The organism is Streptomyces sp. NPDC007896, from assembly GCF_042959425.1.
Taxonomy (GTDB): Bacteria; Actinomycetota; Actinomycetes; order Streptomycetales; family Streptomycetaceae; genus Streptomyces.
The window spans coordinates 452,902-553,239 of sequence record NZ_JBIBKX010000006.1; the positions used below are offsets into that span (position 1 = coordinate 452,902).

Below are 100,338 nucleotides of genomic sequence, written 5' to 3' on the forward strand. Positions count from 1 at the left end.
CTGCTGGACTCCGAGGGTCCGCAGTCGCCGCAGCGCGCCGCCGACATCGGCGCCGAGGTGCTCTCCGCCCTGCGGGCCGCGCACGAGGCCGGGGTGCTGCACCGCGATGTGAAACCGGCCAACGTGCTGCTGTCGAACGAGGGCCGGGTCGTCCTCACGGACTTCGGTATCGCGACGGTCGAGGGCAGTTCGGCGTTGACGATGACGGGCGAGGTCATCGGTTCGCCCGAGTTCCTCGCCCCCGAACGGGCGCTCGGTCGTACGCCCGGGCCCGAGTCCGACCTGTGGTCGCTCGGGGTCCTGTTGTACGCGACGGTCGAGGGCAACTCGCCCTTCCGTCACAACACCCCGCTGAGCACGCTGCGGGCCATCGTCGACGAGCCGCTGCCGCCGCCGCGCCGCGCGGGGCCGCTCGCGCCCGTGATCGAGGGTCTGCTGAGGAAGGACCCGGCCGAGCGGCTGAGCGCCGCGCAGGCCGAGAGCGATCTGCGGCTCGTCGCCGCGGGCGGCTCCCCGGCCGCGGGACCGCCGTCCCCGACCGGCCAGTCGCCGACGATCTCCTCGTTCTCTCAGCCCGCGCAGCAGCCGCCGGGATTCGGACCTCCCATGGCGCCGTCCCGGACCCGTCCACAAGGACGGCAGCCGGGTTACACGCCCTACCCGCCGCCCAACGACTCCCCCACCTCGACGGAACCCGTCCGCAACCGGCGTGCGGCCGCCGCCGTGATCGCGGGCGTGATCGCCCTCGCACTCGCGCTGGGCGGACTGACGTACGCCTTGGTGAACCGTGACAACGGCGGCGGGAGCAGCAACGACAGCAGCGGAAGTGGCACCAAGAGCGGCTCCGGCGGCGGGAGTTCGGCGTCCGCGAGCAAGAGCGGGAGCAACAGCGCCGCACCCGGCGGTTCCAGTCCCTCGACCAGCCCGTCGAGCAGCGCTCCTACGAGTTCGCCGCCGGCCCAGTCCGTGCAGGTGACGGTCGCGGGTGCGCACACCGACTACTCCGGTTCCTGCCCGCCGCCCCAGGCCCAGGCGCCGACCTTCACGGCGACCTTCACGGTGGGCCGTGTACCGGCGGACGTCGAGTACCGCTGGGTGTTGAAGACGGGCGAGGTGTCCGACCCGGGCTGGAAGACCCTGTCGTTCTCGTCGGGCGGTGGCAGGACCAAGCAGAAGTCGATCTTCTTGACGACGTACAACGCGAGCGGGATCTTCCAGAACGAGATCAGCGTGGAGGTCCGCAGCCCCGTCCGGACGACGTCCAACTCGGTGCCGTTCTCGGTGACATGTGTGACGGAGACCCCGTCGGACGAGGCCTCCGCTTCCACGTCTCCGTGAGGGGTGGTCAGGCGGCCGAGGTGAAGACCGGCAGATAGCCGCCAAAGTGGCCGGCCGCGGTGGGGTGGTACGACTCGGTGATGTTCAGCAGGTTCAAGCTGTGCAGCCAGGCACTGCCGGAGCAGAGCTCGTGCCCGGTGAAGGTGCTCCTGACGTCGCCGAAGGTGAAGCCGTGGTCGGCGGCGCGCTTGGCGATGGCGCTGTCCAGGTAGTCGGCCGCGTCGTTGATCGCGGCGCGCTTGGTGTCGGAGAGGCCGAGGCAGGCCGCGCCCAGTTTGTAGAACCTGGGGTAGCCGAGGACGACCACGTGGGCGGCGGGCGCCTTCGAGCTGATCGCGGAGTAGACGGAGTCGAGTTGGCCGGGGAGCGTGGAGTCGACGTAGGCCTTGGCGGTGGCGATGCGGGACAGGCAGCCGCTGTCGGACTGGAGCACACACGTCGTCATGACGTCCGCGAAGCCCGCGTCGTTGCCGCCGATGCTGAGAGAGACGAGGCCGGTGGAGGAGTTGAGCGGGCCCAGCTGGTTCGCCAGGACATCACCCGTACGAGCCCCCGAGCAGGCCGTGAAGTCGAAGGACGAAGGTGAATGGGCCGCGGCCCAGAGGTAGGGGTACGCCTTCGTGCTGCGCAAGCAGTCGCCGCTTGAGCTGATGTAGCTGCCCGCGCCGACACCGGACGCATAGGAGTCGCCGAGGGCCACATAGCCGGTGGCCGCGGCGGTTCCTGACGCCTGCGCCGTCGCGGCCCCGGTGAGGGCGAAGCCGACGGCGAGGAGGAGTGAGGTCACGTATGCCGTAATTCGGGAACGTCTCATGGAACCTCCCTTTAGCAGGATCTCTGCCACAACTGTCGTAGCAGCTACGCGTGTTGACAGGAAGTGTCCATGCCAAGACTTTTCGGCCCCTACCGCCGTCGCCCGTGACGCTCGAACGTGTTCCACGCATATTTCATTGCGTGTGCATGACAGATTGATGACGAGGCGTCAACTCCCTTGAGCCTTACCCGTGGATGACCGAGGCTTTACTCGGCCTTGGGCGGAACGCGACGCTCCAAGGCTGTGTGCGCGACGACGCGCGCACCCCCCACAGCCGTGCGCCGAACCCGGGCGCGCGCCGCCAAGAGGAGGACTCCCTCGCATGGCAGCACTGCGGAGCAAGAAGACACCGAGCGACAAGAGTGTCCGGAGCAGGAAGATACGGATCGCCGCGATCACCTCCGTGGCGAGCGCCGCCCTCGTGGGCGGGTTCACCGCACTTCCCGCCCAGGCCGCCCCGGCCGAGGGCACGGTGCTCGCCGCCGGCTCCCCCACCGCCGTCAAGGACAGCTATATCGTCACGCTCAAGAAGGGCGCGGGCCTCAAGGCCGCGTCGAGCGAGGGCAAGGGCCTGATCAGCGCGTACGGCGGCACGGTGAAGAAGACGTACGGCGCCGCGCTGAACGGCTACACGGCCACCCTCTCGGCGGGCGAGGCCCGCAGACTCGCCGCCGACCCGGCGGTGGCCACGGTCGAGCAGAACCAGACCGTGCGCCTCACCGACACCACCCAGTCCAGCGCTCCTTGGGGCCTGGACCGTGTCGACCAGACCTCGCTGCCGCTCTCCGGCACGTACACCTACCCGGACACGGCGGGCGGCGGCGTGACGGCGTACGTCATCGACACGGGCGTGCGGATCACGCACTCCCAGATCAGCGGCCGGGCGTCCTACGGCTATGACGCCGTGGACGGTGACAGCACCGCCCAGGACGGCAACGGCCACGGCACCCATGTGGCCACCACCATCGCGGGCTCGACCTACGGCGTCGCCAAGAAGGCGAAGATCGTGGCGGTGCGGGTGCTCGACAACTCCGGCTCCGGCACCACCGCCGGCGTGATCGCGGGCATCGACTGGGTGACCAGCAACCACAGCGGTCCCTCGGTCGCCAACATGTCGCTGGGCGGCGGCGCCTCCACCTCGCTGGACAACGCCGTCGCGAACTCCATCGCGAGTGGCGTGACCTACGCGGTCGCGGCGGGCAACAACGGCGCCAGCGCATCCTCGTACTCCCCCGCCCGGGTCGGCGCGGCGATCACCGTCGGCGCCACCACCAGCACGGACGCCAAGGCCAGTTACTCCAACTACGGCTCCGTCCTGGACGTCTTCGCCCCCGGCTCCTCCATCACTGCGGGCTGGAACACCAGCGACACCGCCACGAACACCATCTCCGGTACGTCGATGGCCACCCCGCACGTCGCGGGCGCGGCCGCCGTCTACCTCGCGGGCCACACCTCCGCCACCCCGGCACAGGTCGCCACGGCACTGGTGAACGGCGCCACGACGGGCAAGGTCACCAGCCCGGGCTCCGGCTCCCCGAACCGACTGCTGAAGATCGTCCCGTGACGCCCCAACTCGCCTGACCCGCAACACAGTTCCCCGGAGGCAGCCGGCGCCTCCGGGGAACACGCGGTGAACACTCGCGCCGGATGTTTGAAGTGGTCCAAGAAGCCCCCATGAGCGCCCACCGCATCTTGACGGCCCCCAGCCCGCTGCGCGACATTGAAGCCCGGCATCCGGCGCGTCGGGGGGCAAAGTCGCCCATGCAGACCATAGGCATCAAGTCACCTTCATCAGACAGTGACGAGCGGTCGGGACAGGATCCGGGGAGGGATCTGGTACCGCTGCTCGCGGGCATGGCGGTGGCCGTCGCGGGGGTCGGCGCGGTACTCGCGCTCGCCGACGTGAGCTCTTCCCTGCGCGGCCCGTTCACGCTCTTCTTCCTGCTCGCCGCACCAGGAGCCGCCATCGGGGCCGCGCTGCGCGGGCTGGATCCCTTCGCCCGCACGGTGGTGTCCGTCGCGGGAGCGATCGCCGTCGACCTCCTCGTCGCCCAGGGCATGCTGGCGGTGCACCGGTGGTCGGTCCATGGCGGAATCGTGGCCGTGACGGCGATCAGCTCTCTTGTTCTCCTGCTGATGGTGGTACGCCGACTGCGCAAGCGGATGGGGAAAATCCGTTCGAGTCGTTAGGTAACGGCCAAACCAACAAAAACGTGAGGCGTCGTTCCAGGCCTTGCCATATGGGCGCAATCGTCAATACCGTCATACATCTCACCCGCATCGGACCCTCATGCACATGCGATCTAGGGGAGGGCTCAAGATCGCGAAGAGGGCTCGGCGCGGGGCGCGGTAGGGGGGTGCCGTGCTCGGTGACCACACTTGTGCCGAGTCGTGCCGCGCGACCGGTTTCCGCATCCGGAATTCCGTCCTCGGGCTTCCGTCTTCGGACTTCCGCCTTCGGAATCGGCCAGCTTTGCCAGCTCACCCGACATGCACGGAGATCCATTTCGTCATGCCGTAAGTGAGAACCCCCCTTTCGAACCGGACTAAAAGCCGGACCGCCCAGGGGCGGGCGGTCCACCGGACGAGAGGGACCAGACTCATGAGCTCAGTCCTGCGCCCAGCCGTATCGGGCGAAGATCCGTTAATGGCCGGCAAATACCGGCCGATCTCCTCTCACCTGGCCATAGCGCCACCGGTGAGCGTCGTGATTCCCGCCATGAATGAGGCGGAGAATCTCCCGTACGTCTTCAAGACCCTTCCCGCCTGGATACACGAAGTGGTTCTTGTCGACGGCAATTCCACCGACGACACCGTCGAGGTGGCCCGTGAACTGTGGCCCGACGTCAAGGTCGTCGAGCAGCAGGGAAAGGGCAAGGGCGACGCCCTGATCACCGGATTCGAGGCGTGCACCGGCGACATCATCGTGATGGTCGACGCGGACGGCTCGGCCGACGGCAACGAGATCGTGTCGTATGTGTCCGCGCTGGTGTCCGGGGCGGACTTCGCCAAGGGCTCGCGGTTCGCCAACGGCGGCGGCACCTCCGACATGACACCGATCCGCAAGCTGGGCAACCGAGTGCTGTGCGCGGCCGTCAACGCCAAGTTCGGCGCCCGCTACACCGACCTCTGCTACGGCTACAACGCGTTCTGGCGGCACTGCCTGGACCAGATCGAACTCGACTGCACCGGCTTCGAGGTCGAGACCCTGATGAACATCCGGGTGGTCAAGGCCGGGCTCAAGGTGCAGGAGATTCCCAGCCACGAGTACCTCCGCATCCACGGCACGAGCAATCTGCGGGCCGTGCGCGACGGGTTCCGGGTGCTCAAGGTGATCATGGGTGAGCGTTCCAACCGGCGTGCCCTGCGCCGCAGGCCGCACGCCGCCCAGCTCGACTCGGGCCAGGGAGAGGTGTCTTGAGCAGTCCCGACATCTCTGTGGTGATCTGCGTCTACACCGAGGACCGCTGGGAGGACATCCTCGCGGCGGTCTCCTCGGTGCGGGCGCAGTCGCTGCCCGCTCTGGAGACGCTCCTCGTCGTGGACCACAACGCCACCCTGCTCGACCGGCTGAGCAGGGAGTACAAGGAGACCGACGCGGTACGGGTGCTCGCCAACGCGGGCCCGCGCGGCCTGTCCGCGGGCCGCAACACCGGGATCGCCGTCGCGCACGGCGAGATCATCGCGTTCCTCGACGACGACGCCGTGGCCGAGCGCGACTGGCTGCGCCACTTCGCCTCGGGGTACGCCGACCCGCGGGTCATGGCCGTCGGCGGCCGTACGATGCCGATCTGGGCGTCGGGTCGCCGGCCCGCCTGGTTCCCCGAGGAGTTCGACTGGGTGGTGGGCTGCACGTACAAGGGGCTGCCGCCGGGCCGGGTCCAGGTCCGCAACGTCCTGGGCGGAAACGCTTCCTTCCGTCGTACGGCGTTCGACGCGGCGGGCGGCTTCGCGACCGGCATCGGCCGCGACGGCGACAAACGTCCGCTGGGCTGCGAGGAGACGGAGCTGTGCATCCGCCTCACCCGTGCCCGCCCGGACGCGATCCTGCTGATCGACGACCGCGCGGTCATCCACCACCGGGTACCCGAACCACGCGAGCACTTCGCGTACTTCCGCACCCGCGCCTACGCCGAGGGCCTCTCCAAGGCCCTGGTCGCCCGGAGCGTCGGCGCCGACAAGGGCCTCGAGTCGGAACGCCGCTACACGACCCGCGTCCTGCCCGCCGGGGTGGCCCGCGGACTGCGCGACGCCCTGCTCGCCCGCCCGGGCGGCGCGGGCCGAGCGGGCGCCATCGTGGCCGGTGTTCTGACGGCGGCCGGGGGGTACGTACTCGGCAGCGTCCGGGCCCGCAGGGGCGGCGCCACGTTCACCGTGGCGGAGATCGAGAACGGGACCGGCAGCGGTCCGGGACGCGAGGGGGCGGCGGCATGACCGGAGGAGGACCCCCGCGGGTCGCGGGAGGTGTGGCGGCCCCATGAGCGACACTCCCGTACCCATCCTCATGTACCACTCCATCGCCGCCGCGCCCAATGACGCGACGCGTGAGCTGTCCGTGGGGCCCGAGGCGTTCGCCGAGCAGATGGCACTGCTCGGGGACCAGGGGTTCACCCCGGTCGACACGGCGGCGCTGGCGGCGAGTTGGCGGTCCGGCGGACCGCTGCCCGAGCGACCCGTGCTGATCACCTTCGACGACGGCTACGAGGGCGTGCACCGGCACGGGCTGCCCGTGCTGGCCAAGCACGGCTTCGCCTCCACGCTGTTCGTCTCGACGGGGTGGATCAAGGGCGCGTACGACACCGGAGGCGGCCTCGACGCCATGCTGAGCTGGGCTCAGGTGCGCGAACTCGCCGCCGAGCAGGTCGAGATCGGCGGACACAGCCACACGCATCCGCAGCTGGACCAGCTCTCCGACGACGCGCTGCGGTTCGAGGTGCTGCGCTGCAAGGAGATCATCGCCGACGAGCTGGGCACCCGCCCGGCCTCGTTCGCGTACCCCTACGGCTACTCCAGCCGCCGGGTGCGCCAGGCGGTGCGGGAGACGGGCTTCGCCCAGTCGCTCGCCGTCGGCAACGGCCTGGCGCGCCGCCGCCAGGGCCCGTACGCCCTGCAACGCGTGACCGTGCGCCGCACCACCGGTATCGAGGAGTTCGAGCGGCTCGTCGAGGGCCGCGCGATCGCCCTCAATTTCGTCCGGGACCGCGCCCTCACCAAGGGGTACACCATGGTCCGAAGAGCACGACAGGTCCGCCGGAAGGCCATCCGTTCCCGTGTCTGACACGACGACCACAGCCCAGGCTTCATCGCCCACCGCCGAGGCGCCCGAGCAGCGGACCGGGCGCCGCCTCCGCCTGCCCGGCCGGGGCCGCAAGGACGGCGGCGGCGGAGGCAACCAACTCTTCCGCAACGCCTACGCCCTGATGCTCAACACCGGGATCTCCGCGGTGCTCGGGCTCGGCTACTGGCTGGTCGCCGCCCGCTACTACTCCGACGCCGCGGTCGGCCAGGGCTCCGCCGCGATCGCCGCGATGAAGCTCCTGGCGGGCCTGACCGCGGTGACCCTGACCGGCGCCCTGGCCCGCTTCATCCCCGTCGCGGGCCGCGCCACCGGACGCCTCATCTTCCGTACGTACGCGGGAAGTTCGGTGGTCGTGGCGCTGGCCGCCGTGGTCTTCCTGCTGACGCTGAACGCCTGGGGACCCTCGTACCGCTTCCTGCACGGCTCGCTCAACGGCCTCGGCTTCATCCTGGCGGTCGTCGCCTGGTCGCTGCTGACCCTGCAGGACGGCGTGCTGACCGGACTGCGCAGCGCGCTCTGGGTGCCGGTGGGCAACACCGTGTTCTCCGCGGTGAAGCTGGCACTGCTGGTCGCACTCGCCGCCGCGATCCCGACCACGGGCGTCTTCGTCTCCTGGGTCGCCGCGATCGCCCTGTCGGTGGTACCGCTCGGCCTGCTGGTCTTCCGGCGTCTGGTCCCCCGGCACATCAAGGCGACCGAGGAGCGCGCGAACCCGCCCACGCTCAAGGAGGTCGGACGCTTCCTGGCCGGCGACTACACCGGCTCGCTCTTCTCGCTCGCCGTGGTCTATCTCGTCCCGGTGATCGTCGCCTCGCAGGTCAGCTCCTCCGACAACGCGTACTTCTACATCACCACGACGATCGGCGGCACGGTCAACCTGCTCGCCATCAACATGGGCGCCTCGCTGACCGTCGAGGGCTCGCACGACCCCGCGCGGCTCGCCGCGAACACCCGGGCCGCGCTCAAGCGCATGGCGCGGATCATGCTGCCGGTGTGCGGACTGCTGTTCGTCGGGGCACCGTTCATCCTGCACATCTTCGGCGACGGCTACGCGCACGCGGCGACCCCGCTGCTGCGCTGGTTCGCGGTCGGCGCGCTGCTGCGGGTCGTCATGGAGACGTACTTCGCGGTGCTGCGCGCCCAGAGCCGCACCTCCGGACTCGCCTATCTGCAGGGCCTGCTGTGCGTCCTGGTCCTCGGCCTGACGGTGATCCTGCTGCCCCGGATGGGCCTGACCGGGGCGGGCGTCGCGGAGATCTCCAGCCTCGCGGTGATCGTGTCGATCGCCGCACCCAAGCTGTTCAAGATCGTACGGACCGCGCCGCCCGCCGAACTCCCGGCGGGCGCGGCGCCGGACGGGGACCTCGCCGACCTCGGCGCACGCGACGTGGCCGCGACCAAGCCGCGCGAGGCGAAGCGGGGGCCCGCCTGGGCGCTCGACTCCGACACCCTCGCCCTCGGCGTGCACGTCGACTTCGACCACCAGGAACGCCGCCCGGACGTCCGCCCGGGACCCGGCACCCCGCCCACGGGCACGCCCAAGGTACGCACGGACCACCGCCCGACCTGGGCGCTGAGGCCGCAACTGCCCTCGGTGGGGCTGCCCGTGGAGGCGCGGGAGCCGGGCTCGGAGGCTTCCCTTGGCCCGGCGGAGGCCCCGGAGGTGGACGCCCCCTTCGAAAGGCCCTCCTTTGCGGGGACGCCCTCCTTCGAAACAGAGGGCACGGACAGCGCCCCGTCAGGGGCGCGGGGCGGGACATCAAGCGGCTCCGCCGCGTGGGCGCGACCAGCCACCACCGACCCGCAGCCGGCAGACGACACATCCCCACCCCCACCAACCCTGCGCGACCGCCTACGACACCCTTCCAAACCCGGCGTGCTCCTCGGCTTCCTCCTGATCTGCGTACTGCTCCTCTACTGGGTCCCGGCACTGAGCCTCAACGACGCCTCCCTCGGCAAGATGGGCGGCCTCGGCCTCATCTCCGTCCTGCCGCTGCCCACCCTCGTGGGCGCGGCCCTCCTGATCACGGTCTTCGCCTCGCTGCTCTGGATGAACCGCGAGCACAAGGGCCTGCTGCTCATCACCCTGCTCGCCACCGTGATCTCCCTGCACGCGCTCCCCGCGGTCATCGAGACCGAGCCACGGTTCGCCACCGCCTGGCAGCACCTCGGCTTCATCGACTACATCGACCGCACCGGTTCCGCGGTACCCGACCTGGACGCCCGCTGGAGCTGGCCGGGCTTCTTCGCGGGGGCCGCGTTCGTCGCCAAGGCCTGCGGTGTCAGCGACCTCACCGAGGTGATCCGCTGGTGGCCGCTGACCATGCAACTGCTCTACCTGGCACCGATGTTCCTGCTCGTGCGCTCGATGCGGGCGAGCTGGCGCGCCAAGTGGACCGGTATCTGGATCTTCGTGCTGAGCGGCTGGGTGGGCCAGGACTACTTCTCCCCGCAGGGCTTCACCTATCTCCTCTACCTCGTCTTCGTGGCGATCCTCCTCGTGTGGTTCCGGGCGCCGCGTGTGCTGTGGGCGAAGGCGCGCCCGGGCGAGGCGGAGGTCGAGCCGACCGACCGGCGCCAGCGGGCCGTGCTCCTCATGGTGCTGATCGGCCTGTTCGCGGCGAGCGTCCCGGCTCACCAGCTCACCCCGTTCGTGATGCTCGGCGTGCTCGCGGTCCTCGTCCTCGTCGGCCGGTCCGAACTGCGCGGGCTGCCGATCCTGTTCGCCGTCCTGGTCTCCGTCTGGATCGGCTTCATGGCCGAGCCCTACTGGTCGGGGCACTTCAACGACCTGTTCGGCGGGGTCGGCGGCGTCGGCAGCAATGTGTCGACCTCCGTCTCCGGCCGTATCCAGGGCGGCAGTTCGACGCACAAACTCGTCCTCTACACGCGCGTGCTGCTCGCCGGCGCTGTGATGGCCTTCGCCTGCTGGGGCTGGTGGCGGCGGCGCGACCACAAGTACCGCGAGCGGTCGCTGATCGTGCTCACCTTCGTCCCGTTCCTGGGCTTCGGCATGCAGTCGTACGGCGGCGAGATGGCCCTGCGGGTCTTCATGTTCGCCCTGCCGGGGGCGGCACTGCTGGCCGGGCTCGCCCTCTTCCCGCGCACCGGCGTCACCGCGAAGGAACGGGAGAAGGACCGGGTGAGCCTCGCCCCGCTGGCCGCGCTCATGGCGGGTCTGCTGCTCATGGGCGGCTTCCTGGTGGCCCGCTGGGGCAACGAGTCCTTCGAGCGCATCCGGCCGGGCGAGGTCACGGCCATGAACTACGTGTACGCGCACGACGAGCCGACCGTACGGCTGCTGTGGCTGAGCAACGACACGGTCAACAACGTGACGCCCGCGATGCCGTGGGGCACCCGGGACATGGAGAAGGTGCAGTACGTGCCGACGCTGGCGCCGAGTGACCCGGTGCTGGTGTCAGGGCTGGTCAAGTCACTCAAGGACGCCGGCCCGAACTCGTACCTCATGATCAACCGCAGCCAGGTGGTCTACCTCCAGATGGACGTGGGCTACTCGGCGACCTGGGAGTCGCGGCTCATCCGCAACCTCGACGACCGGCAGGACCTGAAGAAGGTCCTCGTCAACGACGACGTGACGATGTACGCGCTGCGCAAGCAGCCCCCGGGCAAGGTGCTCGAGCCCGCTCCCGGGCCGATCGGTCCCCTGATCACCTGGACACCGTGGTCGGTCGTCGGCGCGCTGGCGGCCGTGGCGCTCATCATCATGCTGGCGGCGCGGGAGGTCGTACGGGTCGCGGTGCGGCCGAGTGTGCGGCAGCTGCGGTGGCTGCAGAGCAGCTTCTGGTTCTCGCTGCCGCTGCTGGCGGTGCTGCTGGCCTCGCTCGTCCAGCGGTTCCTGACCATGAAGTAGCACGAGGTCCAGCCAGGCGAAGTGGCTCACCCGGACCCGGGATCACGGGTTCAGCGGGTGAGCCACTTCACTTCGTAGGCCAACATGTCGAACCGCTTGCCGTCCACCTGCGCGCTGATGGACCGGTTCAGGGTGTTCACGACCAGGACGGCCTTGTCGGTGGCGAGGACGCGGACGCCTGGCACGTCGTCGGGGGCCACGGACACCGTCGCGTACTTGGTGCCGGGGGCGAACGTCCGGCTGAAGCGGGAGACGAGGTCGAGCATGGGCAGGGCCGCGCCGCCGCCGGCACTGTCGGTCGGCGTCCACAGGCAGCCCGCGCAGTCGGTGCCCTTCTCCTTCTCCGGGTTCCAGTAGAAGCCGGAGGTGGCGCCGCCGCGGGCCATCGCGATCAGGCCGGCGGCCTGGACGGCGCCGCGGTGGGTCTCGGACCAGCCCGTACGCTCGTCGTTGCCGTCGGCGGGCTCCACGTAGTACTCGGCCCACCACAGCGGCAGGCCGTGGGTCTGCTCGCGCACCCACCGGCTGACGGCGGTGAACTTGTCGGTGGCCGCGAACTCGTTCGGGAGCAGGTCGTCGTCCTTGGTGTAGCTGGAGCCGTCGACGACCACGAAGTCGGCGCCCACCTTGTTCTTGTTCCAGTAGTCGAAGGCGTCGAGGACCCGCTGGTCCATGGTGCCCCAGGTGCCCTTCAGGGTCGTCGACGCGTTCTCCGTCTGGCGCGGGTCGACGCTGTCCATGACGAGGTAGGGCCCGCCGACCAGGATGTCCTTGTTGACCTTCTTGAGTGCCTTGTAGACGAGGTTGTAGAGCTCGGTGTAGCCCTCGTAGTCCCAGCGTGCCTTGCCGTCGTTCCAGAAGCCCTTGAACTCGTTCCAGACGATGAAGTGACGGACGTCCGGATAGCGCTTGGCGACGGTCGCGGCGAGCGCGGCGAAGTCCGCGTAGTGGGCTCGGTCCGGGGCGGTCTCCAGGGCGGCCTGGCTCCAGTTCGTGTTGTCCGCGCCGGCCTTGCCGCCCTTCATCCAGTCCGGGGAGCAGCACAGGGTGACGACCGGGGTCCCGCCGGACTTCCGCATGAAGTCGATACGGCGGTCCATCTCCGAGAAGTCGTAGCGCCCCTTGGAGGGTTCGGGGTTGCCCGCCCCCCAGCCCATGATGTGCTGGATCTGCGGCAGCGACTGCTTCTGCAGCAGCCCCTCGACGCGCTGGGTGGCCGTGTCACTGCCCTGGTCGGCGCTGTACTGGGTGTGGGTGAAGCCCCAGCCCACCTCGGGTTGCGGGGTTTCGGGCGGGGTGACGGGGGTGCCGTGCACCTTGTCCCCGTCGCGGGTGGTGCCCGTGGTGCTCGCGCCGCCTCCGGGCAGAGTGTTGAGCAAGGTCACCACCAGGGCCAGAGCGGCCACTCCCACGCCGAGCAGCGCGGTGAGCCGCCACCGCCGTGCCCCCGAATTCCACCCATGACGTCCCATCAAGGGCAACAGTAACGGCGGGGATCGGCCGTGGGACAGGTCTTGTAAGACCACAGCCCTGTAACAGGACGGAGGGGACACGGACCGACACAGCCGACACACAGGACGCACCGCGGAAACCGGGTGCACGGGGCGCCCGCGTGACGGATCATGGCGGCATGTCTGCCAACCCACACGACGCACTGCCGATCCGGCTCAACGTCGACGACAGCGACTCGCCGTCGGACGTCGTCGACGCGCTGTTCCTCGGCCGCTTCGCGACGGGCGAGCAGCCGCACTCGCACGCGGCGAACATCGACCGCGTACGGTCCGGGGCGACGCTCCTCCCGCCGGGCGCCCGCGTGCTGCGCTCGGCCCGCGACGACGACCGCAGCGCCACGCTCGCCGAGGGCGACGGCTGGACACTGCTGGTGTCCCGCTGGAACCGCGGCGCCGACGTCACGGTCACCGCGACCAGCACCGAACTGGCCGCCAAGATCCTCGACCAGGCGACGGACGGCGCGGCGGACGAACCCGAACCCCAGCCGGAGAACGTGACGATGGGGTTCTGGTACGTCTCCCCGCGCCGCGGCCCGCACCGCACCACCCGGCAGATCTCCGCGGGTACGTGGGAGGAGGTGCGGCCGAACTACACCGGGCCGGTGGCGCACGCCATGGACCGGCTGATGAAGACGACGCCCGAGGACATCGCGGGCCGGCTGTTGCTGCTGCACGGCCCGCCCGGCACGGGCAAGACCTCGGCCCTGCGCACCCTGGCCCGTTCCTGGCGCGACTGGTGCCAGGTGGACTGCGTCCTCGACCCGGAGCGGCTCTTCTCCGACGTCGGCTATCTGATGGACATCGCGATCGGCGAGGAGGACGGCACGGGCAAGGGCCGCTGGCGGCTGCTCCTGCTGGAGGACTGCGACGAGCTGATCCGCGGCGAGGCCAAGCACACCGCGGGCCAGGCGCTCTCGCGGCTGCTCAACCTCACCGACGGGCTCCTCGGCCAGGGCCGCAACGTGCTCGTGGGCGTCACGACCAACGAGGACCTTGAGCGCCTCCACCCCGCCGTGGTCCGCCCCGGCCGCTGTCTCGCCCGGATCGAGGTCGGCGCGCTGACCCGCCCGGAGGCGGTGAGCTGGCTGGGCACGGAGGAGGGCGTCGGCCGCGACGGCGCGACCCTGGCCGAGCTGTACGCGCTGCGCCGGGGCACGACGCCGACGTCGGTGCCGGACCAGCGGGAGGGCGCGGACGCGGGGCTGTATCTGTAGCTGCCCGGCACTCCGCGCGGTGCTTTGATGGCCGTATGACCCTTTTCGTCGGCACGTCGGGGTGGCAGTACAAGGACTGGCGCGGCGTCCTGTACCCGGACGGGGTGCCGATGCGGCTCTGGCTGGAGGAGTACGCGGCGCGGTTCGCCACGGTCGAGATCAACAACGCCTTCTACCGGCTGCCGACGCACGAGACCTTCGAGAGCTGGCGGGAGCGCACCCCGCAGGACTTCGTCGTCGCTCTCAAGGCGAGCCGCTATCTGACGCACATCAAACGGCTGCGCGACCCGGCGGAGCCGGTCGGCCGGCTGCTGGGCCACGCCGCCGGGCTCGGCGACCGCCTGGGCCCGGTCCTGCTCCAGCTCCCGCCCACGCTGCACGCCGACCCCGCCCTTCTCGACGAGTGCCTGGGCCGCTTCCCCGCCGGCGTCCGGGTCGCGGTCGAACCGCGCCACGACTCCTGGTGGACACCGCAGGTGCGCAAGGTACTGGAGTCGCGGGGCGCCGCCCTGTGCTGGGCCGATGTTCTGGCCCGCCCCGTGACGCCCCTGTGGCGGACCGCCGACTGGGGCTACGTCCGCTTCCACGAGGGCCGCGCCCAGCCGTGGCCCCGCTACGGCCGGCAGTCCCTGACGACCTGGGTAGGACGCGTCACGGACACCTGGTCCGACGACCACGAGGTGTACGCGTACTTCAACAACGACCCGTACGCGGCGGCCGTCCGGGACGCGGTGGCCTTCGCCCGGGCGGCGAGGGCGGCGGGCCTGACGGTGACCCGGACACCGGACAACCTCTGAAGCACCCGGAAACAGAGAAGGGCCTAGCTCCCGTAAGCCGCCCGCAGGGCATCCCGTACGGCGTCCAGCGCGGCGGACTCCGAGAGGCCGAGGCGGTGGACGCGCTCGGCGTACGCCTGTGCGGCCGACGCCGCTTCACGCTCCGCCGCCGAGCCCGCGGCCGCGACGAACGTCCCGTTGCGGCCGCGCGTCTCGATCACCCCGTCCGACTCCAGCGCCCGGTAGGCCTTGGCGACCGTGTTGGCGGCGAGGCCGAGTTCCTCGGCCAGCCCCCGCACGGTGGGCAGTTTGTAGCCGACCGGCAGCGCACCGGACCGCGCCTGCTCGGAGATCTGGGCACGCACCTGTTCGTAGGGCGCGGCCCCCTCATCGATGTGGATCTTCAGCGTCACGGAGCGATTGTCCCGTACGGGAAGGAAAATGAGAGGCACTCGAACACACCTCGCGCGTAGCGTTCGCCTCCATGACTGTGATCATCAGCGACGTCCGCCCGGACGACCGGCGGCACACCGAGGGCTTCGCCCACATCCGCAACCGCGCACTCCCCTTCGTGCTGTACACACCTGACTCCATCGCGTACGACGTCACGCACGCGCACCCCGACGCCCACTACCGTCCGCTGCTCGCGGAGCAGGACGGCGAACCGGTCGGCACGGCCCAGGTCGGCATCGCGCACGACAGCGCGGAGCCGAATCAGGGCTACCTCAACGTGTACGTCGACCCCGGCCGCACCCGCCGGGGCGCGGGCTCGCTCCTGGTGCGCACCGCCGAGGAGCACCTGGCGGCCCTGGGCGCGACCAAGCTCTTCGCCTGGGTCCTGGACGAGCCGGGCAACCGCGCGTTCGCCGAGAAGCACGGCTACCACGCGAGCCGCTCCGCCCACTTCCTCCGCCTCGACCTGGCGGGCGGCACCCTGCCGCCGCTCCAGGACCCGCCGCCGGGCGTCGAGCTGCGCAAGGGCTCGGACTTCGCCGACGACCCGCGCCCCCTGTTCGCCCTGGACGCGGAGACGATGGCGGACGAACCCAGCGACATCCCCCATGAGTTCACGGACTACCAGGCCTGGCTCCAGGAGACCTGGCACCACCCCCTGTTCAGCGCCGAGCTGACCACGGTCGCGCTCGTCGACGGCCGCCCGGCGGCGTTCAGCGCGGCCCGCACGGACGGCGGCACCCGCTACGGCACCGTGATGACGGGCACCGCCGCCGCGTTTCGCGGTCGCGGCCTCGCCAAGCTCGCCAAGAACGACTCGCTGCACCGCGCCCGCGCCGCCGGATACACGGAGGCGTTCACGGGCAACGACGCCGGCAACGAACCGATGATCGCGATCAACAAGTGGTTCGGCTACGAGATCTGCGGGACGGAGGTGCGCTATGTCCGCGAACTCGCCTGACACACCCCGCACCGTGGAGGTCGTCCTCGTCAAGTCCGGCCGCACGAAGATCCGTTACCCCGCCGAGCTGCTCGCCGACGACGGCACCCGCGTCACCGTGCGCGCGCCGTGGGCGGGTGAGGGCGTGCGCGACTTCGGCTTCGTACGGTTCGAGCCGGGCGATGTCTTCACCGAGTACTACTGGCGGGACCGCTGGTACGCGATCAAGGAGGTCCGGGACGCCGAGGGCGTACGGAAGGGCTGGTACTGCGACATCACCCGCCCGGCCACCCTCTCCGGCGACGAACTGGTCGTCGAGGACCTCGACCTGGACCTGTGGCGCTCCGCGGACGGCACGGACGTACTGCGCCTGGACGAGGACGAGTTCGCGGCGAGCGGCCTCGCGACCACCGATCCGCGGGCCGCGACCGCCGCGCAGAACGCCCTCGACACGCTCGAACTCCTGGCTCGCGAGGCCGACTTCGAGGCACTGCTCGGCTAGGGCTGGTACCCGGCGGATACCCGCTCGGCGACCGTCGCGTACCCGGTGGTCAGACGTGGGCCACCACCGCGTACCGCTCGTCCGCCACCTCGCGCCCCCACAGCCGGGCGTCGTCGGACAGCCGCTCCACTCGCAGGTCCGAGGTCAGGGGCTCCAGCAGGGCGGCCAGCCGGTCCGCGGGTATGCCGACCGGGTTCAGCGTCCCCCACACCCCCTCGACCAGGACGAGTCGCCCTCCCGGGCGCAGCAGTCCGCGCCAGTGCCGCAGGACGCGCTCGGGGTCGGGCAGGGCCCACAGGACGTGCCGGACGAGCACGACGTCGAACCGCTGCTCGCCGACGGGCGGTGCCGTCGCGTCACCGAGGAGGAACACCGCGTCACGTCCGGCGAGCTTGGCGCGGGCCAGGTCGAGCATGCGCGGCGCGCGGTCGATCCCGGTGACGTGGTGGCCCCGCTCGGCCGCGAGGAGCGCCAGGCTGCCGGTGCCGCAGCCGAGGTCGAGCACGTCGGACGGGGTCTCGGGCAGCCAGGCGCGCAGCCGCTCCGCCCAGGCCTCCCGCACGGCGGCGTCGCGCAGCCCGTGGTCCGGCTCGTCGTCGAAGGTGGCGGCCTCGGCGTCCCAGTCCACCCGGTCCGCGTCGGCCACCGGGTCCGCACCCCCGCCCGCGCCACCGAGCTCCGGCCGCACACCGCTCTGACACGGTTTGACACCGCTCTGACCTGGATTCATTTCGCTGTAACTCGACATGTGCCCCAGGGTGACACCCACCACTGACAGTCGAATCGTGACAGCCGCCACAGACAGATCCCGACTGATGAGCAACTCTCCCGGAAAGGGTCTACCTCCGTACAACCGCGGATTCCGGTAGGCACAAGGAGGCAGCCATGCGCCGTGTGACCGTGCAGAAGCCCCTGAGGAAGTCGCAGTCCCGCCGAGTGCGCGACGAGGCCGACGAGCGTCCGGCCGAGCGTCCGGAGGTCCGCAAGGACATCCACCGCACGTGGTGGCCGGACGGGTGAGCGGCCCGGGCCGCGCGCCCCGGCACTGAGACACGCCCCGGCACGGAAACCGTCAGTCGAGCCGCTTGCGGTAGTGGATCCGGTCGTACCGGCCGTCCACGCGGCGCTCCACGACCTCGTAGCCGTACTTCGGGTAGATCTTCTGGTTCTCCCACATCATCGCGTTCGTGTAGAGCCTGACCTCGGACAGCCCGAGCGCACGCGCGTGTGCGTCCACGAACGCCAGCAGCCGTCGCCCGAGGCCCTTGCCATGGGCGTCGGGGTGGACGGCGATGCTGTCGAGGAAGAGATGGTCCTCGTACGCCTCGATCACCACGAGGCCCCTCACGGGCTCCCCCGTGACGAACACCCGCCCCGCGGCCACGTTCGCCGCGTGGTCCGCCTCCATGGGCTTCGGCACCACTGCGATGCGCTCGATGTAATGGTGGTACGCGGCGTCGGTCACCGCCTTCACGGCGGCGACGTCGGCGGCGACGGCCGGGCGGATCTCCGGTTCGTTCGGGGCATCTGTCATGGCCAGAACGGTAGCTACCTGAGCGCAGGCTCAGCACTCCCTTAAGCCGACCATAAGGATCTCCCGCACCCGCCTCCAACAGGCGATTTCGCGGCTTCTTCGGGCTAGCTTGCTGATCACCCCCCACGGGTCCGCCGGGGACCTGAAGGTCCGCTTCGAGGAGTTCCCCCATGCCTTTCCCCAAGCTCTCAACCGCGTTCGAGCAGGGGAGGCCCCAACGCCGCAAGGCCGCCACCATCGCGGTCGCCGTCGGTGTCGGTGTCGCCCCGGTCGCCCTGACCGCGCTCGCCGCGGCGCCCGCCGCCGCGCACGGCACGATGGGCGCCCCGGTCAGCCGGGTCTTCCAGTGCTACGCGGAGAATCCCGAGAGCCCGAGGTCCGACGCCTGCAAGGCGGCCGTCGCGGCCGGCGGCACCCAGGCGCTGTACGACTGGAACGGCATCCGGATCGGCGACGCGAACGGCAGACACCAGCAGCTCATTCCCGACGGGAAGCTGTGCGGCGCGGGCAACGACGAGTTCAAGGGCCTGGACCTGGCCCGCGCCGACTGGCCGACGACGAGCGTGAGCGGCGGCGCGTACACCTTCAAGTACCGGGTGACGGCCCCGCACAAGGGCACCTTCAACGTCTACATCACCAAGGCGGGTTACGACCCGTCCAAGCCGTTGGCCTGGGCCGACCTGGACCTGGCGCACCCGGTCGCCACCAAGACCGATCCGGCCGCGACGAACGGCTACTACACCTTCTCCGGCACCCTTCCGCAGCGCTCGGGCAGGCAGCTCCTCTACGCGATCTGGCAGCGCTCGGACAGTCCGGAGGCGTTCTACTCCTGCTCGGACGTCACCTTCGGTGGCGGGGGTTCAGGCAACACCGGTTCCGGCGGCGACAGCACGGGCAGCAGCGGTACAGGCAGCAGCGGCACGGGCAGTACCGGAAGCGGTACCACCCCCGCGCCGACCTCCCCGGCTCCCACCGCTTCCGCGCCCTCCGAGCAGCAGATAGCCGACGGTGCCGACAAGTCGACGGTGCGGCACGACCACCACGACGGCACAGCCACTCCGGGCGCCGGCACGAACCCCTCCGACGCCGCCACCGGCGGCTCCGACGCCCGGCCCGAGGCCGCGGATGTCTCGGAGCGGCACCTCGCCGAGACCGGCGGTGACTCCTCCAGCGCCTACCTCGCGATCGGCGGGGCGAGCGCGCTGGCACTGGGCGCGGCGGCGCTGTTCTCCTCGGTCCGCCGCCGCGCGACGAGCGACGGCCGACGCGGGCACGGTCGCTAGTTCCCGGTGTACTCCGGGGCCTGTCCGGCGGCTCAGGTCGGACAGGCCCCGGCCGGGGCGGTCAGCTGAACACGGAGGCGCAGTTCGTGGGGGTGGCGTGTGCCGGGTCGAGGGCGTTGGCCGCCTCGTGGAAGGCGATCCGGTCGAGGAGGCCGATCGCGGCGTGCTCGGAGAGATCGACCGGGCACAGGTCCTGCAGCAGCACGTTGTGGACGTCGGATCCGGTGAGGAACTGTGAGCGGTACGGCGTGACCACCTCGTCGTACTTGGTGGCGATCACCGTGTAGTGCACGCCCGGGACGGTGTCGCCGCCGGCGTTGAGTTTGGTCAGGAAGGCGGAGCCGACGATCTGGTCGGCGAGCGCGGGTGTGGCCGCCGACAGCAGGTCCTCGGCGCCCGGGAAGTACGGCAGCAGGTTGGTGAGGCCGTCGAGGGTGGTGCCGTGGTTGTCGGGCGCGATGCCGACGAAGGTGTTCACCTTGGCGGCTCCGCCGAGGAACTTGAGGTAGTAGCGGGGCATCAGGCCGCCCTGCGAGTGGCCGACGAGGTCGGCCTTGGCCGCGCCGGTCGCGGCGAGCACCTTGTCGACGAATACCTGAAGCTGTTCGGCCGACTTGTCGATGGGGCCGAGGGCGTTGAAGAGGGGGACGCCTGGCAGTTGCCCGTAGTCGAGGGAGAAGACGCAGTACCCGCGGTCCACCAGGTAGGGCGCGAAGCCCAGCCAGTTGTCGGTCGAGTTGGCGAAGGTGCCGTGGACGAGGACGACGGGGCGGGGATGGCCGGCGGAGGGCTTGCAGGAGTAGTCGTTCCAGCCGCTGCTCGGCGCGGCGGCGTGGGCGGTGGCGGCGGGGACCATGGCGACCACGGCGGTCAGCAGCAGTGCGGTGAGGGGTCTGAGCAGGCGCTTCCAGGGCAGCATCGGGTGATCTCCTTGCGGCTCAAGGGAGTTGCGGCGACGTACGCCCTGTGATCCGGATCACGAGGATGCTGTTCACTCGTCAAGTTACGGGCGAGTAGCCCAAGTGTGAAGTTACGCGTCAGTAAAAAACTTCTGGCGACAAACAGCGGCGGTCTCGGCCATCGGTCAACACCTGACGAACCATCACCAGGCGGGCCTGATGGGACCATAGGGCGCGATGCGCGCCAAGCGGTCGCGCAACACGCCCACTTCCCCCTCACCGAGCACTTCGACCCACGCCCGCACGGCATCGGCGGCCGCCTCCTCCGCCGCTCGGGTGCAGGCCCAGCCGCGTTCGGTCAGCACGACGAGCCGGGCGCGCGCGTCGCCGGGATACGGGCGCCGCTCGGCGTATCCCTTGCGCACGAGCTCGTCGACGAGCTGGCTGGCGGCCTGCTTGGTCATCCCCAGGTGGGTCGCGAGGTCGGTGACCGTCGCGCCGTCCGGGGCGAGCCGGGTGAACGCGAAGCCGTACGCGGGCCGCCCCTCGAAGCCGCGGGCTTCGACGCCGTCGTTGATGCGCCGCGTCAGGTCGCCCGCGGCGGCGAGCAGGACGGCGGTCAGGGCCATGGCCTCGGAGTTCTCCACGGATGCATTGAAACACCCTTGACGGATTGGTCAAGCTGCTTGACCATCGGTCCATATAGTCAAGCTCCTTGACCACTTGCCCAGGAGGCAGTCGTGCCCGTCGTCCACCCGTCCGATGCCGTCGTCCACGAGATGCACGGCGCCCGCTTCGTCTCGTACGCCCATCCCGGCACCGGCAGCAAGGAACTGTGCGCCTGGCGGGGCGAGATCCCCGCCGGCACCAAAGCGCCCCTGCACACCGTCGGCCGCGAGGAGATCCTCCACGTCCTCGAGGGCGAGCTGGTGATCACACTCGACGGACGCACCGAGCGGGTCACCGCGGGTGACACGCTGATCATCAACCCCGGGGCGACCTTCGGCGCCGAGAACCCGACCGACCGGACCGTGATCACCTGGGTCACCACGCCCATCGGCCTGACGGCGGAGCTGTCCGACGGCACCCGCATCACCCCTCCGTGGGCCAACTGACATACATCTGAGGGGAGTTACGCCGCCAGCGTGCCCGGCATCACCGCATGCGGGCCGAACTTCGCTCGCGCGCGGTCCGCGACCTCCTCGATGCGGCGGACCTTCTCGTCCACGGGGTCGAAGGTGAGCTGGTGGGAGGCCTGTCCGGCGGGGGTGAGGCCCTCGGCGCGCAGGCCGATCGCGCGGACCCGGGCACGCTGGAGGCCGAGTGCCTCGTACAGGGCGTACGCGGTGGCGGTGAGCGCCGAGGAGTGGGCGGTCGGTTCCTCGAGGGTGCGGCTGCGGGTGGTCGAGGAGCGGTCGGCGTAGCGGACGGTGAGGGTCAGAGTGCGGCAGACCTTCTCCAGGGCGCGCAGCCGGGTGCCCAGTTCCTCGGTGGCGAAGAGCAGCGCGCGGCGGTGCAGGGACGGGTCCAACTCGTCGCGGGAGAAGGGGCGTTCGGTGGCAAGAGAGCGCGAGGTGGCGTTCGGGACGACCCGGCCGCGGTCGATGCCGGACGCCTTCTCGTGCAGTTCGCGGCCGGTCCGGGCACTGGTCAGACGCTGGAGCGTGGACAGGGGCGCGGCCGCGACCTTGCCGATGGTGTCGAGGCCGTACTCGCACAGGGTGCGGGCGGTGACGCCGCCGACCCCGGGCAGCGCGGCGACGGGCCGCTCAGCGAGGAACTCCGCGACGGCGTCCGGCTCCCCGGGCACCACCCGGGTCACTCCGGGCACGGCCTCCCGCAGTGCCATCCGCGCGAGCATCGGCCCGGGCCCGGCACCGATCGCGCAGTCGACCCCGTACCGGGCGAGTGCCCGTACCCGGATCAGCGAGGCGAACTCCACGGCGGTCCGCCCGAAGTACCGTTCGGCGCCCCGCAGATCGACCAGCGCGCCGTCGGGCGGCAGCGCCTCGATGACGGGGGTGAACTCCTCCAACAGCGCGAGGAGCCCCGGCAGGGCGGCCTCGTACATCGGAGGCAGCTGGAAACGTACACAGAGGATGGTCATCCCGCACTCCCCGGACTCTGGTGCCACAACTTCTTTCCCCCCGCGGGCCCTTCGCCCGCGGGACGCAGATCGGCCCAGGGGTGCATCTCGTACCCCGTGGGCATCCGGATCTTCCGGCTCTCCTTCGTGCCCTCCCCCTCCGGCAGGGGCTCCGGCACGGGCTCCGCCAGCCGCGCCGCCACCACGTCGAGGCCGCCCTCGGCGCGCAGCTCGACCAGTTCGGCGAGGTTCCAGGCCGCCGCGCCCACCACACTGAGGCTGCGCGGGCCCCGGCGCTGCACCACTCCGCGCACCAGCAGCAGCCAGGAGTGGAAGACGGTGTGGGCGCAGGCGTCGTGGGAGTCGTCGAAGAAGGCGAGGTCGACCAGGCCGGTGCCGTCGTCCAGGGTGGTGAAGATGACACGTTTGCCGGAGCGGATCGGCGGGGTCTGGGTGGCCGCCTTGGCGCCCGCGACCAGGACCGTCTCTCCGTGCCGCGCCTCCCGCAGCCGGCGTGCCGTCACCACGCCCAGCTCCTCCAGGAACTCCCGGTGGTCGTCCATCAGATTGCGCGAGGCGTCCATCGACAACACGCCCAGTTCGGCGCTGAGCCGCTCGGCCGAGGAGAGGTCGGGCAGCCCGGCGGAGGCGGTCTTCCGCCCACCCGTCAGCGGGAGTTGGCCGCCGCCCGCACCCCGGGATCCCCGGTGCAGCTCGGTCAGGTGCAGTTGCAGATCACGTCGGTTGGCGCCGAACGCGTCCAGCGCGCCGACCTGCGCGAGCCGCTGTGCGAGCGGCCTGCTCGGCCGGGCCCGCTCCCAGAAGTCGAGCAGGGAGGCGTACGGCTGCCCGTCCGCGATCCGCGCCGCCTCGGCCTCGCTGATGCCGTGCACGTCGCAGAGGGCGAGGCGGACACCCCAGCGCCCGGCAGAGTCAGCAGATTCAGACACCAGTTCGATACGGTGGGCGACCGCCGACCGGTTCACGTCCAACGGCAGGACCGGCACCCCCCGGCGCCGCGCGTCCGCCAGCAGCAGCCGCTTCGGATACATCCCGGGGTCGTGCGTGAGCAACCCGGCGTAGAAAGCGGCCGGATGATGGGCCTTCAGCCACGCCGACTGGTACGTCGGCACGGCGAAGGCGACCGCGTGCGCCTTGCAGAAACCGTACGACCCGAAGGCCTCGACGATCTCCCAGGTCCGCGCGATGGTCTCGGCGTCGTACCCCTTGGCCGCCGCGTTCTGTGCGAACCAGAACCGGATCCGCCCCTGTGACTCGGGGTCGGACAGCCCGCGCCGCACCCGGTCCGCCTCGTCGCGTCCGCAGCCGGTCATGATGTCGACGATGTCGATGATCTGCTCGTGGAAGACCACGACGCCGTACGTCTCCTTCAGCGGTCCCTCCAGGTCCGGGTGCGGATAGCGGATCGGCGCCCGCCCGTGCCGCGCCTCGATGAACGGCCGCACCATGTCGGCGGCGACCGGTCCCGGCCGGAAGAGCGAGATGTCGACGACGAGGTCGTGGAAGGTCGCGGGCTGCAGCCGTCCGACCAGGTCGCGCTGGCCGGGCGACTCGATCTGGAAGCAGCCCAGCGTCTCGGCGGACTGGATGAGTCGATAGGTCGCCGGGTCGCCCGGCGCCACCGCGTCGATGTCCGGCCGGTCCCCCGTGGCCCGCTGCACCTCGGCCACCGCGTGCGCCATCGCGGACTGCATCCGCACGCCCAGCACATCGAGCTTGAGCAGCCCGAGGTCCTCGACGTCCTCCTTGTCGAACTGCGACATGGGGAAGCCCTCGCCACTGGTCGGCACGACCGGTGTACGGGCGAGCAGCGAGGCGTCGGAGAGGAGCACCCCGCACGGGTGCATGGCGATACCGCGCGGGAGGGCGTCGAGGGACTCCACCAGCTCCCACAGCCGTCCGTACTTCTCGCCTTCCCGCTGAACCTCCCTCGCCAGCTCCCGCAGTTCGGGCAGCTCGTCCATCGCCGTGCGGGCGTCGCGGGCGCGGATGTGCGGGAAGGACTTGGCGATCCGGTCGATGTCGGCCGGGTCCATGGAGAGCGCGGCGCCCACATCACGGACGGCGTGCCGCACCCGGTAGGTCTCGGGCATCGAGACGGTCGCGACCCGCTCGGTGCCGAACCGGTCGATGATCGCGCGGTAGACCTCCAGCCGGCGCGCGGACTCCACGTCGATGTCGATGTCGGGCAGCACCGAGCGTCGCTTGGACAGGAAGCGCTCCATCAGCAGCCCGTGCTCGACCGGATCGGCGTGCGCGATGCCGAGGAGATGGTTGACGAGGGAACCCGCGCCGGAGCCGCGCGCGGCGACCCGGATGCCCATCTCCCGTACGTCGTCCACGACCTGGGCGACCGTCAGGAAGTAGGAGGCGAAGTCGTGGTGGGCGATGATGTCCAGCTCGCGGTGCATCCGCTCCCAGTAGGCCCGCTTGCCGTCGTATCCGCGCAGCACCATGCCCGCCGCCGCCCGGGAGGCCAGGACGCGCTGGGCGGTGCGCCGGCCCGCGCCGACGAGATGCGGCTCGGGGAAGTGGACGGTGCCGATGCCGAGGTCGTCCTCGGGGTCGACGAGGCACTCGGCGGCGGTGGCCTGGGTCTGTTCGAGCAGACGGTACGCGGTGTCACGGCGGTAGCCCGCGGCCTCGACGATCCGTTCGGCGGCGCCCAGCATGGCGGCCTCGCCCTTGAGCCAGGCCTCGCCGGAGTCCAGCTCGCGCCGGGGATCGACGGGGACGAGGCGGCGGGCGGCGTCCAGGACGTCGGCGACCGGACCGAGGCCCGGGTCGGCGTACCGGACGGCATTGCTGAGCACCGGGCGCACCCGCTGCTCGGCGGCGAAGCCGACGGTGCGGGCGGCGAGCCGCAGGGACCCCGGCCCGGTGCCCTCGCGGCCGTGCCAGACGGCTTCGAGGCGCAGGGCGTCGCCGTAGATCTCCCGCCAGGGCGCGAGCAGCTTCGCGGCGCGGTCGGGGCGCCCCGCGGCGAGTGCGCGGCCGACGTCGGAGGCGGGGCCGAGCAGTACGGTCAGTCCTTCGGCGTGGTTGTCCGGCCGGAGCAGCAGGGGCTGCTGCCCCGGGCCGCTGTCGGGACCGCCGCCCGCATGCGCCGCAGTAACGATTCTGCAGAGGTCGGCCCAGCCGGCCGCGCCGTCCCGGGCGAGGAAGGTCACCCGAGGAGTCGACTCATCGATGAAGGCACCGCCACGGACCGGGGCGCGGCGCCGCTCCCCCCGCAGGGGCTCCCCGTTCCCTCGCGCGAGCTCCCCGGCCGCTCGGGCAGCCCCACCCGTCGGCGCGGAGGCCCCGGCCGTCCGGACGAAGGACCCCGCCGCTCGGGCGGAAGCCCTCGCCTCCCGGGCGGGAGCCTCGACCGCGAGCTCCGCCCCGAACAGCGGACGGACACCCGCCTTCGCGCAGGCCTTGGCGAACCGGACCGTGCCCGCGAGGCTGTCCCGGTCGGTGAGCGCGAGGGCGTCCATGCCCCGCTCCGAGGCACGCTCGGCCAGCCGCTCCGGGTGCGAGGCCCCGTACCGCAGGGAGAACCCGGAGACGGTGTGCAGATGCGTGAACCCCGGCACACGCACCTCCCGTACCCGTCCGTATCCATTCGTGTCCGAGGGCCCTCTCACCAGGCTCTCGAACATTAGTTCCCAATGACCTCACCCCCACCATAGACCAATTTCCGAACAAGTGTGCGACATCCGTTCGAGCCCGTCCCACCTGCGCAAACACCGGTCCACCCGGCCCTGAGCAGGCAGGACGGATCGCGTCAGCCGATCTGGGCGCCGAAGGCCGACAGCGCCTCGGTGACCGGCTGGAAGAAGGTCTCGCCGCCCGAGGTGCAGTCGCCACTGCCGCCCGAGGTGAGGCCGATGGCCGTGGAACCCGAGAAGAGCGAGCCGCCGCTGTCACCGGGCTCGGCGCAGACGTCGGTCTGGATGAGTCCGTCGACGATGTCGCCGTTGCCGTAGTTCACGGTGGCGTCCAGGCCGGTGACCGTGCCGCTGTGCACCTGGGTCGTCGAACCGCTGCGCGTCACCGACTGCCCGACGGTCGCCGCACCCGCCTGGGTGATGGGCTGCGCCGAGCCGTTGTAGAGATCGACCTCGCTCGGGTGGTCGACCGTCGAGGTGTACTTGACCAGACCGAAGTCGTTGCCGGGGAAGCTGGACTGCTCGTTCGTGCCGATCTCCTTGCCCCTGGAGTCCGACCAGGTGGAGATCGCCCGGGTGCAGTGCCCGGCGGTGATGAAGTACGGCTGGCCGCCCTTGACCACGTTGAAGCCGAGCGAGCAGCGCCCGCCGGAGCCGGTGATCGCGTCGCCGCCCGCGATGAAGGTCTTGAACTCTCCCTTCGTGCGCTGGAGTTCGGCCTTGGCGCCGAGACCGTCGACGACCTTGGTCAGCCGGGCGAGGGCCGCTCCCCCGACCGTGCGGTCGGCGGTGACGACGACCTTGTTGGTCCCCGGGTCGGTCGCCCAGGACGTGCCGGGGATGGTCGCATCCTTCTTGAGGGTGGTACGGGCGCTCGTCAGTTCGGCGAGGGAGTTCTCGACGATTCTGGCCTGGGCGCCGGCCGCCTCGACGACGCGCGCCGCGGCCCGGTTGAGCACGTTGACGACGAGGTGCCCGGCCTTCGCGTCGTAATACGTTCCCGCCGCGTCGGGACCCAGGTCCTTGCCGAGCGTCGAGGCGAGCTTTCCGGCCGCCGCGATCGAGAGCGGCCGGGGCGCCGCGCTCTTCTGCGTCTCGCTCGCGTTCGCAGTCTGGAAGGTGACTCCCGCGGCGACCAGGGCGGCGACACTCGCGCCTGCCAGGGCTGCGCGCCGCCCGGATATACGTCGGTGCTTCACTTCGCGTCCTCCTGTGGGGGGCGGCCCGGGAGGTCGTGGGGACCTACGGGGCCGGAAGGCGTACGGAATCGAAAGGCGTACGGGCGCCCACTATTCCGAGACCCACAGGTGGCTCACAAGGTCGACTTCAGGACGCGCGTACAGCAACGGGTGTACGCCCCCGGCACCTTGACCCTGTGTGATCGCACCCTGTGCGTTCGCAGTGCAAACACCGAGCGCGAGTGACGTGTGTGCAGCCCGTGAGGTCTAGTCCTGTCTGGTTTTCGACCCTTCGGGGTCCGATCCCAACGGGGGCGCGAGGGAAGACGGTTGCTCCTGCACCGATTGCTCAACGCCTTCCGGTGCCCGCACCGGCCGCTCGGGCACCGGCGCGGCCGGCTGCTGCGCCCGTTCCAGGAACCGCAGCAGTTCCACCGGGAAGGGGAGGACGAGGGTGGAGTTCTTCTCGGCGGCGACCGCCACCACGGTCTGCAGCAGCCGCAGTTGGAGCGCGGCGGGCTGTTCGGACATCACCCCGGCGGCCTCCGCCAGCTTCTTCGACGCCTGGAGCTCCGCGTCCGCGTTGATGACCCGTGCGCGCCGTTCACGGTCGGCCTCGGCCTGCCGGGCCATCGACCGTTTCATCGTCTCCGGCAGTGACACGTCCTTGATCTCGACCCGGTCGATCTGCACACCCCAGCCCATGGCCGGACTGTCGATCATCAACTCCAGGCCCTGGTTGAGCTTCTCCCGGTTGGAGAGCAGATCGTCCAGGTCGCTCTTGCCGATGATCGAGCGCAGCGAGGTCTGCGCCATCTGCGAGACCGCGAACTGGTAGTCCTCCACCTGGATGACCGCGTCGGCCGCGTCGACCACCTTGAAGTAGACGACCGCGTCGACCCGCACCGTGACGTTGTCCCGCGTGATGCCCTCCTGCGCGGGCACCGGCATCGTCACGATCTGCATGTTGACCTTGCGCAGCTTGTCGACGAACGGCACCACCATGGTGAACCCGGGCCCACGCACGTCCGAGCGCAACCGGCCCAGGCGCAACACCACACCACGTTCGTACTGTTTGACGACACGGGCCCCGGCCATCGCATAGACGATCCCCACGGATACGACGGAGACTCCCGCCGCCACCAGTTCCTCGACCATCACGGCCCCCCAGGGTCCGAAGTGGGCGCATCGGGCAAGTACCGCATCAGGCGCGTACCCGGCGTGTACTTCGACGGTAACTCCGTCACCCGAGCAAGGGCGAGCCCCCGCACGACAGTTGCGTACGGGGGCTCGTCTGCTGCTGGCTGCAGATCCGGTCGTGCGGGTGTCGCGGGGGGGACCGTCGGTCAGCCGACGCTCACGCCGTAGTAGCTCAGCGCCTCGGTGACCGGCTGGAAGAAGGTCGTACCGCCGGAGGTGCAGTCACCACTGCCGCCGGAGGTCAGACCGTAGGCGACGGAACCCGCGTAGAGCGGACCGCCGCTGTCGCCGCCCTCGGCGCAGACCGTGGTCTGGATCATCTGGTAGACCACGTCGCCGCTGCCGTAGTTGACCGTGGCGTTCAGCGCGGTGACCCGGCCGCTGTGCGTGCCGGTGGTCGAGCCGCGACGGTAGACGGTCGTGCCCACGCTGGGCGTGGCGGCGCTGCTGATGGTCTGGCTGCCGACCGCGCTCGGGTGGGCGATCGAGGTGTTGGTGTAGCGCACCAGCGCGAAGTCGTTGGTCGGGAAGCTGTAGCTGACGTTCGTGCCCAGCGTGGTGGTGTGACCGGAGTTGGAGTACCAGGTGGAGGCGACCTCACCGCAGTGGCCGGCGGTCAGGAAGTAGTAGGTGCTCCCGCTGTGCACGTTGAAGCCGAGCGAGCAGCGGTAGGCACCGCCGTAGATGGCGTCGCCGCCGGTGATCAGCTTCTTGAACTTGCCCGGGGTGTGCTTGATCGTGATGGCCGCGGAGTTGCCGCCCGCGTCCTTCTTGATCTTTGCGATCTCGGCCTTGGAGACCGTGCTGTCGACGGTGACGACGACGCGGTTCGTCTTGGCGTCGACCGCCCAGGCGGTTCCCGCGATGTCGGACTTGAGTACCGACTTGTTCACCGTGCTCAGCTGGGTGGCGCTGAACGTATGGACGTCGGACGCGTTCGCGGTGGGGACGGAGAACGCTGCGGCGGCCAGGAGTCCGGTGGTCACGGCGATCAGCCGGGTCCGTCTCGCTATACCGCTGCGGGGGGTGGTGCGCTTGATCCTCACTTGTCGTTCCTCCCGAGGGAAGTAGGGGGCCCGCGTGGGGTCGGGGCCCGTGAGGCGCAGCCGGGAGCCGCCTGACCGGATTCCGGACAAGCCGTGCTCCTGACAAGCGCTGTGGGGGAGTATTCGGCCGCACGGCCGACCGGCGCAAGGGCACCTTTCGGCCGTGCAGCGTTCAACTTACGTACCACCAGCGGTGGTTGATCTTCCCAGGCTCGGGTGTGCGGATCGCGTGTGGATCGTCGGGGCACTCGAAGCGCCTGAAGGGCTTGGAGGAGTGAGTGGAAGGCGCGGAGGAGTGAACCGTCAGAGCAGCGTGCGCTCCCCCGCCGGGACGGCCACGCCCAGGGTGTTCCCGGGCGGCGGGAAGGGGCAGATGAAGTGGTCGGCGAACGCGCACGGCGGGAGCACGGCCCGGTTGAAGTCCACCGTCGTACGCCCCTCGGCGTCGGGCGCCGCGGGGCGCAGGAACCGGAAGCGGTAGCTGCTGTCCCCGCTGGTGGTGTCGGCGAACACGGCCCACAGCGAGCCGTCGCTCTCCACCGACACCTGGAGTGTGAGGTCCTCGCCGTCCAGGGTGAAGGCGAGGATGCCGCCGAGCCCCAGACCGCGAGCGACTCCGTCCGCGTTCTCCACGTGTACGGTGCGGCTCTCGCCGTACGGCGTGAAGTGCCCCGGCACCGACCAGCGCGGGTCGTACGGCGTCGCCTCGACGCCCTTGAAGGCCGCGCGCCCTTCGGAGGTGGGGTCGAAGTCGCGTACGCCCCAGATCCCTTCGCGCACCAGGACGACGAAACGGCGCTCGCCGAGCCCGACCCGGGCCTCGGCCGCCGACCCGGGGTCGGCGTCGAGCCGGACCTCGCCGGTGAAGGGCTTTCCGTCCAGGCTCAGACCGTCCTCGGGGGCGGCCGTCAGCAGGACCCCGTCCTCCTGGTCGGTCCACAGCCCGGGGATGTCCGGAAGTCGCCCGTCCGGATAGTCCTCCAGCCAGTGCGTGCCGGTGAGCGCCAACGGGCCGTAGGGGGCGGACACCGCCTCCACACGGCGCTCGTGCCACCGCTCCCAGTCCTCGGATGCGCCGTCGAACACGTCTGCGGATGTCCCGTCAGATACGTCTGCGGATGCGTCTGCGGATGCGTCTTTCGTCATGTGATCAACCCTTCCATACGGGTTCCGGCAACCCGAGATGTGAGCGCAGCGTCGTGCCTGTGTATTCCGTGCGGAAGGCGTCCCGCTCCTGGAGCAGCGGGACCACCCGGTCCACGAACTCGTCCAGTCCGCCCGGGGTCAGATGGGGGACGAGGATGAAGCCGTCGGCGGCGTCGGCCGTCACGAACTCGTCGAGTTCGGCGGCGACCGCCTCCGGGGTGCCGATGAAGGACTGCCGCCCGGACGCCTCGATCACGGTCTGCCGGATGGACAGCCCCTTCGCCCGCGACAGGGCCCGCCACTTCTCCGCCACCGCGAGGGGGTCGGCGACGCGCACCCGCCCCTGCGCGAGGGCCGGCTCCGGCTCCGGGTCGATGTCGGGCAGGGGCCCGTCGGGGTCGTACGAGGAGAGGTCGACGCCCCAGATCTGCTCCAGGGCGAGGAGCGCGTTCTGCGGGGAGACCTGCCGGCGGCGGATCTCGGCGGCCCGCTCCCGCGCGTCGGCCGCGGTGTCACCGAGCACGACGGTGACACCGGGCATGATCTTCAGATCCTCGGACGACCGCCCGTACGTCGCGAGCCGCCCCTTCACATCGGCGTAGAACTCCCGGCCGGCTTCCAGGGTCCCGTGCCGGGTGAAGACCACGTCCGCCGTGGACGCGGCGAACTCCCGGCCCTCGTCCGAGTCTCCGGCCTGGATGACGACGGGCTGCCCCTGCGGTGAGCGCGGCAGCCCGAACTCCCCCGCGATGTCGAAGTGCCGACCCTGGTGCGCGAAGGGGCGCGCCACGCCTTCCGGCGTCCAGGAGTCCCACAGCTCTCGTGCCGTGGCGACGAATTCGGCGGCGCGCGCATACCGGTCGGCGCGGTCGAGGAAGCCGCCGCGCCGGAAGTTCTCCCCGGTGAAGGCGTCGGAGGAGGTGACCACGTTCCAGGCGGCCCGGCCCCCGCTGAGGTGGTCCAGCGTGGCCAGTCTGCGGGCGAGTTCGTAGGGCTCGTTGAAGGTCGCGTTGACCGTGGCGGCGAGCCCGAGCCGCTCGGTGACGGCGGCGAGCGCGTTGAGGACGGTGATCGACTCCGGTCGCCCCACGACGTCCAGGTCGTGGATACGTCCCTTGTGCTCGCGCAGCCGCAGCCCCTCGGCGAGGAAGAAGAAGTCGAACAGGCCGCGTTCGGCGGTGCGCGCGAGGTGCTCGAAGGAGGCGAAGTCGATCTGGGACTTCGAGCGCGGGTCGGTCCAGACGGTGGTGCTGTTGACGCCCGGGAAGTGCGCCGCCAGATGCATGCGCTTGCGTACGGTCATGACGTTCCCCCTGTCACGGCGTACTGGTTGGCGGGCCGGGCCAGCCCCAGGTGCTCCCTGAGCGTGCTGCCCGGATAGAAGGTGCGGAACAGACCGCGGTGCTGGAGCAGCGCCACCGTTCCGTTCACGAGCCGTTCCAGGTCACGGCGCGGCTCGACCGGGGTGAGGTGGAAACCGTCGACGGCCTCGGACGTGTGCCAGGCGGCGATCAGCTCGGCCAGGTCGACCGGGCCGCCCCGGTACAGCGGCCCCTGTGCGGTCTGCCGGGGACCGCCACCACCATGGCCCGGATCGGCCGCGCGCTCCCCGTCGCCGAGGTCGACGACGAGCGAGCCGAGGACCCGCAGGGTGTCGGGGTTGCGGCCGAACTCCGCTGCCGCCTCGCGGAGTTCGGTCCGTACGGCCCGGGCCTGCGCGGGTCCCACGACCCGGACGAGCGCCACGTCGGCGTACCGGGCGGCGACCCGCCGGGCGGGCCCCTCGGTGGCGTCGACGACCCGCACGGGGTGGCCCTGCGGGGGCCGCGGCACGACCGAGGGGCCCTTCACGAAGAAGGTGGCGCCCTGGAAGTCGACGTGGTGCAGCTTGTCCCGGTCGATGAATCGGCCGGTGGCCTCGTCGCGTATCTCGGCGTCGTCCTCCCAGCTGTCCCAGAGCCGGGCGGCCGCCTCGGCGATCTCGCCGGCCTCCCGCCACAGCGCGTCGGTGGGTGCGGCGTGCCGGCGGCCGAAGAGGCGGGCCTCGCCCTCGGTCGTCGACACGTCGAGCTGCCAGCCGGCCCGGCCGCGGCTGACCCAGTCGAGGGTCGCCACGGCCGCCTGGACGTGGAAGGGCTCGGTGTGGGTGGTGGTCACGGTCGGCACCAGACCGATCCGGCGGGTGGCGGGCGCGACGCGGGAGAGCACGGCGAGCGCGTCGGGCCCGGGGCGCGCGAAGGTGTCGCCGAGCGTCACGAAGTCGAGCCCGCCACGCTCCGCGAGCTGCGCCGTCCCGACGTACGAGGCGGCGTCGAAGGCCGCCTGTTGATCGAGGGCGGCGGCCAGGTGCAGCAGCCCCCGGCCGTGCGGTGCGGTCATATCGGGTGAAACCTTTCTCCGGTAAACCGGGCAAAGACCCCTGGAGAGGGATCAAAGAACCTTGGACAGGAACGACCGCGTCCGTTCGTGCCGCGGCCGGTCGAGTACGTCACCGGGGGCGCCCTGCTCGACGATCCGCCCGTCGTCCATGAAGACGACGGTGTCGGCGACCTCCCGGGCGAACCCGATCTCGTGCGTGACGACGATCATCGTGGCGCCCTGGTGGGCCAGGTCCTTGATGACGTCGAGGACTTCGCCGACCAGCTCGGGGTCGAGCGCCGAGGTCGGCTCGTCGAAGAGCAGCAGCTTCGGCTCCAGGGCGAGCGCGCGGGCGATGGCGACGCGTTGCTGCTGGCCGCCGGAGAGCCGCTTCGGGTAGGCGTCGGCCTTGTCGGCGAGCCCCACCCGGTCGAGCAGCGCCCGCGCCGCCTCGACGGCGTCCTTGCGCGGGCGCTTCAGCGCGGAGACCGGCGCCTCGACGATGTTGTCCAGCACGGTGAGGTGCGGGAAGAGGTTGAAGTTCTGGAAGACGAACCCGATCCGGGTGCGCTGCCTCAGGATCTCGCGCTCACGCAGCTCGTACAGCTTGTCGCCGGAGCGCCGGTAGCCGACCAGCGAGCCGTCGACGCTGATCCGGCCCCGGTCCACCTTCTCCAGGTGGTTGATGGTGCGCAGCAGCGTGGACTTGCCGGAGCCGGACGGGCCGAGGATCACGGTGACCTCGCCGGTGCGCACCGCGAGGTCGATGCCCTTGAGTACTTCCAGTGGGCCGAAGCTCTTGTGGACGGACCTGATGTCGACCATGAAGGTCATCGTGTGAATCCCTTGTGCTGTCAGTGGAGTTGACGGTCGGGGGTTACGCGGCGGCCCGACACGCAAGGTCGCGCAGGAACGCCAGCACGGCCCGCGCGGTGGCGTCGTTCTGCCGGAACGCGGGCCCGCCGGTGCGCGGCCGGGTGAAGGCGCCGGGGGTGCGTACGTCGGTGTAAGGCCCCAGCGCGAACCGCCGGGGGTGTGGCTGCCCGGCCCGGTCGAGGATCCGCCCGTCGGTGCGGTCCACCCGCAGCAGCCCCTCCGGGGTCTCGACAGCCCCGTCGTCGTGCAGTTCACGCAGCAGCGGGTCGAGGGCGCGTCCGACGGTGGGCTCGGGCAGCCGCGCCTCGACGAGCGCCCGTGCCTCGACCGTCGCGCCCGGCACGGTCGCGCTCGACGCCCGGAACACCCCGTCCTCGGCGACCACGGCCATGTCCGCGCCCACGAACCGCACGACGCCGGCCCGGGAGAGTGCGAGCATCTGCCGCAGCCGGGGTCCGGGCGGCCCTGAGGCGAGGTAGCTGAAGAAGCCGTGCCACCAGGGCCCGACGTCACCGAGCCGGATCAACTGCCCGTAGACGGAGAGCAGCCCGAGGAAGACGGCCAGGTCCGGGCTGTTTCCAGGATCATGACGTCGACTCAGATCACCCTCTATGTACGCCCGCAGTCCCTCCTGGAACTCCTCCTGCGACGCGTACCGCACCCCGTCCAGCGGACGGTCCAGCGCCGCGAGGTCGAGCCGGTCGGCGGGGTCGGGCACGGCGGACGCCACGAGAGCCTCGCGCTCCGCCGCCTCCCCCGCCGCGTACTTCTCCTCGAAGTCGGTCCAGGCGATACTCGTCCGCTCGGGGTGCACGCCGAACAGCCGGTGGTAGTGCGCGAACCCCAACTCCTTCTCGATCAACGGCCACACATCACGCCGGAAGTCGAAACCGTCCGGTCGTGCGAGCACCGCGTCGACCTCGGCGGGCCCGAAGAAGCGGGGCAGCGGCGGCCGTTCACCGGTCCAGTCGTAACCGATCTTCGAGTGGTACGGCACTCCGCGCCGCGACCCGACGTACAGCACCGGCTCCTGCCCCGAGGGCACGTACGTGTCACCGTCGTACTGCCCGCCCCGCCCCTCCGTGAGCAGCACCATCAGGTCGACGAAGGCGAGTCCGAAGCCGCGCACGAGGAGGGGTTCGCCGGGCGCGAGCGAGGACAGGTCGCTGTCGGCGGTGAAGTCGGGCGGCAGGTGGACCAGGTCGTGGGCACGGGCGTACGCCGCCAACTCGCGCTGCTCCTCGTCGAGTTCGGCGTCCAGGTGGCCGAGCGCGAGAACGACGAGGTCGGCCAGGAGGGGGCGCGGACGACCCTCCAGCCACACCTGCTGGCGCCCCTCGCGCGGGCCGTTGACGCGCAGGGCCCTGCACGGGTGATGGTGGACGGTGACGTCCGGCGGCAGGGCAGCCACGGCTTGCTCGTGCACCCAGCTCAGGTAGGCCCCTTGCAGCTGCCGGTCGGCGAAGGTGCGGCCGTCGACGGCCGCCCATTCGTGCAGCGTGGGACCGGGGCGCACGGGCCCGGCCATGGTCACCGTCTCGTCGGTGAACATGGTGACGTCCTCGGCGTGCGAGTTCATCCACAGCAGCGGCGACTGCGCCTCGCGCCAGATGCGTCCTGCACCCGGCGGATGGGGGTCGACAAGATGGATGTCGAGTCCTTCGACGCCCGAACCGGCGTACAGCTCGGGCGCGTTGGCGGCGATGCGCTCGATGAGACCGGTCCCCCGCGGCCCGGCCCCGACGATCACGAGAGTCGGCTTCGACGTGCTCATCACGTACGCTCCGAACCGCGCGCGTAGTGCTTCTCGACGTAGTACTGGCCGAGGCTGAGCACCGAGGTGACGACGGTGTACCAGATGGTGGCGACCATCAGCAGCGGGATGACCTGGTAGGTGCGGTGGTAGACGAGCTGCACGGAGAAGAGCAGGTCCTGGACGGCGATGACGCTGACGATCGAGGTGCCCTTGAGGGTGCCGATCAGCATGTTCCCGGCGGGCGGCACGATGGAGCGCATCGCCTGCGGCAGCACGATCCGCCACCAGCGGCGCCACCGGCTCAGCCCGAGCGCCTGCGCGGCCTCTATCTGCCCGCGGTCGACGGAGAGGATGCCGCCGCGGACCACCTCGGCGGCGTAGGCGGCCTCGTGCAGGGTGAGCCCGATGATCGCGACCGCGATCGGGGTGAACAGATTGACCGTCTTCACGCCGAGAAGCTGCGGATACAGCGCCCCGATGTTGAACCACAGCAGCAGCTGCACCAGGATCGGGATCGACCGGAACAGCCACACGTAACCCCAACTGACGCTGCGCAGCACGGGGTTGGCGGACAACCGGGCCGCCGCGAGCAGCGCCCCAAGGACGAAGCCGAGCACCATCACCACGGCCGTCAGCCACAGGGTGAGCCACAGGCCGCGCAGTACGGAGTCGGAGGTGAAGTAGTCGCCGACCACGCCCCACTGGAACGCCTTGTTGCGGACGACGGAGGTGACGGCGAGCCCGAGCAGCACCAGCACGGCGACGGCGGCCGTCCACTGACCGAGACGGCGCTGCGGGACGATCCGCAGGGAGTCGGCCTGCTCCGGTATGTCCGGTGCGGCGGATGTTTTGGCGAGGGTGTCGGAAGACATGCGGAGGACTCCGTGACGTCGGTCGAACACGGGTGCCTTCACACGGAGCGCCTCGCGGCGCCGTACGGCCGAGCCCCTCAGCAGGGCCGTCCACCGAGAGTACGGGCCCGTTTCCCCCCGCTGTCAAGGCTGTCCATACTGTGAGCCGCACGTCTCAAGTCAGTTGACGCACAACCGGATGCCTGTTCCACTTGGCCCATGCATCCACAGCAGTGGCTGGTCAAGCGCTCCCACATCGACTTCGGTCGAGTGTGGTCCTCTTCCTGTTGAGCTGACCCACTGCGCGCCCTGATCACTTGATCCCTTGATCGATCCGGTCGCTTGATCAATCCGATCGCTCGATCCTTTGATCAATCGGGCGCCTTTCGCGTTCTCCCTCCCCTTCGCCTTCACACGCGCACCCCTCCCCTCGGGTTCTGCTCACTCTTGCTCTCAGGAGACCGCACACCATGCGTACGTCCACGCGTACCCGTTATCGGCATTTTGCGCCCTTTGTCACCATCACCTCGACGGCCCTGCTCCTCACGGCATGCGGCTCCGGCTCGGACGACACGACCGGCAGCGCGGCGAATGCGGCGGCGGCCAAGGCCGACAAGATCCCCACCACGGACGTCGTCTCGGACATCACGAAGGACGAGGCCGCGGCCGAACTGCTCCCGTCCGGCGTCACCAGCCTCACCGTGGCGGTCGCCGTCGGCGGTACGCCACCCGGCACGACGTACCTGGACGACGGCAAGACGCTGACGGGCCAGGACGTCGACTTCGCGGACGCCGTGGCCAAGGTGCTCGGCATCGAACTGAAGACGGAACAGGCCAGTTTCGAGGCGATCCTGCCGGCCCTGGACAGCGGCAAGTACGACTTCGGCGCCAGCAACTTCGGCGTGACCGACGAACGGCGCAAGACGATCGACTTCGTCACCTACATCAACGACGGCCAGGGCTTCGCCACCCGCGAGGACAGCAAACTCGCCAAGATCACCGACCTCAAGCAGCTGTGCGGCCTGAACGTCGCGACCGCCGCGGGCACCACCTTCGAGGCGACGCTGGAGGAGAACAAGAACGTCTGCACCGACGCCGGCAAGAAGGCGTACAAGGTGCAGACCTACAGCGAGCAGGGCGCGATCTGGTCCTCACTCCAACAGGGCCGCAGCGACATCGTGATGAGCACCATCAACGGCCTGCGCTACGCCGTCGCCCAACAGCAGGGCGTCAAGTTCCTCAACGAGTTCCACCGCCTCGACGTCGGCTTCGCCTTCAAGAAGGACACCAAGCTCGCCCCCGCCTTCCAGGCGGCGGTCAACAAGCTCATAGCGGACGGGACGTACGACAAGATCCTGAAGAAGTGGGGGACGACGGGCTCGGCGATAGCGAAATCGGAGATCTCCCCACCGGAACTCAAGAACTGAGAGACCTGACCATTCCCCGCGCCCCGCACAGGAGCGCCCCGAAGGGGCGCGGGGAACTGCGCGCCCAGCCACGTACCACCCGCGGCCAACAGGACGGCCTGCACGAACGGAGCCCGGTGCGCCTCGAAGTAGTCGAGCGCCGGAAAGCAGTCCTCGATACGCCGCGTATACGAGTTCCGTCACAGTCCACAGTCGCAGCACGAGCAGCATTCACAGCACTCGCAGATCTCACAGGCCTCGCAGCAGCTGCAGTCACAGTCGCAGTTGCCGAGGCAGCCCTCGCGCCTCTTTCGCGACCACGGCCCCTCGAACTCGTCGGCACAGCACACCTTGCAGGTGCAGCACACCCCGATCGCGGCCGCGCACCCGGCCCAGAAGCCTCGCTTGCCGGGTCCGGGCGGCGGGAAGGAGGGACCGCCGCCGAAGGGGTTGCCGCCACCGGCGTAAGGATTCTGCCCGTCGTACGGACCCGGCGGGCTCTGCGGGTTGTACGGCCCACCGTGCTGCGGCGGCCCGAAGGCCCCTCGCACACCGTCCGCGTGGGCCTGGTGCCCGCATCCCGAGGTCCCGAACGCGCGGTCCACCGACCGCCCCAGCTCGTGCGCGAGCAGCAGATGGGCCAGCTTGCCGTCCGTGAACTCCACCTCACGCAGCGCGAGCCGTATTCCGTGCAGGGCGTCATCGGCGAGCCGGCGCGCCTCCACGAGCGGGGTGCCGGTGGCCGTGAGCGGGTTCCACGCTCCCGACGCGGCGTCAGTCTCCTGGTCCTCCACGGCATCCAGCAGATGCGCGAGCCGCCCGAAGAACCGGCCGGCCTCGGCGAGCGGCTCGGCGTTGCCCGGCCGCCCGGCCAGGACGGCCGTGTGCGCGAAGGCGGCGGCGGTCGCGGTCTCGGTGGGCTCGGTGACGGCTCGCAGCGGCGTCCCGGGGCCGGCGAGCGCCTCGATGCCGACCTGCCGGTCGACGGCGTCGACGAGTACGGCGGTGTCGAAGCCCACGTCGGAACCGGTACGAGCCCCGGCGCGCCCCCAGCTCGCGGCGACCCGGCGGGCGGCGAGCGCCACCGGCCTGCGCGCCAACAGCCCGTCCTTGTCCGCCACGTGGTCGCGCACCTTGGCCGAGGCCAGCACCAGCGAGACGGCTGCGGCGAGGCGGGCTCCCTCACCCTGTGCGACGGACGCGGTCCGCATCCCGCGCAACGGGCACGGCCCCGCCGTACGCCGCCACCCCGTGGTGCGCTCGGCCTGAGCCTCCGTCAAAACCGATATCAGCAGACCGTCGTAATTAGTGACAATCCGAGCGAACTGTCCGTGGTCTCCGCGCAACGCGAGACATAGTCCGCACAGATGCGCCATCCACTGCGTTGCGAGCCCCTCACCGAGGCGGTGGCTGCAGGGCCTCACGATTCCGAACATGACACTCCCCCGTGCCTCGTACGACGTTGAGCTGCGGCATCGTACCGACCCCCTCGTTCACCCGTACGCCCCACCCATCACCCGAACGCCGTCGAGAATCATATTTCACTCACAGTCAGCAGCCGTACACGGCAGGACCCTTGGGGCGCGCGGGCTCTCGACGAATTCGCTGTGCACCAGTACCGTCACGAAACCCCCGCGCGGCGTCTATCCACTTGGCGCGACATCCGCATCATGGACGACCATGGGGATGCGGAAAGCAAGAAAGACCGCTGTGAGAGGAGGCGTCCATGGGATCGGTGCGCAAGGCGAGTGCCTGGCTTGGCCTCGTCGACGACAACGATGACGAGCGTTACTACGACGACGACAACTACGCCGAAGGACAGGACTCCGGCGATGCCTGGGTCACGGACCCGCGCGTGAAGGTCGCGTCCGAGACGGCGGAAGAGACAGGCCGCCGGATCGGCACGGTCACCCCGGACAGCTTCCGGGACGCACGCGGCATCGGCGAACTCTTCCGGGACGGCGTCCCGGTCATCATCAACCTCACGGCCATGGAGGCCGCCGACGCCAAGCGCGTGGTGGACTTCGCGGCCGGCCTGACCTTCGGCCTGCGCGGCACCATCGAGCGGGTCGCCACCCGGGTCTTCCTGCTGACCCCTGCCAACACCGAGATCGTCAGCGGCGAGGCCCCGGGGCGTCAGACGGACGGCTTCTTCAACCAGAGCTGAGGCAGGGCCGCTCACCGGCCCTGCTCTCCGGTGCTCGACTCACCGAAAGGCGTCGAGTCCGGTGAGCGCCTTGCCCAGCACGAGTTGGTGCATCTCGACGGTGCCCTCGTAGGTGAGCACCGATTCGAGGTTGGTCGCGTGCCGCATCACGGGGTATTCGAGCGAGATGCCGTTGGCGCCGAGGATGGTACGGGCGGTCCGGCAGATCTCGATCGCCTCCCGTACGTTGTTGAGCTTGCCGAAGCTGACCTGCTCGGGACGGAGCCGTCCCGCGTCCATGCGCCGGCCCAGATGGTGGGCGAGCAGAATCCCCTTGTGCAGTTCGACCGCCATGTCGGCGAGCTTGGCCTGGGTGAGCTGGAAGCCGCCGATGGGCCGCCCGAACTGCTCGCGCGTCTTCGCGTACTCGACGGCGGCCTCGAAACTGGCCCGCGCGGCACCCATCGAGCCCCACACGATCCCGTACCGCGCGTGCGACAGACAGCTGAGCGGGCCCTTGAGCCCGGTCACGTCCGGCAGTACGGCGTCGGCGGGCAGCCGTACGTCGTCGAGTACGAGCTCACTGGTGACGCTCGCCCGCAGGGACCACTTGTGCTTGATCTCGGGAGCGGAGAACCCGGGGGTGTCGGTGGGCACGACGAACCCCCGGATCCCGTCCTCACTCTGCGCCCAGACGACCGCGACGCCGGCCACGGACCCGTTCGTGATCCACATCTTCCGCCCGTTGAGGACCCAGTCGCCGCCGTCGCGCTTGGCATACGTCCGCATGGCGCCGGGGTCGGACCCGTGGTCGGGCTCGGTCAGTCCGAAGCACCCGATGACCTCACCGGCGGCCATGCCCGGCAGCCACGCCTGCTTCTGCTCCTCGCTCCCGAACCGGTGAATGGCGTACATGGCGAGGGAGCCCTGTACGGAGACGAGGGACCGGATGCCCGAGTCGGCGGCCTCCAGCTCCAGACAGGCGAGCCCGTACTGCACGGCGGTCGCCCCCGCGCATCCGTACCCCTCCAACGACATCCCGAGCGCCCCGATCCCGCCCAGCTCGCGCGCCAGCTCCCGGATCCCGGGCAGCTCGCCCTTCTCGTACCACTCGGCGACGTACGGCAGCACCCGGTCCGCGGCCCATGTCCGTACGGTGTCCCGGATCGCCAGGTCCTCCGGGTCCAGGAGGTCGTCGAGGCCGAGGGGGTCGGTGGGGTCGAAGGGCGGGAGCTTCGGGGACGCGGACATGGGGGCAGCCTCCGGCACGCTAAAACTAGCACCGCTAGTTACGGTCTCGCCCCGACGGTACGACCCAGCGTCCCGCACGTCCAGTACCTCTCCCACCCACGCACCACCCGTTTCCAGCACTCCGACAAGTGCGGGTCCCCCGCGAAGGTGAAGCGCCATCGGCGCTTCCGGTTCGATCGGGGGCTCGGGTGGCCGTTCCCCGCCGCGACGGTGCTCAGCCACCGGTGGGCCGCTCTCCGAGCGGACCGGCAGGCGCCGACGGACGGGTAGCCCCGTGGGAGACCCGCACGTGTCGGCATGGTGGAAACAGGTGGTGCGTGGGTGGGTGAATCCCGGCTACGCCGAGACGCGGGACTCCGCAACCCCCCGGGGCGCCGGAATCTCCGCCGAGCCCGCCACAGGCACCCCGCACTCCATGACCCGGGGCAACCGCAACGCCATCCCCGCCCCCAGCAACAACAACCCCGCACTGACGAGCAACGTCACATGCAGCCCGTGCACGAAGGAGTCCCGAGCCGCATGACGCAGGGCCGCACCCCGCACCCCGCCAAGTCGCGCGGCGACGTCGTAGGCCTCTCCCAACGAGTGCCCCGCCGCGGCGGAGTCCCCCGGCGAGACCCCCGGTACGGACGACAGTCCGGGCGCGTACGCCGCGTTCATCACACTCCCCAGAAGCGCGATCCCGATCCCCGCCCCCAGCTGGTACGAGGTCTCGCCGATCGCCGCCGCCCCACCCGCCTGCGCCGGCGGCGCCTCGCTCAGCATCGACTCGTACGCCCCGAAGAGCGTCGTCTCCAGCCCGAACCCGAGCAGCACGAACCCGAACAGCAGCAGCCCGGTGTTGTCGTCGCCGCCCATCGCGGTGAGCGTGACGACGGCCACCGCCGTGAGACAGAACCCGAAACAGACCATCGCGCGCGGCCCGAACCGTCGCAGCAGCCGCGCCCCCGCGAGCCCCGCGGCCATCGCCGCGAAGGTGAGCGGCAGCAGCCGCAGCCCGGTCTGCAGGGGCGAGAGCCCGAGGACCAGTTGCAGGTACTGCGCGGCGATCAGCTCAAGGCCGACCAGCGCGAGCATGGCCAGGACGATGCAGCACACGGACGTACTGAACGCGGGCCGCGAGAACATCCGCAGGTCCACCAGCGGATGCGCACGCCGCCGCTGGCGCCGTACGAAGGCGAACATCAGCGCGCCGCCCACGACCAGCGGCGCCAGCGTGAACGGACCGAACGGCGCTTCACCGCCGCCGAGCCGCTTGACCCCGAGCACGAGCCCGAAAAGCCCGGCGGCGGCCATCAGGGCCCCCACCACGTCCCAGGGACCGTCGCGGTCGCCGTAGGACTCGGGCAGCAGCAGCCGTCCGATCGGCAGGCTGATCAGCATCAGCGGAATGTTGACGAGGAAGACCGATCCCCACCAGAAGTGTTCGAGGAGGAACCCGCCGAGCAGCGGCCCGACCGCCGCGCCCACCGCGGCGACCGCGCTCCAGATGCCGATCGCGAGCGCCCGCTCCCGCCGGTCGGGAAAGACCTGGCGCAGGATCGACAGGGTCGCGGGCATGATCATCGCGCCGCCGACGCCGAGCAGGGCGCGCGCGCCGATGAGGACCTGGGCGTTGTCGGCGAGCGCGGCGATCCCGGAGGCGATGCCGAAGAGTCCGTATCCGAGGAGGAGCACCCGTCTGCGGCCCACCCGGTCACCCAGCGTGCCGAAGAGGATCAGCAGCGCTGCGCAGACGAGCGGGTAGACGTCGACGATCCAGAGCAGTTCTATCGCGCCGGGCTTGAGGTCCTCGGTGACGGCGGGCACCGCGACGTGCAGCACGGTGGCGTCGAGGGCCACGAGGAGCAGGCTGGCGCACAGCACCACAAGGACGACCCAGCGGTTGGCACCGGCTCCGGCCTCCCGACGGCGACGCGCGGCGGCCGTGGTCGTCCCGGACATGTACGTACCTCCCAGATGTTCCCTCGCGTTCGGCGATCCGCTGGGTGGGGACTCCCTGCGGCTGCGGTCCTGGAGGAGCGGGGTCCCGGACGCACGCATCAAAGGCGAGTGAGCGGCCAGCGTACGCGAGTTCCTGTCTCATACACGTGGCAGACCTCTCACGTTCTTCTTGCCGAGCATGTGGCGTACGCCACGCTCCCTCTGGGGCACCACGCCCCGGACGGCCGACCGGTTCCGCTCGCCGTCGATAATCGAGCCCGTGACCGATCTTGAGACGCCCCTCGCGACGCCGCCCGGCGCGAGCGCGCCACGCCGGGCCGCGCCCGCCCTCCTCGGGTACGCCGCGGTGCGGGCCCTGGGCGTCCTCACGCTCGCCCTGTGGAGCGCGGCGAACGGCAAGAGCGCCCACAAACTGCTGACGGCGCGCTGGGACTCGCTCTGGTACACCCGCGTCGCCGATCTCGGCTACGGCTACGAGGTGCGGCTGCCCAACGGCGACGTCCACTCGAACCTCGCGTTCTTCCCGCTGCTGCCCTGGCTGGAGCGGCTCGTCTCGGCGCTCACCCCTCTGTCGTACGCGGATGCCGGGCTGCTGGTCAGCACGCTGGCCTCGCTCGCCGCGGCCTGGGGGATCTTCGCCGTCGCGGACCACGTGTACGGCCCCCGCGTGGGCGTCTGCGCGGCGCTGGTCTGGGCGGTGCTGCCCGTCGGCATCGTGCAGTCGATGGCGTACAGCGAGTCCCTCTTCACGGCACTCGCCGCCTGGTCGCTCTACGCGGTGCTGACCGGCCGCTGGGTGACGGCGGGCCTGCTCGCCGCGTTCGCCGGGCTGACCCGCCCGGTGGGGGCCGCGGTGATCGCGGCCCTGTGGGTGGCGGCCATCACCTCGTTCGTGCGGGATCGAAGCGCGCGCCCCGCGCACGGCGCGACCGTGCTCCGACGCGCCCTCGGCATGCTTCTCGCGCCGCTCGGCGCCGCCGGGTATGTGCTCTGGGTCGGCCGTCGCACGGGCAAGGGGCCGCTCGGCTATCTCGACGTCCAGGCGGGCTGGCGCAACGGATTCGACGGCGGGTACGCGTTCGCCCGCTTCGTGGGCGACAAGTTCACGTCATTTCCGTCGGCTCTGGCCGGCGTCGGACTGATCGTCGGAGTCGCACTGATCGTCTGGCTGTACGTGACGTGCGTACGACAGGGCCAGCCGCCGGCTCTGCTGGTGTACGCGGGGATCGTCATCGCGCTCGCCCTGTGCGCGTCGAGTTACTTCGGCTCGAAACCGCGCCTCCTGCTGCCCGCTTTCCCCCTCTTGCTCCCCCTCGCGCTGCCCCTGGCCCGACTGCGTACGTCCAGGTCAGCGCTGATTCTCGGTGGTGCGGCGATGGCCTCCGCGCTCTACGGGGCGTTCTGGCTGAACGGCTCCGGTCCGCCATGATCCACCCCTTGACGCTCGGTGAGCGGCCGGAGAATTTCACCCCAGGATTCGGTGAACGAATTCAAAAGTGGCATAAAACCGAACCCCGAGCCGATCAATGGAATTGAAGGATCGGGGCGTCGATGATTAGAGAATCATTGGAATTAAACATCGCCCTGAGAGGAATCCCACATCACATCGTCATCACAAAGCGAGTGATTCGGCCTGGAACGCAGCTCACTCGCTGTAACGTCGATTGAGTGCGTACCGAACGAAACCTCACCCGTCTGGACCGGGTCTTCGCCCGGTTGGACCGTGAGCCGGAACGGCCGGCGAACATCGATGTGCCGAAGATGAGCAGGCACAGGGTTGTGCTCTTCGGAGCCACCCTGGCCTTCTACGTGGCCATCGTGTGGGCCGTTGCGATCACATCGTGGCTGGTCCGGTTCGACTGGCAGGTCATGTTCTTCCGGCCCTATCAGCAGTGGCCGGAGATCCACGCGTTCCTCGACTACTACGTGGTGCTGGGCCAGCGCGGCCCGACCGCCGTGATGGTCGCCGCGTGGCTCGGCTGGCGCTCCTGGCGGCAGCACACCCTGCGCCCGCTGCTCACGCTGGGCGCCTCACTGCTGCTGCTCAACATCACGGTCGGCGCCGCGAAGCTCGGCATGGGCCGCCTCGGCCCGCACTACGCCATCACGATCGGCTCGAACGAGATGGGCCTCGGCGGCGATATATTCCCTTCGGGCCACACCGCGAACGCTGTCGTGACCTGGGGAATCCTGGCCTATCTGGCCTCCACCCCGCGGGCGAGGCGCTGGCTTTCGGCGCTGTCCGCCGTGACCTCGCTCGGCGTCGGCCTCACCACCGTCTACCTCGGTACGCACTGGCTGAGCGATGTGCTGCTGGGCTGGGCCGCCGGTCTGCTGATCCTGCTGGCGCTGCCGTGGTGCGAGCCGCTGATCGCCCGCGCCGAGACCGGCCTGTTCACCCTGCGCGACGCCTGGCGCGCCCGCCGCGGCCGTGCGCTGCCCGTCCCGGCCGAGGCTCCGGTCGGCTCCCCGGTCGGTGCGCCCGTGCTGGTCAAGCAGTCGGTCCCGGTGGACGAGGAGGTTCCCGCGCGCGCGGCGGTGGCCACCGGCCGCCCGCCCCGGGCGCCGGTCTACCTGGCGCCGGGACCGCACACGACCCGCTCGGAGCGCACCCCGGTCACCCCGGTCGGCAGCCGCCGTCCACCGCACTCGGACCGCGCGGCGCGCACCGCCACGACGACGTCCGCCCGGCCGCTGACAGGCGGATGAGGCGCAACGGACCGATCATGGAGAACAGCGGGGCCGGTACGCACAACCTCCCCGCACGGCGAAGGCCCCCGGCTCGTGAGCCGGGGGCCTTCGCGCATCCCGTGGATTCGGCCTCCCGGCCTCCGTGGATTCGGCCTCCGTGGCCTCAGCCCTTCCAGCAGCGGGTCACCCGGCCGTCGGTGACCTCGAAGTTCAGCCGGCCCGTGCGGTACTCCATGGTGATGATCGCGCCGGGCGGCAGCGAGCGCACCGTGGACCAGCCGTGCTCCCGGGCGCGGTGCTCGGCGTTCCTCGCCTCCAGGCCGACATAGGCCTGCGGACTGTCCTGGGGCTCTGCGGGCGGGGTGGGAATGGGTGCCATGACCGCCACGTTAGGCGGCCGACCGCGGCGGGGGAAGTCAGGACGGCGACCATGCGTCACCCATCCCCCTCCGGTCACGCTTCTGTCACAGGATCACGACACCCGTTTCGGCCGAACTCCGTCACACGTACGAGGGGTTCCGTACGTGTCCCGCACGCCTTCGAACGTAATTCGGTACTAGCGTGACGCCGTCCCGATTAACCCAATGAAAAGCGCGGAGTCCCTCGTCGAGATCGCGTGGGGCGAAGCATTTCCATTCCGATTCCGGGGCATGTCGCGGAAGCTGACACCGCATAGGAAATGCACGGTTCCAGCACAGAACCCCCGCACACCCTCTGTCGGAGCGCGGAGCGACGCAAGCACCATGGCGTGAGCTTCGGGCAGGCCCACGGCGCGACGGCGAAGGGGCGAGCAATGGGCACGGAGACCGCGCAGGCGACGGCGCGACCCGTCCACACGAGGCAGCGGCCGGGACGGCTGGCCGTGGACTGGCTCACCACGACGGACCACAAGAAGATCGGCCACCTCTACCTGATCACGTCCTTCGCCTTCTTCCTCATCGGCGGTCTGATGGCGTTGGTGATGCGCGCCGAACTCGCCCGGCCCGGTCTGCAGATCGTGGACAACAACCAGTTCAACCAGTTGTTCACCCTGCACGGCACGATCATGCTGCTGCTGTTCGCCACCCCGACCTTCGCCGGGTTCGCCAACGAGATCATGCCGCTGCAGATCGGCTCCCCGGACGTCGCCTTCCCCCGTCTGAACATGCTGTCGTACTGGTTCTTCCTCTTCGGCGGCCTGATCGTCCTCAGCTCGCTCATGGTGCCCGACGGGCCCGCCTCCTTCGGCTGGTTCGCCTATGCCCCGCTCAACAGCCTGGAGCGCTCGCCGAACATCGGCGCCGACATGTGGATCATGGGCCTGGCGCTGACGGGCTTCGGCACGATCCTCGGCGCGGTGAACTTCATCACGACCATCGTCGGGATGCGGGCCCCCGGCATGACGATGTTCCGGCTGCCGATCTTCACCTGGAACATCCTCTTCACCTCGATCCTCGTCCTCTTCGCGTTCCCGGTGCTCGCGGCGGCGCTGCTGGTGCTGGAGGCGGACCGGCGCTTCGGGTCGGTGGTGTTCGAGGCGGCCAACGGTGGCGCGCTGCTGTGGCAGCACCTGTTCTGGTTCTTCGGGCATCCCGAGGTCTACATCATCGCGTTGCCGTTCTTCGGGATCATCACGGAGATCCTGCCGGTCTTCAGCAGGAAGCCGATCTTCGGCTATCTGACGCTGGTCGCCGCGACGATGGCCATCACCGGTCTGTCGATCGTGGTGTGGGCGCACCACATGTTCGCGACGGGCGCGGTGCTGCTGCCGTACTTCTCCTTCATGTCGTTCATGATCGCGGTGCCCACGGGGGTGAAGTTCTTCAACTGGAGCGGGACGATGATCAAGGGCTCGCTCTCCTTCGAGACGCCCATGCTGTGGGCCATCGGCTTCCTGGTGTCGTTCCTGTTCGGCGGTCTGACCGGAGTGATCCTGGCCTCGCCGCCGATGGACTTCGAGGTCACCGACTCGTATTTCGTGGTCGCGCACTTCCACTACGTCGTCTTCGGCACCGTCGTCTTCGCGACCTTCGGCGGCTTCTCCTTCTGGTGGCCCAAGTTCACCGGCAAGATGCTCGACGAACGGCTCGGGAAGATCCATTTCTGGACGCTCTTCGTCGGCTTCCACACGACGTTCCTGGTGCAGCACTGGCTGGGTGCCGAGGGCATGCCGCGCCGGTACGCGGACTATCTGGCCGCCGACGGCTTCACGGCGCTCAACACCGTCTCGACGATCGGCGCGTTCCTGCTGGGCATGTCGACGCTGCCGTTCCTCTACAACGTGTGGAAGACGTCCCGGTACGGCACGAAGGTCGAGGTGGACGACCCCTGGGGCTTCGGCCGCTCCCTGGAGTGGGCGACCTCGTGTCCGCCGCCCCGGCACAACTTCGTCACGCTGCCCCGGATCCGCTCCGAGAGCCCGGCGTTCGACCTGCACCATCCCCAGTACGGGGCGATCGCTCAGGAGGCCGCTCCAGCGCCCGGGACAGCCGGTCCCGGGCCGTCCTGATCGCCTCGGTGAGTTCGGCCGGCTCCAGGACCTCGAACTCGAAGCCCATCAGCATCACGTGAATCACCATCACGTCGAGGCCGGCGGCGCCGGTGCGCAGGACGCAGCTGTCCTGCCCGGAGGCTTCCAGCGTTCCCGCCGAGGGGGAGATCCGCTCGGCCGCCTCTTCCAGGGGCACGAAGAGCCGGACGACCGCCTGTGAGGCGTACGCGCGCGTGGAGACCCCTTTGGAGACGTACGCCGCCAGATCCTCGGCCGGTGGCGTACGGGGGGTGAAGCGGGGTCCGTGCGGAGGCCTGGGGGTGATGCGGTCGGCCCGGAACGTGCGCCAGTCGTCGCGGTCGACGTCCCAGGCGACCAGGTACCAGCGGTGCTCGGTGCACACCAGGCGGTGTGGTTCGACGGTCCGGCGGGTCGGGGAGCCGCCGTGGTCGCGGTACTCGAAGCGCAGCCGCTCACCGTCGCGGCAGGCGTTGGCGAGTTCCGTGAGCACGCCCGGGTCCACGGCGGAGGGCTGGGGGCCGCGCAGCATCGGCACGGTGAAGGCGTTGAGGGCGCTCACGCGGCGGCGCAGTCGGCTCGGCAGTACCTGTTCGAGCTTGGCGAGGGCGCGTACGGAGGTCTCGCCGATGCCCTCGATGCCCTGCCCGGCGGCCGTGCGCAGCCCGACGGCGACGGCCACCGCCTCGTCGTCGTCCAGCAGCAGCGGCGGCAGCTCGGCGCCCGCGCCGAGTTGGTAGCCGCCTCCCGTGCCCGGGCTGGCGTTGACGGGATAGCCCAGCTCGCGCAGCCGGTCCACATCGCGGCGGATCGTGCGGGGCGTCACGCCCAGACGGCCCGCCAGATCGGCCCCGGACCATTCGCGGTGGGCCTGGAGCAGTGAGAGCAACCGCAGCAGTCGTGCCGATGTCTCCAACATGGCGTCGAGTCTGCCAGCCCTTGCGGACAACCACTGTCCGCAAGGCGCTCCCGGCGCCGGGCGCGGTCAGCCGGCCGCGGTGACCGTCACGGACAGGTCGTTGTCCCGCGTGTAGTAGGGCCCGGCCTCCACCGGGCCGTACAGGGTCTTCACCGGCACCCTCGGATGGATGAGGAAGGGGCCCTTGTCGGCGATGTCGTCGAGCAGCCGCGCGATCCGTACCCGGGGCCCGCCCTCCCCCGCCGGGCGCAGCCAGAGGTCCCAGACGCCGGGCCGCAGGGCGCCGTATGCCACCGTGAAGCCGAACTCCGCCTGCTCCACGGCCACTTCCGCGCGGATCAGCGGACCCGCCGCATCCCGGTGGCAGACCTCGGCATGCGCGTCCGGCGCGAGGGGGATGCCGTACACCCGGCCTCGTACGCCCAGTCCCCGCTCTCCCCGGTACAGCTCGACGGCCTCCGCGTGCGGGGCCCGCAGCCAGCTGCGCACGGAGAGGTTGCCGTGCCGGGTCGCGTACGGGATGCGCACGGCGACATGGCCGAGGGAGCCGCTGGGGACCCGGGCGACGAGCGAGCGCAGGTCGTTGGCGCCCGGGGCCAGTCGTCGCGGCTCGCCTCCCGCGACCTGGGCGTAGGCGTCCCAGCGGCCCTCGGGCAGGGCGACGCCGCTGGGCAGCGCGGCGCGCAGCCGGCCGTCCCCGGTGGGGGTCAGCGGCAGGCTGACCTCCTCGTGGCCCTCGCGGCGGCGCAGCACCAGGAGCGCGGCACCCGGCTCGCCGGTCTCGGCGACGTCGAAGGTCAGTCCGCCCGCGGAGTCGGCGATGCAGTCGACGCACGGGGGCACGGCGGCGTCCGGGTCGGCGCGGTGCCGAGCGGTCCGCGGGACCGGCGTCATCATGCGGGCGCCCTTTCGTGCGGGGCGGCGCCACCGGGTCCTCCGTCGGATCCGCCTCCTGTCGGGATAGACCCCAGGCCCGGGTGAATGGTTGCTTCTCACGCGCACATCAGGGCGCGCAGGACTGCCGAGGCACGTCAGGGTTCGTACGGCAGTTGCGGCACGTCGAAGCAGTCGCTGTTCATGTCGCCCTGGGAGACCCAGCCCCTGCCGTCCTCCCAGCGGGCCACCGAGACGCAGGTCCGGCGGGTCTTCGGGGGTGTGGGCAGGCGCTCGGAGGAGACGGGGATCAGCAGGCCGTCGGCGGTGTACGGGGCGCCGCTGTTCATGAAGCGGTCGACACACGCGCGTGTGACGCCCGTTTTCGCGCAGGACTTCGCGGCGTCCGTGAACCACATCGCGGCCGCCCAGCCCTCCAGCTGCCACTGGGAGTGAGTCGGCAGTCCCTTGGTGGCGTCCCGGAACACGCGGACGGCGGCGTCGGAGGTGTCCTCGTAGTTCCGGCTGGATCCGGTCACCCACAGGGCGTTGCGGCAGCGCGGTGCGTCCTTGTAGTCCTCGGGGACGGTGGAGGTCCAGTTCTGCACGTTGGTGACCTTGGCGATGACCTTGGCGCCGACGTCGTCCATCGCCTTGCACAGCTGGGCGTTGCCGTGCGTGTCGAGGGCGTCGAAGACGAGGTCGGCGCCCTGGTCCTTGAGATCGGCCGCGGCGGCGCGGAAGTTGGGCAGCGCGAAGTCGACCTGTTCGGTGACCACCTGGTAGCCCTCGGCCTTCAGACCCCGGGTGACGAGCCGGGCGTACGCGGCCGACGCGGACTGGTTGTAGGAGATCACGGCGGCCGTACGGGCGCCCTGGACGCGCTTGAAGTAGCGGTAGACCTCGGTACCGCCGTACAGCTTCCCGCCCCAGCCCGGTGTTCCCTCGCGGGGCGCAAGGCTGCCGTAGATCCCGTAGAGGTGCGGATAGGTGTCGTAGGCCGCGCCGATGGGCTGTCCGCCGATGTCGGGCACCCCCGCGGCGGACACCCGGGAGGCGCCCGCGTAGTCGAGGGCGGTGGTGGCGACGAGGGCGACGACCTTGTCCTCGTCGATGAGCCGGTGCACGCACTCGTTGTCGCCCACGCCGCTGCCGCCGTCGTCGCAGGTGTGCACCTCGACCGGGCGGCCGCCGATGCCCCCGCGCGCGTTGAGGCGGTCGAAGTAGGCCTTGGCCCCGTCGCGCGGGCCGGTGAAGGCGGAGCCGCCGACGGGGCTGGTGGCGCTGGTGACGATGCCGACCCGCAGCGGGGCGGTGCCCTGCGGGGCGGGCGTGGTCCGGTGCTCGAAGTCGCTCTCGGGCAGACGGCTGCCGCAGGCCGCCGTGCCCAGGACGAGTGCCGTGCCCAGCAGGAGCGGCAGGCCCGCGGCGAGGACTCCTTCGGGAACACCCTTGGAGCGCACGGCGGGTCAGCAGCCGGCCGGGGTCGCGGATCCGTCGCCGCTCAGCGCGACCAGTGCGCAGAGGGTGTTGTCGGAGACCTTCCAGGTGCCGTTCTCGTAGACGGCCGTCCCGGAGGCGTTCGGCAGGGCGGTCGCGCCCTTCAGGGTCAGCGCGTACGTCACCTCGGCCTCGGCCGGCGCGGTGAACACGACCTTCTGGACCTGGGCCGCGACCTGCTGACCACGCTTGTCGCCGCTGAAGCCCTGGACGACCGCGGTCATCCTGTCGCCGTTCTCCAGGTAGTTCAGTTTGTCCTTGACCGGGACGGACGGGGAGAAGAACTTCTCCCAGTTCCGCCTGACCTGGTTCTCGGCCGCCGCCGGGTCGTCCGGGCCGGTCGGGCTGGGCGGCGCGCTGCTGGGCCGCTCCACGGTGGGGGTGGGCGGAGGGGTCGAACTCCCGCCGCCGCTGCTGTCGCCGCACGCCGTGAGGGCCCCGGCGAGGACGAGCACGACCAGCGCCGCCACCCCCCGGCCGTTGTCCCGCCTGAGGTCGCTCCCGAGAACCATGCTGGCTCACCACCGGGTGTCGGTCCGGGCCGACCGCGCCCGGAGCTTTCAGGGTCAGCTTCCAGAAGGCATAGTGCAAGTCCATTGGCGGACTTGGAAGACAGACAGCCACACGACGTCTGGGAGCCAGGATGCGGACACCTCGACTGCGGACCGTGCACCCCGTCCTGTGGGCCGGGTGCGCCGCGCTCGCCGCCGGGGCGGTGCTGTGCGTCATCGGCTGGTACGGCGTCTCGGGCGAGCGGTACGCGGAACGGCAGTTGCCCTACCTGGCGTCCTGCACGATTCCCGGGGCCGCGCTGATCGTCGCGGGCGCGGTGCTGCTCACGCACGGCAGGAACGCCCTGGCGGCGGCGCGCGTCGAGGAGTTGTACGGGTTGCTGGTGGCGACGGAGCCCGCCGACGCGGAGCGGTCCGAACAGGCCGCCGTGGCGCCCCTCGCCGTCAGCGGGGAACTGCTGATGGTCCCCGGGGGCACGCTGTGGCACCGCGCGGACTGCCCGCTGGTCGCGGGGAAGCCGACCGCCGTGCCGGTGGACTCGCGGGTGCTGGCGAGCGGGGAGCTGGGCCCGTGCCCGATCTGTGAGCCGCCCGCGGCCGAGCGGTCGCCCGCGCCGGAGCGGTGATGAGCGGCTCCCTGACCTACGACCTCACGCTGGCCGGGCTCTCGGTCGGCGGCGCGGCGGCGCTCACCGGGATCGGGCTGGTCGTCACCCACCGGGCGACCGGGGTGCTGAACTTCGCGCACGGCGCGATCGCGATGGTGTGCGCGTATCTGCTGCGGCAGTTCACGGTGGTGTGGGGCTGGCCGCTCGCGCTCGGTGCCGCGGTGACGCTGCTGCTGGTGGCCCCCGCGGTCGGCGTGGCCCTGGAACGGTTCGTCTTCCGCCCCCTGTCCGTCCTCGGCGGCGACCCGGCGCAGACGCTGGTCGCGTCTCTCGGCGTCTTCGTGCTGCTGGTCGGCGGGGCCGCGCTGGTGTGGGGCACCGGGGCGCGCGCGGACGCGCCGACGCTGGTGTCGGCGGACCCGTGGGGACAGGTGGCGGTCGCCCTCGCACTGGCGGTCGGGGTGGGGGGCGTGACGCGCTGGACGCGTTTCGGCACGGAACTGCGGGCCGTCGTCGACGACCGCTCGCTCGCCGTGCTCGGCGGCATCGACGCGGACCGGGTGGCCGCCGCGGGCTGGGCGTTCGGCTCCTTCACGGCGGGCCTGACGGGCGTGCTCCTGGCGCCGTACGTACGACTCGATCCGTACGGCATGCCGTTGCTCGTCATGGAGGTGATGGCGGTGGCCGTCGCCGCCCGGATGCGCAGCCTCCCGGTGGCCGTCGTGGTGGCGCTGGGTCTCGGGGTCGCGCAGAGTCAGCTGACGCGGCTGCATCCGGCGGGCTGGGCGGAGCCGCTGCTCCAGGCGGTGGGCGCGAACCTGTTCGTGGTGGCCCTGTTGGTCGCGGCGCTCGTCCTGCCGGGGATCGGCGACCGTGACGCCCTGCCGCGTACGGCGAGGACCCGGGCGGCGACGCCCCCGGGCGCGTGGATCGTCGCGGTCGTCCTGTTCCTGCTGCCGCTCGGCCTCGCGGGCTCGGACCTGCACACATCGGTGCAGGTGCCCGCGCTGGGTGTGGTGCTCCTGTCCCTGGTCGTGGTGACGGGCCGCGGCAGTCAGATCTCCCTCGGGCAGGCGGCGTACGCGGGTCTGGGCGCGCTGTTCACCGCGCTGCTGGCCGCCGGCCGCTTCCCCGGACTGCCCCGTCTGCCCGAACTGGCCGCGCTGGCGGTGGCGGTGGTGCTGGTCGCCCCGCTCGGGGTCCTGACCGGCTGGCCGGCGATCAGCCGCCACGGCCTGGCGCTGGCCCTGGCGACGTTCGCCGTGGGGGTGGGCGTCAGCCGTTTCGTCTTCGCCCAGCCCTACGCGACCTCGGGGCTGTCCCTGGACCGCCCGGCGGGCTTCGACGGAGACCGCGCGTACTACGTGCTCGAACTGGGGCTGCTGGCGGCCGCGTTGCTGGCGACGGGGGCCATGCGCCGGGGCCGTACGGGCCGCGCCCTGGCCGCGATGCGCGACCACGCGTCGGGCGCCTCGGCGGCGGGCGTACGGGTCCCCTCGCTGAAGCTGACGGCGTTCGTGGCGGGCGCCGCCCTGGCCGCGCTGGGTGGGGGGATGCTCGGCATGGGTCTGCGCGCCTTCGACGCGACGGCGTACGACCCGGTGCGCGGGTTGCTCTGGTTCGCGGCGGTCGTGGTCCTCGGCGCTGACAGCGCCCTCGGCGCGCTGGCCGCGGCGGCGTTGCTGGTGGGGCTCGACGCGGGGGCGCGCGGCGGGGTCGCCGCGGCGCTGATCGGGGTGCTCGCGGTACTCGTCGGCCGGTTCCCCGGTGGCCCGTACGAGGCCCTGCGCACGGCGACGTCCCGGCTCCGGCCACGCCGCCGGGCGACGCCGACCCCGCTGGGGGCGCGGGTGCGGCGACGACTGCGGTCGGTGGAGACGGGGCCCACCGACCAACCGCCCGCCGCCCAACCGCCCGCCGACGAACGGCCGGACGGCACCGGACCGGAACCCGCCATACCCCGGCAGGGCACGACATCCCGCCGGCCGGACACCCCACACACTCCTGCCGTGCCGGCCCCCGCATCGCTGCTCGCCCGAGGTATACGGGTCGCCTACGGCGGTTTCACCGCGCTCGACGGGGTCGATCTCGAGGTCCGGCCCGGGTGGGTCACCGCTGTCGTGGGGCCCAACGGGGCCGGCAAGAGCACCCTGTTCCACTGCCTCGCCGGCACGCTGCGCCCGTCGCAGGGCCGGGTGCTGTTCGGCGAACAGGACATCACCCGGCTCCCCGCGCACGCCCGGACCCGGCTCGGCATCGCGCGGACCTTCCAGCAGCTGGCCGTCTTCCCCTCGTTGACGGTGGCCGAGAACGTGCAAGTGGGGGCGGAGCAGGGCCGGATCGCCGATCCCGCCGCGGCGGAACGTGCGTTGCGGCTGTTCGGGCTCGACGGCCCGGTCCGCGCGCTGCCCGCCGAGGGCCTGCCGACCGGGACGCTCCGACGCGTCGAGCTGGCGCGGGCCCTCGCGGGAAGTCCGCACGTGCTGCTGCTCGACGAGCCCGCCGCGGGCCTGGACACCGCCGAAGTGACCGCGCTGGCCCGGGTGCTGCGCGCACTCGCCGCGGACGGCACGGCCCTGCTGGTCGTCGAGCACGACCTCGATCTGGTCGCCGACCTCGCCGACGTCGTCCATGTCATGACCGCCGGACGCGTCGTCACCTCCGGCCCCGCCCGCCACGTACTGGAGCGGGGGCGCGGATGAACATCTCGCTGCGCCACGCGCGCGTGCGCTACGGCCCCCTGGAGGCCCTGCACGGCGTGACCCTGGTCGCGCCCGGCCCCGGCCTCACCGTGCTGCTCGGCCGCAACGGCTCGGGCCGTACGACCGCCCTGCGCGCCCTCGCGGGAACCGTGCCGCTGTCCGACGGCACGGTCGTCTGGGACGGGGTGGACGTGACCCGGCTGCCCGCCTTCGAACGGGCCCGGCGCGGGTTGTGCCTGGTCCCGGAGCGCCGGGCCGTCTTCGGCTCGCTCACGGTCCGCGAGCACCTGGTGCTGGCCGCGCCCGACTTCGCTCCCGCCCTCGACGCGTACCCGCAGTTGGAGCCTCTCCTCCCACGCCGCGCCGGCACCCTCTCCGGGGGCGAGCAGCGCATGCTCGCCCTCTCCCGCGCCCTGCTGGCACGCGCGCGCGTGGTGCTCGTCGACGAGCCCGCGCAGGGCATGTCACCGGCGGTCGCGGCCCGCACGTACGAACTCCTCGGCGGCCTCGACGCGTGCGTGGTGGTCGCCGAGCAGCGGCTGCCGCCCGGTCTGCGCGAACGGGCGGGCCGGGCAACCTACGTCCATGAACTGAGCCGGGGCTCGGTCGCGTTCAGCGCAGAGGCGGCCGAAGTGCGCCGCCGGGAGACCTAGAACGTCCGACCGGGGTTCATCACACGTGTGCGGCCCCGGAGTTTGTACCTCTTGGCACAGACGGGCCAGGCGCCCCACCCCTGGGCGCGCAGCACCCGCTTGGCGACCTTGATCTGCTCCTTCCGCCGGGCCAGGTCCGCACGCGGGGCGTACGCCCGGCCTCCGAACGCCACCCAGGTGGCCTGCCTGAACTGCAGTCCTCCGTAGTGGTGGTTTCCGGTGTTCGCGTGCCAGCGCCCGCCGCTCTCGCACTTGGCGAGGCAGCCCCAGGGCCACTGGTCCCGCGCACAGTTGTACGACACCCGCCCCGCCGGCTGGCCGGAGAACGGGGACAACGGGGACAACGGGGACGGGGACGCGACGGCCGCCCTCGCGGGAACGAGGACGGCCAGGGTGGCGGCGACGACGGTCGCGGCCACGTACCGCATGCGCTTGTTCAACAGGGGCGACGGCGTCGGATCGATGTGCATCGGGTCACGCTAAGCAGCACACCGGGCGTGTCCGCCTCGCCGCGCCCGGAGCCCACCCGGTCGGAGGACCGGGGTGGGGCGGCGGGGCGGAGCCGGGGCTCAGAGGTCGAGGCGCTGGCCGGGCATGATCAGGTCGGGGTCACCGCCGATGACCGCCCGGTTGGCGGCGTAGATCTTCCGCCAGGTCGTTCCGTGCCGCTCCGCGATGCCGCTCAGGGTGTCGCCGCCGCGGACGGTGTAGTCGCCGCGGGACGCCGCGCGGTTCGTGTGGCCGGATGCGCGCGCCGGGGCCTCGGACGCCTGTGCGGGGGCCGACTTGGTCGTCGACTTGGTGGGAGCCGACTTGGAGGCCGACTTCGACGTCGACCTGGGTGCCGCCTTGGGGGCCGACTTCGTGGTGGCCGACCCTCCGGACGACGCGGCGCCCGAGGACGCGGGAGCGTTGCCGTACGCTCCGGCCCGCGCCGAACAGGTGGGCCAGGCGCCCCATCCCTGTGCGTTCTGGACCTTGGTGGCAACGGCTATCTGGGCGGCCTTGGAGGCCTTGTCGGCGGTCGACGCATAGGCCGAACCGCCGTACGCCCGCCAGGTGCCGGCGGAGAACTGCAGTCCTCCGTAGTAGCCGTTGCCGGTGTTGATGTGCCAGTTTCCGCCGCTCTCGCACTTGGCGATGCGGTCCCACACTCCGCTGTCGGCCGCGGCGGCGTTGCCGGTCGCGGCGAGCAGTCCGAGCGGGGCGAGCAGAGCCGCCCCGGCGAGGACCGCCGTCGTACGCGTCGTACGAACCTTACGAGTGTTATCGGCACATGCGGACATGTAGTTCCCTCTCGAAACACCCGGGATCCCCCAAGGCGGGGCGCGACTTCCTGCGCGTAGGACGCGGTCGTCGTGCTCCGCCCCGTCCGCCGGAGGTGGTGCTGTGAACCAGTCGTACGGTTCGGCCGGCGGACGTACCCGAGCGGTGCTCTGTGCACACGGCCGAGAAATCTATGGAGGGGTCGCCCCGATATCAACCAACTCCATGTCATTCGAGGCCAGTTCACAGTTACCGTGGGTATCGGCGATTTTCAGCCACCCACTTCATAGGCTGATTTCACGATTTGTCGACCAGACACCCAAGTGACCTGTGACCCACTTCACGGAACCAACTTCCTTGAACGCACACGAAGTTGGCTCGGAGTAACAGATTCCGCACAAGGGATCACCCTGCGCGTCGGATGGTTCGATTCCGTTCGCTCCCGGGCGTGACTCCGGCCACAGATCGCCCGTTGTCATCTTCATGAGCCGGGACCCCCGGATTCATGGGCCGGGAGCCACCCGGCATCGCCACGTACCGCATCCCGAGGAGCCACCCGTGCCGCGCATGCTCGACGTCAGCGACGACGTACGCGCCGAGATCGGCGACGAAGAAGCCGACCGGCTGCTCGCCGGAGAGAACGCCCCGGGCAGTTACGACTGCACGTCCTGCCGCACCCCGGGCGACTCGGAACAGGAGCGCACCAGCACCGTCCTGTTCATCGGCGACGAGACCGCCGTCCTCGCCTTCGCCCACGCCACCTGTCTGCCCTCACAGGTCGTCCAGGTCACCGAGGAGCAACTCCAGGGCGCCGTCCGCTCGATCAACCCCGACGGCGTGCCCGCCCAGGCCGCGCCCGAGCAGGCCGTGCTCGGCGTGACCAGCGGACTCATCCTGATCAGCGGCGAGTTGCACCCCGCGCTCGTCGTCGAGCCGACGGGGCCCATCGTGCGGCCCGGCTCGACGGACATCGGTGACGACTTCCTGCCGCTCCTCATCGAACAGGGGTTCATGCCGGTGACCGAGCTGAGCTCGGTGCCGCCGGTGCTGCACGGGTGGTCCGTGCTGCTCGCCATGGGGCAGCTGCACGCCGTGCTCCAGCCGGGCACCGGGGGCGGGTCGCCCGTCGCCTGGTGGCAGGCGCACCAGGCGCTCCAGGTCGCCGAGAGCTGGCGCGCCGCCGCCAACAAGCACCAGCAGGTGCTGCTGTTCGCGGCGCCGGTCGGGTCGATCGGGCGGCAGCCGCGGGAGGATCTGCTGCGGGACGCGCTGGACAAGGCGGCGGCGAACGGGAAGTTGGTGGCCGCCGCGATGCCGCTCGCCGGAACGTGAGCGTTCCACTGGGTCGAGCCGGGGAGCTGCGGTGCGTCGCCTTGTGCGGGTCCGTCGTGGCTGGTCGCGCAGTTCCCCGCACCCCTGAAGGGCTTGCGCCTCTGACGGGGCGGGCTGAAGCAAAGGTGTGACCGCATCTGTTGGGCTGTGGGGTCGTTGGCACATACGTGCACACCTACGACGCCCCCCGCCGCCAGCCCTTCCAGCAGATCCCGGCCGCGCGATCGGCTCAGGATCCTCCCCGCAGCCCATCGGCCACGCCGATCTATGACGCGCTCTACGCCGAGTGGGTCAGATCGTTCAGGGCCCTGCCCGGTGACCGCCACGGCGAGGACGAGCTCGGCTTCACGGCTTTCGGGATCCTGACGCAGGGTTCCAGCGCGTACGGCGGATCCTCGTATTCCTCGTCGTACAGCTCCTACAGCGCGGGGGCGTACTCCGCGCGCAACGGCGGCTCCCAGCACGGTCACGGCGCGTCGACGACCGGCGTCTGGCAGCCGGTGGCGCGCATGCACGGTACGGGACTGCACCACATCCCGGCCGCGCTGCCGCCCGCGCCCCGCAGGGGGCTGTGAGCAGAATCGGTTGAACAGGTGAGGGGTGGCTCCCATGGGAGCCGCCCCTCACCTGTCGCTACGTCACTTCTTCTTGGTGCCGCGCTTCTCGCGCACCCGTACGGAGATGTGGATCGGCGTCCCCTCGAAGCCGAACTCCTCGCGCAGCCGGCGCTCGATGAAGCGCCGGTAGCCGTGCTCGATGAAGCCGGAGGCGAAGAGCACGAACCGCGGAGGCTTGGTGCCCGCCTGCGTACCGAAGAGGATGCGGGGCTGCTTGCCGCCGCGGACCGGGTGCGGGTGGGCGGCGACGAGCTCGCCGAGGAAGGCGTTCAGACGGCCGGTCGGGACACGGGTCTCCCAGCCGTCCAGGGCCGCCTCGATCGCGGGGACGAGCTTCTCCATGTGCCGTCCGGTGCGCGCCGAGACGTTCACCCGGGGCGCCCACGCCACCTGGAGGAGCTCGGTCTCGATCTCCCGCTCCAGGTAGTAGCGGCGCTCCTCGTCGAGGGTGTCCCACTTGTTGAAGGCGAGGACGATCGCGCGGCCCGCCTCGACGGCCATCGTCACGATGCGCTGGTCCTGTACGGAGATGGTCTCGGACGCGTCGATCAGGATGACCGCGACCTCGGCCTTCTCGACGGCGGCGGCCGTGCGCAGCGAGGCGTAGTAGTCCGCGCCCTGCTGGAGGTGGACGCGCTTGCGGATGCCCGCCGTGTCGACGAACTTCCAGGTGACGCCGCCGAGTTCGATGAGCTCGTCGACCGGGTCACGGGTGGTGCCCGCGACCTCGTTGACGACCACGCGGTCCTCGTTGGCCACCTTGTTCAGGAGCGAGGACTTGCCGACGTTCGGGCGGCCGATGAGGGCGATGCGGCGGGGACCGCCCACCGCGGTGCCGAAGGTCTGCGCCGGAGCCTCGGGCAGCGCCTCCAGGACGGCGTCCAGCATGTCGCCGGTGCCGCGGCCGTGCAGCGCGGACACGGGGTGCGGCTCGCCGAGACCGAGGGCCCAGAGGTACGAGGCGTCGGACTCGCCGCTCATGCCGTCGACCTTGTTGGCGCACAGGACGACAGGCTTGCCGGCCTTGCGGAGAAGGCGGACGACCGCCTCGTCGGTGTCGGTCGCGCCGACCTTGGCGTCGACGACGAAGACGACCGCGTCGGCGGCCTCGATCGCGTACTCGGCCTGCGCGGCGACGGACGCGTCGATGCCGAGGACGTCCTGCTCCCAGCCGCCGGTGTCGACGAGCTTGAAGCGGCGGCCCGCCCACTCGGCCTCGTAGGTGACGCGGTCGCGGGTGACGCCGGGCTTGTCCTCGACGACCGCCTCGCGGCGGCCGATGATCCGGTTCACCAGGGTCGACTTGCCGACGTTGGGCCGGCCGACGACGGCGAGGACGGGCAGCGGGCCATGGCCCGCCTCGTCGATCGCGCCCTCGACGTCCTCGATGTCGAAGCCCTCTTCCGCGGCGAGCTCCATGAACTCCGCGTACTCGGCATCGCCAAGCGCCCCGTGCTCGTGCTCGGCCGGGCCGGCCGAGCCGTCGGGCTGGATGTGGTCGTTCATGAAGTCCGTACCTCGTCGTTCATCGTGGTGATCGGTGGACCGCCCGCATATCGGGTGATCCACTACTCAAGTGTCGCCTAGTGCCCGGTGGGGCGCCCGGCGTTTTCCGGGCGTCCGGTCAGACGCCTGGCGTGGTCCAGGTGGGCGCTCAGCTGCTTCTGGATGCGGGCGGTCGCCTCGTCCAGCGCCTTGCGGGTACGCCGTCCGCTGCCGTCGCCCGCCTCGAAGGGGTCTCCGAAGACGACATCGACCCGGCTGCGCAGCGGGGGCAGCGCCTTTGTCAACCGGCTGCTCTTCTCGGAACTTCCCAGGACCGCCACCGGGACGATCGGCGCGCCGGAGCGGACCGCGAAGTACGCGAGTCCGGCACGCAGCGAGGCGAAGTCGCCCTCACCGCGGGTGCCCTCCGGGAAGATCCCGAGCACGCCACCGGACGACAGGACGCCGAGAGCGTCGGTGATGGCGGTGCGGTCGGTGGTCGCACGGTCCACCTTCACCTGGCCGATGGCGAGGAGGAAGGGGTCGAGCGGGCCGATGAATGCTTCCTTCTTGATCAGGAAGTGGGTGGGGCGGGGCGCCACGCCCATGACCATCGGGCCGTCGATGGCGTGCGAGTGGTTCACGGCCAGGATCGCCGGGCCGGTCGCGGGGACCTTCCAGGCGCCGAGCACGCGCGGCTTCCACAGCCCGTACATCAGGCCGACGCCGATACGGCGCCCTACCTCGGCGCCTGTCTCGGAGGGTGCGGTCACTTGGCGGCTCGCTTCTCCTCGACGAGGGTGACGACGCACTCGATGACCTGCTGGAGCGTGAGGTCGGAGGTGTCCACCTCGACCGCGTCGTCCGCCTTGGCGAGGGGGGAGGTCTTACGGCTGGAGTCGGCGGCGTCCCGCTTGAGCAGGGCCTCGCGGGTGCTGTTGACGTCCGCGCCCTTCAGCTCACCGCTGCGGCGGGAGGCACGCGCCTCCGGGGAAGCGGTGAGGAAGATCTTCAGATCGGCGTCCGGCAGCACGGTGGTGCCGATGTCGCGTCCCTCGACGACTATGCCCGGCTCGGCGGCGGCCGCGATCGAACGCTGCAGCTCGGTGATCCGGGTGCGCACCTCGGGCACCGCGCTGACCGCGCTGACCTTGGAGGTGACCTCCTGGGTGCGGATCGGGCCCGCGACGTCGGTCCCGTCGACCGTGATGGCCGGCGCGGACGGGTCGGTCCCGGAGATGATCTCCGGCTTTCCGGCCACGGCGGCGATCGCGGTCGGGTCCGTGATGTCGATGCCGTTGGTCACCATCCACCAGGTGATCGCCCGGTACTGCGCGCCCGTGTCCAGGTAGCTGAGGCCCAGCTGCGCGGCCACGGCCTTGGAGGTGCTCGACTTGCCCGTGCCGGAGGGGCCGTCGATGGCGACAATCACTGCCGGGGCGGGCCGGGCGGCGCCGTTTTCCACGGTGGGAACACCTTCCTGGTGCGGGGTGGAGGTCTGTGCGGGGCACGATCGCGCCCCGCACAAGGTTACTGGCTTCCCGGACCCCGCATTACTGGCCCTTCCCGGGGCCGGTCACCCACCGCACCACGACCCACCACACAGGCCACACACCCCGGACGACGGCCCTACTGCCGCAGCGGGGCCGGACGAAGGCCCTACTGCCGCAGCGCCCAGCCCCGCTCCCGTAGTGCCGTGCTCAGTACCGGTGCCGCCTTCGGCTCCACCATCAGCTGGACGAGGCCGGCCTGCTGTCCGGTCGCGTGCTCGATGCGTACGTCCTCGATGTTGACTCCGGCGGCCCCCGCGTCGGCGAAGATGCGGGCCAGCTGGCCGGGCTGGTCGTCGATGAGGACGGCCACCGTCTCGTACGTCAGCGGCGCGGCACCGTGCTTGCCGGGGACGCGGACCTGGCCCGCGTTGCCGCGGCGCAGGACGTCCTCGATGCCGCTCACGCCCTCGCGCCGCTTGGCGTCGTCGGAGGACTGGAGGGCGCGCAGGGCCTGGACGGTCTCGTCGAGGTCGGCGGAGACGTCCGCGAGGAGGTCGGCGACCGGGCCCGGGTTCGCGGAGAGGATGTCGATCCACATCCGGGGGTCGGAGGCCGCGATCCGGGTCACGTCACGGATGCCCTGCCCGCACAGCCGTACCGCCGCCTCCTCCGCGTTCTCCAGGCGCGCGGCGACCATGCTGGACACCAGGTGCGGCATGTGGGAGACGAGCGCGACCGCGCGGTCGTGGGCGTCGGCGTCCATGACGACCGGGACGGCACGGCAGTGCGACACCAGCTCGAGGGCGAGGTTCAGGACCTCGGTGTCCGTGTCCCGAGTGGGGGTGAGAACCCAGGGACGGCCTTCGAAGAGGTCGCCCGTCGCGGCCAGCGGGCCCGACTTCTCACGGCCCGACATGGGGTGCGAGCCGATGTACGCGGAGAGGTCGAGGCCGAGCGCCTCCAGCTCGCGGCGCGGGCCGCCCTTGACGCTCGCCACGTCGAGGTAGCCGCGCGCGACCCCACGCCGCATGGCGTCCGCGAGCGTCGCCGCCACGTGCGCCGGCGGGGCCGCCACGATCGCGAGGTCCACGGGCCCGCCGGGCGCCTCGTCGGTGCCGGCACCGAGCGCGGCCGCCGTACGGGCCTGCTGCGGGTCGTGGTCGGTGAGGTGGACGACGACGCCCCGCTGGGAGAGCGCGAGGGCCGCCGACGTACCGATCAGCCCGGTTCCGATGACGAGCGCGGTTCTCACTGGGCGATGTCCTTGCGCAGCGCGCCCGCGGCGCCCAGGTAGACGTGCGCGATGTCGGCGCGGGGCTTGTCGGACTCGATGTGCGCGAGGACCCGTACGACCCGGGGCATCGCACCCTCGATGTCCAGCTCCTGCGCGCAGATCAGCGGCACGTCGACGATGCCGAGCTTGCGGGCGGCGGCGGCCGGGAAGTCGCTGTGCAGATCGGGCGTCGCGGTGAACCAGATGCTGATGAGGTCGTCGGTGGTGAGACCGTTCCGCTCCAGGACGGCGGTGAGCAGCTCGCTGACCTGCTCGTCCATGTGGCCGGCCTCGTCCCGTTCCAGTTGGACGGCGCCCCGGACCGCTCGTACCGCCACGGTGTCACTCCTCGCTGAGCCGAGCTACGTACTGTTCGTATCTCGTCGTATGTCGTCGTGTCTCGTCTTGTCACACCAGCGTAGTCAGGCCGCAACGCGCGAGTGCGCGGCGCCCGCCTGACGAGACGGCCGCCGCGCACGAAAAGGAGCACGTCCCGGAGCGACTCAGAGCGACCGCTGCTTGATGAGGTCCTCCAGTGAGGCGCCCGGCTGCGGCAGCTCTCCGCTCCGGGCGATCCGCTCACCGCCGACGGGCTTGTTCTCGCCCGTGCCGATCCACGACTGGGCCTTGTAGTGAGAACACACCCGTGCGCCTCTGGACGCCGGGGCACGGGTCCGCTCTCATGGCAGAAGACCCGCCTCGGGGGAGGCCCGCATGGCCCGTATGAAACGCCCAGGACCGCTGCTCACCCTTCTGGCGGGGCTCCTGCTCGCCGTGTTCATGCTGACGCTCAACGCGACGACGGGGACGAAGAACGCGTCCTCGTCGTACCAAGAGGCCTCACCCAGCGCCACGCCGCAGGTGAGCCCGCCGGCCACGAGCACGTCGCCGCCGTCGAGCCCCCCGCCCCCTTCGAAGAGCGCGCGGCCGAACGCCGACTACGCGGGCCGCACCGACGACAACTCCTCCGCGGTCGCCGTCTCCCTGCGGGGCGGCAAGGCGATCGCGTACTTCTGCGACGGCCGGAGCAAGGAGTCGTGGCTGAAGGGCGACGTCAAGGACGACGGCACCATGAAGCTCACCGGCAAGCACGGCGCCGAACTGAACGGCACGCTCAAGGACGGCAGAAGCATCCGCGGCACCGTCGACCTCGGCGGGCAGCGCTACGCGTTCACCGCCGACATGGCGGTCAAGCCGTCCGGGCTCTACCGCGCGACCGCCACGGTGCGCGGCGCCAAGCTCGACGGCGGCTGGATCGTGCTGCCCGGCGGCAAGCAGGTCGGCATCCTCGACCGTGACGGCAAGCCCGCGGCGGCGCCGGCGATCGACCCGGAGACCGGCACCGTGACGGTCGACGGACAGACACTCACCGCCTCGCCCGTCGCTCCATGACCCGCCACTCCAAGACGCGTCACTCCAAGACGCGTCACTCCAGGACCCGCCACTCCAAGACCCGTTCGTGAACCCTTTCCTGGCCCTTTCCTGATCGGGAACCGATATGACCGTGGATCCGAACGCCGCCACCCAGGGCTTCCCCTCTCCCCCGCCCGCCCACCGCCGCCCGGGCGCGGCCCGCTATCTCGTCCCCGCCCTGGTCGCCGCGGCCGTCGCGGTCGGCCTCGGCGCCTACGGCAAGTCGCACCACCCGACGGGGACCGCCTTCAACCTCGCGGGGTTCAGCAGCACGGGCGCGGTGAAGTCGTGGCTGGCGACGACGGCGTTCGCCTTCGCGCTGGTCCAGCTGGTCTCGGCGTTCATGGTCTACGGGAAGCTGCCCGGGCCGAGCTGGGCGCCGACGCTGCACCGCTGGTCGGGGCGGGTCGCGTTCCTGGTGGCGGTGCCGGTCGCGGTCCACTGCCTGTACGCGTTGGGCTATCAGACGTACGAACCGCGGGTGATGTGGCACTCGCTCCTGGGTTGCTTCTTCTTCGGTACATTTAGTGCCAAAATGCTCCTGCTCCGCTCGGAGCGACTGCCCGGCTGGCTGCTGCCCCTGGTCGGAGGACTCGTCTTCGTCGTCCTCACGGCCATCTGGCTGACGTCGGCTCTCTGGTTCTTCCGTACGTTCGGAGTGACGACATGACGAACCCCCCGGCGCGGCGCACGGTGCTCGGAACGGGCGCGGCCTTCCTGCTCGCGGGATGCAGCAAGTACGGCGACAGCGAAAGCTCGTCGGCATCCCCCCCGACCGCGACCACCTCCCCCATCGCCAAGCCCTCAGCAGGCAAGGAACTCGCCGAGAAGAGTGACATCCCGGTCGGCGGCGGCAAGGTCTTCAAAGAAGAGAAGGTCGTGGTCACCCAGCCGAAGAAGGACGAGTTCAAGGCCTTCTCGGCGATCTGCACCCATCAGGGCTGCACGGTGAACAAGGTCGCCGACGGCACCATCGACTGCCCCTGCCACGGCAGCAAGTACCGCATCACGGACGCCTCGGTGGTCGCGGGCCCGGCCCCGCGTCCCCTGCCCGCGAAGAAGATCACGGTGAAGGGAAAATCAATCTTCCTGGTGTGAGCGGGCACGTACGCTCCAGGACATGCATTCCGAGACCCCGGTGTCCCTGGTGCGCGACCACACGATCTACTCCTGCGTGATGGGTTCGCGCGCCTTCGGGCTGGCCACGGACGGCAGCGACACGGACCGCCGGGGTGTGTTCCTCGCGCCGACCCCGCTCTTCTGGCGCTTCGAGAAGCCCCCGACGCACGTCGAAGGGCCGGCCGAGGAACAGTTCAGCTGGGAACTCGAACGCTTCTGCACCCTCGCGCTGCGCGCCAACCCGAACATCCTGGAGTGCCTGCACTCCCCGCTCGTCGAGTACGTCGACGACACGGGCCGCGAGCTCCTCGCCCTGCGCGAGGCGTTCCTCTCCCGCCGGGCGCACGACACGTTCGCCCGCTACGCCCTGGGCCAGCGCAAGAAGCTGGACGCCGACGTCCGGCAGCACGGCGCCCCGCGCTGGAAACATGCCATGCACCTCCTGCGCCTCCTCATGAGCTCCCGTGACCTGCTGCGCACCGGCGCACTGACGATAGACGTCGGCCCCCGGCGCGAGGCGCTGCTCGCGGTGAAGCGCGGCGAGGTCCCATGGCCCGAGGTCGAGGCCTGGATGACCCGGCTGGCGACCGAGGCGGACGACGCGGCCGCCCACAGCCCGCTGCCCGCCGAACCGGACCACGCCCGCGTCGAGGACTTCCTCCTGCGCACCCGCCGCGCCTCAGCCCTCCGCGCGGACTGCGGAGCTCCCCGGACCCTCCAGCCGGACCCGGACGACGAAAGCGTGCAGGGCGTCGTACGCGGACGGAGCGTCCGGCAGCGCTGAGGCCTCCTGCGCCACGTCCAGCACGCCGTGCAGCCGCTCCACGTCGGCCGCCACGCGCGCGTGGTCGACGTTCGCGTCCCCGTGCTCCCGCTCCGTCTTCGCCGCGATCAGGTCGGGCAGATACACGGGAGCCTCCCCGACCCCCGCGACCAGGGTGCGCAGATCGGCCTGCACCTCACCGCTGCGCATCAGATGGATACCGGTGAGCAGCACCCGGAACGTGTAGAGCAGCGGCTTGAGTTCGCCGGTCTTCTCGAACAGCCGCCACTGGGTCGCCGCGAAGCCCCGGTAGTGGTGGGCGTGGTGGGAGGTGAGGACTCCGGGGGCGAGCGAGACCAGCTCGCGGTGCGCCTCCCCGGTGTGCACGACCAGTGGCGAGAGCAGCTGCTCCAGCACATAGCCGTTGCGCCGCAGCATCAGCCGTACGAACTTGCGCAGGTCGTGGGTGACGAGGTCCATCTCGACGCCGCCGCGGTCCCACATCCGCGACCGGGTCTCGTCCGGCTCGCGCAGGCCGACCAGTTCGGCCGCCGACAGCAGGTGCACGCCCCTGAGGTCGACGTCCGAGTCGCGCGAGGGGAAGCCGTACAGGTGCGCCCCGGAGACGGTGGCGAACAGCACCGGGTCGGGCTGCTCGGCCACCACGGCCGCGAGGTCGATGTCCAGGACGTCGTCGATCATCGCGCAAGCATCTCAGAGCCGTATCTCATGCACCCAGAGCCGCATCTCATGCGTCCCAGAGCGCCCCCAGCGACATGAGGTCGCTCTGGTACTCGATGCGGTCGGCCCACTCCGTCGGCCAGGCGTCGGAGCCGTGGTGGGCGCCGGCGAACGCGCCCGTCAGGCAGGCGATGGAGTCGGAGTCGCCCGAGGTGCAGGCCGCGCGGCGCAGCGCGGTGACGGGCTCGTCGACGAACTGCAGGAAGCAGAGCAGTCCGGTGGCGAGCGCTTCCTCGGCTATCCAGCCCGCGCCGGTTGCCAGGCACGGGTCGCTCTCGGGCGAGGCTGTGCGCACGGCCTCCTGAAGGCGGTCGAGGACCTCCAGGCACTCGTCCCAGCCGCGTCCGATGAAGTGCTCCGGTGTGGGGTCCTGGCTGCGGGTCCACAGGTCGCCGAGCCAGCGGGAGAGGTAGCGGCCGCGGTTCTCCTGGGCGTACGAGCGCAGGAGGCCGATCAGTTCGGTCGGCTCGGCGCCTCCGGCGAGGAGCCACACGGCGTGGGCGGTGAGGTCCGAGGCGGCGAGCGCGGTGGGATGGCCGTGGGTGAGCGCGGCCTGCAACTGCGCGGCGCCCGAGCGCTGTTCGTCGCTGAGCCCCCGTACGAGCCCGACCGGCGCCACCCGCATGTTGGCCCCGCATCCCTTGGAGTCGATCTGGCTGGCCTCCTGCCAGGGCCGGCCCTCGGTCTTCAGGAGGTTGCAGGCCACGAGGCAGGTGCGGCCGGGCGCGCGGTTGTTGTCGGGCGACTGGTACCAGTCCACGAACTCCTCGCGCACCGGCCGTTCCATCCGCAGCGGTGTGAGCAGGCCGCGGTCCATCGCCGTACGCAGTCCCCGCCCCAGCGCCAGCGTCATCTGCGTGTCGTCCGTGACGATCGCGGGCCGCGGCAGCTTCATCTGCCGCCAGGGGCCGAACTTGGCCAGGATCGAGGGGACGTCGTTGAACTCGGTCGGGAAGCCCAGCGCGTCGCCGAGGGCGAGGCCGAGCAGGGATCCGGTGGCGGCGTGCTTCGCGAGCGTCGGGGTGGTGGTCATGAGGGCCGTCCTTCCGAAGGGGGACGCAGCAGGGGTGGCTGCAGGGCGGTGGCGCCGCCCGCGCGGTAGAGCGCGGCGGGTTTGCCGCGGCCTCCGGTGAGGCGTGCGGCCCCAGGGACGGGTTCGACGAACCCGGGCGTGGCGAGGACCTTGCGCCGGAAGTTGGGCCGGTCGAGGACGGCGCCCCACACCGTCTCGTAGACCCGCTGCAGCTCACCGAGGGTGAACTCGGGCGGGCAGAAGGACGTGGCCAGACAGGTGTACTCGAACTTGGCGCCGACGCGTTCGTGGGCGTCGGCGAGGATGCGGTCGTGGTCGAAGGCGAGCGGGCCGAGCGAGCCGTACGGCACCCACCGGGCCTGCGCCGCGTCCCCGCCGCCATACGGCTCGGGAGGGTCGGGGAGCAGCGCGGCGAACGCGACGGAGACGACCCGCATCCTCGGGTCGCGGTCGGGTTCGCTGTAGGTCCGCAACTGTTCCAGATGGAGGCAGGAGAGGTCCGGGATGCCGGTCTCCTCGGCGAGTTCACGCCGGGCGGCCGTCTCCGCGGACTCCTTCGGCAGCACGAAGCCGCCGGGCAGTGCCCAGCGGCCGGCGTACGGTTCCTGCCCCCGTTCGACGAGCAGCACCTCGAGTTCGCCCGCGCGGACGGTCAGGACGGCGAGGTCGACGGTGACGGCGAAGGGTTCGAAGGCGTACTTGTCGTAGCCCTCGGGGGCGAGACCTCCCCTTGCGCGCAAGTCACCCGCCCCCGGTTCCGCACGAGTCGTAGCCGGTAATGACCGGCACGAGTAATAGTCAGTACGACTATAAAAAGCCGAACCGCGCCCCCACAAGACCTCGGGCGCGGTTCCCGGCGCATCCGTGACAGAAGCCCTCAGCGGCCCCTGGGGCGTGTCGGAGCCCGCCGCGCTCCCCGAGGGCGGTGAAGGCGGGCGGAGGGCGCACAGCGCCCTCCAGAGCCGTCAGGCGGGCCTAGAGATCGACCTCCTGCATGAGCATCCCGACCTCGGTGTTCGACAGGCGGCGCAGCCAGCCCGACTTCTGGTCGCCCAGGGTGATCGGACCGAAGGCCACACGCACGAGCTTGTCGACCGGGAAGCCGGCCTCCGCGAGCATGCGGCGCACGATGTGCTTGCGGCCCTCGTGCAGGGTCACCTCGACGAGGTAGTTCTTGCCGGTCTGCTCGACGACCCGGAAGTGGTCCGCCTTGGCGTACCCGTCCTCCAGCTGGATGCCGTCCTTGAGCCGCTTGCCCAGGTCGCGCGGGATCGGACCCACGATGTGCGCGAGGTAGACCTTCTTCACGCCGTACTTGGGGTGGGTCAGCCGGTGCGCCAGCTCGCCGTGGTTGGTGAGCAGGATGACGCCCTCGGTCTCGGTGTCGAGCCGCCCGACGTGGAAGAGCCGCGTCTCGCGGTTCGTCACGTAGTCACCGAGGCACTGCCGGCCCTCCGTGTCCTCCATGGTCGAGACCACACCGGCGGGCTTGTTCAGCGAGAAGAACTGGTACGACTGCGTGGCCACGGTCAGCCCGTCGACCTTGATCTCGTCGTGCTCCGGGTCGACGCGCAGACCCTGCTCCAGGACGATCTCGCCGTTGACCTCGACCCTGGCCCGCTCGATCAGCTCCTCGCAGGAGCGCCGGGAGCCGTAGCCCGCACGCGCGAGCACCTTCTGCAGGCGCTCGCCCTCCTGCTCGGCGCCCGGGAAGGTCTTGGGAAGCTTGACGTCGGGCTTGCCCGCGTACCGGTCCCGGTTGCGCTCCTCGGCCCGCGTCTCGTACTCGCGGGAACGCGAGGGCTCCGTACGGCCGCCGCGCTGCTGGCCTTGCTTGGGGCCGCCCTTGGCGCCGCCGCGGGCCGCGTTGCCGCGCCCGGACTTCGGGCCTTCGTGGGACGCGGCGGGGCCTACGTCGTAGCGGCGCTCCTCGGGGCGGGGCTTGCCGGCGCGCTTCGGCTTGTCGTCGCGCCCTCCCGCGCTCCTCGGCTGGGAGCCGCTCCCACCGGTCCCACGTGCACCGCCGCTCCCACCGGTCCCCCTCGGGCTGCCGCTCCCGCCGGTCCCCCGCGGGTTGCTGCTCCCGCCGGTCCCCCGCGGGTTGCTGCTCCCGCCGGTTGCCCGCGGGTTGCCGCGCCCGCTGTTCCTGCCACTGCCACTGCCACTGCTTCGCATCAAAGTTCCGTCGTCGTCGTGTCGTCTGCATCTGCATCCGGTGCATCCGGATCGAACGACGGGACCCCTTCCAGCGTCTCGGCCTCGATCGCGTCCGCCTCGGGGAGGAAGGGCGCGAGCTCCGGGAGCTCGTCCAGACCGCGCAGGCCCATTCGCTCCAGGAAGTAGTTCGTCGTCACGTACAGGATCGCACCTGTTTCGGGTTCCGTGCCCGCCTCCTCGACCAGACCGCGCTGCAACAGGGTGCGCATCACACCGTCACAGTTCACTCCGCGGACCGCCGAGACCCGGGATCGGCTCACCGGCTGGCGGTAGGCGACGACCGCCAGAGTCTCAAGGGCCGCCTGGGTCAGCCGGGCCTGCTGCCCGTCGAGGACGAAGCGTTCGACGGCCGCCGCGTACTCGGGCCGGGTGTAGAAGCGCCAGCCGCCCGCGATGAGCCGCAGCTCGAAACCGCGGCCCTGGACGGTGTACTCGTCGGCCAGCTCCCGCAGCGCGTCCTTGATCTGCCGTTTGGGCCGCTCCAGGATCTTCGCGAGGTGCTCCTCGGTCGCGGGCTCGTCCACGACCATGAGGACGGCCTCCAGGGCGGGCTTCAGGTCGAGGTCGGCGACGGTACGCAGGCCCGCCGCGATGTCGGTGCTCTCCCGGCTCACGCCTTCTCCTCCTTGGCGCCGTCCTTGATCTTGTCGTCCTTGGTGTCGCCGTCCTTGGCCCGGTCGTCCTTGGCCGCCTCCGCCGGGCGGTCGAACTCGTCCGTCACCCTCGGCTGGTCGTCGCCGTCCCCGCCCGTCCAGCGCACCATGAGCTCCCCGAGGGCCTCCTCCTGGTCGAGGACGACGGCCTTCTCCCGGTAGAGCTCCAGCAGGGCCAGGAACCGGGCCACGACGGTGAGGGTGTCCTCGGTGTCCTCGACGAGGGCGCGGAAACTGGCCTCCCCGAGCTCCCGCAGCAGCGCCACCACGATCCCGGCCTGCTCCTGCACGCTCACCAGCGGGGCGTGGATGTGGTCGACGTACACCTGCGGCTTGGGCTTGGGCTGCATCGCCTTCACGGCGAGCCTGGCGAATCCTTCCGCCCCGATGCTGATGACCACCTCGGGCAGCAGCTCGGCGTGGTGGGCTTCGAGCCCGACGGTACGGGGGTAGCGGCGGGCCTCTTCCTCCAGCCGGGCGTTGAAGATGTCCGCGATCTGCTTGTAGGCGCGGTACTGGAGCAGCCGCGCGAACAGCAGGTCCCGCGCCTCCAGCAGCGCCAGGTCCGCCTCGTCCTCGACCTCGGCGGCCGGGAGCAGCCGGGCGGCCTTCAGGTCGAGCAGCGTCGCCGCGACGACCAGGAACTCGGTCGTCTGGTCGAGGTCCCAGTCGGGCCCCATCGCCCTGATGTGCGCCATGAACTCGTCGGTGACCTTGGACAGCGCCACTTCGGTGACATCGAGCTTGTGCTTCGAGATCAACTGAAGCAGCAGGTCGAACGGCCCCTCGAAGTTCGCAAGCCGCACCTTGAAGACACCGTCAGCGACCTCGTCGGAAGCCTCGGACTCGGCAGCACCCTGCGAACGGGGCGGACGCTCCGGCCCTGCGGAGGCCTCGGCCTGTACCGGAGGCTCGGGCGCCGGCTCCGCCGGAGGCTCGGCGCTCTCCTGCGCGGGAGGCTCGGGCGCCGTCTCCGCGGCGGCCTCGACGGGCTCCTCGACCGACTCGGCCCGTCCTTCGACCGGCGGCCCCTCGGCCGACTCGACGCGCTCCTCGGGCCGCCCGTCCCGCCCCTCCGTCGGGACCGGCGTCGCGCCGGGGCCCCGGCCCAGGACACGGCGACGGCCGCCGGAGCCGGCGGGGACAGAGGTGTCGTTCGAGGTCATAGCCGTCGCAGGCTACCGCTACCGCCCGCGAAGCCGTCGTACGAGGATGCTCGCGTCCCCGCGGGATTCAAGATCGGCGAGTACGACGGCGACCGCCTCGCGGACGATCCGGCCGCGGTCGACCGCGAGCCCGTGCTCCCCGCGGAGCACCAGCCGGGCGTGCTCGAGGTCCATGAGCTCCTCGGCGGACACGTACACCGTGATCTTCTCGTCGTGCCGCTCCCGCCCGCTGGGCCGCCGGTTCGCGGCGCGGGAGCGCTTGCTGCCGCGGGCGGGCTGCCCGCCGGCGCCCTCCTGCGTCGCCTGGCGCCGCGCCGAGCGCTCCGGGGCCGTACCCCGGCTGCGGGACTCTCCCGCGTCCGCCTCGGCGTCCGCCGCGACGTGTTCGTCGCCCTCGCCGTCACCACCCTGCACGGGCACCGACTGCGGCGCGTCCTCCGCCACGGCGGCCGGGTCGCTCTCACCGGCCGGAGCCGGTACCCGGGCCTCGCCGTTGGTCCGGCGGGTGGGGGTGGATGACTGGAGCGCCATGCCCCCGGTGGTACGGAACAGTTCGTCGGCCCCCGGCAGACTCACTCGGCGTGACACCGGGCGAGCACCTCCCTGGCGAGCTGGCGATAGGCGGCGGCACCGACGGAGTTGGAGGCGTACGTGGTGATCGGCTCACCGGCGACGGTGGTCTCCGGGAAGCGGACGGTCCGGCCGATCACCGTGTGGTAGACGTGATCGTCGAACGCCTCGACCACGCGCGCGAGCACCTCACGGCTGTGCACCGTGCGGGAGTCGTACATCGTGGCGAGGATGCCGTCGAGCTCCAGCTCGGGGTTGAGCCGCTCCTGGACCTTCTCGATGGTCTCGGTGAGCAACGCGACACCGCGCAGGGCGAAGAACTCGCACTCGAGCGGCACGATCACCTTGTGGGCCGCCGTGAGGGCGTTGACGGTGAGCAGGCCGAGCGAGGGCTGACAGTCGATCACGATGTAGTCGTAGTCGGCCATCAGGGGCTTCAACGCGCGCTGAAGCGTGGACTCGCGCGCGACCTCGGACACCAACTGCACCTCGGCAGCGGACAGGTCGATGTTGCTGGGCAGCAGGTCCATGTTCGGGACCGCCGTCTTCAGGAGCACCTCGTCGGCCGCCATGCCCCGCTCCATGAGCAGGTTGTAGACGGTGAGGTCGAGCTCCATGGGGTTGACGCCGAGGCCCACGGAGAGCGCGCCCTGCGGGTCGAAGTCGACGAGCAGGACCCGGCGTCCGTACTCCGCGAGCGCGGCGCCCAGGTTGATGGTCGACGTCGTCTTGCCGACGCCGCCCTTCTGGTTGCACATCGCGATGATCGTCGCGGGGCCGTGGCTGGTCAGCGGACCCGGGATCGGGAAGTAGGGCAGCGGGCGTCCGGTCGGTCCGACGCGCTCACGGCGCTGACGGGCCGCGTCGGGCGCGAGCGTGGCCGCGTACTCCGGATCGGGCTCGTACTCGGCGTCGGGGTCGTAGAAGTGCCCCTCGGGCAGTTCGTCGTAGTCGGCGAAGTGGGTGTGGTTCCCGCCACTTCCGTTGCCGGCCATGGCGTTCACGTGATGGCCATCCATGCTCTGGTGTGCTGTCTGAGTCATCCGGGGACTCTTTTGCGCTGCGAAGGTTCGGACAGCGACGGAGCCGACAGCCTCGAGCCCCGTGGGGCCCTGGCCCCGCGCCGGCATTCCTGGTTGACCACCCCCGGGAGTAAATGTCGACTCATTCACAAGTCGTCTTACCTCCTTGGTGACCAGGAAACTTCTAGATAGGTCAGCGTGGCACCATGCCGACGATTGGCGACTCTATGGCGTGTCACCGGTCCGCAGCAACACAATCCGCCGGACCCGACCCGATGTGTCGGCAACCGAACACCCCTCTGTCAAGGGCGTAAGGCCGTCGCACAGCAGGTTTCACGGGTGTGCGAATCGGTTGAAGGGTTACGTTCGTGGCGAGTTGAACGAGTGTCGCAAAGTGACCCGACACACACCCGGCCGGACCTCGCTGGGCAAGGTCCGGCCGGGTACGGGGCGTTGACGACCTGTGTTGACGTATCGCCTTTTGCTGATTGATGGGTCAGCCGGCCACTCGTCCGGTCACCCTTCGGTGTCTCAGCCGAGCAGGGACTCCAGCTCGACGTGCTCCAGGCCGTGCGCGTCCGCGACCTCCCGGTACACGACCTTGCCGTCGTGCGTGTTGAGGCCCTTGGCCAGCGCGGGGTCGCGGCGCAGCGCCTCGACCCAGCCGCGGTTGGCCAGTTCCACGATGTACGGCAGCGTGGCGTTGGTCAGCGCGTACGTGGAGGTGTTGGGCACGGCGCCGGGCATGTTGGCGACGCAGTAGAAGACCGAGTTGTGGACCGGGAAGGTCGGCTCGGCGTGCGTGGTCGGGCGGGAGTCCTCGAAGCAACCGCCCTGGTCGATCGCGATGTCGACAAGAACACTTCCCGCCTTCATCCGGGAGACCAGCTCGTTGGTGACGAGCTTGGGGGCCTTGGCGCCGGGGATGAGGACCGCACCGATGACGAGGTCGGCCTCGAGGCAGGCCTTCTCGAGCTCGAAGGCGTTGGAGACGACGGTCTGGATCTTCGTGCCGAAGATCTTGTCCGCCTCCTTGAGCTTGTTGATGTCACGGTCGAGCAGGGTCACCTGGAAGCCCATGCCGATGGCGATCTGCGCGGCGTTCCAGCCGGAGACACCGCCGCCGATGACGACCGCCTTGGCGGGCAGCACACCGGGGACACCGCCGGGCAGCACACCGCGGCCGCCGTTGGCGGCCATCAGGTGGTAGGCGCCGACCTGGGGGGCGAGGCGGCCCGCGACCTCGGACATCGGGGCGAGCAGCGGCAGCGCGCGGCTCGGCAGCTCGACCGTCTCGTACGCGATCGCCGTGGTGCCGGACTCCAGGAGCGCGTCCGTGCACTCCTTGGACGCGGCCAGGTGCAGGTAGGTGAAGAGGGTCTGGTCCTTGCGGAGGCGGTGGTACTCCTCCGCGATGGGCTCCTTGACCTTCAGCAGCAGGTCGGCGGCGGCCCAGACCTCGTCGGCGGTCTCCAGGATCTGCGCACCGGCGGAAACGTACTCGTCGTCCGTGATCGAGGAGCCGACACCGGCGTTCCGCTCGACGACGACCTGGTGGCCGTTGCGCACCAGCTCGTGCACACCGGCGGGGGTGATGGCCACCCGGAACTCGTTGTTCTTGACCTCGCGGGGGATGCCGACCTTCACGTCGATCACGGTCCTTGACTCAGAGGGTTCTGGGGCTATGCACGGCCGGGGCGATGCAAGCCGGGGCAATGCATGTCATACCCGGATACACGGGGGCGCATCGGGAGACACCACGGAAGAACGCGGCGGAGCCAGTCTAATGAAGGGTTTCTCTCTGTCTAGCCTTTCAATGCATCAATCTTCGACGGATGTACTACGGATTTCGCAGGCGTTAGCACCTTGTTCCGTGTCTTCTGTGTCTTCCTTGGCCGTCGCGCTCTCCGGAAGCTCATCACCCAGCATGCGCTCGGCGGCCTTGCGGTGCAGTCGCGCCGCGGCGGGGTCGCCGAGCCGGTCCAGGGTGTCGGCCAGCCGGAGCTGCAGTGCGGCCTGCAGCCGGTGGTCCTCGGCGCGGCGCGCCCACTCGACCGCCTCGTGGCAGGTGCGCAGCGACTCCTCGGGCCGCCCGGCGTACTCCTGGACGCGCGCCAGCTCGCTCAACGCCCGCGCCTGGGCGGGCACATCGCCGTTCCTGCGGTGTCCGGTGACGGCGGCGCGCCAGTTGCGCAGCGCCTCGCCGTAGCGGCCCGCGTAGGTGTGCGCGGTGGCGATACGGCCGTACAGCCGGGCGGCGTCCACCCGCTCGTCCCGCGCCAGCCGCTGGGCGAGTGCCCTGCCGTACCAGTCGGCGGCCCGGTCGTGGTCCCCGAGCTCCTGGTGGGCGCCGCCTACGGATTCCATCGCGCGGCCGGTCGCATACGGGTCGTTCGCCTCGCGTCCGGCGTCCAGGGCGGCCCGGTAGCGGGCCAGGGCGTCGGCCGTACGGCCGGTCTGCGCGTCCAGGTCGGCGAGGTTCAGCAGGGCGGCGGCCTTCTCGCGGGGCTGGCCCTGGCGCTCGGCGACGTCGAGGACGAGGCGGTGGATGCCGTACAGCTCGGGCGCCGCGGCCCGGGTGCCGAAGTGGGCGACCATCGCCCGCACCAGCGCGGCCATCAGTCTCCTGGCCAGGGTGTCCAGCTCGCCGTCCGCGACCGCGAGCCGGGCCGCGGCCAGCAGCGCGGGCTGCCGGATGCGCAGCCAGTCCTCGGCCGCCCTGGGAGTCGGGAAGCGCAGTTCGCGGGGCAGCGCGGCGAGCTTCTCGCGCGCGGGCGCGTTGTCGGTCTCGGTGATGGCGCGGCAGGACGCCAGCAGCCGTACGGTCCGCTCCAGCATCCGGGCGCGGGCCAGCTGCAGCTCGGCCGGGCGGTCCTGGCTCTCGGCCAGGGAGCGCAGCAGCGGCAGCAGGCAGCCGGGCACCTCGTACTGCGGCAGCCGCGACTCGACGGGCCGTACGAGGCCGAAGCCGACGAAGTCGTCCAGCGCGGACCGTGCGGTGTCCACCGAGCAGCCGGCCAGCGCGGACGCGGTGTGCGGGTCGATGAGGCCGCCCGGGGCGAGCGAGAGCAGACGCAGTATCCGCGCGGCGGTGGCGGACAGCGTGGTGTAGACGAGGTGGAAGATCCGGCCGAGCGGGGTGCTCTCGTCGCCCTCGGTGCGCAGTTGCTTGGCGAGGTCGGCGACGGCCGAGGTGGGGCGGGCGGCGAGCCAGCCTCCCGCGAGGCGCAGGGCGGCGGGCTGACCGGCGCACTCCTCGACCAGTCCCTCGGCGGCGAGCGGGTCGACGGTGATGCGCACCGAGCCGGTGAAGCGGTCGAGCAGTTCGAGCGCGGACTTGGTGTCCAGGCCGCCCAGGGTGCAGGGGCGGACGTCCGCGATGCCGGTCAGCGGTCCGCCGGAGACCGCGACGACCAGGCACTCGGGGGTGTCCGGAAGCAGCGCGTCGACCTGCTCGGCGTCGGCCGCGTCGTCGAGCAGCAGCAGAACGCGGCGGGTGGCGAGGGCCTCGCGCACCGCCTCGCTCAGGTCGTCGGCGGCTGCCCCCGCCGGCGCGGGCAGCTCCAGGGCCCTCAGGAGCTCCCGCGCGGTGCGCTCGGTGGGCACGGGGGTGCCGTCGGGTTCGGCGAGCCGGGCGCGCAGCACCCCGTCCGGGTAACTCCCCGCAACCTGCCGTACGAGCTCCTCGGCGAGCGCGGTGCGGCCCGAGCCGGGCCTGCCGGCGATGAGCAGCACGCGCGCGCGGGGTGCTTTGCGGCCCGCGAGGGTGTCCAGGCCCGCGCGCTCGATGTCGACCCTGAGTTCCTTCAACTCTCGTGTGCGGCCCAGGAACTGACCCTCCGTAGGAGCGGACCCGGCAGCCGGGCGCCGCCCCGCCGACGACACTCTCGTGCCGTCTGTGTCCACCGCCTGATCCGCCACGGGCCACACTCCCGTCCCACTGCGCGCGCAAGCCCGCCGGGACTCCGGTTCGGGCGTTTCCAGAGCCTAGTTCACGCTCTGCGACGATCCGGGCGGAGCACGGCGGAGACATCCCCCGATCGGATCAGCCGATCGTAGGACTGACGCTGTCGGATCGTGGGAGAGGAGAGTCCAGAGTGGGAGAGGAGCGCGTCCAGGGTGGGAGAGCGGCTGTCCAGGGTGCGTCAGGACTCGAAGGGGCGGGCCGGCCAGGGCGCCTCGGCCGGGCGCAGCGCGTCGAGTCCGTCGCCGCTGCGGGCGGCGATCAGGGAGAGCACGCCCACGACGAGACAGTTGTTGTGCAGGTCTCCTGCGAGCACCCCGCGCACGAGTTCGCCGACGGGGACCCGGGCCAGCTCCATGTCGGCCTCTTCGTCCTCGACCTCGAAGCGCTCCCCCTCGGCCTCGGAGAGTTCACGGGCGAGGAAGATCCGCACGGCCTCGGAGCAGCCGCCCGGGGTGGTGTAGACGTCGGTCAGCACACGCCAGTCCTCGGCCTTGACGTGCGCCTCCTCGTACAGCTCGCGCTGAGCGGCGTGCAGCGGGTTCTCACCGGGGACGTCGAGGAGGCCGGCCGGGATCTCCCACAGCTTGTGGCGCACGGGGTGCCGGTACTGGCGCAGCACCACCGCGCGGTCCTGGTCGTCGAGGGCGAGGACGGCCACGGAGCCGGGGTGGACCTGGTAGTCGCGGCGGGCGACCGAGCCGTCCGGCATGACCACGTCGTCGGTGCGGACGGACGTCTTGTTGCCGACGAAGGGAGTCGCGGTGGCCCTGACTTCCCACTCCTCGGGGGTGTCCTTGATCGTCATGTCGCCCTGTTCCTCCTACGCACCGAACGAAAACCGGGGCACACGTCCCGAAAGACGCGTACCCCGGCCACCGTACAGCCCTTGTGCTACTTGCCCGTCTTGCGCTCGACGGCGGCCTTGACCAGGCCTGCGAAGAGCGGGTGCGGGCGGGTCGGGCGGGAGCGCAGCTCGGGGTGCGCCTGGGTCGCGACCAGGTAGGGGTGCACCTCGCGCGGGTACTCCACGTACTCCACGAGCTTGCCGTCCGGGGAGGTGCCGGAGAACTGCAGACCGGCCTTCTTCTCCAGCTCGCCGCGGTAGGCGTTGTTCACCTCGTAGCGGTGGCGGTGACGCTCCTCGACGTACTCCTTGCCGTCGTACACCTCGCGCGCGATGGAGCCCTCGGCGAGCTTGGCCGGATACATGCCCAGGCGCATCGTTCCGCCCATGTCACCCTCGCCCGCCACGATGTCGAGCTGCTCGGCCATGGTGGAGATGACCGGGTGCGCGGTGGCGGAGTCGAACTCGGTGGAGTTGGCGTCCGGGATGCCGGCCAGGTTGCGCGCGGCCTCGATCACGATGCACTGCAGGCCGAGACAGAGGCCGAGCAGCGGGATCTTGTTCTCGCGGGCGTACTGGATCGCACCGACCTTGCCCGACACGCCACGGTCGCCGAAGCCACCGGGGATGCAGATCGCGTCGACGTCGCCGAGCTGCTTCGCGGCGCCCGCCGGGGTCTTGCAGTCGTCCGAGGTGACCCACTTGATCTTCACGCGGGCCTTGTTGGCGAAGCCGCCGGCGCGCAGCGCCTCGGTGACCGAGAGATAGGCGTCGGGCAGGTCGATGTACTTGCCGACGAGCGCGAGGTTGATCTCGTGGAGCGGGTTGTGGACGCGGTCGAGCAGGTCGTCCCAGGTCGTCCAGTCCACGTCACGGAAGGGCAGGTCCAGCTTGCGCACGACATAGGCGTCCAGGCCCTCGGTGTGCAGCACCTTCGGGATGTCGTAGATCGACTTGGCGTCGATGGCAGCGACCACGGCCGCCTCGTCGACGTCGCACATCAGCGAGATCTTGCGCTTGATGGCGGTGGGCACCTCGCGGTCGGCGCGCAGCACGATCGCGTCCGGCTGGATACCGATGTTCCTGAGAGCCGCGACCGAGTGCTGGGTCGGCTTGGTCTTCAGTTCGCCGGAGGGGCCGATGTACGGCAGCAGCGAGATGTGGACCACGAACACGTTGTCCCGGCCGACCTCGTGCCGGACCTGGCGGACGGTCTCCAGGAAGGGCAGCGACTCGATGTCGCCGACCGTGCCGCCGACCTCGGTGATGACGACGTCGACGTCGTCGGCCGCCATACGCCGGATGCGGTGCTTGATCTCGTTGGTGATGTGCGGGATGACCTGCACGGTGTCGCCCAGGTACTCGCCGCGCCGCTCCTTGGCGATGACCGTCGAGTACACCTGTCCTGTAGTGACATTGGCGGAGCCGTCCAAGTCAACGTCGAGGAAGCGCTCGTAGTGTCCGATGTCCAGGTCGGTCTCGGCGCCGTCGTTGGTGACGAACACCTCGCCGTGCTGGAACGGGTTCATGGTGCCCGGGTCGACGTTCAGGTAGGGGTCGAGCTTCTGCATGGTGACCCGCAGGCCCCGCGCCTTGAGCAGCGCACCCAGGCTGGAGGCGGTCAGGCCCTTACCGAGGGAGGAGGCGACACCCCCGGTGACGAAGATGTGCTTGGTCGTCGTGGATTTGGGCGGCATGGCCAAGAGGGGGCTCCCGTGGTCGCGGTCTGGTGTGCGTACCGGCGTGATGTCCGAAGATTTCCGGAGGTGCCGTCGCTGCGGTTCGGGGGTTTCTTGCCCACCGGTCCACGGGCTACCAGGGTATCAGCGACCCGGGGAGGCCGCTTCCGGCCACGCTCCGCACACACATCGGCACAGACCACACACAGCGCTCACTCGATCGGACCACCCGGGTTGCCTGGAGCGGCACGCGGATCACCCACGTGCGTCGTATCCTGCTCGGACACTCGCTGCCGAGTCCGGCCGGCACACGGCACCATCCCCGCCCGTATCCCGGAACCACGAGAGCTCGTCAGTTCGTTTCGCAACGACAATCGCACCGATAATTGACGTTCCGCAACGACGCTTTACCAACGTTCTAACGTTCAATCTTCTAACGTTTTAACGTTCCTGTTCCCTGACCGCAGAGCGACCGCCCCTCGGGGGCGACGTGGCCGTTCGACTGGAGATGCACGTGGCCGGGCGCATCGAGGACTACGCACTCATCGGAGACATGCAGACCGCAGCACTGGTCTGCCGGGACGGCACAGTGGACTGGCTGTGCCTGCCCCGCTTCGACTCCCATGCCATCTTCGCGGGACTGCTCGGCACGGAGGAACACGGATTCTGGCGGCTCGGGCCCGCCCACGCGGCCGACGCCGAACCGCCCACGGCGGCGCGCCGCTCGTACCGCGGCGACTCGCTGATCCTGGAATCCGAGTGGGACACCCCACGCGGCACGGTCCGAGTGACCGATTTCATGCCGCCGCGCGACGGCGCGCCCCAGCTGATCCGGATCGTGGAAGGCGTCACGGGCCGGGTCCCGATGCGCTCCGCGCTGCGCATGCGTTTCTCGTACGGCCGTGTCGTGCCCTGGGTGCACAAGCACGAGGGACGCACGGTCGCCGTCGCCGGACCCGACTCGGTGTGGTTCGACACCGCCTGTGAGACCTACGGCAAGGCGCTGACCACGTACGCGGACTTCACGGTGGCACCCGGTGACCGGATCGCGTTCACCATCTCGTGGGAACCCTCACACAAGAAGCCCCCCGCGCTGCCCGAGCCGGAGCAGGCCCTGGAGGCCACCGAGGACTTCTGGCGTGACTGGGTCGATCAGTGCACGTACCACGGCCCCTACCGCGAGGCCGTCGTCCGCTCCCTGATCACCCTCAAGGCCCTGACGTACGCCCCCACGGGCGGCATCGTCGCCGCGCCCACCACCTCCCTCCCGGAGGAGATCGGCGGCGTACGCAACTGGGACTACCGCTACACCTGGCTGCGCGACGCCGCGATCACCCTCTCCTCCCTCCTGCGCACCGGCTATCGCGAGGAGGCCCGCGCCTGGCGCGAATGGCTGCTGCGCGCGGTGGCCGGCGACCCCGAGAACCTGCAGATCATGTACGGCATCGCGGGCGAGCGGGAGTTGGGCGAGGCAGAGCTCGACTGGCTGCCCGGATACGAGAACTCGGGCCCCGTACGGGTCGGCAACGGCGCCGCGCACCAGCTCCAGCTGGACGTCTACGGCGAGGTCATCGAGGCCCTGCACCTGGCCCACATGACGGGCCTGTCCCGCAACGACTACGCCTCGCTCCTCCAGCTGAAGCTGATCCGCTACCTGGAGGACCACTGGGACCAGCCGGACGAGGGCATCTGGGAGGTCCGCGGCCCGCGCCGCCACTTCGTGCACTCCAAGGTGATGGCCTGGGTCGCCGTCGACCGCACGATCAAGCTCATCGAGTCCGGTGACGCGGACGGCCCGCTGGAGAAGTGGCGCGAACTGCGCGACGACATCCACCGGGACGTCTGCGAGAAGGGCTACGACAAGGAGCGCAACACCTTCACGCAGTCGTACGGCTCGAAGGAACTGGACGCCTCGCTGCTCCTCATCCCGCAGATGGGCTTCCTCCCCCCGGACGACAAGCGCGTGATCGGCACCATCGAGGCGATCCAGCGCGAGCTGTCCACCTCGGACGGCTTCATCCTGCGCTACCCGACCACCGGCGAGGACGCGGGCGTGGACGGCCTCGAGGGCGACGAGGGGGCCTTCCTGGCCTGCTCCTTCTGGATGGCGGACGACCTGGCGATGATCGGCCGCGTCGACGAGGCCCGCAAGCTCTTCGAAAGGCTCCTGGCCCTCCGCAACGACCTGGGCCTCCTGGCCGAGGAATGGGACCCCCGCCTCCAGCGCCAGGTGGGCAACTTCCCCCAGGCCTTCAGCCACGTGCCCCTGATCGACACGGCCCTGCGGCTGACGGCAAGCGGGGCGTACGGCGGCTGACACGAGCGGGACGGCGGCCCACGCTCCCCTTTTCGGGAGCGGGGGCCGCCACTTTCATCTCCCTAGCCCCTAGGCTGAAAAGCAGTCCCGTCCCGTCCCCTCCTGAAAAGGGGGCAACTGCGATGTCCCCCTTCTCAAAGGCCCACACCCGCCTCGCCGCCCTACGCGCGGACCTGACCGGCGACGCTTTCAGGCCGGAGGACCCCGGCTACGACAACGCCCGCAAGGTCTTCAACGCCCGCATCGACCGCCGCCCCGCAGTGATCGCCCAGTGCGCGACCATCGCGGACGTGGTCCATTCGGTCCGCTTCGCCCGGGACCTGGACCTCCACATCGCGATCCGAGCCGGCGGCCACAGCCCGGCCGGGATGTCGCTCAACGACAACGGCCTGGTCATCGACCTGCGCCGGATGCGCACGGTGACCGTCCACCCCGGCTCCCGGACGGTACGGGTCGAGGGCGGCGCCCTGATGAGCCACCTCGACCACGCCACCCGGCCCCACGGCCTGGCCACCACCGGCGCCCGGAACTCCACCACCGGCGTCGCCGGCTTCGCCCTCGGCGGCGGCACCGGCTGGCTCGACCGCGCCTTCGGCCTCGCCGTCGACAACCTGCTCGGCGTAGAACTGGTCACGTGCGACGGCTCGCAGATCCAGGCCACCGATCACGAGAACCCGGAACTCTTCTGGGCCCTGCACGGCGGTGGTGGCAACTTCGGCGTCGCCACCGCACTGACCCTGAGACTGCACCCGCTGCCGGATTTCTCGATCGCCCTGCTGACATACCGCCCGGAGACCGGCCCGGACGTGGTCCGCACCTACCGCGGGATCATCGAGGCCGCCCCGCCGGAGACGGGCGGCGGCATCATCCGCACACAGCTGGTCGACGCGCTCCTGACGTACGCGGGAGCCGAGCAGGACCTCCGCAAACTCGCCCGGCCACTGCTGGCGCTGCCTCACGAGGCCGAGATGCTCACGCCCCTCCCCTACGCCGCCTTCCAGCGCATTCTGGACAGCCCCCCGGGCCTGAGGAACCACTGTTCCGCGGAGTCCCTGACCGGCCTGCCCGACGAGGCCGTGGACATCTTCTGTGAGCTGGGGAACGCCATGCCCGTGCCCACGGCCACCCGGTACTCGCTGTTCCCGCAGGGCGGCGCGATCGCCTCCGGCCCGGACCGCTTCCCGGTGCCGTTCCGGGACGCCCGGTGGACCGTGCACCCCTTCGGGATGTGGGAGGACCCGGCCGACGACGGGCGCTGCGTCCAGTGGGTCGAGGACGTGCGCGCCGCCGTCCGGCCGTGGAGCACCGGCGCGGTCTGCCTCAATCTCATCGGCGACGAGGGCGCGGACCGTGTGCTGGACGGCCTCGGCGCCGGGAACTTCCGACGGCTGGCCGCGGTGAAGGCCGCGTACGACCCGGACAACGTCTTCCGCTTCAACCACAACATCCCGCCCCTGTAGCGAGCGGCTCGGCCTCGGACATGCCTCCGGGAGGCCTCCCCGGGTAGCGTCCGCTGCATGGACAGCCGTTTGGACAGCCATGTGGACAGTCGATTCGACACCCAGGGTGCCGGAATCACCGTGCAGCGGGCGCTGGAGCTGCCCGGGCTGCGCAGCGGGCTGCCGGAGATCCTCGCAGGCGCCGACCGGCTGGGCCGCACCGTGCGCTGGGTGCACGCGGGCGAGGTCCCGAACATCGCCTCGCTCCTCAAGGGCGGCGAACTGCTCCTGACCACGGGCTACGGCCTCGGCACCCGCCCCGCCGACCAGCGCGCGTTCGTCCGCACCCTCGCGGAGCGCGGTATCGCGGCGCTCGTCGTGGAACTCGGCCCGCGCTTCACCCGGCTGCCCTCGGCCCTCGTGGAGACGGCCCGCTCCGCCGGCCTCCCGCTGGTCCAGCTGCACCGCGAGGTCCCCTTCGTGGCGGTCACGGAGGAGATCCACACCGAGATCGTCAACGGCCACTACGCACTGCTGCAGCGGGCCGAGGAAGTGCACCGGCGCTGTACCGAAGCCCTCCTCGGCGGCGGGGGCATACCCCAGGTCCTCGGCATCCTCGCGGACTTCAGCGGCAACCCCGTCTTCCTGGAGACCGCGGACGGACAGCTCCTGTACGCCGCGGGGGCCGGCTCCGCCGGCGCCGATCCGCTCCAGGTGTGGGAGGGGCTGCGCGGCCAGCACAAGGAGGAGCCGCCCGCCGGGACGACCCTCGTGGACGTGCCGGGCGGCGGCCCCGGCACCGGTTCGGTACGCGCCCGGCTGGTCCTCCTTCCCGTCAGCGCCCCGATCGCCCCCGTGCACCGGATCGCGGCGGAGCGGGCCGCGGGCATCCTGGCCGTCGTCCTCATGCAGGCCCGCCAGGAGGAGGAGCTCGCGGCACGCGGACGCGGCGACTTCCTCACCGACCTCGCGGAGGGCCGTATCGCCGCCGAGGACGCCCCCGCACAGGCCCGCGTGCTCGGCTTCAAGCCCGGCAACAGCCCGCTCCTGCCGGTCGTGATGCGGCTCGCCGACGGCCCCTCCCCCGGCGGCGGCTGGGCAGTCCTGGCGCGCGCGGTCGCGGAGGAGCTGGCCTCTGTGGGAGTGCCGGTCCTTCTGGGCGTACGCCCGGTGGAGGGCCGCGTCCCCCTGCTGCTGGGCCTGCGTTCGGAGTCCGAGCGCGCCGCGGTCGCGGACCGGGTCGCGGCAGCGCTCAGGGCGGGCGTGGAGCGCGCGGGCATGCAGCGGCCGGGGGCACAGCCGCCCGTGGTGGTGGTCGGGGTCGCCGGCAGCTGGGCGGCGGCCTCGGCGGGCCTGCGGCACGCGGCGGAGACGGCGACGGCCGCACAGGGCCTGACGGACCGCCCCTGGTACGACGCCCGCCGTCTCGACACCGACCTGCTCCTGTGGCGCCTGCGCGACCATCCGGACCTGGCGGCCTTCGTGGACCGCGCCATCGGCCCCCTCCGCGACCACGACCTCCGCTCCAAGCCGCCGCTGCTGCCCACTCTGGAGACGTACTTGGCGCACGCGGGCCGCAAGGCGGAGACGGCCCGCGAGCTGCACCTGAACCGGCAGACCCTCTACAACCGCCTCGCCCGGATCGGAGAGTTGCTGGGCACGGACCTGGACGACCCGCAGACGGTACTGGCGTTGAGCCTGGCACTGCGAGCACGACGGCACGTGCCCTGAGTCACCGGACGGCGGGAATGTGACGACAGGGCCTAGGCGAGGGGCCTCGTCTGGGTCAACTCGTCGTAGACGCTGAGCACTTGGGCCACGGTCTCGTCCTCGGTCGGCCAGGTCGTGGCCTGCCGCACCCCCCGCTCCTTGAGCAACTCCCGGCGATCGTCGTCCCCGAGCAGCCGTACGACGGCCTCGGCGAGCGCGTCGGCGTCCGCGCACGGGACGAGTTCGGCCGCGTCGCCGACCAGTTCGGGGATGCCGTCGACGGCGGTCGCGACGAGCGGCACGCGCGCGTGCAGGGCCTCCTGGGCGAGCACGGAACGGGACTCCCAACCGCTCGGCAGCACCGCGAGATCGGAGGCCAGGAGCAGCTCGGAGACGTCGTCGCGCCGCCCGACGAGCCGAACCGGCAGCTCCTCGTCCTCGATCCGCCGCTGGAGGGCCGCCCGCAGGGGCCCCTCTCCGGCGATCACCAGGAGCGGCACGGGGTCGAGCGAGCGCCACGCGCGCGAGGCGTCCAGCAGGGTGTCGTATCCGCGGTGCCGGTCGAGGGAGCCGACGGCCATGAGCAACGGGCGGTCGATGGCGCCGAGTTCGGCTCGCGCCTTGTGGCGGAGCCGGTCGGGGTCCCCGTACTCGACCGCCTTGCGTGGCGTCGGGAACGCGACGGCGGCAAGCCGGGCATCCCGCGCCCCGCGCCTGCGGGCGCGGTCCACGAGGTCGGACGAGGAGCCCAGCACCACCGCCGCGGCCCTGGCGACCCGTCGCTCCAGCAGCCTCAGCAGATGTGCCCGCGCCCCCTCCGCGTGCGAACGGGTGTGCCAGGTGACGACGAGCGGGATGCGCCGCCCGCTGAGCGCGAGCGCGGCCCGCAGCGCGGCGTGCAGCCCGTGCGCGTGCACGAGGTCGGCGTCCGCGCAGGCCGCCCGCAGCGCGGCCACGGCGGTCGGATCGCTGCTGCGCGGCACGGGAACGTGCTGGGCGCCCACGCCACTGAACCCGTACGCGAGGTCGGCCTCGGCGGGTGCGCACACGGTGACCCGCACGCCCCGGGCGACGAGCCCCGAGGCCAGCGACCGCACATGCGCGCTGCTGCCCGCGCTTCCGCCGCCGAGCACCTGCACGGTGCGCAGCGGCGACTGACCGTGCGGTGAGTGGCTGCTCACGTGGCTCACGTGGCCGGGGCTCCTGGTTCGGCGTCGGACGGGCACGGAGAACGTACAGAAAGAAGGGCAGAGGGGGGTGTACCGCACGTCGTGCTCCGCGTACTACGCCAAGGATGCCAGGCCGCACGGGTGTTCCGGGACCGTCATCGGAGCAAGCCTCGCGGCGTAGCGCCCAACTCGACGACACCTGTCACCCACAAGAGTGATAACTCGCGTGTCTTCGCGACGGGTTGCCCAACCCTCACCCCACCGGTCGCGCGGAGCCGGCGTACAAATCGACGGTGCGCCCGGCGTCGTTCGTGCACTGCCGGCGCTCCGGGGCGCGCTCGCAGGCCTGTCCAGGGGCCCGCGGAGCGGTCAAGGCGCCCGTCGCGGAGCGACGCGAAAGCCGGCCCTCCGCCCGCGGACGGAACTACACGTCACCCCGAGCCGTAGCCAACAATTCCTCCGCATGCGCCCGGGCCGTCTCCGAGTCCTCCTGCCCCGCCAGCATCCGGGACAGCTCCCGAATCCGCTCCTCCCCCTCGAGCACCTTCACCCCGGAGCGCGTCACAGACCCGTCGTTGGTCTTCTCGACCAGCAGCTGCCGGTCGGCGAACGCGGCGACCTGCGGCAGATGAGTCACCACGACGACCTGCGCACTCTTGGCGAGCTTGGCCAACCGCCGCCCGATCTCGACCGCGGCCTTGCCACCCACACCGGCGTCGACCTCGTCGAAGAGATACGTCGGCACAGGGTCGGTCCCCGCGAACACGACCTCCACCGCGAGCATCACGCGTGAGAGCTCACCACCGGAGGCCCCCTTGGCGATGGGCCGCGGCGGCGCCCCGGGATGCGGGGCGAGCAGCAGCTCGACCTCGTCCACACCCGCGGGCCCGTACGCGACGGTGCGCCCGCCGAGCTCCACGCCCTCGGGGTCGTCGGTCTGCCGGATCTCGAACGACACGCGCGCGTGCGGCATGGCGAGCGAGGCCAGCTCGGCGGTCACGGCAGCGGCGAACCGTTCGGCGGCCTCCGTCCGGGCGTCCGTCAGCGCCTGCGCAAGCCCGCCCAGTTCGGCGCGCAGCGCGTCCCGCTCGCCGGTCAGTTCGTCGATCCGCTCGTCGTCGCCGTCGAGTTCGAGGAGCCGCGCGGCGCCCTGCTCGGCCCACGCGAGTACGGCGTCGATGTCCTCGCCGTACTTCCGGGTCAGCTGGGTGAGCGCGGCCCGGCGCTCCTCCACGGCCGCGAGCCGCAAGGGGTCGGCGTCGAGGTCGTCGGCGTACCCGGCCAGTTCCCCCGCCACGTCGCGCAGCAGGATGTTGATCTCCCCGATCCGCCCGGACAGCCCGGCGAGCGCGGCGTCGTGCGACCGTACGGCCTCCAGGGCCCGGTGCGCGCCCGCGACGAGCGTCGCCGCGTCGATGCCCTCGGGGTCCTCGGGGTTGCCCGCGAGCGCGGCGTGGGCGGCCGTGGCGGCGGACGCGAGCGCCTCCGCGTGCCCGAGCCGCTCCGCCTCCGCCGACAGTTCCGCGTCCTCGCCCGCGCGCGGCTCGACCGCCGCGATCTCGTCGAGTCCGAAGCGCAGCAGGTCGGCTTCCTGGGCCCGCTCACGCGCGCGTGTGGTGATCTCGTCCAGCTCGGCCGAGATGGCCCGCAGCCGCCGGTAGGCCCCCGCGTACTTGGCGAGCGGCACGGCGACCGCGTCCCCGGCGTACCGGTCGAGCGCCTGCCGCTGCCGGGACAGTTTGAGCAGCCCCTGCTGGTCGGTCTGCCCGTGCACGGCCACCAGCTCGTCGGCCAGCTCGGCGAGCACGCCCACCGGGACGGAGCGGCCGCCCAGGTGCGCCCGTGAGCGTCCCTCGGCCGAAACGGTACGGCTGATCAGCAGCGCACCGTCGTCGAGCTCGGCGCCCGCCTCCTCGGCCCGTACGATCGCCGTACCGCCCGTGGGTACGGTGATCCGGCCCTCCACGACGGCGTTCTTGGCGCCGATCCGTACGAGGGCGGGGTCCGCGCGTCCGCCGAGCAGCAGCCCGAGGCTGGTGACCACCATCGTCTTGCCCGCACCGGTCTCACCGGTCACGGCGGTGAAGCCTGGCGACAGCTCGACGACCGCGTCGTCGATGACTCCGAGCGACCGTATCCGCATCTCCTCCAACACGGACACGACCTTACGAGGTCCAGCCACGGATGTGCGACGGCCCCCGCCCCGCAGCCGCGAACCCGCAGGTGACAAGCACCTACAAACGGTGCCTTGTCACCCACGGGAGTGGACCTGACCGGAGCGTCAGTGCGGCGCTCCGCGCCACCCGGAGACCGGCAGCGCGAACTTGGCCACCAGTCGGTCGGTGAACGAGGCGTGGTGCAGCCGGGCCAGCCGCACCGGCACGGCCCCCCGCCGTACCTCCACCCGCGCCCCCGGCGGCAGCTCCACCGTCCGCCGCCCGTCGCACCACAGCACCCCCGGCGGAATGTGCGGCAGCACCTCCACCGCGAGCACCGAGTTCGGCGAGGTCACCATCGGCTTGGCGAACAGCGCGTGCGCGCTGATCGGCACCATGAGCAGCGCCTCGACCTCGGGCCAGACGACGGGTCCGCCGGCGGAGAAGGCGTACGCCGTGGACCCGGTCGGGGTCGCGCAGACGATGCCGTCGCAGCCGAAGCCGGTGACCGGCCGCCCGTCGATCTCCAGGATGACCTCGAGGAGCTTCTCGGCGGAGACCTTCTGCACGGCGGCCTCGTTCAGCGCCCAGTCGGTGTGCACGATGTCGCCGTTCTGGTGGACGACGACGTCGACGGTCATGCGTTCCTCGACCTCGTACGCCTTGGTCACCACCCGGTCGACGACCTTGTCGAGGTCGTCACGCTCGGCCTCCGCGAGGAAGCCGACGCTGCCGAGGTTGACGCCGAGCATCGGCACGCCGGAGGCGCGGGCGAACTCGGCGCCGCGCAGCAGTGTGCCGTCACCGCCGAGCACGATCAGCAGTTCGCATCCGTCGAGGCACTGCGGAGTGGCTTCCTTCACCAGCTCCACCTCGGGCGGCAGCGGCAGATCGGCCGCCTCCGCCTCCAGCACGCGCACCCCGATCCCGGAGCGCAGCAGCCCCTGGACCACGAGTTCGGCGCTGCGGATCGCGGCCGGCCGCCCGGTGTGGGCCAGCAGGAAAACAGTACGAGCTCGGGTCTCTGTCAACGCGGCCCCTCCGCCACTGCACGGTCAACGTCGGCCGGGTCGAGTTCGGGTGCCCCGGCACGCAGCCACAGAAAGTACTCGACATTGCCCGAGGGTCCGGGCAGCGGACTCGCGGTCACGCCCTTCACTCCGAGCCCCAGCTCCGCGGCCCGCCGGGCCACTCCGCGCACCGCGTCGGCGCGCAGTTCCGGACTGCGTACGACTCCACCACTCCCCAGCCGTTCCTTCCCCACCTCGAACTGCGGCTTGACCATCATCACCAGATCGGCGTCGGACGCCGCGCACCGCACGAGGGCGGGCAGCACCAGGCCGAGCGGGATGAAGGACAGATCCCCGACAACAAGATCCACGGGCTCCCCATCGATCGCCTCCAACGTCAACTCGCGTACGTTCGTACGGTCCTTGACGGTGACGCGTTCATCGCTCTGCAGAGACCAGGCGAGTTGACCGTAGCCGACGTCGACGGCGACGACATGGGAGGCTCCCGCGCGCAGCAGTACGTCGGTGAAGCCTCCGGTGGACGCTCCGGCGTCCAGCGCCCGCCGCCCCTCGACCTTCAGCCCCTGGGGCACGAAGGCCGCCAGGGCGCCCGCGAGCTTGTGGCCGCCGCGCGAGACGTAGTCGGGGTCGCTGTCGTCCTGCGTGACGACGATCGCGGCCGCGGTCTCCACCTGGGTGGCGGGTTTGGTCGCGAGGGTCTTGCCGACGCTCACCCGGCCGGCGGCGATCAGCTGGCTGGCGTGCTCGCGCGAGCGGGCGAGCTTCCGGCGGACCAGCTCGGCGTCGAGACGGCGGCGTGCCACTCCTGCCACGTTGGGTTCAGCTCCTGCGGTCGTACGGCGTAGGGGGCGCCGGAGGTCCCGGGCGGGCGTCGAGCGCGGTCAGCGCGTCGCGCAGCCCCCTGTGTACATCCTCGTACACCTCGACATGTCCGTCCGTGGCGAGGTGGTCGGCGTCGCCCAGCCGGTCGAGCTGGGCGTCGACCTCGGCGTTCCCGGTGGGGGTGCGGTCCACGTCCAGCGGGGCCGGGGCGGCGGGGTCATACTCGAGTTCGGGTTCGACCTCGACCGGAACCTCCGGCTCCGGCATCGGGCTCTGCGGAGTCCCGGCCTCCGGCACTGACTCGTTCATGCCCCGACGCTACCCCGAAGCACTGCGGTACCGTCGACCGCGATGGCCACGATTGAGGAGTGCCGCAGCGCACTCGACAAGCTCTCGGACAACATGGCGGGCGCCGACGGGAAGGTACGCGAGGCGGCGGCCCTGGACCGCTCGCTCAGCTGCCATATCACCGACCTCGACCTCACCTTCGCCGGCCGGCTCAAGGACGGCCGGATCGAGGTGCTCGACACCCTCCAAGGGCCGCCCCGCGAGAAAGCCCAGATCAGACTCGCCATGGCTGGCGACGACCTGGTCGCCATGGTCGACGGGGAGCTGAACTTCGCGAAGGCCTGGGGCTCGGGCCGGGTGCGGCTGGAGGCGGCCCTGCTCGACCTGTTCCGCCTCAGGAAGCTTCTTTAGCGGCTCCGGCGGCCACCTTCACGCGGGCCTTCCGCGCCGCCGGCACCACCAGCGGCGTCCCCGTCTCCGGGTCGTCGATGACCTGGCAGCGCAGCCCGAAAACCTCCTCGACCAGTTCGGCCGTGACGACGTCGTTCGGCGCGCCCTCGGCGATGACCCGGCCCTCGCGCAGGGCGATGAGGTGGGTGGCGTACCGAGCCGCGTGATTGAGGTCGTGCAGGACCGCGACCAGGGTGCGCCCCTGCTCCTCGTGGAGTTCGGCGCACAGGTCGAGCACGTCGATCTGGTGCTGGATGTCGAGGTAGGTCGTCGGCTCGTCGAGCAGCAGCAGCGGGGTCTGCTGGGCGAGGGCCATCGCGATCCACACGCGCTGACGCTGGCCGCCGGACAGTTCGTCGACATAGCGATCGGCCAGTTCGGCGACGCCGGTCGAGGCCATCGACTCCTGTACGACCCGTTCGTCCTCCGTCGACCACTGGCGCAGCAGGCCCTGGTGCGGATAGCGGCCCCTGCCGACCAGGTCGCCGACCGTGATCCCGTCCGGCGCGATCGACGACTGCGGCAGCAGCCCGAGCGTCCTGGCCACCTTCTTCGCCGGCATCGACTGGATGACCTGCCCGTCGAGCAGCACCCGTCCCTCGGAGGGCTTGAGCATCCGCGACAGGGCGCGCAGCAGTGTGGACTTGCCGCACGCGTTCGGGCCGACGATCACGGTGAAGGAGTTGTCGGGGATCTCCACCGACAGCTTCTCCGCGATGACGCGCTGGTCGTAGCCGAGGGTGACGTTGTCGGCGGACAGGCGGTTCACAGTGCTCCTTTGAGTGTTCTCGTTCGCCTGAGTGTTCTTGTTCGCCTGAGTGTTCTTGTTCGCCGCGGCGCTCATATCCGGCCCGCCTTGCGCTCGGTGACCAGCAGCCACAGCAGATAGATCCCGCCCAGAACCCCCGTCACGACGCCGACGGGCAGCTGATCGGCGCCGAAGGCCCGCTGCGAGGCCCAGTCCGCGACGATCAGCAAGGTCGCGCCCATGCACATCGACGGCACCAGGTTGGGCCCCGGCGAGCGGGTCAGCCGCCGGGCGAGCTGCGGCGCGGTGAGCGCCACGAAGCCGACCGGGCCCGCGGCGGCGGTGGCACCGGCGGTGAGCAGCACGGCGGCCAGCATCAGCAGCAGTCGTACGCGCTCGACGCGCACTCCGAGGGCGTACGACACGTCGTCGCCCATTTCCATCATGCGCAGCCCGCGCGCGTTGCCGAGGACGAGCGGAACGAGGACGGCGCACAGGACGAGCAGCGGCCAGACCTGCGCCCAGTCACGGCCGTTGAGGGAGCCGGTCATCCAGACGACCGCACGGGCGGCGTCGACGATGTCCGCCTTGGTGAGCAGATAGCCGTTGACCGCCGTGACGATCGCGGAGACTCCGATACCGACCAGGACCAGTCGGTATCCGTGCACGCCCCGCTTCCAGGCGAGCAGATAGATGGCGAGCCCGGTCACCAGACCGCCGACGAGCGCTCCCAGCGCGACCTGGTTCGCACTGCCCGAGAAGAGCACGATCATGATGAGCGCCCCGGCCGTCGACCCCTGGCCGAGGCCGAGGACGTCCGGGCTGCCCAGCGGGTTGCGGGAGATGGACTGGAAGAGCGCCCCGCCGAGCCCGAGCGAGGCCCCGACCAGCAGGCCGACGAGCACCCGCGGCAGCCGCAGGTCGTTGACGATGAACTCCTGGCCCGCGCTCCCGTTGCCGATGAGCGTCTTGAGGACGTCGGCGGCCGGGATCGGGAAGTCGCCGGTGCCGATCAGCACCACGCTCGCGGCGAGCGCGGCCACCAGCAGCAGTACGACGACGGTGAACGCCCGGACGTCGAGCCGGACGGAGAGACCGCCGCGCGTCCGCACAGCTCGGGTACGTGTGGTCGTCACAGCTGCGCCGTCCTCCGCCGTCGTACGAGATAGATGAAGACCGGCCCGCCGAGGACCGCGGTGACGATGCCGACCTGCAGCTCCGCGGGCCGCGCGACCATCCGCCCCAGGACGTCGGCGCCGAGGAGCAGAACGGGCGACAGCACGGTCGCGTAGGGCAGGATCCAGCGCAGGTCGGGCCCGGTGAAGGAGCGGACCACGTGCGGGACCATGAGCCCGACGAAGACGATCGGCCCGCAGGCCGCGGTCGCGGCGCCGCACAGCACGGTGGCCGCGGCCATGGACAGCGCCCGGGTGCGGTTCAGGTTGGCGCCGAGCGCGCGGGCGGTGTCGTCGCCCATGGCCATGGCGTTCAGGGGCCGGGCGAGCGCCAGAGCGACGACCGTGCCGACCACGAGGAAGGGCAGCACCTGCCTGATGGTCGAGTCGGTGGCCGAGGCCAGCGAACCGACCGTCCAGAAGCGCATCTTGCCGAGCGCCGCGTCATCCGTGATCATCACGGCCTGCAGATAGCCGTAGAGCGCGGCACTGATCGCCGTGCCGGCCAGCGCGAGCCGCACCGGGGTGGCGCCGCGGCTGCCGCCCAGGAACCAGACCAGCGCCCCGACCCCGGCCGCGCCGAAGAAGGCGAACCACACATAGCCGCTCAGGCTCGTGACACCGAAGTAGGTGATGGCGGTGACGACCGCGGCGGACGCGCCCGCGTTGATGCCTAGCAGTCCGGGGTCGGCCAGCGGATTGCGGGTGAGCGCCTGGAGGACGGCACCCGACAGCCCGAGCGCGGCGCCGACGAGGAGCCCGAGGACGGTACGCGAGATCCGGTCGTCCACCACGACGTCGGAGTATGTCCCCGTGCCGTGGAACAGACCGTGCCAGACCTGGTCCAGCGGCAGCGCTTTCGCACCGATCGCAATACTCGCCAACGCGACGAGCACCAGAAGGGCCAGGGACGCGAGGAGCCCGACGGCGCGTATCGCCTGACGGCTTGGCGGCGCGGGGGCGGTCTCCGCGCGCTGTTCGGGGGGACTGTCGACCAACACGCGGTTAGGTTAGCCTACCCTCGCTCACGCTTCGATCCCGGGTGACTACGCCCCACCACCGACGAGCCCCCGGGGCTTCAGAGCCCCAACCGCGCCAGCGCCTTCCCCCCGTCCAGCTCGCAGGTCCCGTCCCCTGCGGCCGTCCACGCCGCCGCGCACAGCGCCCGCAGCCCGTCGAGCGCCTCACCGTCGCCCGCCAGCTCCAGCCTCCCCCAAGCTCTCGACTTCGCTCGAGCCGGGGGCACCCCCATGCTCCCGGCCCGCGCCGTCCAGCCGCCGCAGCGGAACCCGTCGCCCTCCTCCACGACCTCCGGCTGCCCGGTGAGCAGCCCGCGCAGATCCGCGTCCACGTACGTCGGCCGGTGCTGCGGCGGGGCGGCGAGGAGCTGCGCGCCGTCCGTCACCCCGGTGAGCACGAGCAGCGAGTCCACCTCGCCGTTGAACGCGCCCTCGATGTCCGTGTCCAGCCGGTCGCCGACCACCAGCGGCCGCTTCGCCCCGGTCCGCAGGATCGTCTCGCGGTGCATCGGGGGCAACGGCTTGCCCGCCACCTGCGGCTCGGCGCCCGTGGCGATGCGTACGACCTCCACCGCGGCCCCGTTCCCTGGCGCGATCCCCCGCGCGCTCGGGATCGTCAGGTCGGTGTTGGACGCGAACCACGGCACCCCGCGCGCGACGGCGTAGGACGCCTCCGCGAAGCGCCCCCAGGGCAGGTCGGGACCGCCGAACCCCTGGACGACCGCCGCCGGGTCGTCGTCCGCCGACTCGACCGGCTCCAGCCCGCGCTCGCGCAGCGCGACCCGCAGTCCTTCGCCGCCGATGACCAGCACGCGCGCACCGGCGGGCACCTGCTCGCTGATCAGCCGCGCCACGGCCTGCGCCGAGGTGATGACGTCATCGGCGCCCGTCGGTATACCGAGCTCACTCAGATGCTCCGCCACCGCATCGGGCGTACGCAGCGCGTTGTTCGTGACATACGCGAGATGCAACCCTCCCGAGCGGGCCGTGCCCAGTGATGCCACGGCGTGCGCGATCGCGTTGCCGCCCGCGTACACCACGCCGTCCAGGTCGAGCAGAGCCGTGTCGTAGGCCTCGCTCAGGGCCTGCTCACTGGCCTCGGGCCGCGTCCTGACGGTCTGGCTCATTACGCATCGCTCCTCGTTCGATCTCATTCCCCCGATCATCCCGTACAGCGCCGGCACACTTACGATGCCTGAATGAACTATGCAGGTCCCGCGGAGGAAACCCCGGCGCGCAGCGGCCTCGAACTGACCCCGTTCCGGGGCCTGCGCTACGACCCCGACCGGGTCGGCAGCCTCGCCGCCGTGACATCTCCGCCGTACGACGTCATCGTCCGGCCGGACGGTCTGCTCCACCTCGAGTCCGCCGACCCGCACAACATCGTCCGGCTGATCCTCCCCCAGGACACGACCCCCACCGCCCGCAACCGCCAGGCGGCGGACACCCTGCACGACTGGGTGTCCGAAGGCGTCCTGGCCGCCGACCCCGAGCCGGGCCTGTACGTCTACGAGCAGCACGACGACGGCCTGCTGCAACGCGGCATCATCGGCGCCCTGCGCCTGTCGGAGCCGTCCGCCGGCGTCGTCCTCCCGCACGAGGACGTCATGCCGCACATCATCGCGGACCGCGCGGCCCTGATGCGCGCCACCTCGGCCAACCTCGAACCGCTCCTGCTGACCTATCGCGGCAACGGTTCCCGGGTCGGCACGGCCGCCGTCATCGAGCGCACCGCGGAGGGCGACCCGCTGCTCTCGACGACCACGGAGGACGGTTTCAACCACCGTCTGTGGGCCATCACCGACCCGGCCGACCTGGCCGAGATCCAGACGGATCTCGGCCGCCACCAGGCCCTCATCGCGGACGGCCACCACCGCTGGGCGACGTACCTGCGGCTGCGCGCCGAGCACCCCTCGCCCAGCCCCTGGGACTACGGGCTCGTGCTCCTGGTGGACACCGCGCGCTACCCGCTCCGGGTCCGCGCGATCCACCGCCTGCTGCACAATCTGCCGGTCGCGGAGGCGCTGAGCGCCCTCACGGACTCGTTCCGCGTACGTCACCTCGACGTTCCGCTCCCCGAGGCCCTGGAGGCCCTCGCCGCGGCCGCCGCGGAGGGCAACGCCTTCCTCCTCGCGGGCGACGGCTCGTTCCACCTGGTCGACCGCCCGTCCCCGGACCTCCTCGCCCGTACGGTCCCGGCGGACCGCCCCGAGGCCTGGCGCACCCTGGACGCGACCGTCCTGCACGCCACTCTCCTGGCCCACGTCTGGGACATCCCCGAGGACTCGCCCGCCCACATCGCGTACATCCACGACACGGCCGCCACAGTGGACAAGGCGGAGCGCGACGGCGGTACGGCCGTCCTGATGCATCCGGTCCGCGAGGAGGTCGTACGCGACCTCGCCCGCCAAGGCGTCACGATGCCCCGCAAATCGACGTCGTTCGGCCCGAAGCCGGCTTCGGGGCTGGTGCTGCGGGCGCTGCCCCTCTGAGCCACCCCGGCGAAAACAGGGGCTGAAACGCCATGGGCGGCGAGATCCCTTCCGGAATCCCGCCGCCCATGTCCTACGACGACCGCTGTACGTCAGCCGCGCGGAGCATCGTCATCGTCGTCGGCCTCGACGACGGGCTCGGTCTGCTCGGCCTCGACGATGTCGTCCTCGCCGTCGTCCTCGCCGTCGTCCTCACCGTCGCCCTCGGTCTCGACCTCGGTGTCGGCCTCCGCGTCCGCCGCGGCCTCGACGATGTCGTCCTCGTCCTCGTCCTCGACGAACGCGTCGACGAACTCGACACCGTCCAGCTCGGCGAGCCGGTCGGAGGCGTCCGTGCTGCCGTCCTTGTCGGACTCGACGGCCTTCGCGAACCACTCACGCGCCTCGCCCTCGCGACCGGCGGCCAGCAGCGCGTCGGCGTAGGCGTAACGCAGTCGGGCCGTCCAGGGCTGTACGGAGTTCGAGGCGAGCTCCGGGCTCTGGAGCGTCACGATGGCGGCGTCGAGCTGCCCCATGTCGCGCCGGGCGCCGGCCGCCACGAGCCGCATCTCGACCTGACCGGCCTTGTCCAGCTTGTGCACCTCGGGCGCACCCGCCATGTCCAACGCCTTCTCGGGCCGGCCCAGGCCGCGCTCACAATCCGCCATGACGGGCCACAGGTCCACGTTCCCGGTCATACGACGCGCCGCCCGGAACTCGGCGAGCGCCTCGCTGTACTTCTGGTTCGCGTACGCGGCGAACCCGGCCGCCTCGCGTACGGCGGCCACACGCGACGCCAGCCGCAGGGCGATCCTCGAGTACGCGTACGCGCCCTCGGGGTCCTCGTCGATGAGCCGGGCGACCATCACCAGGTTCCTGGAGACGTCCTCCGCGAGCCCCTTCGGCAGGCTCTGGAGCTCCTGCCGTACGTCCGCGTCGATCTCCTCGCCCGTGACGTCATCGGGGATCGGCAGCCGCTTGATCGGCTCACGGTCCCGGTCGCGCTCGTCGCGGTCACGGAAGCCGCCACCGCGCCGGTCGTCGCCCCGACGGTCGTCACGGCCCCGGAAGCCACCGGTGCCACCGGGGCGGCCACCCCGGTCGTCGCGACGGGGGCCACCACGTCCGCGGTCGTCGCGACCCCGGTCGTCGCGGGCGCGGAAACCGCCGCCGCCACGGCTGTCGTCACGACGGTCATCGCGCCGGTCGTCGCGCCTGTCGTCGCGACGGAAGGCCGGACGGTCCCCCTCACGACGGTCGTCGCGGCGGTCGTCCCGACGGTCATCACGGCGGAAGTCACTGCGGTCGTCGCGCCGGAAGCCGGCGCCGCCACCGCGGTTGTCGTCCCGACGGAACCCGCCACGGTCACCACTGTCACGACGGTCATCGCGCCGGTCGTCCCGACGGAATCCACCACGGTCGTCGTCACGACGGGGACCACTGCTGGGTCGGTCATCGCGACGGAATCCACCACGGTCGTCGTCACGACGGGGACCACTGCTGGGTCGGTCATCGCGACGCGGACCACTGCTGGGTCGGTCATCGCGACGGAATCCACCACGGTCGTCGTCACGACGGGGACCACTGCTGGGTCGGTCGTCACGACGCGGGCCGCTGCTCGGTCGGTCGTCACGGCGGAACGGCGGACGGTCCCCGTCCCGACGGAACCCGCCACGGTCACCGCTGTCACGACGGTCATCGCGCCGGAAGTCACCGCGATCATCACGGCGGAAGCCGCCGCGGTCGCCGCTGTCGCGACGGTCATCGCGCCGGTCGTCGCGACGGAACCCACCACGGTCGTCGCCCCGGCGATCGTCACGCCGGTCGTCCCGACGGTCATCACGGCGGAAGTCATTACGGTCGTCGCGCCGGAAGCCGCCGCCACCACCGCGGTTGTCGTCCCGACGGAACCCACCGCGGTCGTCCTCGCGGCGCGGTCCACCACTGGGTCGGTCGTCACGGCGCGGGCCACTGCTCGGGCGGTCGTCACGGCGGAACGCCGGACGGTCCCCGTCCCGACGGACCCCACGGTCACGGTCGTCGCGACGCGGACCACTGGTGGGCCGATCGTCACGGCGGAACGGCGGGCGACCGCCCCGGTCGCCCTCACGCCGGTCGTCACGGCCACGGAAACCGCCGCCGCCACGGTTGTCGTCACGACGGTTGTCGTCGCGCCGGAAGCCGCCGCCACCACCGCGGTTGTCGTCCCGACGGAACCCACCGCGGTCGTCCTCGCGGCGCGGAGCAGCACTGGGGCGGTCGTCACGCCGGTCGTTGTCGCGGCGCGGACCCCCGCGGTAGCCGCCGCGGTCACCACTGTCCCGGCGGCGCTGATCGCGCTCCGGTCGCTCGTCGGGAGAGTTGGTGGACATGGTGACTCCTGTCATCGGTACCGCAAGTCATTCTCGCGCAGCCGGGTACCCGGCGCGCTTCGGAAAAACAAAAAAAGGACCTCTGGTCCCAGCGAGTCGCTGGGACCAGAGGTCCTCCAAAGATTGTTCGGCGGCGTCCTACTCTCCCACAGGGTCCCCCCTGCAGTACCATCGGCGCTGTGAGGCTTAGCTTCCGGGTTCGGAATGTAACCGGGCGTTT

At 71.1% G+C, this 100,338-nt stretch carries 88 protein-coding genes, 1 rRNA gene and 2 pseudogenes (1 of these 91 only partly in view); 33 read left to right on the forward strand and 58 right to left on the reverse strand.

Features of this window, described 5'->3' with window-relative positions; all coding sequences use genetic code 11:
- Nucleotides 1–1,338: the 3' portion of a protein kinase gene (locus tag ACFZDJ_RS22230; RefSeq protein ID WP_391060895.1), read on the forward strand. The gene continues 318 nt to the left of window position 1, outside the view; 1,338 of the gene's 1,656 nt are visible here — the last part of the coding sequence; its start codon lies off the left edge, out of view; it ends in the stop codon at nt 1,336–1,338.
- Nucleotides 1,339–1,345: 7 nt separating this feature from the next.
- Here the strand turns inward: ACFZDJ_RS22230 and ACFZDJ_RS22235 are convergent, their stop codons facing one another.
- Nucleotides 1,346–2,152 (reverse strand): GDSL-type esterase/lipase family protein, encoded by an 807-nt coding sequence (locus tag ACFZDJ_RS22235; RefSeq protein ID WP_391060897.1) that lies wholly within the window; start codon nt 2,150–2,152, stop codon nt 1,346–1,348.
- A gap of 322 nt (nt 2,153–2,474) precedes the next feature.
- Here ACFZDJ_RS22235 and ACFZDJ_RS22240 point away from each other — a divergent pair, with 322 nt between their 5' ends.
- From ACFZDJ_RS22240 to ACFZDJ_RS22265, 6 genes are all read left to right on the forward strand, one after another.
- Nucleotides 2,475–3,716: a S8 family serine peptidase gene (locus tag ACFZDJ_RS22240; RefSeq protein WP_390934033.1), complete on the forward strand. Its 1,242-nt coding sequence runs from the start codon at nt 2,475–2,477 to the stop codon at nt 3,714–3,716.
- Between the two features lie 197 nt (nt 3,717–3,913).
- On the forward strand, nt 3,914–4,342 hold the full coding sequence (locus ACFZDJ_RS22245) for a hypothetical protein (RefSeq protein ID WP_390934032.1): 429 nt from the start codon (nt 3,914–3,916) through the stop codon (nt 4,340–4,342).
- Nucleotides 4,343–4,754: 412 nt separating this feature from the next.
- Nucleotides 4,755–5,573 (forward strand): glycosyltransferase family 2 protein, encoded by an 819-nt coding sequence (locus tag ACFZDJ_RS22250; protein WP_384906361.1) that lies wholly within the window; start codon nt 4,755–4,757, stop codon nt 5,571–5,573.
- The gene (locus ACFZDJ_RS22255; RefSeq protein WP_390934031.1) at nt 5,570–6,586 is read left to right on the forward strand and encodes a glycosyltransferase; all 1,017 of its coding nucleotides are present in this window, start codon (nt 5,570–5,572) and stop codon (nt 6,584–6,586) included. The genes ACFZDJ_RS22250 and ACFZDJ_RS22255 overlap by 4 nt, the downstream gene beginning before the upstream one ends.
- 43 nt (nt 6,587–6,629) lie before the next feature.
- On the forward strand, nt 6,630–7,430 hold the full coding sequence (locus ACFZDJ_RS22260) for a polysaccharide deacetylase family protein (protein ID WP_391060899.1): 801 nt from the start codon (nt 6,630–6,632) through the stop codon (nt 7,428–7,430).
- On the forward strand, nt 7,423–11,322 hold the full coding sequence (locus tag ACFZDJ_RS22265) for a lipopolysaccharide biosynthesis protein (RefSeq protein WP_391060901.1): 3,900 nt from the start codon (nt 7,423–7,425) through the stop codon (nt 11,320–11,322). Before ACFZDJ_RS22260 ends, ACFZDJ_RS22265 begins: the two co-directional genes overlap by 8 nt.
- Nucleotides 11,323–11,372: 50 nt before the next feature.
- On the opposite strand, the gene ACFZDJ_RS22270 is transcribed toward ACFZDJ_RS22265, so the two are convergent.
- Nucleotides 11,373–12,794: a xylan 1,4-beta-xylosidase gene (locus ACFZDJ_RS22270; protein WP_391060903.1), complete on the reverse strand. Its 1,422-nt coding sequence runs from the start codon at nt 12,792–12,794 to the stop codon at nt 11,373–11,375.
- 158 nt (nt 12,795–12,952) lie between these two features.
- Between ACFZDJ_RS22270 and ACFZDJ_RS22275 the strand changes: the two genes are divergently transcribed.
- Both ACFZDJ_RS22275 and ACFZDJ_RS22280 read left to right on the forward strand, forming a co-directional pair.
- Nucleotides 12,953–14,047, forward strand: coding sequence for a DUF5925 domain-containing protein (locus ACFZDJ_RS22275; RefSeq protein WP_168507695.1), 1,095 nt, complete (start codon nt 12,953–12,955; stop codon nt 14,045–14,047).
- A gap of 35 nt (nt 14,048–14,082) precedes the next feature.
- Nucleotides 14,083–14,844: a DUF72 domain-containing protein gene (locus tag ACFZDJ_RS22280; RefSeq protein WP_391060905.1), complete on the forward strand. Its 762-nt coding sequence runs from the start codon at nt 14,083–14,085 to the stop codon at nt 14,842–14,844.
- Between the two features lie 23 nt (nt 14,845–14,867).
- Here ACFZDJ_RS22280 and ACFZDJ_RS22285 read toward each other — a convergent pair whose 3' ends face one another.
- Complete coding sequence (locus tag ACFZDJ_RS22285) at nt 14,868–15,236, reverse strand: GntR family transcriptional regulator (RefSeq protein ID WP_054231064.1); 369 nt, start codon at nt 15,234–15,236, stop codon at nt 14,868–14,870.
- 71 nt (nt 15,237–15,307) lie between these two features.
- On the opposite strand from ACFZDJ_RS22285, the gene ACFZDJ_RS22290 reads away from it, so the two are divergent.
- Both ACFZDJ_RS22290 and ACFZDJ_RS22295 read left to right on the forward strand, forming a co-directional pair.
- On the forward strand, nt 15,308–16,237 hold the full coding sequence (locus ACFZDJ_RS22290) for a GNAT family N-acetyltransferase (RefSeq protein ID WP_391060907.1): 930 nt from the start codon (nt 15,308–15,310) through the stop codon (nt 16,235–16,237).
- Nucleotides 16,218–16,718 (forward strand): DUF402 domain-containing protein, encoded by a 501-nt coding sequence (locus tag ACFZDJ_RS22295; RefSeq protein WP_391060909.1) that lies wholly within the window; start codon nt 16,218–16,220, stop codon nt 16,716–16,718. The genes ACFZDJ_RS22290 and ACFZDJ_RS22295 overlap by 20 nt, the downstream gene beginning before the upstream one ends.
- 49 nt (nt 16,719–16,767) lie before the next feature.
- Here the strand turns inward: ACFZDJ_RS22295 and ACFZDJ_RS22300 are convergent, their stop codons facing one another.
- Entirely contained in the window at nt 16,768–17,364 is a 597-nt protein-coding gene (locus tag ACFZDJ_RS22300) for a methyltransferase domain-containing protein (RefSeq protein WP_391060911.1), read from the reverse strand.
- 239 nt (nt 17,365–17,603) lie between these two features.
- On the opposite strand from ACFZDJ_RS22300, the gene ACFZDJ_RS22305 reads away from it, so the two are divergent.
- On the forward strand, nt 17,604–17,738 hold the full coding sequence (locus ACFZDJ_RS22305) for a hypothetical protein (protein WP_266415725.1): 135 nt from the start codon (nt 17,604–17,606) through the stop codon (nt 17,736–17,738).
- Between the two features lie 52 nt (nt 17,739–17,790).
- On the opposite strand, the gene ACFZDJ_RS22310 is transcribed toward ACFZDJ_RS22305, so the two are convergent.
- A complete protein-coding gene (locus ACFZDJ_RS22310; RefSeq protein WP_391060913.1) occupies nt 17,791–18,252 on the reverse strand; it encodes a GNAT family N-acetyltransferase in 462 nt (153 codons plus the stop codon).
- A 170-nt stretch (nt 18,253–18,422) separates the two neighbouring features.
- Here ACFZDJ_RS22310 and ACFZDJ_RS22315 point away from each other — a divergent pair, with 170 nt between their 5' ends.
- The gene (locus tag ACFZDJ_RS22315; RefSeq protein ID WP_391060915.1) at nt 18,423–19,535 is read left to right on the forward strand and encodes a lytic polysaccharide monooxygenase; all 1,113 of its coding nucleotides are present in this window, start codon (nt 18,423–18,425) and stop codon (nt 19,533–19,535) included.
- Nucleotides 19,536–19,596: 61 nt separating this feature from the next.
- On the opposite strand, the gene ACFZDJ_RS22320 is transcribed toward ACFZDJ_RS22315, so the two are convergent.
- Nucleotides 19,597–20,454 (reverse strand): alpha/beta fold hydrolase, encoded by an 858-nt coding sequence (locus tag ACFZDJ_RS22320; RefSeq protein WP_390934023.1) that lies wholly within the window; start codon nt 20,452–20,454, stop codon nt 19,597–19,599.
- A 183-nt stretch (nt 20,455–20,637) separates the two neighbouring features.
- The gene (locus ACFZDJ_RS22325) at nt 20,638–21,081 is read right to left on the reverse strand and encodes a MarR family winged helix-turn-helix transcriptional regulator (RefSeq protein ID WP_384906385.1); all 444 of its coding nucleotides are present in this window, start codon (nt 21,079–21,081) and stop codon (nt 20,638–20,640) included.
- Between the two features lie 93 nt (nt 21,082–21,174).
- Between ACFZDJ_RS22325 and ACFZDJ_RS22330 the strand changes: the two genes are divergently transcribed.
- Nucleotides 21,175–21,549, forward strand: a complete 375-nt coding sequence (locus ACFZDJ_RS22330) for a cupin domain-containing protein (protein ID WP_391060917.1) — start codon at nt 21,175–21,177, stop codon at nt 21,547–21,549.
- Nucleotides 21,550–21,566: 17 nt separating this feature from the next.
- On the opposite strand, the gene ACFZDJ_RS22335 is transcribed toward ACFZDJ_RS22330, so the two are convergent.
- From ACFZDJ_RS22335 to ACFZDJ_RS22385, 11 genes are all read right to left on the reverse strand, one after another.
- On the reverse strand, nt 21,567–22,541 hold the full coding sequence (locus ACFZDJ_RS22335; protein ID WP_391060919.1) for a hypothetical protein: 975 nt from the start codon (nt 22,539–22,541) through the stop codon (nt 21,567–21,569).
- On the reverse strand, nt 22,538–26,119 hold the full coding sequence (locus ACFZDJ_RS22340) for a DNA polymerase III subunit alpha (RefSeq protein WP_391060920.1): 3,582 nt from the start codon (nt 26,117–26,119) through the stop codon (nt 22,538–22,540). The genes ACFZDJ_RS22335 and ACFZDJ_RS22340 overlap by 4 nt, the downstream gene beginning before the upstream one ends.
- A gap of 191 nt (nt 26,120–26,310) precedes the next feature.
- A complete protein-coding gene (locus ACFZDJ_RS22345) occupies nt 26,311–27,393 on the reverse strand; it encodes an alpha-lytic protease prodomain-containing protein (RefSeq protein WP_391060922.1) in 1,083 nt (360 codons plus the stop codon).
- A gap of 246 nt (nt 27,394–27,639) precedes the next feature.
- Nucleotides 27,640–28,530, reverse strand: a complete 891-nt coding sequence (locus ACFZDJ_RS22350; protein WP_391060980.1) for an SPFH domain-containing protein — start codon at nt 28,528–28,530, stop codon at nt 27,640–27,642.
- A gap of 188 nt (nt 28,531–28,718) precedes the next feature.
- Entirely contained in the window at nt 28,719–29,618 is a 900-nt protein-coding gene (locus ACFZDJ_RS22355) for a S1 family peptidase (protein WP_389604829.1), read from the reverse strand.
- A 303-nt stretch (nt 29,619–29,921) separates the two neighbouring features.
- Nucleotides 29,922–30,764 carry a DUF1684 domain-containing protein gene (locus ACFZDJ_RS22360; protein WP_391060925.1) on the reverse strand — a complete coding sequence of 281 codons (843 nt, stop codon included), beginning with the start codon at nt 30,762–30,764 and terminating at the stop codon, nt 29,922–29,924.
- A gap of 4 nt (nt 30,765–30,768) precedes the next feature.
- Entirely contained in the window at nt 30,769–32,067 is a 1,299-nt protein-coding gene (locus ACFZDJ_RS22365; protein WP_384906399.1) for an NtaA/DmoA family FMN-dependent monooxygenase, read from the reverse strand.
- A complete protein-coding gene (locus ACFZDJ_RS22370) occupies nt 32,064–33,143 on the reverse strand; it encodes an LLM class flavin-dependent oxidoreductase (RefSeq protein ID WP_391060927.1) in 1,080 nt (359 codons plus the stop codon). The genes ACFZDJ_RS22365 and ACFZDJ_RS22370 overlap by 4 nt, the downstream gene beginning before the upstream one ends.
- Before the next feature lie 51 nt (nt 33,144–33,194).
- Nucleotides 33,195–33,956, reverse strand: coding sequence for an ATP-binding cassette domain-containing protein (locus ACFZDJ_RS22375; RefSeq protein ID WP_391060929.1), 762 nt, complete (start codon nt 33,954–33,956; stop codon nt 33,195–33,197).
- A gap of 43 nt (nt 33,957–33,999) precedes the next feature.
- Nucleotides 34,000–35,772 carry an FAD/NAD(P)-binding protein gene (locus ACFZDJ_RS22380; RefSeq protein ID WP_391060931.1) on the reverse strand — a complete coding sequence of 591 codons (1,773 nt, stop codon included), beginning with the start codon at nt 35,770–35,772 and terminating at the stop codon, nt 34,000–34,002.
- Entirely contained in the window at nt 35,772–36,626 is an 855-nt protein-coding gene (locus ACFZDJ_RS22385; RefSeq protein ID WP_390934013.1) for an ABC transporter permease subunit, read from the reverse strand. Before ACFZDJ_RS22385 ends, ACFZDJ_RS22380 begins: the two co-directional genes overlap by 1 nt.
- 449 nt (nt 36,627–37,075) lie before the next feature.
- Between ACFZDJ_RS22385 and ACFZDJ_RS22390 the strand changes: the two genes are divergently transcribed.
- Entirely contained in the window at nt 37,076–38,032 is a 957-nt protein-coding gene (locus tag ACFZDJ_RS22390; RefSeq protein WP_391060933.1) for a transporter substrate-binding domain-containing protein, read from the forward strand.
- Nucleotides 38,033–38,211: 179 nt separating this feature from the next.
- Here the strand turns inward: ACFZDJ_RS22390 and ACFZDJ_RS22395 are convergent, their stop codons facing one another.
- Nucleotides 38,212–39,447 carry a DUF5685 family protein gene (locus ACFZDJ_RS22395; protein ID WP_391060935.1) on the reverse strand — a complete coding sequence of 412 codons (1,236 nt, stop codon included), beginning with the start codon at nt 39,445–39,447 and terminating at the stop codon, nt 38,212–38,214.
- A gap of 290 nt (nt 39,448–39,737) precedes the next feature.
- On the opposite strand from ACFZDJ_RS22395, the gene ACFZDJ_RS22400 reads away from it, so the two are divergent.
- A complete protein-coding gene (locus ACFZDJ_RS22400; RefSeq protein WP_384906410.1) occupies nt 39,738–40,178 on the forward strand; it encodes a cell division protein SepF in 441 nt (146 codons plus the stop codon).
- A 39-nt stretch (nt 40,179–40,217) separates the two neighbouring features.
- Here ACFZDJ_RS22400 and ACFZDJ_RS22405 read toward each other — a convergent pair whose 3' ends face one another.
- Both ACFZDJ_RS22405 and ACFZDJ_RS22410 read right to left on the reverse strand, forming a co-directional pair.
- Nucleotides 40,218–41,408, reverse strand: coding sequence for an acyl-CoA dehydrogenase family protein (locus tag ACFZDJ_RS22405; protein WP_391060937.1), 1,191 nt, complete (start codon nt 41,406–41,408; stop codon nt 40,218–40,220).
- A gap of 336 nt (nt 41,409–41,744) precedes the next feature.
- The gene (locus ACFZDJ_RS22410; RefSeq protein WP_390934010.1) at nt 41,745–43,352 is read right to left on the reverse strand and encodes an MFS transporter; all 1,608 of its coding nucleotides are present in this window, start codon (nt 43,350–43,352) and stop codon (nt 41,745–41,747) included.
- 259 nt (nt 43,353–43,611) lie between these two features.
- On the opposite strand from ACFZDJ_RS22410, the gene ACFZDJ_RS22415 reads away from it, so the two are divergent.
- Both ACFZDJ_RS22415 and ACFZDJ_RS22420 read left to right on the forward strand, forming a co-directional pair.
- On the forward strand, nt 43,612–44,781 hold the full coding sequence (locus ACFZDJ_RS22415; RefSeq protein ID WP_391060939.1) for a glycosyltransferase family 39 protein: 1,170 nt from the start codon (nt 43,612–43,614) through the stop codon (nt 44,779–44,781).
- 239 nt (nt 44,782–45,020) lie between these two features.
- Complete coding sequence (locus ACFZDJ_RS22420; protein WP_168507739.1) at nt 45,021–46,061, forward strand: phosphatase PAP2 family protein; 1,041 nt, start codon at nt 45,021–45,023, stop codon at nt 46,059–46,061.
- A gap of 145 nt (nt 46,062–46,206) precedes the next feature.
- On the opposite strand, the gene ACFZDJ_RS22425 is transcribed toward ACFZDJ_RS22420, so the two are convergent.
- Nucleotides 46,207–46,422 carry an I78 family peptidase inhibitor gene (locus ACFZDJ_RS22425; protein WP_067364968.1) on the reverse strand — a complete coding sequence of 72 codons (216 nt, stop codon included), beginning with the start codon at nt 46,420–46,422 and terminating at the stop codon, nt 46,207–46,209.
- A gap of 414 nt (nt 46,423–46,836) precedes the next feature.
- On the opposite strand from ACFZDJ_RS22425, the gene ctaD reads away from it, so the two are divergent.
- On the forward strand, nt 46,837–48,531 hold the full coding sequence (ctaD, locus tag ACFZDJ_RS22430; RefSeq protein WP_390934006.1) for a cytochrome c oxidase subunit I: 1,695 nt from the start codon (nt 46,837–46,839) through the stop codon (nt 48,529–48,531).
- On the opposite strand, the gene ACFZDJ_RS22435 is transcribed toward ctaD, so the two are convergent.
- The 4 genes from ACFZDJ_RS22435 to ACFZDJ_RS22450 form a co-directional block, all read right to left on the reverse strand.
- Nucleotides 48,413–49,450 (reverse strand): helix-turn-helix transcriptional regulator, encoded by a 1,038-nt coding sequence (locus ACFZDJ_RS22435; protein WP_384906419.1) that lies wholly within the window; start codon nt 49,448–49,450, stop codon nt 48,413–48,415. The two genes, ctaD and ACFZDJ_RS22435, sit on opposite strands and share 119 nt — an antisense overlap.
- A gap of 66 nt (nt 49,451–49,516) precedes the next feature.
- On the reverse strand, nt 49,517–50,344 hold the full coding sequence (locus ACFZDJ_RS22440; protein ID WP_391060982.1) for a hypothetical protein: 828 nt from the start codon (nt 50,342–50,344) through the stop codon (nt 49,517–49,519).
- A 137-nt stretch (nt 50,345–50,481) separates the two neighbouring features.
- A complete protein-coding gene (locus tag ACFZDJ_RS22445) occupies nt 50,482–51,744 on the reverse strand; it encodes an ABC transporter substrate-binding protein (protein WP_391060984.1) in 1,263 nt (420 codons plus the stop codon).
- A gap of 48 nt (nt 51,745–51,792) precedes the next feature.
- Nucleotides 51,793–52,335, reverse strand: coding sequence for a hypothetical protein (locus tag ACFZDJ_RS22450; protein WP_384906420.1), 543 nt, complete (start codon nt 52,333–52,335; stop codon nt 51,793–51,795).
- 131 nt (nt 52,336–52,466) lie between these two features.
- On the opposite strand from ACFZDJ_RS22450, the gene ACFZDJ_RS22455 reads away from it, so the two are divergent.
- From ACFZDJ_RS22455 to ACFZDJ_RS22465, 3 genes are read left to right on the forward strand one after another with little or no spacing between them, the layout of a single operon-like run.
- Complete coding sequence (locus ACFZDJ_RS22455) at nt 52,467–52,961, forward strand: hypothetical protein (protein ID WP_390934004.1); 495 nt, start codon at nt 52,467–52,469, stop codon at nt 52,959–52,961.
- On the forward strand, nt 52,961–55,645 hold the full coding sequence (locus ACFZDJ_RS22460) for an ATP-binding cassette domain-containing protein (protein ID WP_391060941.1): 2,685 nt from the start codon (nt 52,961–52,963) through the stop codon (nt 55,643–55,645). The genes ACFZDJ_RS22455 and ACFZDJ_RS22460 overlap by 1 nt, the downstream gene beginning before the upstream one ends.
- Nucleotides 55,642–56,298 (forward strand): ATP-binding cassette domain-containing protein, encoded by a 657-nt coding sequence (locus ACFZDJ_RS22465; RefSeq protein ID WP_391060943.1) that lies wholly within the window; start codon nt 55,642–55,644, stop codon nt 56,296–56,298. The genes ACFZDJ_RS22460 and ACFZDJ_RS22465 overlap by 4 nt, the downstream gene beginning before the upstream one ends.
- Here the strand turns inward: ACFZDJ_RS22465 and ACFZDJ_RS22470 are convergent.
- Both ACFZDJ_RS22470 and ACFZDJ_RS22475 read right to left on the reverse strand, forming a co-directional pair.
- Nucleotides 56,295–56,768, reverse strand: coding sequence for a transglycosylase family protein (locus ACFZDJ_RS22470; protein ID WP_391060945.1), 474 nt, complete (start codon nt 56,766–56,768; stop codon nt 56,295–56,297). The genes ACFZDJ_RS22465 and ACFZDJ_RS22470 overlap by 4 nt on opposite strands.
- 99 nt (nt 56,769–56,867) lie before the next feature.
- Entirely contained in the window at nt 56,868–57,584 is a 717-nt protein-coding gene (locus ACFZDJ_RS22475) for a transglycosylase family protein (RefSeq protein WP_390934000.1), read from the reverse strand.
- Nucleotides 57,585–58,122: 538 nt separating this feature from the next.
- Here ACFZDJ_RS22475 and ACFZDJ_RS22480 point away from each other — a divergent pair.
- Both ACFZDJ_RS22480 and ACFZDJ_RS22485 read left to right on the forward strand, forming a co-directional pair.
- A complete protein-coding gene (locus ACFZDJ_RS22480) occupies nt 58,123–58,896 on the forward strand; it encodes a hypothetical protein (RefSeq protein ID WP_099923453.1) in 774 nt (257 codons plus the stop codon).
- Between the two features lie 167 nt (nt 58,897–59,063).
- A complete protein-coding gene (locus tag ACFZDJ_RS22485; protein WP_385373656.1) occupies nt 59,064–59,471 on the forward strand; it encodes a hypothetical protein in 408 nt (135 codons plus the stop codon).
- 63 nt (nt 59,472–59,534) lie between these two features.
- On the opposite strand, the gene der is transcribed toward ACFZDJ_RS22485, so the two are convergent.
- From der to ACFZDJ_RS22515, 6 genes are all read right to left on the reverse strand, one after another.
- Nucleotides 59,535–61,019 (reverse strand): ribosome biogenesis GTPase Der, encoded by a 1,485-nt coding sequence (gene der, locus ACFZDJ_RS22490; protein WP_168507757.1) that lies wholly within the window; start codon nt 61,017–61,019, stop codon nt 59,535–59,537.
- 77 nt (nt 61,020–61,096) lie between these two features.
- Nucleotides 61,097–61,810: a 1-acyl-sn-glycerol-3-phosphate acyltransferase gene (locus ACFZDJ_RS22495; RefSeq protein WP_390933999.1), complete on the reverse strand. Its 714-nt coding sequence runs from the start codon at nt 61,808–61,810 to the stop codon at nt 61,097–61,099.
- Nucleotides 61,768–62,463, reverse strand: a complete 696-nt coding sequence (gene cmk / locus ACFZDJ_RS22500; protein ID WP_168507759.1) for a (d)CMP kinase — start codon at nt 62,461–62,463, stop codon at nt 61,768–61,770. Before cmk ends, ACFZDJ_RS22495 begins: the two co-directional genes overlap by 43 nt.
- Nucleotides 62,464–62,657: 194 nt before the next feature.
- A complete protein-coding gene (locus ACFZDJ_RS22505) occupies nt 62,658–63,743 on the reverse strand; it encodes a prephenate dehydrogenase (RefSeq protein WP_168507761.1) in 1,086 nt (361 codons plus the stop codon).
- On the reverse strand, nt 63,740–64,102 hold the full coding sequence (gene aroH, locus ACFZDJ_RS22510) for a chorismate mutase (protein WP_054234458.1): 363 nt from the start codon (nt 64,100–64,102) through the stop codon (nt 63,740–63,742). The genes ACFZDJ_RS22505 and aroH overlap by 4 nt, the downstream gene beginning before the upstream one ends.
- 165 nt (nt 64,103–64,267) lie before the next feature.
- Nucleotides 64,268–64,408: a hypothetical protein gene (locus tag ACFZDJ_RS22515; RefSeq protein ID WP_390933997.1), complete on the reverse strand. Its 141-nt coding sequence runs from the start codon at nt 64,406–64,408 to the stop codon at nt 64,268–64,270.
- A gap of 79 nt (nt 64,409–64,487) precedes the next feature.
- On the opposite strand from ACFZDJ_RS22515, the gene ACFZDJ_RS22520 reads away from it, so the two are divergent.
- The 4 genes and pseudogenes from ACFZDJ_RS22520 to ACFZDJ_RS22535 form a co-directional block, all read left to right on the forward strand.
- Nucleotides 64,488–65,156, forward strand: a complete 669-nt coding sequence (locus tag ACFZDJ_RS22520; protein WP_391060986.1) for a hypothetical protein — start codon at nt 64,488–64,490, stop codon at nt 65,154–65,156.
- 106 nt (nt 65,157–65,262) lie between these two features.
- A complete protein-coding gene (locus ACFZDJ_RS22525; protein WP_390933996.1) occupies nt 65,263–65,847 on the forward strand; it encodes a DUF6529 family protein in 585 nt (194 codons plus the stop codon).
- Nucleotides 65,844–66,275 carry a Rieske 2Fe-2S domain-containing protein gene (locus ACFZDJ_RS22530; protein WP_390933995.1) on the forward strand — a complete coding sequence of 144 codons (432 nt, stop codon included), beginning with the start codon at nt 65,844–65,846 and terminating at the stop codon, nt 66,273–66,275. The genes ACFZDJ_RS22525 and ACFZDJ_RS22530 overlap by 4 nt, the downstream gene beginning before the upstream one ends.
- A 19-nt stretch (nt 66,276–66,294) precedes the next feature.
- A pseudogene (locus ACFZDJ_RS22535) lies at nt 66,295–67,080 on the forward strand (DNA polymerase beta superfamily protein); the annotation flags it as partial.
- Here ACFZDJ_RS22535 and ACFZDJ_RS22540 read toward each other — a convergent pair.
- From ACFZDJ_RS22540 to ACFZDJ_RS22595, 12 genes are all read right to left on the reverse strand, one after another.
- The gene (locus ACFZDJ_RS22540; protein ID WP_390933994.1) at nt 66,976–67,761 is read right to left on the reverse strand and encodes a DNA polymerase beta superfamily protein; all 786 of its coding nucleotides are present in this window, start codon (nt 67,759–67,761) and stop codon (nt 66,976–66,978) included. The pseudogene ACFZDJ_RS22535 and the gene ACFZDJ_RS22540 sit on opposite strands and share 105 nt — an antisense overlap.
- Nucleotides 67,762–67,807: 46 nt before the next feature.
- Complete coding sequence (locus tag ACFZDJ_RS22545; RefSeq protein WP_390933993.1) at nt 67,808–68,833, reverse strand: ADP-ribosylglycohydrolase family protein; 1,026 nt, start codon at nt 68,831–68,833, stop codon at nt 67,808–67,810.
- Nucleotides 68,830–69,573 carry an NUDIX domain-containing protein gene (locus tag ACFZDJ_RS22550; protein WP_390933992.1) on the reverse strand — a complete coding sequence of 248 codons (744 nt, stop codon included), beginning with the start codon at nt 69,571–69,573 and terminating at the stop codon, nt 68,830–68,832. Before ACFZDJ_RS22550 ends, ACFZDJ_RS22545 begins: the two co-directional genes overlap by 4 nt.
- Nucleotides 69,574–69,808: 235 nt before the next feature.
- Nucleotides 69,809–71,008, reverse strand: coding sequence for a pseudouridine synthase (locus tag ACFZDJ_RS22555; RefSeq protein ID WP_391060948.1), 1,200 nt, complete (start codon nt 71,006–71,008; stop codon nt 69,809–69,811).
- A complete protein-coding gene (gene scpB, locus ACFZDJ_RS22560; RefSeq protein WP_384906492.1) occupies nt 71,008–71,580 on the reverse strand; it encodes an SMC-Scp complex subunit ScpB in 573 nt (190 codons plus the stop codon). Before scpB ends, ACFZDJ_RS22555 begins: the two co-directional genes overlap by 1 nt.
- A gap of 80 nt (nt 71,581–71,660) precedes the next feature.
- A complete protein-coding gene (locus ACFZDJ_RS22565; RefSeq protein ID WP_391060950.1) occupies nt 71,661–72,869 on the reverse strand; it encodes a segregation/condensation protein A in 1,209 nt (402 codons plus the stop codon).
- Nucleotides 72,870–72,887: 18 nt separating this feature from the next.
- Complete coding sequence (locus tag ACFZDJ_RS22570) at nt 72,888–73,457, reverse strand: hypothetical protein (RefSeq protein WP_075027826.1); 570 nt, start codon at nt 73,455–73,457, stop codon at nt 72,888–72,890.
- Nucleotides 73,442–74,569 carry a ParA family protein gene (locus ACFZDJ_RS22575; RefSeq protein ID WP_075027827.1) on the reverse strand — a complete coding sequence of 376 codons (1,128 nt, stop codon included), beginning with the start codon at nt 74,567–74,569 and terminating at the stop codon, nt 73,442–73,444. Before ACFZDJ_RS22575 ends, ACFZDJ_RS22570 begins: the two co-directional genes overlap by 16 nt.
- Before the next feature lie 423 nt (nt 74,570–74,992).
- Nucleotides 74,993–76,117: an alanine dehydrogenase gene (ald, locus tag ACFZDJ_RS22580; protein ID WP_391060952.1), complete on the reverse strand. Its 1,125-nt coding sequence runs from the start codon at nt 76,115–76,117 to the stop codon at nt 74,993–74,995.
- Nucleotides 76,118–76,282: 165 nt separating this feature from the next.
- Entirely contained in the window at nt 76,283–78,382 is a 2,100-nt protein-coding gene (locus ACFZDJ_RS22585) for a tetratricopeptide repeat protein (RefSeq protein WP_390933987.1), read from the reverse strand.
- A 224-nt stretch (nt 78,383–78,606) separates the two neighbouring features.
- On the reverse strand, nt 78,607–79,233 hold the full coding sequence (locus ACFZDJ_RS22590; RefSeq protein WP_168507780.1) for an NUDIX hydrolase: 627 nt from the start codon (nt 79,231–79,233) through the stop codon (nt 78,607–78,609).
- Nucleotides 79,234–79,319: 86 nt separating this feature from the next.
- Entirely contained in the window at nt 79,320–80,969 is a 1,650-nt protein-coding gene (locus ACFZDJ_RS22595; RefSeq protein WP_391060954.1) for a CTP synthase, read from the reverse strand.
- A 496-nt stretch (nt 80,970–81,465) separates the two neighbouring features.
- On the opposite strand from ACFZDJ_RS22595, the gene ACFZDJ_RS22600 reads away from it, so the two are divergent.
- The 3 genes from ACFZDJ_RS22600 (at nt 81,466) to ACFZDJ_RS22610 (ending at nt 86,438) form a co-directional block, all read left to right on the forward strand.
- On the forward strand, nt 81,466–83,268 hold the full coding sequence (locus ACFZDJ_RS22600) for a glycoside hydrolase family 15 protein (RefSeq protein WP_168507782.1): 1,803 nt from the start codon (nt 81,466–81,468) through the stop codon (nt 83,266–83,268).
- Nucleotides 83,269–83,390: 122 nt separating this feature from the next.
- Complete coding sequence (locus tag ACFZDJ_RS22605; RefSeq protein WP_391060956.1) at nt 83,391–84,728, forward strand: FAD-binding protein; 1,338 nt, start codon at nt 83,391–83,393, stop codon at nt 84,726–84,728.
- 69 nt (nt 84,729–84,797) lie between these two features.
- Nucleotides 84,798–86,438, forward strand: a complete 1,641-nt coding sequence (locus ACFZDJ_RS22610; RefSeq protein WP_384906494.1) for a PucR family transcriptional regulator — start codon at nt 84,798–84,800, stop codon at nt 86,436–86,438.
- Between the two features lie 32 nt (nt 86,439–86,470).
- On the opposite strand, the gene ACFZDJ_RS22615 is transcribed toward ACFZDJ_RS22610, so the two are convergent.
- The 5 genes from ACFZDJ_RS22615 to ACFZDJ_RS22635 form a co-directional block, all read right to left on the reverse strand.
- Complete coding sequence (locus ACFZDJ_RS22615; protein ID WP_391060957.1) at nt 86,471–87,607, reverse strand: glycosyltransferase; 1,137 nt, start codon at nt 87,605–87,607, stop codon at nt 86,471–86,473.
- Nucleotides 87,608–88,010: 403 nt separating this feature from the next.
- Nucleotides 88,011–89,729, reverse strand: coding sequence for a DNA repair protein RecN (gene recN, locus ACFZDJ_RS22620; RefSeq protein WP_168500940.1), 1,719 nt, complete (start codon nt 89,727–89,729; stop codon nt 88,011–88,013).
- Between the two features lie 138 nt (nt 89,730–89,867).
- The gene (locus tag ACFZDJ_RS22625; protein ID WP_067364895.1) at nt 89,868–90,773 is read right to left on the reverse strand and encodes an NAD kinase; all 906 of its coding nucleotides are present in this window, start codon (nt 90,771–90,773) and stop codon (nt 89,868–89,870) included.
- The gene (locus ACFZDJ_RS22630) at nt 90,770–91,585 is read right to left on the reverse strand and encodes a TlyA family rRNA (cytidine-2'-O)-methyltransferase (RefSeq protein ID WP_391060959.1); all 816 of its coding nucleotides are present in this window, start codon (nt 91,583–91,585) and stop codon (nt 90,770–90,772) included. Before ACFZDJ_RS22630 ends, ACFZDJ_RS22625 begins: the two co-directional genes overlap by 4 nt.
- Before the next feature lie 7 nt (nt 91,586–91,592).
- Entirely contained in the window at nt 91,593–91,904 is a 312-nt protein-coding gene (locus tag ACFZDJ_RS22635; RefSeq protein ID WP_391060961.1) for a hypothetical protein, read from the reverse strand.
- Between the two features lie 42 nt (nt 91,905–91,946).
- Between ACFZDJ_RS22635 and ACFZDJ_RS22640 the strand changes: the two genes are divergently transcribed.
- Nucleotides 91,947–92,294: an SCP2 sterol-binding domain-containing protein gene (locus tag ACFZDJ_RS22640; protein ID WP_384906455.1), complete on the forward strand. Its 348-nt coding sequence runs from the start codon at nt 91,947–91,949 to the stop codon at nt 92,292–92,294.
- Here the strand turns inward: ACFZDJ_RS22640 and ACFZDJ_RS22645 are convergent.
- The 4 genes from ACFZDJ_RS22645 to ACFZDJ_RS22660 form a co-directional block, all read right to left on the reverse strand.
- Complete coding sequence (locus ACFZDJ_RS22645; RefSeq protein ID WP_391060963.1) at nt 92,278–93,177, reverse strand: ATP-binding cassette domain-containing protein; 900 nt, start codon at nt 93,175–93,177, stop codon at nt 92,278–92,280. The two genes, ACFZDJ_RS22640 and ACFZDJ_RS22645, sit on opposite strands and share 17 nt — an antisense overlap.
- Entirely contained in the window at nt 93,174–94,217 is a 1,044-nt protein-coding gene (locus tag ACFZDJ_RS22650; protein WP_391060965.1) for an iron chelate uptake ABC transporter family permease subunit, read from the reverse strand. Before ACFZDJ_RS22650 ends, ACFZDJ_RS22645 begins: the two co-directional genes overlap by 4 nt.
- The gene (locus tag ACFZDJ_RS22655) at nt 94,214–95,257 is read right to left on the reverse strand and encodes an iron chelate uptake ABC transporter family permease subunit (protein ID WP_390933980.1); all 1,044 of its coding nucleotides are present in this window, start codon (nt 95,255–95,257) and stop codon (nt 94,214–94,216) included. Before ACFZDJ_RS22655 ends, ACFZDJ_RS22650 begins: the two co-directional genes overlap by 4 nt.
- 77 nt (nt 95,258–95,334) lie before the next feature.
- On the reverse strand, nt 95,335–96,402 hold the full coding sequence (locus ACFZDJ_RS22660) for an HAD hydrolase-like protein (protein ID WP_390933979.1): 1,068 nt from the start codon (nt 96,400–96,402) through the stop codon (nt 95,335–95,337).
- A 72-nt stretch (nt 96,403–96,474) separates the two neighbouring features.
- On the opposite strand from ACFZDJ_RS22660, the gene ACFZDJ_RS22665 reads away from it, so the two are divergent.
- On the forward strand, nt 96,475–97,767 hold the full coding sequence (locus ACFZDJ_RS22665) for a DUF1015 domain-containing protein (protein WP_384906463.1): 1,293 nt from the start codon (nt 96,475–96,477) through the stop codon (nt 97,765–97,767).
- Nucleotides 97,768–97,859: 92 nt separating this feature from the next.
- Here the strand turns inward: ACFZDJ_RS22665 and ACFZDJ_RS22670 are convergent, their stop codons facing one another.
- The 3 genes and pseudogenes from ACFZDJ_RS22670 to rrf form a co-directional block, all read right to left on the reverse strand.
- On the reverse strand, nt 97,860–98,729 hold the full coding sequence (locus ACFZDJ_RS22670; protein ID WP_391060989.1) for a hypothetical protein: 870 nt from the start codon (nt 98,727–98,729) through the stop codon (nt 97,860–97,862).
- 300 nt (nt 98,730–99,029) lie between these two features.
- A pseudogene (locus ACFZDJ_RS22675) lies at nt 99,030–100,100 on the reverse strand (hypothetical protein); the annotation flags it as partial.
- A 143-nt stretch (nt 100,101–100,243) separates the two neighbouring features.
- Nucleotides 100,244–100,338, reverse strand: a 5S ribosomal RNA gene (gene rrf / locus ACFZDJ_RS22680); the annotation flags it as partial.

Excerpts from the sequence above, each read along its gene's own strand:
- ACFZDJ_RS22235 (WP_391060897.1), bottom strand. The coding sequence starts at position 2,152 with ATGAGACGTTCCCGAATTACGGCATACGTGACCTCACTCCTCCTCGCC.
- ACFZDJ_RS22240 (WP_390934033.1), top strand. The coding sequence starts at position 2,475 with ATGGCAGCACTGCGGAGCAAGAAGACACCGAGCGACAAGAGTGTCCGG.
- ACFZDJ_RS22245 (WP_390934032.1), top strand. The coding sequence starts at position 3,914 with ATGCAGACCATAGGCATCAAGTCACCTTCATCAGACAGTGACGAGCGG.
- ACFZDJ_RS22250 (WP_384906361.1), top strand. The coding sequence starts at position 4,755 with ATGAGCTCAGTCCTGCGCCCAGCCGTATCGGGCGAAGATCCGTTAATG.
- ACFZDJ_RS22260 (WP_391060899.1), top strand. The coding sequence starts at position 6,630 with ATGAGCGACACTCCCGTACCCATCCTCATGTACCACTCCATCGCCGCC.
- ACFZDJ_RS22270 (WP_391060903.1), bottom strand. The coding sequence starts at position 12,794 with ATGGGACGTCATGGGTGGAATTCGGGGGCACGGCGGTGGCGGCTCACC.
- ACFZDJ_RS22275 (WP_168507695.1), top strand. The coding sequence starts at position 12,953 with ATGTCTGCCAACCCACACGACGCACTGCCGATCCGGCTCAACGTCGAC.
- ACFZDJ_RS22280 (WP_391060905.1), top strand. The coding sequence starts at position 14,083 with ATGACCCTTTTCGTCGGCACGTCGGGGTGGCAGTACAAGGACTGGCGC.
- ACFZDJ_RS22290 (WP_391060907.1), top strand. The coding sequence starts at position 15,308 with ATGACTGTGATCATCAGCGACGTCCGCCCGGACGACCGGCGGCACACC.
- ACFZDJ_RS22295 (WP_391060909.1), top strand. The coding sequence starts at position 16,218 with ATGTCCGCGAACTCGCCTGACACACCCCGCACCGTGGAGGTCGTCCTC.
- ACFZDJ_RS22305 (WP_266415725.1), top strand. The coding sequence starts at position 17,604 with ATGCGCCGTGTGACCGTGCAGAAGCCCCTGAGGAAGTCGCAGTCCCGC.
- ACFZDJ_RS22310 (WP_391060913.1), bottom strand. The coding sequence starts at position 18,252 with ATGACAGATGCCCCGAACGAACCGGAGATCCGCCCGGCCGTCGCCGCC.
- ACFZDJ_RS22315 (WP_391060915.1), top strand. The coding sequence starts at position 18,423 with ATGCCTTTCCCCAAGCTCTCAACCGCGTTCGAGCAGGGGAGGCCCCAA.
- ACFZDJ_RS22320 (WP_390934023.1), bottom strand. The coding sequence starts at position 20,454 with ATGCTGCCCTGGAAGCGCCTGCTCAGACCCCTCACCGCACTGCTGCTG.
- ACFZDJ_RS22335 (WP_391060919.1), bottom strand. The coding sequence starts at position 22,541 with ATGACCATCCTCTGTGTACGTTTCCAGCTGCCTCCGATGTACGAGGCC.
- ACFZDJ_RS22350 (WP_391060980.1), bottom strand. The coding sequence starts at position 28,530 with ATGGTCGAGGAACTGGTGGCGGCGGGAGTCTCCGTCGTATCCGTGGGG.
- ACFZDJ_RS22360 (WP_391060925.1), bottom strand. The coding sequence starts at position 30,764 with ATGACGAAAGACGCATCCGCAGACGCATCCGCAGACGTATCTGACGGG.
- ACFZDJ_RS22365 (WP_384906399.1), bottom strand. The coding sequence starts at position 32,067 with ATGACCGTACGCAAGCGCATGCATCTGGCGGCGCACTTCCCGGGCGTC.
- ACFZDJ_RS22370 (WP_391060927.1), bottom strand. The coding sequence starts at position 33,143 with ATGACCGCACCGCACGGCCGGGGGCTGCTGCACCTGGCCGCCGCCCTC.
- ACFZDJ_RS22375 (WP_391060929.1), bottom strand. The coding sequence starts at position 33,956 with ATGACCTTCATGGTCGACATCAGGTCCGTCCACAAGAGCTTCGGCCCA.
- ACFZDJ_RS22380 (WP_391060931.1), bottom strand. The coding sequence starts at position 35,772 with ATGAGCACGTCGAAGCCGACTCTCGTGATCGTCGGGGCCGGGCCGCGG.
- ACFZDJ_RS22385 (WP_390934013.1), bottom strand. The coding sequence starts at position 36,626 with ATGTCTTCCGACACCCTCGCCAAAACATCCGCCGCACCGGACATACCG.
- ACFZDJ_RS22390 (WP_391060933.1), top strand. The coding sequence starts at position 37,076 with ATGCGTACGTCCACGCGTACCCGTTATCGGCATTTTGCGCCCTTTGTC.
- ACFZDJ_RS22395 (WP_391060935.1), bottom strand. The coding sequence starts at position 39,447 with ATGTTCGGAATCGTGAGGCCCTGCAGCCACCGCCTCGGTGAGGGGCTC.
- ACFZDJ_RS22400 (WP_384906410.1), top strand. The coding sequence starts at position 39,738 with ATGGGATCGGTGCGCAAGGCGAGTGCCTGGCTTGGCCTCGTCGACGAC.
- ACFZDJ_RS22405 (WP_391060937.1), bottom strand. The coding sequence starts at position 41,408 with ATGTCCGCGTCCCCGAAGCTCCCGCCCTTCGACCCCACCGACCCCCTC.
- ACFZDJ_RS22410 (WP_390934010.1), bottom strand. The coding sequence starts at position 43,352 with ATGTCCGGGACGACCACGGCCGCCGCGCGTCGCCGTCGGGAGGCCGGA.
- ACFZDJ_RS22425 (WP_067364968.1), bottom strand. The coding sequence starts at position 46,422 with ATGGCACCCATTCCCACCCCGCCCGCAGAGCCCCAGGACAGTCCGCAG.
- ctaD (WP_390934006.1), top strand. The coding sequence starts at position 46,837 with ATGGGCACGGAGACCGCGCAGGCGACGGCGCGACCCGTCCACACGAGG.
- ACFZDJ_RS22435 (WP_384906419.1), bottom strand. The coding sequence starts at position 49,450 with ATGTTGGAGACATCGGCACGACTGCTGCGGTTGCTCTCACTGCTCCAG.
- ACFZDJ_RS22440 (WP_391060982.1), bottom strand. The coding sequence starts at position 50,344 with ATGACGCCGGTCCCGCGGACCGCTCGGCACCGCGCCGACCCGGACGCC.
- ACFZDJ_RS22450 (WP_384906420.1), bottom strand. The coding sequence starts at position 52,335 with ATGGTTCTCGGGAGCGACCTCAGGCGGGACAACGGCCGGGGGGTGGCG.
- ACFZDJ_RS22455 (WP_390934004.1), top strand. The coding sequence starts at position 52,467 with ATGCGGACACCTCGACTGCGGACCGTGCACCCCGTCCTGTGGGCCGGG.
- ACFZDJ_RS22460 (WP_391060941.1), top strand. The coding sequence starts at position 52,961 with ATGAGCGGCTCCCTGACCTACGACCTCACGCTGGCCGGGCTCTCGGTC.
- ACFZDJ_RS22465 (WP_391060943.1), top strand. The coding sequence starts at position 55,642 with ATGAACATCTCGCTGCGCCACGCGCGCGTGCGCTACGGCCCCCTGGAG.
- ACFZDJ_RS22470 (WP_391060945.1), bottom strand. The coding sequence starts at position 56,768 with ATGCACATCGATCCGACGCCGTCGCCCCTGTTGAACAAGCGCATGCGG.
- ACFZDJ_RS22475 (WP_390934000.1), bottom strand. The coding sequence starts at position 57,584 with ATGTCCGCATGTGCCGATAACACTCGTAAGGTTCGTACGACGCGTACG.
- der (WP_168507757.1), bottom strand. The coding sequence starts at position 61,019 with ATGAACGACCACATCCAGCCCGACGGCTCGGCCGGCCCGGCCGAGCAC.
- ACFZDJ_RS22520 (WP_391060986.1), top strand. The coding sequence starts at position 64,488 with ATGAAACGCCCAGGACCGCTGCTCACCCTTCTGGCGGGGCTCCTGCTC.
- ACFZDJ_RS22525 (WP_390933996.1), top strand. The coding sequence starts at position 65,263 with ATGACCGTGGATCCGAACGCCGCCACCCAGGGCTTCCCCTCTCCCCCG.
- ACFZDJ_RS22530 (WP_390933995.1), top strand. The coding sequence starts at position 65,844 with ATGACGAACCCCCCGGCGCGGCGCACGGTGCTCGGAACGGGCGCGGCC.
- ACFZDJ_RS22540 (WP_390933994.1), bottom strand. The coding sequence starts at position 67,761 with ATGATCGACGACGTCCTGGACATCGACCTCGCGGCCGTGGTGGCCGAG.
- ACFZDJ_RS22545 (WP_390933993.1), bottom strand. The coding sequence starts at position 68,833 with ATGACCACCACCCCGACGCTCGCGAAGCACGCCGCCACCGGATCCCTG.
- ACFZDJ_RS22555 (WP_391060948.1), bottom strand. The coding sequence starts at position 71,008 with ATGCGAAGCAGTGGCAGTGGCAGTGGCAGGAACAGCGGGCGCGGCAAC.
- scpB (WP_384906492.1), bottom strand. The coding sequence starts at position 71,580 with ATGGTCGTGGACGAGCCCGCGACCGAGGAGCACCTCGCGAAGATCCTG.
- ACFZDJ_RS22565 (WP_391060950.1), bottom strand. The coding sequence starts at position 72,869 with ATGACCTCGAACGACACCTCTGTCCCCGCCGGCTCCGGCGGCCGTCGC.
- ACFZDJ_RS22575 (WP_075027827.1), bottom strand. The coding sequence starts at position 74,569 with ATGCCGGCGCGGGGCCAGGGCCCCACGGGGCTCGAGGCTGTCGGCTCC.
- ACFZDJ_RS22590 (WP_168507780.1), bottom strand. The coding sequence starts at position 79,233 with ATGACGATCAAGGACACCCCCGAGGAGTGGGAAGTCAGGGCCACCGCG.
- ACFZDJ_RS22595 (WP_391060954.1), bottom strand. The coding sequence starts at position 80,969 with ATGCCGCCCAAATCCACGACGACCAAGCACATCTTCGTCACCGGGGGT.
- ACFZDJ_RS22605 (WP_391060956.1), top strand. The coding sequence starts at position 83,391 with ATGTCCCCCTTCTCAAAGGCCCACACCCGCCTCGCCGCCCTACGCGCG.
- recN (WP_168500940.1), bottom strand. The coding sequence starts at position 89,729 with ATGCGGATACGGTCGCTCGGAGTCATCGACGACGCGGTCGTCGAGCTG.
- ACFZDJ_RS22635 (WP_391060961.1), bottom strand. The coding sequence starts at position 91,904 with ATGAACGAGTCAGTGCCGGAGGCCGGGACTCCGCAGAGCCCGATGCCG.
- ACFZDJ_RS22640 (WP_384906455.1), top strand. The coding sequence starts at position 91,947 with ATGGCCACGATTGAGGAGTGCCGCAGCGCACTCGACAAGCTCTCGGAC.
- ACFZDJ_RS22645 (WP_391060963.1), bottom strand. The coding sequence starts at position 93,177 with ATGAGCGCCGCGGCGAACAAGAACACTCAGGCGAACAAGAACACTCAG.
- ACFZDJ_RS22660 (WP_390933979.1), bottom strand. The coding sequence starts at position 96,402 with ATGAGCCAGACCGTCAGGACGCGGCCCGAGGCCAGTGAGCAGGCCCTG.
- ACFZDJ_RS22665 (WP_384906463.1), top strand. The coding sequence starts at position 96,475 with ATGAACTATGCAGGTCCCGCGGAGGAAACCCCGGCGCGCAGCGGCCTC.